This is a genomic window from Murimonas intestini (assembly GCF_024622195.1).
Taxonomy (GTDB): Bacteria; Bacillota; Clostridia; order Lachnospirales; family Lachnospiraceae; genus Murimonas; species Murimonas intestini.
Map to the genome: position 1 here is coordinate 1 of NZ_JANKBI010000002.1, position 115,343 is coordinate 115,343.

The following is a 115,343-nucleotide window of genomic DNA, read 5'->3' on the forward strand; positions in this document are numbered from 1 at the left end:
ATATCAGCGGGAGCAGGCTTCATTGTGGCCCTGACAGGGGACATCATGACAATGCCAGGCCTTCCGAAGGTACCTGCAGCTGAGAAAATCGACGTAGACGAGAATGGAAAGATTTCAGGATTGTTCTAAGACGGTCAGAGTCCCGGTAATTCAGAAGGGAACTGGAGGAGGTAGAATGATATGTTTGATGAGGAATTCCAGGCGGTATGTAGTGCGGGTAAGGGTAAAGTAAATCTTTTGAAGACAAATCCGGGCGGATATTTTGTATCCTCCATGGTAGCGGGGATGTTCATATCTTTTGGTTCATTTGTAACCTTCGTTATGGGCACTCCTCTGAAAATGGCAAATGACCCTATGACAAAGGCGGTAATGGCATTCTGTTTTACAGCGGCCCTAAGCCTTGTCATTGCGGCAGGCGCCGAGCTTTTTACAGGAAATAACTTCGTGATGACCTCGGCGGTCCTGGGTAAAACCGCCTCATGGTCAGATACGATAAAGCTCTGGGTCGTCTGTTATATAGGGAATTTTGTGGGCTCATGGATATTGGTCGGCATATTCCAGCTGACGGGCATACCGTCAGGGGATGTGGCAGCGCACTTTGCGTCAGCTGCGGAAACGAAAATGTCACTGACCCCTATGGAGATGCTTACAAGAGGAATACTGTGCAATATCCTGGTCTGCCTGGCTGTGTGGTGCAGCTTCAAACTGAAGAATGAGGCAGCAAAACTTATAATGGTATTTTGGTGTATTTTTGTATTCATGATCTGCAGCTGTGAGCACAGCGTTGCAAATATGAGTATTATGGGCGTGGGATTACTTAATCCGGGAACAACATCCGTGAGCGTTGGAGGTTATTTCCTGAATCTGCTGATTGTTACAATAGGCAATTTAATAGGCGGAGCCGTGTTCGTGGCAGTGCCGTATTTTCTGATTGCCAAAAAGAAATCAAAATAAGTTTATAGGGCGTAAACTTTTTATGGTTATCTGTTGATTCTCCGGCCTGCGCAGTGAGCGGGGCCGGAGAGATAAATCTTTTTTAACATTGGGTGAATGATAAAAGAATGCCGCCGTACCGGAGAGGAGAGACCGGGACGGCGGCGTTTTTGACGTTTGAATACATGTCTTAATACGTGATGCAAAAAGCATCATCAGATCTTCATATACTGTGCCACATCGATCACGAATACAGTGGCGCCTCCTATTTCCACGTTCATAGGGACAGAAGCATAGCTGATAGGCTGCACCCCGCCTGATACGTATGGCGCATTGACTGTGATCTGGCGGCGGTTGGAACATTCTTCCTTGATGATATTGATGACATTGTCCACCTTGTCGTCATCAGTGCCTACGAGCAGCGTTGTACTGCCGCGCTTCAGGAAACCGCCTGAACTGGACAATTTTGTCACCATGAATTCATGCTTTGTCAGGTTGTCTATTACAAAACCACTGTCTTCATCATGTACAATTGCGAATATCATTTTCATATAAAGCCCTCCTTTTACGCATCCAAATGTATGGAGTAATAGTTTATCGTTGCTTATATTGGATATTTTATATTCTTTTTTGAAAAAAGTAAATATATATTTAGGTTTTTTCAGAAAATCAGGGGGCATTTGACCTACGGGAGCAAGTTTTCCAGCTATGCTGCTGGAATGAACTGTGATATAATAAAACAAGAAAATTATTTTGGAATCAAAGACCCCGCGGCATTCGCCAAATGCACATGCAAGCATGTTCACTTGGCTCATTGTTCGCGGGAATAAATCGAAGGCAGAAATATTCCGGGAAATCAGGTTGAATGCAGCTGAGAGCCGGGCAGTACCGGGATTGAGAAGGTGAAAAGACAGAATGAATGGGAAAATTTGTATGAATCTGGAGGATAAGGGGCTGGCGGCTGTGGGAAAGGCTTTGTCATCTAAGACGAGGCTGGAGCTTCTGAAGCTTCTGGGAAAAGAGCCACTGAGCATCAATGAGATAGCGGAGAAGATGGATATCCCTCCCTCATCTGCGGCCATGCATGTCAGGGTGCTGGAGGAGGCGGGTCTTATCAGGACAGAATTAAAGCCTGGTATCAGGGGTTCCATGAAGGTGTGCATGAAGACAGCGGACAGCCTGGAGATCGAGCTGGATGTGCCCGATGGGGAGAAGCATCAGGTTCAGATCGTGAGTATGCCCATAGGGAATTTTGTGGATTATGAGGCATGGCCTACCTGCGGCATAGTGGGCAGTGACGGGCATATTGATGAGGAGGATGAGCCGAGATGCTTTTATAATCCGAAAAGAGTGTTTGCACAGCTCATCTGGTTTGGACGGGGCTACCTGGAGTACCGTTTTCCAAATGTAGGCGTCAGGGAAGAGGAACTTAAGAAGGTGGAGCTTTCTATGGAAATATGCTCTGAGACTGCCGATTATAATATGGAATGTCCCTCGGACATAACGGTCTGGATCAATGGGGTGGACGCAGGCACCTGGGAATGCCCAAGTGATTTCGGGGGCAGGAGGGGCAAGCTGAATCCGGAGTGGTGGCCTGATAAGAATACACAGTACGGCATGCTGAAGACATGGTGTATCGCCAGGGAAGGGACAAAGCTGGATGGCAGGAAAGTAAGCGCCCTGCAGATAGAGGATTACCATCTCACGGGCGGCCCGTATATCTCTGTGCGCATAGGCATAAAAGAGGATGCAGGCCATGTGGGCGGAGTCAATCTGTTCGGTGAGGGATTCGGTGACCATCCCCAGAATATTCTTCTTAAGTTTTTTTATTAAACTTTCTTAAACCAGTGGACAAATCTATATTTTGTAGTATAATGCAATTGAAACAGAAATATTGTTTTTAAACAATAACGCTAAAATGATCGGACAAACGAGGAACAGAAAAAAATAAAGAAAAGGAGAAGGAAAATGAAAGCTGAGCTGATGAAGAAATTCGCAGAGTATTTTGGGGAAGGGGGAGATATCAGGGCTTATTTTGCACCTGGCAGAGTGAATCTTATAGGGGAGCACACTGACTATAACGGCGGCCATGTGTTTCCGTGCGCTCTGACCATTGGTACATATGGGATAGCAAGGAAGAGGGAGGACAGGAAGCTGCGTTTCCTTTCTTTAAATTTTGAAAAGCTGGGAATACTGGAGAGCAGTCTCGATGAACTGAAGCCGGATAAGGAAGCAGGATGGACGAATTATCCCAAGGGCGTGATGTGGGCTTTTGGACAGAAAGGGTATGAGATCCCGGCAGGAATGGACCTGATGCTTTTTGGAAATATCCCCAACGGTTCAGGGCTTTCATCTTCAGCCTCTGTGGAGGTTCTGACAGGATATATCCTCAGGGATATGTTTGGATTTGAAGTGACAAACACAGACCTGGCGCTGACAGGACAATTCTCTGAGAACCAGTTCAACGGAGTAAACTGCGGTATCATGGACCAGTTTGCTATTGCCATGGGAAAGGCAGGACATGCTATCTTTCTGGATACAAGCGATCTGTCATACCAGTATGCGCCTGTGGAATTAAAAGGCGCGAAGCTTGTGATTGCATGCAGCAATAAGAAGAGAGGGCTGGGAGATTCAAAATATAATGAGAGACGCTCAGAATGTGAGACTGCGCTGGAAGAGATACGCCGGGTGAAGGATATAAAGAGCCTGGGAGAGCTGTCAGAGGCAGAATTTGAGGAGTGCAGGGCAGCTATTAAGGATGAAGTGAGAGTCCGCAGGGCAAAACATGCAGTATACGAGAACCAGAGGACCATACGGGCTGTGGAGGCTCTCAGGAACAATGATATAGCCATGTTTGGGCAGCTCATGAATGAGTCTCATGTGTCTCTGCGTGATGATTATGAAGTGACAGGCATCGAACTGGATACTCTGGTAGAGGAAGCCTGGAAGATAGAAGGAGTGATCGGCTCCAGGATGACAGGCGCAGGCTTTGGAGGCTGCACGGTAAGCATTGTAAAGGATGAAGCCATTCCTGAATTCATGGACAAAGTCGGCAGAGCTTATAAGGAAAAGATAGGCTATGCTGCAGATTTCTATGCAGTGGAGATAGGGGACGGCCCTGTAACACTGTAAACAGGCAGTCAGGCGGAGGTTTTGCCCTCTGGTGTATAATAAGGTAAAAAACAGAAAAGGGGAACGAGTATGGTATGTGAAGATATATGCAGACTGGCGGCGTATGGGATTCAGACAGGGCTGATAACAGAGGAAGACAGGGTATACACGATCAATTCTATTCTGGAAGTAATGGGGCTGGAGGAATTTGAGGAGCCTGCTGACGCGGAAGATTATGTAAATCAGGAGATAGACCTGGAAGAGGTGTTAAATGATCTTCTGGATTTTGCCGCGATCAAAGGGATACTGCCCGACAATACAGTAGTATACCGGGATCTCTTTGATACAAAGCTGATGGGGACTCTGGTGCCAAGACCCCATGAGGTGGCGGGCAGGTTCAGGGAGCTCTACAGCAGGTCCCCGAAGGAAGCTACAGATTATTATTATAAGCTCAGCCAGGATTCAGATTATATCAGAAGATACAGGATCAAGAAGGATATGAAATGGGTGACTCCAACAAAATATGGAGATCTTGACATCACTGTCAACCTGTCGAAGCCGGAGAAGGATCCTAAAGCCATAGCTGCAGCCAAGCTGGCAAAGCAGAGCGGCTATCCCAAATGCCTGCTCTGCAGGGAGAATGAGGGATATGCAGGCAGGGTAAACCATCCTGCAAGGCAGAATCACAGGATCATACCTGTGACAATAAACGGCAGCGACTGGGGATTTCAGTACTCACCGTATGTGTATTACAATGAGCACTGTATTGTCTTCAACACAAAGCATATCCCCATGAAGATTGAGAGGGCAACCTTTGCAAAGCTTTTGGATTTTGTAAGGCAGTTTCCCCATTATTTCGTGGGATCTAATGCTGATCTTCCGATCGTGGGCGGTTCTATCCTGAGCCATGACCACTTCCAGGGAGGAAATTATGAATTTGCCATGGCTAAAGCTCCTGTTGAGAAAGAGATCACCATCGGCGGATATGAGGACGTGGAGGCTGGCATTGTAAAATGGCCAATGTCTGTCATCAGGCTCAGGAGCCGGGATACAGAGAGGCTGGTCGGCCTGGCGGACCATATACTGACAGTCTGGAGAGGTTATACGGATGAGGCTGCATTTATCTATGCAGAGACAGATGGGGAACCCCACAATACGATAACTCCTATTGCAAGAAAGAGGGGAGAATTCTTTGAGCTGGACCTTGTCCTGAGGAATAATATCACCACGGAGGAGCATCCTCTGGGCGTATACCATCCCCATGCCGAGCTTCATCATATTAAGAAGGAAAATATCGGCCTGATTGAGGTGATGGGACTGGCGGTGCTTCCGGCAAGGTTGAAGGGGGAGATGGAGCAGCTCATGGAATACCTGACTACATGCAGGGATGTGCGGGAGGTCCAGGAGCTGGAAAAGCATGCTGAATGGGTAGATGAGATCAGGAATAAATACGACAGGATCGGAGACGACAATGTAGAGAAGATCCTGCAGGATGAGATCGGCGCAGTATTTATGAAGGTGCTGGAGCACGCCGGTGTCTATAAGTGCACAGAAGAGGGACGTGAGGCATTTGAGCGTTTCCTGGCGGCATTGTAGGCCCGGTGCAGCCATATGAAGGTCAGAAGGCATATTGTCCTCTCAGGGCGCGTACAGGGCGTAGGACTGCGTTACAGGGCCATGCATCTGGCGCAGTCCCTGGGAGTGACAGGATGGGTGAGAAACGGATGGGACGGCAGAGTGGAGATGGAGCTGCAGGGCACATCAGATGAGATAGCCTTGATGCTTTCAAAGCTCCATGAGGGCATGTTCATTCAGATAGACAATGTGGAATCAGAAGAGATTCCGGCAGTGCAGGAGAGCAGCTTCCATATCAGAGGATGAATGCTCAAAAATAAAAAATCCAGGACTCAGAGATGAGGACCTGGATTTTTTATTCCTGCAGGCAGCGAGACAAGTGTGCATGCCTGCATGTGCATTTGGCGGCTGCCGCGGGGCTTTGACTAAGTTTTTGCATTAGGGCAAAAAAAGAGTGCGGAAGATGGGACTTGAACCCACACGGTATTGCTACCACAGGCACCTGAAGCCTGCGCGTCTGCCAATTCCGCCACTTCCGCACGTTTCTTTATTTTGTGAAGTTGTGTTTCGCAACTCACAGGCATTATAATACAATATATTTTTATGTTTGTCAACACAAAATTAGAAAAAAATTGAATTTTTTTTAAAGTACGTATTATTCGGTTAATTTGGGCATTAAGAAATATGACCGGACGCTTCGCGATGCACAGAAACGGCCAAAAGCGCCGTTTCGCGCCACAGCCCTCGTGATTTTCGTGCAAAATACGCACGAAAACACCTCGCGGGACGGTGACGTGTGAATAGTAACTGTAAAAGTTCCTTGTAAAACATCCGTGAAACAGATAGAATTATGGTAGATAATGTTATTGGCATGCGTATGGAAAACGCATAGGAAAGTGCTTGGTTACTATTCACACGTCTCCGTCCCGCGGAGCGTGTTACTGGTCGGAGTGAACAGTAACAGTGTTTTGGACTATTGGGGGAAGGTATCATGAAATATATGGACATTGGAGGTATTACTTTACAGCAGATCCAGATCTGCCTGAGCGTGGCAGACAACAAGAGTTTTACTAAGGCAGCGGCAGAGATGCATCTGTCTCAGCCGACGCTGAGCAAAAAGATAGCTGATCTGGAGATACAGCTGGGGATCATACTTTTTATCAGGGGGAAGAATTCAAGCGTAAAAGTAACCCCGGCAGGTAAAGAGCTTTTTAAGGAGTGGAAGAAGATGCTCTCAGGGTTTCAGGATGTGCTGTTAAAGGCGACAGAGATCCAGGCCTGCAATAATCCCAGGCTTGTTGTCACCACAACTCCTTCTGCACAGACACAGGCTTTCCTGCTTCCTGTGGTACATAAATTCCAGGAGAGGAATCCAAGCATTGATGTGAGGATAGAGAATGAAAGCATCTCGGAACAGTTAAAGGGGCTTTTGGATAATGAGATAGATGTGGTGCTTGTAAATTCCTACCGTCAGGATCTCTTTGACAGGGAGGATATCAGCTGGGAGATGGTGCTTCACTGCTGCTGGTCAGTGGGGATGCTGAAATCAAATCCTCTGGCGGGAAGAACAAATATCTGCATAGAGGATCTGCGCATGCAGGGCTTCGTTCTGCCTAATGACCGTTTTTTCGGGGAGATGGTAAACGGGCTGTGCAATGCCCATGGATTCACCCCGAGGATTTCCTATTATACAAAATATTTTTCAGGTATGTCTCTCAGTGTCAGGAAATCCAACGAGATATTTATCACTGACAGGTATATGCAGGAGTATTACAACCAGGACTGTGTTTACTATGACCTTCCCGAAACTGAGAGCGGTATCCTGATGGCAGGAAGAGCGGGGGAGACAAATGAAGTAGTACTGGAATTTAAGAGGCTGGCGCGGGAGTACTTCAAAAGGATAGATGACACCGGGCGGGGAGATTGGAAGATAGCCGGCATAGGCACAATAGGCGCCTGTTAAGCGTGCAGGGCAGCGCTCTGCCGGTATGAGGCGGGGTCCGGCCGGAGCAGGGCGGACAATTAAATAAGACTGATATTGAAAGATCCGGATTTTCCGCAGTTAAAGCGGAAGTCCGGATTTTTGTTATTCTGATTTGGAATGAGACATGCGAAAAAGATATTAGACAATAGAAAATGCAGATGATAGTATTTAGTTAAATAAATATAAACATTATTAAAAGTCAAAAAACAGCGTCACAAAAGAAAAGGGGGAATCATTTATGCCAGAAGAAGTAACTATCAGTGAACAGCAAAAGAAAGAGGATAAAAAACGTTTAAAGCTGTTAAAAGTCCTGTGGCCGGCCTCGGAGCTGGGGGGAGGCTTTAATAAAGCCTACTTTTCAACGTATGCCCCATTCCTGTATACAAATGTATATCTGCTCTCGGCTGCTTTCTCAGGCTTCCTCAGTCTTGTCCAGACGATCGTGGGGTGGATAGGAGGGCCTATATTCGGCACATTTCTGGACCGTTTCTCATTTAAGAAGGCGAAATATTATCCATTCATCATTGGAGGTACCATTGTAGTCTACAGCGCCTGGATGCTTCTGTTCGCACTGCCTGCCCTGGGAGTGTCGGGAGCCAATACGGGGATCGTGGCACTGATACTCTCAGTAGTGATTGCCATATTTGGTCCTGTATCAGCCACACCTATAGCGGCTGTATATCCGCTGCTTTCCACAAATCCTTCTGACAGACAGTTTTTTGCCATGTTCCAGAAGATCGGCCGTGACGGTGGAAAGACTGTATTCGGATATATCATCCCTCTTGTACTTGTAGCTTTTACAGCGTCAATGGGTGAGACAAATGCATATGCAGTGCTGGGCCTGATCATCGGACTGATCACCATTGCTTTCTACGTAGCCCTGGCCATCGGACTGAGAGGATCATACGTAGAACGCAATGCCATCGCCAGAAGCCGGACAGCTACAGGGGAAAAGAAAAAGAATATCCCGCTGTCTACTATGTTCAAGACAGTTTTCACTAACAAAGCTCTCCTTTCAATGTTTGCATTTATGGCAATCCACAAAGGCTACTATTTTGTATATGTGACATGCGCTACATATATTTTTACATATGTATTTGGCGATTTCAGTTATATGGCAACATTTATGGTGGTATTTAACCTGGCCGCCATCATAGGCGTAATGTTTGGACCACTGTGGAAAAAGATATTCAAAGAGACAAAGAGATGCTTTTCCATGTGTATGATCACCCATGTGGCAGTGGTGGGAATCCTGGCCCTGACCTTTAAGAACCTCACTGCATACAGCTTTATCGCTATCTTTGCTGTTTCCAGCTTTTTCATGGGCATGCTGGAGAACTATATTATGCCGATGTTTGCCGCTGCGTCTGATTACGGCGCATGGAAGACAGGCAACCGCCTGGACGGCATTACAATGTCGATCTATTCTCTGACAATAACCTCAGGCGTCCTGATCGCTACCTTTATCAGAAGCGGTGTCCTTATGGCGGTCAACCTGGATGCTGTGACAGCAGGCGGGGAAATCACATCTGCATTTGTGGGCGGGCTTGGAAACCTGTTCTCCTGGATCCCGTTTGTCATGTCGCTTTTGTCTCTTGTGTTTGTGCTTCTGTTCCCTCTCAATGATAAGAGGATCGCACAGATCAATGAAGATATTGCAGCGGGGATAACAGCGAAAGATTCTACACTGAAATTATAAAAAACATAACTGTACAGTACCTTCACAGTTATATGCAAAATCTATTTAAAACCGCCTTTGGCGATGGAATTTAAATGAGGAGGATTAATATGGCAGCAGTAAATGAAAATTCCGGCAAAAGTAATTTGATCAGCCTTCTGGCAGCTGCCGTCCTGCTGGCAGGGGCGATATTCCTGCCGGGTATGGGAAGCTTTTCTAAAGAGATGGTAAGCGCGGCCTGTCTGATCCTTTTTGCGGTGCTGCTCTGGGTCAGGCAGCCGATACCCATAGGGATATCCAGCCTGCTGGTAGTGATACTGGAACCGCTCCTGGGCCTGATGCCTTCTATGTCGGCGGCCTTTGCGGGCTATGCAAATCCTTCCCACTATTTTACGATCGCCTCCTTCGGCGTGGCGATCGCTATCAGGAAGACGAGTATATCTGCCAGGCTGCTCAAGAAGCTGCTTGAAATATGCCGGGGAAATGCAAAGAAGATCATATTTGCATTTATGCTTCTTACATATCTGATATCCATGATCATGAGCGATATCGCGGCAGTAGTTATCTTTCTGGCCTTTGCCCTCAGCCTTCTGGAAATACTCAGGGAGGAGTGGGGTGAGGAGCAGGAGAGAAGGCTTGGCAAGGTGCTTTTGCTGTCCCTGCCCCTGGCATCTGTGATAGGGGGGACGGCAACTCCTATGGGATCTACAGTAAATGTACTTGCCCTGAATCTTTTGAAGGACAATGCCGGGATACATGTGACTTTTCTGCAGTGGTGCGTGGCGGGGCTTCCCATATCCCTGGTCCTGCTGGTGGCTGCCTGGCTGATCCTGATATGGTTCTACCGTGTGGAGGCGCTTCCAGGCAAGGTGACTGAGAAGTTCATCGAGAAGATACAGAGGGAAAAGAAGAGCCATCCTGCGGAGAAGAAGATACTTGTAATAGTAGGGCTTATGATCGTGGCCTGGGTGGCAGGCACATGGGTCACTGCCTTAAATACGACTACAGTGGCGGTGATAGGGCTGGCCTGTATGGTGCTGCCCCAGGTGAATGCTTTCTCGTGGAAAGAATTCAGGGATGGAGTCCCCTGGGAGATCCCTCTGATGGGAGGAGCCACTGTATCACTGGGGACACTGGCCAAGGATACCGGGCTGGTACAATTGGCGGCGGACAGGATCACATCGGCATTTCCGGGCATGGGTGCAATGTCAATGGTGGTGATGCTGGGGCTGCTGGTAACTCTCGTACTGCTGGTGATCCCTGTGGGTCCTGCAGCTGTCTCTATGCTGATAATACCTGTCTATACAATGGCGGAGGCCCTGCATTTAAATCCTGTCATGGCAGTCATAACAGTGGGGATCTTTGCTTCAAATTCAACCATACTGCCCCTGAATGCGGTAGTACTGATGTCCTACACAAAGGGATACTGGAAGATCAAAGAGCTGGCTAAGGCAGGGATCATTATCTCTGTGCTTTGGATCATCCTGGCGGCTCTGTGGATACCGTTTGTCTCAGGAGCTATGTATTAATATGCTGTAAGAAAATAAGACATTCAAAACGAAAAGGAGGCTGTAATATGGAGGATGCAGTAAAGCTTAGAGAGGAGAGACAGCAGTTATTCTGTGATGTCTACGACAATAAGATACCAAAGAGGGTGCCGGTCAATGTAGGGCTTTCTTTAAATGTAGTGGCCGGGTACGCCGGAATATCAGGGAAGGAAGCCCTCTGGCATCCGGAGAAGCTGGAAAAGGCAGCGGATGAGCTGTGCAGCATGGTTTTCTCAGATGTATGTGTCTATTCGGGCACGATCCTGCTGCCAGCAAAATACCAGACCCTGGGAGCCAATAACATGAAGGTGAGCAATACAGGATTTATGCAGCACCCGAACCATGTGGGATTCTATCCTGAGGATTACGACGCATTTATTGAAAATCCTTATGACTGCATAATAGAGCGTGTACTGCCCAGGAATTTTAAGGAGCTGGATACACCGGGAAGGTGCATGTTCGCAGCAGCCCAGGCTATGACAGCCAGCAATGCGGTGATGGGTGAGAGCATGAAGCTGATAAGGAAGCTGAGTGAGAAATACGGCTATTACAGCGCGGAGCCGGGAACAGGAACTGGTGTATATGCACCGCTTGATATACTGACAGATACACTGCGCAGCCTGAGCGGCATGTCCCTTGATATCAGAAGGATGCCGCAGAAGGTGAAGGCGGCTGTAGAGGCAGTCTATCCGCTGAATTATAAGGTAGGCCTGCCCCAGAAGGTAACAAATTACGGTCATGCATTCTTCCCGCTGCACCTGGCTACCTTCCTCAAAGAAAAAGATTTTGCAGAGCTCTGGTGGAAGCCGTGGCTTAGGCAGGTGACAGACTATGCATCAATGGGATATCATTCTAACGGATTCTGCGAGCACAACTGGATGAGGTATCTGGACTACCTTATGGAGCTTCCGGTAGATACCCAGCTGCAGTTTGAGCAGGGAGACCCTGCAGTGATTAAAGAGAAGCTGGGAAGAAGATTCATACTGACTGGCCTTTTTCCATTAGGCATACTGCGGACCTGCACCAGGCAGGAATGTATTGACAAGACAAAGGAATTCCTGGACATCATGATGCCCCATGGAAAGTTTATTTTCGGATTCGACAAGAGCGCCCTTGTATATGACGACATCAACCTGGACAATCTGATCGCTGTATGTGAGACTGTGCGCGATTACGGAGTGTACAGCAATCCGGGAGAGAAGGCAGGCGAGGAATTCCATAAGGAAGATTACGTGCATTCTGAAGTGGGAGCTTTTGAAAGCAAATATTATAAAACATGGGAGCAGTATCTGGAAGAAAATCCGAACACACCTGAAAGTGCTAAAGATATGATAACCAGGCTGGAGGATGACATAGTTAAATTCGTATACGGACTATGCCAGTAGAGAGAAAGAAGGAGGTAGAATAGTATGCTGGATTATGAAGCGCTGAAAGAGGCAATGGGGGACCTGGAGGAAGACGTGGTTCTGGAGATCATGAATAAAGTGATGGAAGACGGAGGAGAGCAGGCGGGACAGGCCATGAAAGCCTGCCAGGAAGGAATGAATATCGTGGGGGAACGTTTTGCGACCCAGGAATATTTTGTCTCTGACCTGATTTTTTCCGGAGAGCTTATGAATGAAGCTATGGATATCATCCGCCCGGCCCTTTTGAAATCCACGGGGGAGAGCATGGGAAAGATGATCCTGTGCACTGTGGAAGGTGACCTGCATGACATAGGGAAAAATATTGTGAAGGCCATGCTGGAGGCCAGCGGCTTCAGTGTGATCGATCTGGGGATCGACGTGAAACCCTCTGACATTGTCAGAACGGCCAAAGAAGAGGGCATTACAATTATAGGGCTGAGCGGTGTGCTGACCCTGGCTATTGACGCCATGAAAGCCACTGTAGAGGCATTTAAGGATGCAGGCATGCGCCAGGATGTAAAAATCATTATAGGAGGCGCTCCGGTCAACCAGGCCGTATGTGATGTGGTGGGAGCGGATTCCTGGGCAGTCAATCCTGCCGATACGATCAAAATGTGCAGGGAATGGTCACATGCAGCATAAATAAGGGGGCGTTATTTGTGATAATCATCGGTGAAAAAATAAACGGCGCCATCCCGTCCGTCTGTGCGGCAATTGAAAGGCGGGATGAGGCATTCATCCTGGATCTGGCAGACAAACAGGCCGAAGCGGGGGCGGCTTATCTGGATATATGTTCCGGCAGGGCGCCTGAGCTGGAGAAGGAGGACATGATCTGGCTAATAGACACTGTCCAGTCCCATACTGATATGCCCCTCTGTGTGGACAGCCCCAACCCACATCTTTTAAAAGAGCTTCTGCCTATGGTCACTCAAAGAGGGATCGTGAATTCAGTCTCCGGGGAAGGGGACAAGATGGATGTACTTTTTCCCGCCATCAGTGAAAATGGCTGGGATGTGATAGCACTGACATGTGATGACAGCGGGATAGCGGCTGAGGCTGACAGGAAGGTAGAAATAGCGGTGCGTATAATTGAGAAGGCCGCCTCTTTTGGGATTGCGCCGGAGCGAATCTATATTGATCCTCTTGTATTATCGCTCTCAGCGGTGAATGATTCCGTCATAAATTTCCTGGACGCTGTGAAGGAGATAAAGAGGAGGTATCCCGGGGTAAAGATAACTTCAGGCCTCTCGAATGTTTCTTATGGGATGCCCTGCAGGAAAGCTGTGAACCAGTTTTTCCTGGCATTGGCCATGTATGCGGGAATGGATTCAGCCATTGCCGATCCAGCAAACAGGGATATCTATACTGCAGTGCTGGCTGTGGAAGCCCTCCTGGGCAGGGACAGGTTCTGCAGAAGATATAACCGTGCTTACCGGGCCGGACGAATAGGGCCTGTGAGAGAAGGACAGGAGAAGTCAAAATGACAGGAACAGTCATAATAGCCTGCAGTGTCCTTCAGGATGAGCTTGACATGGTTTTTGAGGAGCTGGGATATTCCTTTCCATGTATATGGATACCCCAGGGACTCCACAATACTCCGGAGCTTTTAAGGGAGAAGCTGCAGGAGATACTCGACAGTATCAGCCATGCCGGCAGGATCATCCTCTGCATGGGTTATTGTGGAAATGCAGTTCTGGGACTGAAAAACGGCAGCTGTGAGCTGGTGATGCCAAAGGTGGAGGATTGTATCACCCTTCTTCTGGGCAGCCAGGAAAGGCGCAGGAAAATGACTGAGGAAGAAGGGACATATTTCCTGACGAAAGGATGGATACAGGGAGGACGCACCATCTGGAATGAGTATGAACATCTGAAGATGCGCTGCGGGGCAGTCAGGGCCGTCCGGCTGCTCCGGGAAATGATGAAGAATTACAGCAGGCTGGTCATACTGGATACAGGAGCGTATAAAATATCCGAGGTGCGGGGGGAAGCTGAGAAGACGGCGGATATCCTCGCACTGAGGTGCCAGACGGCAGAAGGTACAGTAGAGTATTTAAAAGAGCTGGTCAGCGGCCCGTGGCCCGAACAGCGTTTTCTGACCGTTCCAGCGGGTATGACGGTCACGGAGGAAGCTTTGACAGACGCTCCTTGATTGATAATGCAGCTGTTATTTGATATAATGGAACCCGACAGGAGGGGTTCTTATGGATGAAAAAGTAACGGCTGTGTTTTGTGCGGTGGACGAAGGAGATACTAAAAATATCAGCCGTATCGTAAAGGAGGCGCTGGGGGCAGGTTATTCAGCTGAAGAGATCATGAACAGCGCAATGATGCCTGCTATGGAAGCTGTGGGGGAAAAGTTTCATCGAAATGAGTATTTTGTGTCTGACATGCTGCTCTCTGCTAAAACAATGAAGAAAGGGATCGCCGTCCTGAAGCCTTATTTGGGCGGGAGTGCGGATGACAGCCCCGGAAATGTGATAATCGGAACAGTTTCGGGGGATCTTCATGACATCGGCAAAGATATCGTGGCAGCCATGCTCAGAGCCAGCGGATTTAATGTGCTGGATCTGGGGGTGGATGTATCGGGGGATGAATTTGTGGAAGCAGCGGAGAAGAACAGGGATGTGGATATTGTAGCAGTATCCGCTCTGCTGACAGCCACTCTGCCTGCGATGAAGAAAATAGTGTCAGAACTAAATGCAGTGAAAGAAAGACGGAAATTCAAAATTATGGTGGGCGGTGCGCCTGTCACAGAAAAGTTTGCTGCTTCTATAAAAGCTGATGCCTATTCGGAAGATGCTCCGGAGGCTGTAAAGGCTGCCAGGCGTCTGATGCAGGAGCTTAAAGAAGAACGGAGGGCAGGCGCAGATTAAGGAAGAGGGGGAAGGTGTTTATGAAAAATTACAGGATACGCATCTGTCCTTCAAATAAGAGCATTTTAGTGCAGGAGGGAACTACGCTTCTGGAGGCCCTGCGGATGTCAGGGGAGAAGCCGGACGCTCCCTGCGGCGGGAGGGGGACCTGCGGAAAATGTCAGGTGACAGTTCTGGCGGAGGGTTTCAGGAAAGTGTGCCGCGCCTGCCAGACTGTGGTGGATCAGGATATGACAGTGGAACTGCCGGAAAAAGGAAACAGGGCGCAGATCCTGTCTGAGGGGCGCAGGCAGAAGGTGGAAGTACTGCCCGGCCTGGACTTCATGGAGGGGGAGCAACCTGAGAGCGGCAGATGGTGTCTGATGTCATTTGATATTGGCACAACTACAATTGCCGGATATCTGATGGATGGGATAACAGGCGAAGAGCTGGCACGTGACAGCTGCTTAAATTCCCAGATCCAGTTCGGCGCCGATGTTATCAGCCGTGCTGTCATGGCTGTGGAGGAAGGTACAGAACGTCTGACAGCCTCAGTCCGCAGTGATATAAACGGGCTGGCGGCTTCTCTTGCCCAAAAGGGCGGCATTTTGCCTGAGGATGTGGCTCTTGTCTCAGTGGTGGGGAATTCCTGCATGCATCATTTATTTCTGGGGATTACGCCGAAAGGGCTGCTGAAGATCCCTTATATGCCGGAAGTGACAGAAGGACTGCGGATCCCTGCGGCAGACTGCCGGATCAAGGTAAACAGCAAGGCAGAGCTTCTGATGCTTCCTAATATTGCAGGGTTTGTGGGTGCAGATACAGCTGCCTGTATGCTGTGGGCAGGCTTTGACAGGATCGGGTCTATGACACTTCTGCTGGATATTGGGACAAACGGTGAGATGGTCCTGGGAAACAAGGACCGTGCAGTCTCATGCTCTACGGCTGCGGGACCTGCTTTCGAGGGTGCCAGGATCGAGTGCGGCATGAGGGGAAAGGAAGGAGCCATCGACCATGTGTTCATGGAGGATGGACATCTGTCTTATACTGTGATAGGAGGCGGCAGGCCGGAGGGCATATGCGGTTCAGGTCTTCTGGATGCAGCGGCTTTTCTGATGAAGAGCGGATTTCTGCTGCCGTCAGGCAGGATGCAGAAAAAGGAGAAGTTAAATACACCGGAATCTGTCATATATAAGGACAGGATAAGGGAGATCGGCAAAAGGCAGGCTTTTGTACTTGCAGAAGAGGGGGAAACTGCCGATGGAAGGCCTGTATACATATCCCAGAAGGATATCAGGGAGCTTCAGCTGGGGAAAGGGGCGATTGCATCAGGTATCAGCCTGCTCTGCCGTGAGCTTGGCATTCAGGTACAGGAGATTGAGCAGGTCATGATAGCGGGGGCTTTTGGAAATTATATGGACCCGCGCAGTGCATGTGAGGTGGGGATGATCCCATCCTGTCTCCTGGATAAAATAATATCAGTGGGAAATGCGGCAGGCGAGGGCGCCAGGATCGCCGTGTTAAACAGGGAGGAATATGAGAGGAGCAAAAGGATGGCAGCCTCAGTAGAATTTCTGGAGCTGGCGTCAGATTCGCTGTTCCAGAAGATATTTATTCAGAACCTGGACTTTCCGGAGCAGGGGGGTAAAAAGAATTGTCAAAGTTTTTGAAAAAATTTAAAAAAAGTTGTTGACTTCTGGAAAAAGTAATGCTATAATTCCTTTTGTTCGCAGGGAAGAGCACTGCGGACCACAACAAAAGCGGGAGTGCTGGAATTGGCAGACAGGCTAGACTAAGGATCTAGTGTTGGCAACGACGTGTGGGTTCAAGTCCCATCTCCCGCAGTAGAGCGAGAGGCCGTATCCGAATGGATACGGCTTTTTTGTTCTATAGGAAACAAAGTTTCCTATAGAACAAAAACCTTCGGGAGGATGCACAGCTGTAGAATCCTTTTTTTGGCAAATGTGTCAGAAAAAGGCATATAGTTTTATGTTTTCGACATAGACAGAACAGTATTTTTGAGATAAAATGTAGGCAGACAGCAGTAACCGGTGATAATATCATATTTTATAATCATATATTTTATAATCATGGGGTATAAGTTGTAGTTTTGTATCTGATATGGTATAATTGACATGGTTTGAAACACGTTTCGGCGTGTCGTGTTTTAGAAATTAATTAAATTAACAGAGATACTAATATGAGGAGAATCTTAATTGAAGCTGACTGCCCCGCTGGAGTTATTTAGCGGGGGAGTTCAGCCTCTTTTGTATACACGGTATTTATTTTTTTATATCGTTGATTACCTGCTGGATATGGGAAAGCTCTTCTATTGTAAGGCCGCTGACTTCTATAAAGCTGCGGTGGTCAATTTCAAGCAGATAATCACAGCTTACCGAAAAAAAGCGGGATATCTTGATGAGCATATCAATTGACGGAAGTATATTGTTATTTTCCCAGTTAGAGACTGCCTGTTTAGTTACTCCCAGCTTTTGAGCCAGCACAACCTGGTTCATACCGTGGGATTTCCTTAGATTTTGTATAATTTCTCCAAACATTCTGATCCTCCTTATGATGAATATAGAGTAAAATAAAAAACAACCATTTACAAAATACTAAAGTAAAGCTATAATTGACTTTAGGGTGTACCGGAGATACGGATGAAGAGTTTTCCTTTCATGTGCCGGGGCATATACAGCCGGAGTAAAACGAAACAGACAATAGATAATAGTCAACGGACAATAGACACAGGATGAGGGGGAGTGCGTTATGAAACATACAAAAACAGCAGCGGCGGTATTTTTGCTTGCCGTTATGCTGTTATGCCCGTTTTTGGCAGGAATTTCAGCTGAGGCTGGGACAGTTGTGGGAAACATGCTGGAAAATCAGGCACCGGCGAATTGTCAGAAGGCGGCAATAGCTACTGTGGTGATGCTGGCTGCAGGTGTGGCAGTATATCTTGTCAGGAACAAGAATGAATAGGCGGACAGGTTCTGCCTCCAAAACATATTCTGTTTTATAGTTTGTACAGTTCATGCAGACATAGAATATATATATTATTTTATTAGAGGAAGAAAAAAATGCTGGAAAATAATAATAAAGGTTTGCTGTGGATCCATAAAGCGCTGCTGCTGGCATTTGCAGATGTATTGATTATTCTCTCTTCCTATCTGCTGGCGCTGCTTCTGCGTTTTGACTTTGTATATACAAGTATTCCGAAGATGTACATACAGGGCTATCTGGTGGCGATGCCGTATTGGGTGGTATCAAGCATGGTGGTATTTTATATATGCCGGCTGTACCACAGCATCTGGCGCCTGGCGAGTGTGTCGGAATTGAGGATGATACTGAACGCCTATGTGATATTAGCGGCCGTGTATGCGGCGGGAGCGCTGTTTATGAGGCTGAATATGCCGCTGTCGTGGTATTTTATAGGTTATGTGATCAGCTTCTGCCTGACCACAGGAGTACGCTTTTCGTACCGCCTGATACGTTTTTATTTGAACAGCCATGAGGCGCCGGTCGAGAAAAATGACAGGATCATGATCATCGGCGCAGGCTCCGCGGGACAGGTTCTCATAAAGGAACTGCGCAACAGCGATAAGATCCATACGGAAGTATGCTGTGTCATTGATGATAATCCAAATAAAAAGAAGCGGATGCTGGAGAGCATCCCAATTGTGGGAAACAGGTATGATATACCGGCTATGGTGAAAAAGTATAATATAAATCATATTATATATGCGATTCCCAGCTCTGCGCCTCAGGACCGCAGGGATATCCTGAATATCTGCAAGGATACGGGCTGCCGTCTGCAGACGGTGCCGGGAGTCTATCAGCTGGTGAACGGCGAGGTCAGCGTCAGTAAGCTGCGCAGCGTAGAGATCACCGACCTTCTGGGCCGCGCCCAGGTAAAGGTAAATAATGACGAGATCTTTGCGGCGATAGCAGGAAAGGTAGTTCTGGTCACAGGGGGCGGAGGCTCTATCGGCAGTGAACTCTGCCGTCAGATAGCCCATGCGGATCCCAAACAGCTGATCATTTTTGATATGTATGAGAACAATGCCTATGAGATCCAGCAGGAACTGATCAGATCATGTCCCCAGCTGAATCTTGTCACTTTGATTGGTTCTGTGCGAAATACATACCGGGTCAACTGGGTGATGAAGCATTATCGTCCGGATGTGGTTTTTCACGCAGCCGCGCACAAGCATGTTCCTCTGATGGAGGAGAGCCCCAATGAGGCTATCAAGAATAATGTCCTGGGAACATACAATACGGCCACGGCGGCAGCTAGGAGCGGTGTAAAGAAGTTCGTGATGATCTCCACGGATAAGGCGGTAAACCCGACAAATATCATGGGAGCATCCAAGCGTCTTGGTGAGATGGTGATACAGATGATGAACCGTCAGTACAGCTCAACAGATTTTGTGGCTGTCCGTTTCGGTAACGTTCTCGGAAACAACGGCAGTGTCATTCCGCTCTTTAAAAAGCAGATCAGCGAGGGCGGTCCTGTGACAGTTACCGACAAGAATATTATCCGCTACTTTATGACGATACCGGAGGCGGTATCTCTTGTACTTCAGGCGGCCTATTATGCAAAGGGCGGCGAGATATTTGTCCTGGATATGGGAGAGCCTGTCAGGATCGATGATATGGCCCGCAATCTGATACGTCTGTCAGGCTATACGCCGGATGTAGACATCATGGTTGAATATACAGGGCTTCGTCCCGGGGAGAAGCTTTTTGAGGAACTGCTCATGGATGAGGAAGGGCTGACAGGAACGGCAAATGAACTGATCCATATCGGCAGGCCTATTGAGATGGATGACGGATGGTTTAAGCGCAAGCTCCGCCAGCTGGATGAGGCGAGCTACCGGGAGGAGGAGCACATAAAAGCGATCGTTTCAGAGATTGTGCCTACATATCACTATGACAAGAAAGAGGAAGAGGAGCGTATCAGACAGATAGGGAATCAGGGGAGAGATTGATGGTCGATTTACATTCGCATATTCTGCCGGGATTGGATGACGGACCCGGAAGTATGGAGGAGGCAGTCTTTATGGCCCGCAGGGCCGCTGCTTCTAACGTAAGTCATATCGCGGCGACCAGCCACGGGAATTACTATCCATATGCACTGGAAGAATATCAGGAGAGGTTTACAGAGCTGGAGGAGGTTCTGCGCAGACAGAATATACCGGTGAAACTGTATCCTGGGATGGAGATCTTTGTGGATGAGAACACGGCCGGGCTTTTGGAAAAGGGCAGACTGCTGACCTTAAACGGGACAGATTATATTCTGGCAGAGTTTCCCTTTGACCAGTCTGGGGAAAATGTATGCAGGCAGCTGCGTAAGCTGCGGGACGCGGGATACAGGATCGTGGTGGCCCATCCGGAAAGATATATGTTTATACAAAAGGAGACTGAACTGGCATATTATCTGGAAAGCCAGGGATATGTGCTCCAGGTAAACCAGGGGAGCCTGGCGGGGGATTTTGGCAGGGCATGCAAAATGACGGCAGAACAGCTGCTCGTAAGCGGCATAGCCCGGGTGATAGCCACAGACGCCCATGACACCAGATACAGGTCGCATGACCTGCAGCGGCTCATGTGGTATCTGTCAGGTATGTTTACCTCCGCTGAGATACGGCTGTGGCTGTCTGAGAATCCAAGCAGGATTTTAAAAGGCAGCTCCACAATTGGTTTAAACACAGACAGAAAAGAGGAGTAAGATGAAAAAAGCTGGGATAATACTTGGCATTTTGTGCCTGGCCGCGATCATTGGAGGCTGGAAATATACAGAGTACAAGCGCAGCCAGATAGATCTGGAAGGCCCTGTCCTGACGGCGGCGGATGACAAGGTCAGAGTGCCTATTGGCGCGCCGGACAGTGAATTGATAAAGGGTGTAACAGCCTGGGATGAGAAGGACAAAGATGTGTCCGGCAGCATCGTAATAGAGAGCATCAATAAAAAGCCGGACGGAGAGAGCAATGAGTTTGAGATTACATATGCAGCATTTGATAATTCCAATAATTCAGGAAAACTGACAAGGACACTCATATACCGGGATTACCGTCAGCCGCATTTCGGCATTTCACAGCCGCTGAGATTTTCCAGGAATCAGAATTTGTCCCTGTTTGACTATATAACGGCAGATGACTGTCTGGACGGGGATATCACCCCGTTTGTTGTGATAGAGGGAGAGAAGGACATCGTCGCAGAAGCCAAAACAGGAATTTATAATTTTACCCTTCAGGTGTCGAACAGCGTGGGGGATACCTCCCAGCTGCCCATACAGGTAGAGATTTTTGAGGACAGCTATGAGGAGCAGATGTTCAGGCCGAAGATCGTACTCAGCGATTATCTGATATATATTACTAAGGGCAGGAGGTTTAGCCCGGAGGATTATCTGGACCATATTGAAGATAAGGGAACCCTGCTGATCGACCGCGGGCCCATGGTTGAGGTGGAGGAAAAAGGCGAGGTGACTCTTGTTACAGAAAAAGAGGCTAATGAGTCTCCCGGAAGCTGGGTAAATATCTCCAGGATTGATATAAGCTCTGATGTGAAAAGCAACGTGCCCGGCATTTATTCTGTGGTCTATTCTTATACATCAGAAGATACGGGGTATGACTGCAGCGCAAGGCTGATCGTAGTCGTGGAGTAGAGGAGGCAGGAATGGAACAGAATCAGAGAGACATAAGGAGAGATTATCTGGCTCAGGATTACCAGTATCTCTTCCGCTGCCTGAAGAGGAACTTGTTTGTCATAGTGGTGTGCGCGTGTATTACCCTGATCGGGGTTTATGTGGCCCTGGATTATTTCATGAAGGACAGCTATCAGGCCAGCATCCAGCTGGCAGTGGTGCCCAGGGACGCTGCGGGCAGCAAGCAGAGTGACGGCAGTGTAAATACGGCGGTAAGCAGAAGCATGAGCGTGCTTAACAGCAGCATGTTAAAGGAGCAGATCCGGAAAAACAGCGAAACAGAGGCGCTGAATGGTACCCTGAGGGCGGCCCAGGTAGGGCAGACGAACCTCATTACCATGAGCGCTACAGCCGACACTGCAGAGCATGCGTTCAGGCTTTTAAAGGCGGGGCTGGAAAATTACCCCCAGTTATCTGGTTATTTTGAGACAGGATATCTGCTGCAGAGGCTTTCGGGATTGTCTGCGGACAGTATCATCACTCTGCCTGCCAGGACGGAGTATTATGCATTTATGGCCGGAATGTTAGTGCTGGCGGTCGGAGTGGGGCTGACAGTGATGGCAGCGGTGATGACAGACAAGATACACAGTGCAGAGCAGGGAGAAAAGCTGCTGGAGACAGGTATCCTGGGAAAATTAGTCTATGTGAAAAAAGGGAAAAAGCAGAATGCCCTGCTGATCACGGATCCCAGGACAGACGCGTTTTATATAGAAGATGTGGACAAGATGGTTACAAATGTGCAGGAGAAGATGGATGCACACCACTACAAAACTTTGATGGTTACAAGTGTGCAGGAGAATGAAGGAAAGTCAACAGGGGCTGCCAATATCGCCCTGAACCTGGCCCAGCGCGGTAACCGCGTAGTGCTGGTGGACTGCGATCTGCGGAGGCCAGCGCTGAGAAAAATGTTTGAGCTGTACGTAGACAAGGGTATAGAACTGACAGGCCTGCTGGAGGGGAAAAGTGAACTTGCGGATGCTCTGCAGCCGGTCGGGCAGACAGCTAATCTGTCTGCAGTTGTACAGTTCAAAGTAGTGCCGGAGCCGGATAAACTGCTGGAGAAGCAGGAGCTTGGGGAGCTGCTGGAGCAAATAAAAGCCCAGGCGGATTATGTGATCCTGGATACTCCTCCTATGGGAATTGTAAGGGATGCGGAGGTAACGGCAAAAAGTGCAGACGCGGCAATCCTTTTTATAAAGCAGGATGAAGTAAAGGCTGCAGTAGTAAATGACCTGGTAGACCTTCTGGAAAATGCCGGTACATCCGCGATAGGCTGTGTGCTGAACATGACCAGGGGAAATCTGATCCTGGGGGGAGGCAGTTATGGTAAATATGGAAAATACGGCGGATACCGGTATGGTTATAAGGCGCAGAGATGACAGAAAGAGGTGGACAAATGCAGGCGGAACGGCAGGCAGATGTTATTTCAGAATATGAAAAAATAGATTTAGAGGCAATGCTGCAGGATTACTGGCGCTGTCTGAAGAAATACTGGCTCCAGTTTTTGCTGTTTGCCGTAATAGCGGCGATCGGTGCCGTAGGTTTTTACAATTGGAAATACATGCCGGAGTACTCTGCAAAGATAACATACGCGGTATATAAGACATCAGATACAGCCATAGACGGGGCGCTGGCAAGACGTCTCAGCCAGGCGCTGCCTGTACTTACAGGCATGAAGGATTTTAAAAACGATTTATTTCACAGGATAGAGGAAAACACAATAAATGAGAACTTCAGTTTTCAAAGTTCCTATACAGAGGGCGGGACGCTGTTTGAGGTGTCTGTGAATGCCAACAACTATCAGAATGCGAATACATTATTAAAGATATTCAAGGAAATATATCCGGAGTGGGCCTCGAAATCTGTGGGGACAGTGGAGCTGCAGATCGTTGATGAATCGGAGGCATCCGAAAGCCCGTCTGTCACGCACTCGCCGCTGCTGTCAGCTGCAAAGGGAGCGCTTGCGGGAATGTTTATATGTTTTCTGCTGGCGACCATATATGTTCTGACAATGCAGACTGTGCGCAAAGAAGGGGATATGAGGAAGGTGACCTCAAGCAATTGTATTGCACTCCTGCCAGAGGTAAAGCTGAAAAAGCGTATGTTGAGCACAAAGTCTCTGCTCCTGCTTACAAATAAGAGAGTAGACTGGGGGCTGAAGCAGTCAATACTGGCGGCCCAGTCCAGAATAGAAAACGTAATGTCTGCTGATAAGCGGCAGGTACTCATGGTCACCAGTACGCTTCCCAGAGAGGGAAAGAGCATGATATCGGTAAACCTGGCTATAGCTTTTGCGCAGAAGGGAAGAAAGGTACTGCTGTTGGATGCAGATTTCCGCAAACCCTCTGTGGAGACGGTGCTGGGGCTGGAAGAGACAGAAGGACTCTCTGATTATTTCAAAGCAGGCATTAAGCTGGAGGGTCTGATCAAGCAGCAGGACGGGATAGATATACTGCCGGGCGGTACCATAAGCGGGGCGGCATCAGGCATAATCAATGAGAAGGAAATGGAAGGCCTGATGGAAACTCTTAAGAAGGAATACGAGTACATCATCATCGATACGCCGCCGGCCTGCATGTTTACAGACGCGGCTATGATGTCGAAATATGCGGATGCAGTTGTTTATGCAGTGTGCCATGATATGGCTGCAGTCAGGCAGATACGGGAAGGGATAGCTCCGTTTATCCAGAACCAGAAGCTTATAGGATATCTGATCAACAGAAATCCGGGCGGTTTTTCTTCCTACGGAAAATATGGCAGATACGGAAGCTACAGCAGGTATGGCCATTACAGCAAGTATAAAAGATACATAGAACTGGATGAGAAAGAGATGAACACCGAGGAGACGTTATAAGAAAGGAGCACAGGAATGAAGATAAAAATAGCGGTGACAGCCGTGCTGCTGGCCCTGTTGACAGGCATATCCCTGATAACCCTGCGCTCTTTCGAGGGGCTGAACCTAAAGCTTCAGATGGGGGAGCCAAGCCAGGTAACAATGGAGATGCTGCCGGAGACAGAGCCGGTTAAACCAAAGGCTGCGGAGAAAGTCCCGGATAAAGAGGAGGAGACGGAGCAAAAGCCCCCGTCAAACCCGAATGCACCTGTGCTCAAGCTTTCCACCGGCCAGGTAGTGCTGAAGGTGGGAGATTCCTTTACACTTACAGATAAGATACTGCTGGTAGAGGATATCCAGGATGATAAGGATGACAGAGATACTCTATACAGGAATATCAGCATCAAGGGCGAATATGACCTGAATACACCAGGCGAATATGCCCTGACTTACACGGTCACGGACATAGACGGAAACCAGTCAGATCCTGAAGTACTGAAACTTATTGTCAAAGAATGAAATGGGGAGCAGCGTGAGAGTATTAACTGAAATCATAGGCGGCATTATAAGTGCCTCACGGGAACTGGAGACAGTCCCGCTTATCATATACCTGGCGGCCGCAGTGCTGGCAGCTGCAGCATTGTTCCTGTACGGGGCGGTTTTGCCGGGATGCAGGATGAAAAGCGATACAAAAGACAGACTCAGGCGGTACTGCATATGTTTCATTGCAGTTATCTATGTGGGCATCGTAATGGCAGTTATCTTCCTGGGAGCACAGGCAGGAAGCGAGTATAAGGTCCAGCTGGTGCCTTTTGCCAGCCTTCGGCTCAGCGGACAGGAAGGCGCAGGACTATCCGGAGACCTGATCAGCCTGCTGGTAATGGTCCCGCTGGGAATAATAGCAGCCTGGCATGAAAAAGAGAAGAATAGCCGCGGTCTGTGGAAGGGCATCGCGGCAGCCCTGGTGCTCAGTCTGGTGATAGAATGGGCACAGCTGTTTGGCAGGTTTGGAATCTTTGATATTGACGACATCCTGTTTAACACTCTGGGAGGCTTCCTTGGAGCCGGACTCGTTATCTTGTGGAGGGAAGCATTTAAAAAACGCAGCGCAGGAAGGATCATCCTGCGGATAGTTCTGCTCCTGCCGGTCATACTCGTGCTCTGTACGGGCGGAGTATTTGGCGCTTACCATATACTGAGGGTGAGAGGTGGACAGGAACTGAGGGAAAACGCCAGCTCGGTGAGTATGGCCATGGAATCCAGAGAAAAAGACACAGCGCGGATCAGTGAGCCGGGGATGGTCTGGCACAATGGAAAGGCGTACAGGTATAATGAGGATATCATTACAATACTCTGTATGGGAGTCGATCAGAGCGGCGAAGTACTGGGATCAGAGACAGGATTTTCCGGTCAGAGCGGCCAGGCAGACACGATCTTCATGGCAGTCCTCAATGAGGCTGACAATCAGCTCACGATCATTGCTGTTTCCAGAGACACTATGACGGAGATTCCCGTGTTCGATGCCAAGGGCAGCTATATCGGAGAGAACATAAACCACCTGGGATTGGCCTATGCCTTTGGGGATGGGAGAGAGACAAGCTGCCAGTACATGGTTGATGCAGTGTCAAAGCTCTTCTACGGAATCCCCATCAACGGCTATGCGGCGGTCAATATGTCGGCTATCGCGGTTCTAAATGATGCAGTAGGCGGTGTAACGGTGACTGTGCCCGAGGACTTTGAGGATGCCGGCCCGGAATACAAAAAAGGGGAAACCCTTCATCTGGACGGCAGCCAGGCAGAGAGCTTCGTAAGATGGAGAAACTCGGAAGAAGACGGCAGCAATAACCAGCGAATCTCCAGGCAGAAGCAGTATCTGACTGAATTCATAAAAACAGCCTCAAAGGCTGTGCAGGAGGATTACACCCTTCCGGTAGAACTCTACCAGGGGCTCTCAGCCCAGATGGTGACAGACCTGAATCTGGACAAAGCAGTGTACCTGGCCACAGAGGCTCTGGATATGGAGTTCAAAGAAGAAAACCTGATCACACTCCAGGGCAAGGCGGCAAAGGGCAATGTGTACGATGAATTCTATGCAGATGATGATGCTTTATATGAGCTGATATTGGATACGTTTTATGTGGAAGTACAGAAATAAAGAAATATAAAGAAGGTCAGAGATGAAAAAAGCAGTTCCCATAATAGCAGGAGCGCTGGTAATTGTGGCTGCATCCGCAGCCATTGGGGGATATCAATTATACCTTAAGGAAGCGCAGGAGCAGGCCCTCCGGGAAGAGGAAGAAAAATACGCATACGAGAGACAGAATCCGGAGGAGATCATACCAGGAGAAATACCAGTAAAATTTGAGATCCTTCAGGAAGAGAATCCTGACATATATGCCTGGATCACTATACCGGGCACTCTCATCGATGAACCTCTTCTGCAGAGGGAGGATGACAATGGTTATTATGCATCCCATGACAGATACGGGAAAGAGAGCAGCAGCGGGGCTCTCTATACAGAAAATTACAACGGCAGAGATTTTACAGATCCCCTGACCGTAGTCTACGGCCCCAATTGTGAAGACGAGACACTCTTTGGCAGCCTGTACCATTATTCTGACAACCTGTTCATGGAGGAGCATCCAAATATATATATCTATACGCCGGAAAAAATACAAAAGTACAGGATATTCGCAGCCTACCGCGGTGACAACAGGCACCTGATGCACCGCTACAAAATGGGAGAGAAGGAGAGCAGCCGCAGGGCGCTCTTAAACGACATCTTTGACAGCAGGGACATGGGATCAAGAATAGACAGAAGTGCTCCCGTAGATGAGACAGATCAGATCCTTACACTATCTACCCATGTATCTACCCATGACAGTTCAGGTGAGGAGTATCGGTATCTGGTTCAGGCATATTTAGAGGAGGTGACCGAATAGGGGGCAAAGAACCTTGAAGTATTCGGCAAATGTACATGCGGACTGCGGGCATGTTCACTTGACTCATTGCTTGCAGAAATAAATTAAAATTATTACTCCCAAAGGGAAGATAAGAGAAAAAGAAGCAACAAGAAAAAAGTAAGAAGAAAAGAGAGTAACAAGAAAAAGTACTAAGAAAAGAGATCAACAAGAAAAGAAAGTAACAAGAAAAGGAGGAATGATACGAGATGAAAAAAATGAGAAAAGCGGCGGCAGGTATTGCAGCGGCAGCAGTAGTTATGAGTATGTCAATGAATACATTGGCAGCAGGCAGCATCGTGGGTTCAATCGATATGACAAAAGTGGAATCAGACAAGGGTAAGGTGGAGTTAAAGGCCATCGAGCCGGAAATGTTTGAAGAAGAGCTTCAGGAGATCATAGAGGGACTGAACAAGGCGCCGGCAGAGGCGACACTGAAAGAAGCTTTTGAGCTGGTACTCAAGGAGGGCGAAGAGCTTCCTAAAATAGAACTGTTCAGCGTAGAGGGTCTGGAAAAAGAAGATATCGATCTGGACGAACTGAAATTCCTGTCCCCTGTCATGAACCTGGAGATCACAGAGGCAGAGCCTACGGAAGAAGATCCGGTCAAGGTAACCTTTGTGGCAAATAATGTTACAGACGATATAGAAGTCTATGTACTGCACTACTGCATAGGCCATAAATTCCCGGAACACATCGTGGATGGAAAGGTCTATAAGGAGCACATTGCGGAAGAGGGAATCTGGGAACTCCTGGAGACAGAGCTGGAGAGCGAGAATGAAGTGTCGGCTTACTTCCATTCGGCAGGCGGTCCTGTGGCACTTGTTTATATGGAGAAGACGGAGGAAGAGGAAGGCGAGACGGATACTACGGAGGTGGCACCGTAAACTGGTGTAGGTGGTAATGTGGATTCGGCCAGGGATAGTGGTGTGAAACCAGTTTCCCTGGGGCTTCCTTAAAACTTTTAATTTTACATAGGTTTCACTGGCTTAGTCGAATTTATGAGATAAAGGCTTCTTACATGCCTGTTTTGAACTACATCACAAGCAGAAAATCATCATATGAAGTTTGACTTAGCCTGCAGATGCTCTCACAAGAACATTCACAGGCTATTTGACATTTTAGAGTATAAGTGCATTTGGCTTTATATATAAGGAGTGAAAGAGAAAATATATGAATAACAAAACATTCGAGATGTTTTCAGAAAGAGTCTGGCTTAGTACACCAACCATGCATGGCGAAGAATGGAAGTATATGGAGGAAGCCTACAAGACAAACTGGATGTCCACAGTTGGAGAAAACCTTAATGAAGTGGAACGGATCACAGCAGAAAAGATAGGCTGTAAATACGCTGTGGCTCTGTCCGCTGGAACAGCGGCACTTCATTTGTGTATGAAGCTGGCTGGCGTCAGACCTGGAGACAGAGTGTTTTGTTCAGACATGACCTTCAGTGCAACGGTAAACCCGGTTGTTTATGAGGGGGGTGTTCCAGTTTTTATTGATACAGAGTATGATACTTGGAATATGGATCCGGCAGCTTTAGAAAAAGCATTTGAACTTTATCCGGATGTAAAGGTTGTTGTCATTGCTCATCTTTATGGTACGCCGGGAAAGATTGATGAGATTCGTGCGGTTTGTGACAAGTATGGAGCAAAGATTGTGGAGGATGCTGCAGAATCATTTGGTGCAGCTTATAAAGGAAAGCAGACAGGAACTTTTGGAGATTTTTCTGTAATTTCGTTTAACGGAAATAAAATCATTACTGGTTCCTCGGGAGGTATGTTCCTCACTGACAGTTTGGAAGATGCAGATAAGGTAAGAAAATGGAGTACACAGAGCCGCGAGAACGCGCCCTGGTATCACCATGAGGAAATCGGCTACAACTACCGGATGAGCAATCTGATTGCCGGAGTGGTGAGGGGACAGCTTCCGTACTTGGAAGAACACATTGCACAGAAGAAAATGATTTACGAGAGATATAAGGAGGGCTTCAAGGGATTGCCCGTATCTATGAACCCGATTGATTTTGAAAAGTCTACTCCGAATTACTGGCTGTCCAGCATGATTATTGATCCGGAGGCTATGTGCAGACAGGTCCGTGGAGAACAGGAAGCTTTGTATATTCCTGAGTATGGGAAGAGCTGCCCCACAGAGATTCTTGAAATTCTGGCGAAATATAATGCAGAGGGCAGGCCAATCTGGAAACCGATGCATATGCAGCCAATGTATCGGATGAATGCATTTGTGACTCGTGAAGGGGACGGAAGGGCTAAGACGAATGCCTATATTTTCGGTGGATCAGTTGGAACTGATGGAAAGCCGTTAGATGTGGGGATGGATATTTTTCATAGAGGATTGTGCCTGCCAAGTGACAACAAGATGCCTGCAGAAGTGCAGGATAAAGTGATTGAGATGATTAGAAGCTGCTTTGAATAGATGATGGATAAGTAGAATGAAAAAAATGGGAAAAGAAAGTTTTTATGCTAAATACATTAAAAGGCTGATTGATATAGTCTGCTCCGGGGTGTTTTTATTGGTTTTCTGGTGGCTGTATCTGATTATAGCATTCCTTGTCAGAGTTAAACTGGGAAGCCCGGTTCTGTTTAAACAGCTCAGGCCGGGACTGAATGAAGAAACTTTTAATATGGTAAAGTTTCGTACAATGACCGATGAGCGGGATGCTGATGGAAACTTACTTCCGGATGAGGTTCGGCTGACACGTTTTGGTAAATGGCTGAGATCCACCAGTCTGGATGAACTGCCGGAAATAGCCTTGATATTATGCGGTGACTTGACTCTAATAGGTCCCAGGCCGCTGCTTACAGAATACCTCCCGCTTTATAACGAATTTCAGCACAGAAGGCACGAAGTAAAACCAGGATTAACAGGATATGCACAAGCATATGGACGTAATTCACTTACTTGGGAGGAAAAATTTGAAAAGGATGTTTACTATGTAGATCATGTTTCTTTCTGGCTTGATTTAAAGATTCTGATTAAGACAGTTAGGGTTGTGTTAAAGCGAGAAGGAATCAGTTCGGAAACTTCAGCTACGATGGAAGTATTTAACGGAACAAAGGAAGAAGGAGAAGCACATGAGTAATCGATTAGTCATCATAGGCGCTGGAGGGCATGGTAAGGTTATTGCTGATATTGCCTTAAAAAATGAATATACAGAAATTTGTTTTATTGATGATAATGCAAAAGGTTCATGCCTTGGGTTTCCGATTGTTGGTACATCCTCTGATCTATCCGGATTGAATGACGGTAGGACAGACTTTGTGATTGCAGTTGGTGCTAATATGGTTCGGAAAAGAATAGCAGAAATGTATGACCTTAATTGGGTATCACTAATTCATCCATCAGCACAGATTGCAACTGATGTTCAAATAGGTATTGGTACGGTGGTAATGGCTGGTTCTGTAATCAATCCGTGTACGATCATAGGAAAACATTGTATCATCAATTCTGGTGCTGTGATTGAGCATGACAATGTACTAGAAGATTATGTACATATTTCTCCAAAAGCAGCATTAGGTGGAACGGTACATGTTGGAAGTTGCACCCATATCGGGATTGGAGCAGGAATTAGGAACAATATTGAGATTTGTGAAAATTGTACGATAGGAGTTGGTGCGGTGGTTGTAAAGAATTTGACTGAAGAAAAGGTATATGTAGGTGTGCCTGCCAGAGGAGTTTCAGACGTTTCATGATGCAGCAGAAGAATCATTGCAAGGAGAAAGAGTATGTCGAGAGTCAGAAAAATCTTAATTATGGCAAATAATGATGTGGGGTTGTATCAGTTTCGCAGTATGCTGATTAAGACACTTCTGGAGCAGGGCAATGAAGTTTATATTTCTGACCCGGATGGAGAGTGCATACCTCTTCTGATAAAAATGGGATGTAAATTTATCAATACATCGATTGATCGTAGGGGAATTAACCCGAAAACAGATTTGAAATTATTTGTGCACTATATGAAAATTTTGAATCAGGTCAAACCAGACCAGGTTATTACATATACAATTAAGCCGAATATCTATGGCGGACTTGCCTGCAGATTAAAACGAGTTCCTTATGCAGTCAACATTACAGGCCTGGGAACAACATTCCAGAATGCAGGATTACTCAAAAAGCTGGTAATATTTCTGTATAAACTGGCTGACAGGAAAGTAAAAGTTATGTTTTTTGAGAATTCTGCTAATATGGAGATGTTTCAAGTGTTAAAAATTATTTCACCAGAGAAGTGTAAGTTATTAAGCGGAGCCGGTGTAGATTTGGATCATTTTCGTTATATGTCTTATCCGGTGGAAGAAACAACACATTTTCTTTTTATTGGCCGAGTGATGAAAGAAAAAGGAATTGATGAGTTATTTGAAGCTATGGAACGTTTAAGATCTGATGGTGAAAATTGTGTATTAGATGTATTAGGTGATTTTGAAGAACATTATGAATCCCAAATTCAGAAATACACAGAAGCAGGATGGCTAAATTATTATGGTTATCAGCAGGATATTCGTTCATATATTGAGAAGGCACATTGTTTTGTTCTTCCAAGCTGGCATGAAGGAATGGCAAATACTAATCTGGAAAATGCAGCATGTGGCAGACCGGTGATCACAAGTAATATTCCCGGCTGTAAAGAAGCAGTACTTGAGGGAAAGAGTGGATTGCTTTGTGAAAGTCAAAATACAGATAGCCTTTATGGCGTTATGAAAATATTTTTGACAATGCCTTTTAAAAATAGGTTGGCGATGGGGAGGGCAGGAAGAAAGCATATGGAGGATATGTTCGATAAGAGAAAGGTTGTTTTGGAGACAATAAAGGGATTAGAATAGTAATGAGCAAAAATTTTGTAATAAAAAATGGATATGTAGATATACCGAAAAGATTTATAAATGAGGAAATTGTATAATGAAAAAGGAGAATCCATTAATTAGTATTATAGTTCCTGTATATAACGCAGAGAAATATATACGAGAATGCTTGGTAAGTATTATTACACAGACATATAAAAATCTTGAGATTATATGTGTAAATGATAATAGTTCGGATGCATCCCAAACAATTTTAGATGAATTTAAAAAAAAAGATTCGAGGATTTGTGTTATTAAACAACAGAAACAAGGTGGTGTATCTCTTGCGAGAAACAAGGCACTTCAGATAGCGACAGGCGAATATATCATGTTTTTAGATAGTGATGACTGGATAGATAAAGAGACCTGTAAAGAGGTATTAGATATTGCATTGGCAGAAGAGATAGATGTTGTTATGTGGGGATATGTCCGTGAATTTGGAGATGTTTCAAAACCTAAGAGTTTTATACTGGAAGAAAAAAATATATATGGAGTAAAAGAATGCCAAGAAAAACTTCATCGGCGGTTTGTTGGTTTGCTGAATGAGGAACTTGCACATCCAGAACTTGCAGATGTTTTATGCCCTGTGTGGGGGAAGTTATATCGTTCAACTTTTATAAAGAATAATCATATTCAATTTGAGGATTTAAAAAAAATTGGTACATATGAAGATGGGCTGTTTAATTTATATGTTTTTCAATATATTAAAAGTGCAGTATATTTAAATAGACATTATTATCATTATCGTAAACAAAAAAGAGGGTCGATAACCTCACATTATAATCCTTGTCTGGCTCAACAATGGCAACAACTTTATAATATTATGGAAAATTATATCATAAGAGAGAAATTGGATATACAATATAGGCAGGCATTAAATAATAGGATTTCGCTTGGAATACTTGGCTTGGGGATTAATATAACTGGAAGTTCCAATACTATATGGGAGCAAATTGGAACAATAAAACATATAATAAATGAGAAGTTATACAGAGATAGTGTGAAAACACTAACGTTAAAATATTTTCCTTTTCATTGGAAAATATTTTACGGATGTGCAAAATACAATTTTTCTATAGGAATATATATACTTCTTTTATTTATAAAAAAATATATTGGAAGATAATATAAATAATATGTACTAATGTGCTTTTAGAAAAGGTGTTGATATGATAATTCATTTGTCTGTTTTTTTTATTCTTATTTTGGCAAGTTACAGAAGTAGAAGAGAAACATGTTGTAAATTACGGCAGCCGGATTATATTATGAAAAGTATGCCATGGGTTATTTTTTTTGGATACTTGGCTTTACTGGCTGGTATGCGTTCGAGTATGAATGATACATCAGTTTACGTATCGTCTTTTGAAAATCAAGCTGGTGATTATGAAAGAATTAAGGAAATTATTTCTTCAGGAGGAAAAGACATAGGATTTGATATATGCACTAATTTTTTTAAGATGTTTATTTCTTCTGACTATCATCATTGGTTTTTATTTGTCGCGACTATAGAGACTATTCTTTTAGTTGCTGTTTTAAAGAGAGAGAGTTACAGTTTTCTTATATCATGTTTCTATTTTTGGGCAAGTACATTATATTATAACTATTTTTCTATGATGAGACAGTGGTTGGCAGTTTCCATCGTATTTGCTGGAGTATTATTTCTAAAGGAGAGGAAATGGTTGACATACATTTTGACTTGTGTTTTAGCGGCACAATTTCATAATTCTGCATATTTGTGTATTCCACTTGGGTATATTATAATGGGAAAAACATGGACTATAAAACAAAAAATTTTAATCCCGATTATTTCGGCAGTATTGTTATTTTTATACCCAATGTTGGAAACATTAAGTGTAATAATGGAAGGAACCACATATGATTATGTTGTAGAAACAATGCAGACAAGCAGTGGTTCATCACCAGTTCGTATTTTGATCAGTTTTGTTCCGGTAGTTTTGTCTTATATGTACCGAGATAAAATTAATTCAGAGGATAATAAGATTGTTGCCATTTCATCTAATATGATGTTGATAAACTTTTTTCTAAATGTTATAGCTACATTTACCAGTGGTTTGTATTTTGTGCGTATGGCGACATATACAAATATATTTGGATGTATTTTTTATCCATATGTGCTTGAAAAAGCAATGGTGTCAGAAAAAAGCAGATTCTTTAAGCTGGGATTTTATGTGTTCTATTTTTTATTTTATTTTTTCCAAATGTCACATCAGGGAGCATGGGGGTATATAAGTGATATCATTGGAACATACTAAATATTTTACATGTAAAAGAAATTGAAAGGAATTATTAGGATGCGGCCGATTAGAATACTAAATTTATTTACAATTATGAATCGTGGCGGAGCAGAAACCATGGTTATGAATTATTATCGGCATATGGATCGAACTAAAGTGCAGTTTGATTTTCTTGTCCATCGTCAGGAGCAGGGAGCGTATGATGATGAAATTGATGCTTTAGGTGGACGGATTTATCGAACGATGCCGTTATACCCCTTGAATTTTTTAAAATACAAGAAATGGGTGGGAGAGTTTCTTAATGAGCATAATGAATATCAGATTGTACATTCGCATATGTCAGAATCAGGGTACTTTTTTTTTAAGGAGGCAAAAAAAAGAGGTGTTCAAGTTCTGATCTGTCATGCTCATAACGCAGCTAAAGGATGGAATATGAAAATGTTTGTGAGGACTTATTTTAAATATCAAATACGTAAATATTGTACATACATGTTTTCTTGCGGTATGGAAGCTGGAGAATGGCTGTTTGGGAAAAAAAATACAGATAAGTTGATTATACAGCATAATGCCATTTCAGCAAAAGATTATTCATATTGTCCTGAAGTACGTGAAAAAATTAGAAAAGACTTAAATTTGAAAGAAAGATTTACTATTGGACTTGTAGCACGTTTTTCTTATCAGAAAAATCATATGTTTTTATTAGATGTTTTTGAAGCTATTTTAAATGAGCATTCAGATGGAATGTTATTATTGGTTGGAAGTGGCGAATTAAAAGAGAAAATTGAGGAAGAAATTCAGAGGCGTAGTATGAGAGATGCAGTAATTATGACAGGATTACGTACAGATATACCGGATTTATTGCAGGCAATGGATGCATTTGTTATGCCTTCTCATTTTGAAGGTTTATCTGTTGCTATTGTGGAGGCACAGGCAGCAGGACTCCCATGTTTTATTTCTGATAAGGTTCCAATTGAATGTAAGCTGACAGATTTGGTACAACAGATACCACTTTCACAAGAGCCAAAAGTATGGGCAAAAGCCATTTTAGATGCTAAAGAGATTAAACGTCGTGATACATATAATGAAATTGTAGCTGCAAAGTTTGATATTAAAGAAAATGCCAAATGGATGCAGGATTTTTATATGGAAAGTATTGGAGTTTTAGTACATGATTGAAAATATGGACCCTATTTTAACAGTTTTTACGCCAGCATATAATCGTGCGCATACGCTGGGACGAACCTATGAAAGTCTAAAAAAGCAAGATTGTAAAGAGTTTGTATGGCTGATTATAGACGATGGCTCTGCAGATGATACAGCAGAGTTAGTACGTCTGTGGCAACAGGAAGAAAATGATTTTGAAATTCGTTATATATATAAAGAAAATGGTGGCATGCATACTGCACACAATATTGCTTATGAAAATATAGATACTGAATTAAATGTCTGCATTGATTCTGATGATTGCATGGCAGAGGGAGCTGTAAGAAAAATTGTTGACTTTTGGAAAGAAAATGGAAGTGAACTGTATGCTGGAATAATTGGTTTGGATGACACCTTGGATGGGGTGCTAATCGGCAAAAAGTTTCCTTCTCAAAAATCAATTACTTTAAGTGGATATTATGCAGGTGGAGGAAGTGGAGACAAAAAATTAGTTTATCGAACAAGTGTTATGAAAAAATATCCTCCATATCCAGTATTTCGAGGAGAAAAATATATTTCACTAGGATACAAGTATTTGTTGTGCGATCAGGATTACGAATTATTAGTTCTAAATGAAGTGTTATGTGATGTGGAATATCAGCTTGATGGCTCAAGTTTTAATATGTACAAACAATATGTTGATAATCCAAAAGGTTTTGCTTTTATGCGAAAAGTAGATATGCTGTACGATAAGACTTTACAGAGAAAATTTATTACCTGTGTACATTATGTCTCAAGCAGTATCTTTTCAAAAAATAAGAACTTTGTTAAGGAATCACCTCAAAAAATACTGACGATTTTAGCTATTCCCTTTGGAATTCTACTGTCGCTTCATATAAAGGTAAATACAAATAAATATATGAAAATTTCCAAAACAAAGTAGAAAGTATGTAAAAGAGGAAATGAATATGATACCCAAAAAGATTCATTACTGTTGGTTTGGAGGAAAAGAAAAGCCAAAGCTTGTAAAAAAATGTATGGAGAGTTGGAAAAAATTTTGTCCCGATTATGAGATTATTGAATGGAATGAAGCCAATTTTGATATAAATACTAATCCGTATACTAGGATGTGTTATCAGCAAAAGAAATATGCTTTTTTAACAGACTATATTCGCCTTGTAGTTATAGAGAGATACGGTGGAATATACTTTGATACGGATGTGGAATTGATAAAATCTCCTGATTTTTTGCTCAATGCGGAAGCTTACGTTGGTTTTGAAACAAAGGATTATGTGAATACAGGAATTGGATTTTCGTCTGTAGCACATGGTAAAATGGTGAAAGCTATGCTTGCAGAATATGATGAATTATTAGATGGACAGAATGGGGTAATTGGTTGTCCAAGTCTAAATACACAGGCTCTTGTAAAGTTGGGATTAGAGAAAAATGGACAACTGCAAAAGCTACCTGATGTAACAGTATATCCGATAGATTGGTTTAATCCATATGATGCTCCAACTGGTCGGCTAAATAGAACCAAGAATACTATATCAATTCACTGGTATTCAGCGAGTTGGATGAAAAAAAGGGTACAGATCCGTTTGAGGTTGTTACGACCATTTCACTTAATAAAACAATACATAAAAATAAGAAGTGTAGAAGGTAGAACGAGAGTTTGAGTGTGAAAAAGATGAAAAAAAATATATTAATAGTATCTCACACAATGGAATTAGGTGGTGTGGAACGCAGTCTCTTAGGATTACTGGGAGCAATAGATTACACGAAATATAAGGTGGATTTGTTCCTTTTTCGACAAGAAGGAGAACTTCTTTCCTTAATTCCTAAAGGAGTGAATTTACTTCCAGAGATTCCGGCATACACAGTTTTGGCTCGGTCTATGTATCAGACGTTAAGAGAGGGACATGTAATTCTTACAGCAGCCCGATTGTTAGGGAAACTGGCGGCAAATTCTTATGCTAAAAAGCATCATTACGTAAATAGTGGAGTAGCAATTGAATATAGTCATAAGTATACGAGATATTTTATGCCAGATATTCAAAAAGATATTGAATATGACTTTGCTATAAGTTTTCTTACACCACATTATTTTGTAAATGAAAAAGTAGATGCAAAACATAAGATTGCGTGGATACATACAGATTATTTAACTGTACAAGTAAATATAGATTCGGAATTAAAAATGTGGAGTGCCTATGACTATATAGCATCTATCTCAGAGAATGTGACGAAAAATTTTGTAAAAATATTTCCTTCATTAGAAAAAAAAATAATTTTAGTAGAAAATATATTACCAAAGTCTTTGGTCGAAACACAGGCAAAGGTACTTGTTCCTCAAGCATTTGAATCTAATATTCTTAATTTGTTGTCAGTAGGTAGATTTTCGACTTCTAAAAATTTTGATAGTGTTCCAGAAATCTGCAGTAGAATAATAAATAAGGGTGTAAAAGTCAAGTGGTTTTTAATCGGATATGGCGGAGACGAACCATTAATTCGTCAAAAAGTCAAAGAAAGCGGGATGCAAGAATATGTAATTATTTTAGGGAAAAAAGAGAATCCTTATCCATATATTCGTTCCTGTGACGTTTATGTACAGCCAAGCAGATATGAAGGAAAGTGTGTGGCAGTTCGTGAGGCACAGATGTTAGGGAAACCTGTTATAATTACCAATTATACTACTGCTCCTAGTCAGCTTGAAGATGGTGTAGATGGGATGATTGTGCCTATGGAAATTGAGAAGTGCGCACAAGCAATAGTAGATATATTGAAAAATGAGAACTTGTTACATGAATTAAGTGAAAACTGTAAGCAGCGAGATTATTCTAATGCGGAAGAAATTGAGAAGATATATGAAATAATGGAGGAGAGTGATATAGGTATGGTAAGAAAGAAGCGATAATGACAAAAGGGTTAGCAATATTGCTGATGGTGATATTACATCTCTTTTGCAGAAAAGGAGCTGATGTCTATGGTACACCGCTACTTTGGGTAAATAAGACTACGCCATTGATATACTATCTGGGCTTTTTTTCAGAAATATGTGTACCATTATATTCCATATGTGCAGGATATGCACAATATCTGTTGAGTGAGAGGAGATATATAGAGCGGAGAAGAAATTTACACCGTATGTGGAGATTACTTTGTAATTACTGGATTGTCTTGATTTTATTTTGTTTTCTTGGAATGCTCTTACCTTCAGATGGTTCCATGCCCGGCAGTTTAATAAAATTTTTAAAGAGTATTATGCTAATTCATAGCTATAACGGTGCATGGTGGTTTTTAAATACTTATATAATACTCATAATGATACCATACAGAGTATTATTTTGTGGTGTAGATAAAATAAATTCATATCTAGGGTTGTGTTTTTGCCTTATTTTGCAGATAATCTGTTTTTTTGCTGATAAAGTTGCAATCCCCTTTGGTACAAATATGACACAACCTATTTTAGCGTTTGTATGGAAAGAAATGGTTAACCTAATTTGGTTGTTGCCATATTTTTGGGCAGGAGCATTTTTGTGCAAAGGCAGTATCATAGACAAAACATATTTATTTTTTGAAAAGTATATAGGAAAATATACAAAATTAGTATTATGTATCATCTTTTTTTGTTTATTTGCTGGAGTTTCAGCAGTACATAAAGCGATACTTATGCCTACTGTGGCAGTGATTATGTTTTTATTGTTTAATTGTTGGAAAAAAGGAAACACTGTAGAGAAATTTTTTTGTTCTTAGGAAAACATTCTACGAATATATGGTTGACACATATGTTTTTCTATTTATGTGTGTTTCCAGGGGTGGTGCAAATAGTCAAATATCCGTTGCTGATGCTGATTTTTTTGCTCTTTTTAAGTATAGTGACTTCTGGTGTTATTTTTCGAATTCAGAATTTAGTGCATAGATTAATGAAAGGAAATCAATATGAGTGAACCAAATAGAGGTTTGCATGTGTAACGCATATGAATCGTGATGGCTTAAAATCTATGCTTATGAAATTTTTGCTACTAGTGATGAAAAACGGTTTTCTGTTCTTTATAGTAAAAAAATATTACGCCCAAATATTCCGGTTAATCAAATTGTGGGTGACCTGAATATCAAAGATTTTTAATTATTTGGATGATGAGATAGTTGGAGACCTTAGTAGTATACATTTCATATTACCAGTTTTGGTGAATAATCATTAAGCGATGAAACCTTAAGCTGTTTTCATAAAAATGCTATAATTAAGAAAAAGCTTCTATATAGATAATAAAGTTGATGCAGATATAAAGCTTTTGTGTATTCATACAGATAATGATAGACTGGGGCTTAACAGAAAGATGGATAATATGGCATATCGACTAGTCTATATGTAAATGGAGAATTATGTTAATACTCTCGAGTAGTCAGGTAACTTTTATAGTAATTTAAAGGTATGCGATATTTATGTATAACCAAGTTAATATGAAAGAAAATGTGTTACAGTTCAAGAGGAAATATATAGAAAATAGTTATTATGACGGATTAGCTAAATTTAAAAATTAACTTGAAGATGGCCTGAATGGTGCAATTATAACATTGGAAGTAAAGAATATTGTAGGGGAAATGGTTAGTATATTAAAAAAAGAAATTATTGTAAGAGTTAAGTAGAATTGTAAAAAGTGAAATTACTCCAAAGCAGAAGAAATAAAGAAGATATATAAAGTAATAAACATTAATATATGAAATTAAAAAAGAGGAGATTATGATAAGTATATTAGAAAAATAAAAAAGAAGGATTTATTATATGAAAAAAGTTTTATTTCTAATTGAAAGTTTGTCGGGTGGAGGGGCCGAGAAAGTATTAACAGACATTGTTCGGAATATAGATAAAAAGAAGTTTAATGTTACTGTAATGACTGTTGTAAAAACAGGAGTTTATGTAAATGAAGTTTCTAAACACTGTACGATGGTTTCAATGTTGCCTCCTTATGAGGAAAGTAAAAATTTATTAGAAAGAATAAAATATCACAGAATGTATAAATTTATTTATTCAGCTACATCTGAAAAAGTTTATAGGTGGTTTATTCAAGAAAAATATGATGTTGAAATTGCATTTGTTGAGGGATTTACAACCAAATTGGTTGCTGCATCATCAAATAAATATAGTAAAAAGGTAGCATGGGTTCATATTGATATGGAAAAAAATCCATATGCTGACCAGTATTTCTCATCGATAGGTGATGAGAAGGAAATATATGAGAAATTTGATAGAATTATAAGTGTTTCGAAATCGGTAAAAGATGTATTTCAAAAAAAGTTTCGTGTGAATGTTCCGAATCAAATTATATATAACCCAATTGATACAGAGAATATTATATTAAAAGCCAATGAACAAATTTTTTGTACTAAAAATAAAAAACTTCAAATAATTACTGTAGGAAGGTTGGAGTATCAAAAAGGATTTGATAGGCTTATAAATGCACTAGCAGAAATCAATGATAAAAGTATAGATTATCATCTTTGGGTTTTAGGTGAAGGAACAATGAGAAGATCGTTGGAAGAGATGATTAAAAAAGAAAAGCTAGAAAATAGAGTCTCATTACTTGGATTTCAAGAAAATCCCTATGCATGGATGAAAAACAGTGATGCCTTTTTCTGTACTTCTAGGGCAGAAGGATATAGTTTGGTGGTTGCCGAGGCGATGATATTGGGACTTCCTGTTATAAGTGTGGATTGTTCAGGACCAAATGAGTTGTTAGATTATGGAAATTACGGAATGATTATTCCTAATACAGATAATGCGATAAGCAAAACGATAAAGGATTTAATTTGCGGTAAGATAGATTTAAAATCTTTTTCTGTATTGTCATTGAAAAGAAAAACATTTTTTTCAATTAAACGTGCCATTAAAGAAATTGAAAACTTAATTGAAGAGATATAAGGGGAATAAATGAGCCAACAATATTTAATTACAGTTATTGTCCCAATTTATAATGCTGAGAAACAATTGGAAAGATGCGTTCATTCCATTATAGAGCAGTCATATTCCGAATTAGAAATTTTGTTGATTAATGATGGTTCAACAGATAATAGTTTATTAATATGTGAAAAGTTGTCAATATTAGATGATAGAATACGAATCATTAATCAAGTCAATAGCGGTGTTTCAGTAGCGCGAAATTCAGGGATGGCTGTGGCTCAGGGAATATTCTATTGTTTTGTTGATGCAGATGATTGGATAGAATGTACGTATATTGCAGATATGGTAAATGCATTACAGAATTATGATTGTGTAATTTCAGGATATACAAGACAATATAAAGAGACCTATCAAGAAAGCACACCTTCTGGTATGATAATAGATTTAGAAAATATAAACAATAATGAAGTAAGAAAATTATTTGTTGAGGGATTTATTCATCCATGCTGGAATAAATTATTTAAAGCTTCTATTATAAAAAAACATGATATAAAGTTCAGAACAGATATTCATATAAGTGAAGATTCATACTTTAAGTATAGTAGTATAATTTTAGTTATAGAGAATTCGGGCTATCACTATTGTTTATTTGGAGATGATATAAGTCTTTCTAAGAAAGTTTATCCAGATTTATTTGATATTTATGGTGAAGTATATTTGGCATTAGAGGATTTATTAAAAAGAGGAAATTGTGGACAGATATTGGCACAGAAAATTCTTGTTGGAACTATCTTTCCACAAGTGTATAGTTCTATTAAAAAAATTGTCAATAATAAGCAATGTAGTCGAGAATATAGGAAAAGAATATTAAAGGAAATAAATGAATTACCATATTGTCAATATGTGATATGTAATGCAGATCAAATAGCAGAAAATATGGTGGAAAAATTAACTATAAAATTAATAAAAAAGAGATATTATGTATTGCTGGAGGCTTTATGGAAGATGATTTGAAACAAAAGATAGCAATTGTAACACAACAAATGGCAATGGGGGGGATAGAAAGATCGCTGATACAATTATGCAAGGCTTTGCTTAAACGTAACGTACAGGTGACGTTGTATTTGGTATTACTTGGAGGAGAATTATATCAAGAATTACCTAGTGAAGTTAGAGTAATCTATATGTTTGAAGATTACAAGACAATGCCACAAATTCTTCGCTCGTCTATACGAAAGAAAGATTATAAGGCTTTCTATGCGGCACTAAAATCATGGTTTATCAATCATACAAATGGAGATCCTGTTAAAGGATGGAAATACGTGTCAGAATATATGAATATTATAGAGGACAAATTTGATTATGTTTTTGCATATGGAGCACCGATTTCTTTTTCTGTAGTTGTCACAGAACGATTTGTAAATGCAAAAAAAAAATATGTATGGATTCATAATGATCCTACACAGACATCACTAAATATACAACAATATAGTGAACTTTACAAGGGATATGACAGAATTATTTGTGTTTCAAAAAAAACGAAAGATTCCTTTATTAGATTATTGCCCGAATTTAAGGAAAAAGTAGAGGTATTTTATAACATAATTGATGCAGATAGAATTTTGAAAAAGGCAGAGGTTATTATAATAGATGAGGATAAATCTGTGATAAAAATCCTTACAGTTGGTAGGTTACATTATGAAAAAGGACAAGATATTATTCCCAATATTGTAAAACGATTGTTGAATGATAATCTACTTTTTAAATGGTATTGTGTAGGTGATGGAGTATATAAACAAAGTTTAGAAAATATAATAAAAAAAGAAAAATTAGAAAAAAACCTTATACTTTTGGGTAACCAAAATAATCCATACCCCTATTTTAAGTCGGCAGATATATACGTACAGACGTCTAGATCTGAGGCATTTGGAAATACCATTACAGAAGCAAAAATATTCAATTTGCCTATCATAACAACAAATTTTGATGGAGCTGATGAACAGATAATATCTGGAAAAACTGGTTTAATAGTTTCGTTCAATGAAGATGAACTTTATAAATCAATTAAAAAAATGATATTAGATGCTAATTATAGAAAGGAATTTCAAAGAAACTTGAATAATGATAGAAACAGGTGCATTTCTGATATAAATAAATTATTGAGTGATTGAATAGGAGATAGATAGTGGGAAAATATATTTTGTATTCACATGCAGGGAGTAAAAATCATGGTTGTGAGGCATTGTTAAGAACAAGCTGCATGGTGATAAAAGATGTGGATAAAGTGTATTCAGGTAGCGTTGAGGCAGATGAAAAATATGGGTTACAAAAAATTGTTTCAATACGTGCTGACAAAGAAGAGGGATTTGACTCTTGGGTTCATGAAATACTTTACCGTATAAAATATACAATATTAAAAGATGATAGAATTTATTTTAAAAACTTATATAGGAGGTTTATAAAAGAAATTGATCCTAATAAGATATATATTTCTATCGGTGGGGACAATTATTGTTATCATTTTAGTGGATGGTTAGAAGTTTTAAATCGGGCTATAAATAAAAGAAATGCGAAGTCAGTATTATGGGGATGTTCTATTAATGAAGATGAATTTGATGATCAAAATGTTCTTGCGGATCTTAAACAGTATACACTGATTACTGCAAGAGAATCTCTTACATATAATACTTTAAAGAAGTATCTACCAAATGGAAATGTACGATTTGTGCCGGATACTGCATTTTTGCTTCCAGTAATTAACAAGGAACTACCAAAAGGATTTATAGAAGGGAATACGGTTGGATTAAACGTTAGTCCTATAGTTCAAAATAACTGTTGTGGAGATAACAATCAATTGCTTTTATATATTGTAGAATTAGTAAATTATTTAATAAAAAAAACAAATTATCAAATTGCACTTATTCCTCATGTAGTATTTGATGGAAATGATGATCGGGAAGTCCTAAAATCCATTCAGAATCAATGCATGAATTCTGAACGAACAGTTTTGATACAAGATGATAATTGTATGGTATTGAAAGGAATTATTTCAAGATGTGAAGTATTTATCGGAGCAAGAACTCATGCAACAATTGCAGCATATTCAACATGTGTACCAACACTTGTAATGGGATATTCGGTAAAATCAAGGGGAATAGCAAAAGATTTGTTCGGTACAGAAGAAAATTATGTCATTCCAGTACAAAAATTGAATTCAAGTAGGCAATTAATAGAAGGATTTGAATGGTTAGAACAAAATAAAAAGAAAATTCGTATGTTACTCGAGAGTAAAGTAGAGGAGTATAAAAACAAAATCTTTGAGGGGGTTTCCTATTTGGAGGATATAGAATGACGGCTAACTCAAGAATTGAAAAAACACAATACAATTTTATATATAGCTTGATTAATAACATCATGGTAACAATTTTGGGATTTGTTACAAGATCTATATTTGTTAGTTCATTAGGAACAACGTATCTCGGTTTGAATGGTCTTTTCACAAATGTTTTATCATTACTATCATTGGCAGAATTAGGAATTGGTAGTGCTATTACGTTTAGTTTATATAAGCCCATAGCTGAAAATGATTCAGAAAAAATCAAATCATTAATGGGATTATATAAAAAGGCATATCAAATGATTGGATGGATCATTTTTCTTTTGGGTTGTGCAGTTATACCAGTTTTGAAATATATAGTAAAATTTGATTCTGAAATAAAAATTAATTATTACCTAATTTATTTTATGTTTTTGATTAATTCCGTTATGTCATATTGGTTTTTTGCATATCGCAGTGTAATTATATATGCTAATCAAGAAGGGTATATTACAACTAAAGTAGAAACGCTATTTAATATTTTAAGTAGTTTGCTACAATTTATAGTTATATTATTGTGGAAAAATTACTATTTATACCTGATTTTACCTATTATACTAAATGTCATAAAAAATATTATTATTTCTAAGATTGCAGGAAAAAAATATCCAATTATAAATGAAAAAGACATCTTGCCTTTGAGAAAAGAAGAACGAACAGGGATTTTTGAAAACGTATTTGCACTTTCTTTATTTAGGATTAGTGGTGTTGTATATGGGGCTACAGACAATATAATTATTTCAACCTGGATAGGAACTTCTATTGTAGGTATTGTCTCGAATTACACGATGATTATACAACTTGTAACTTCTTATGTGAGTATGTTTTTTCAATCCATGTATGCTAGTATCGGCAATTTAAACGCTTCTGAGACAAGAGAGTATAAATTTGTAGTTTTTCGGCGGCTGCAATTATTAAATTTTTGGATTTATTGTTACTGTACAATTTGCTTAGGATGTTTTCTTAATCCATGTATTAAAATATGGTTGGGTAGCCAATATTGTTTACAGAATTCTACAGTTATTTTGTTATCAATGGTATTTTTAGTCCCAGGCTTAAATAATGTGATTAATATATATAAGGATGCTTGCGGATTATTCAAAGAAGTTCAGTTTAGAGCATTGGCAACAGCTGTGCTCAATCTTTTAGTTTCAGTGGTGTTAGTTAATATAATAGGTTTAAATGGTGTGTTTCTAGGAACGATTGTTGCTTACCTTACAACGATTTATGTTGTAGATCCACGTGTTGTGTTTAAAAAAGTGTTTGCAGAAAGAGTATCATTATATTATTGGGATTTAGTAAAAAAAATGGGATTATTTATTTTAATGTTTTTTGTGTTTTTTCATTTGGTTGCACAAATAAATATTGAAAATTGGATTGAACTTTTTTTAGTATATTTTATAGTTTCAATTTTAACGAATGCAATATTATTTTTAATATATAGAAGGACAAAAGAATTTGAATATTTGATCAGTATTTTAAAAAATACTTTGCAGCGTGTCAAAAAAATATATAAAAATTAATGGTTCTATAATTTATATTTTGAAAAAGAGGAGTGCCATAAATGTTAAAGAAAAGGGTAGCTATTTTTTCACGTGCATTGTGGAAAAATGGTGCGACAAAATCATTAGTTGAATTATTAAGGCGGATCGATTTAAACAAATGTAATATAGATTTGTATGTGTTAGATTTTTCAAATAAGGCTGAGTGGGTGAAGAAAATTCCAAAAGAGATAAATATTGAAAAAGTGCCAAAGTATGGGTGGAATAAGGAAACACTATATACCATTTTCTTTCATCCAATTCATTTTATAAAATCACTTTATGCAGGTGGAAAATTGAAAAGTAATTTATCCGAAATAGAATATATGAAATATAATGCTGCTAGAATGCCTATAAATAGGAAAAAATATGATATTGCTATTTCCTATAGACATTTTGATGTAGATATATTCTATGTGAAGAATAATATGAATGCATCAAAAAAATTTTTCTGGATTCATGGAATACAAAATTTGCATCAAGCAGAAGTTTCTGAATTGAAATCGGTATATAAGTCATATGATCAGATTTTTCCAGTTTCTATCGCTGCCCAAAATAATATTATTACTTTTTTCCCAGAGCTTTTAAATAAATGTAAAGTTGCATATTGTATTGTGGATTCTGATGAAATTATTGAAAACTCGAAACACGGAAGAAAATTAGAAAAAATGCAAAATCAATTAATGTGGAATATTCTTACAATAGGAAGATTGTCAGCGGAAAAGGGGATTGATTTAGCATTACGAACTTGTAAAGAATTGAAAAAATCAGGCTATTCATTCCGTTGGTTTGTACTAGGTGAAGGAAAAGAAAGAGAAAAATTAGAATATATGATAAAACAAGAAAATTTGGAAGAATTTATATTACTCGGGTATGATGAAAATCCATACGGATATTTGGCATCTTGTGATATATATGTACAAACATCAGTTTTGGAATCTTATGGTCTTACCATAAATGAGGCTAAAATATTTCATAAACCGATTGTGTGTACAAATATTCCAGCAGCACGAGAACAGATTATTCATAAAAAAACGGGCTTATTAGTAAGGGCTGCTGAAACTGATGTGGCAGCTGCAATATCTACTTATATTGATGATAAATTATTTAGAGAAAGCGTAATCTTTAATTTGCAAAATGAAGATAATAGTCATTTTGAATCAGTAGAAATTTTTAATGAAATTATAGCTAATGAATAAATTGAGTATTCCGGGCGATTCTGAACCGTCATTCCGGAAGCATTTTTACCGTAATATACACAAAACATTCCGAACTGTTTTCTAGTGCATTCACAGCTACTGGCAATGCCAGTTTGATTAATCCCAAGGCTGGCAAGCCGAAGAATTTAGCGATATTGGGTCATAATGTGTGGAACCTCATCCCGAAACGATTGGTACAAAAGTCCGGTCTCAGTGAGAAATCACGCCCGGAATATTCACCAGACGATGTTATTAAAGGAAATACAGCTGGAATTAATAGAAGCTGGAAATCTCGTTTATGAAAAATTAGTGGACTATATCATATAGGAACAGATATGCAAGTTGCACTCATTTCTTAGGAGGTATGGAGATTTAATGATGATTTTGAATAATTGAACAGGTTATACAAAAAGTTCGCGTTGTCTGATCGTATTATGTTGATTTTTGATAATAATTGTGAGGATTTGAAAGGTTACATTTCTCGTTGCAGATTCTCTATAGGAGCCAGAACACATGCTACAATTGCAGCTTATTCAACATTCACACATCGACATTGGTTTCAGGTTATTACATCAAAGCCGGAGGAATTGCAAAGGATATTTTCGGCTCAGAAAAGAATTATGTACTTCCCGTTCAGATTGTGGTAACCAATTGTGATTTAACAAAAGGGTTTAAATGTTAAAATGGGTTTAGTATTTTAGAAAAGGTCAGTATGAATAAAAATGGATAATTGTGGAAGTTTACAGAACTCGAAATACACACTGTGATATGTTCACAGATTGCAAGCCGCTTAATCATCGCCAGGTTTAGGGTATGTAGTATATCCATCCATAATAAGCCTTTGGAGTAGCAGGTGTTTTAGCAGTTCAATATTAAGAGCATTTGTAAATTTAGGGTATGATCTCTGATTATTGCATCGGTGTGATTTTGGAAAATCGTGCGTCTATTTTTGGTAAGATACATATTTAAAATGATGCTTGTGTGAGCGCTATAGTAGTTAAAAAGCTTATATCAAATATTTTTTGCACGTGGTATTACGATTATTAATTTTATAATTAAGGCGTTGTTAATTTGTGTTTTCCTAATGTTACTTTTAGGTTTTGTGTATGAGAACGAAAAAGTTCAAATATTTTATGAGTATTATTTTGGGAAAGATGAACAAAAGGGAAAACACTATTTAAGTGTAATAAATATATTCATCCAAATAGCATTTTATATTTTGATGTTTTAAAGTATATAAGGAGATAATGGGAAAGAAGATGGAACTAAATAAAGAAATTAGCAGTATGTCAATAGAAAATATTCTGGAGGGTAATTATAAATCTACAGAAAAACGAAGAATAATAGCAGTTGTAGTACCTGTATATAACGCAGGGAAAACTTTACGAAAATGTATACAGTCTATATTGAATCAGAGTTTGACAGATTTTGTATTAATACTTGTAAATGATGGTTCTACGGATAATAGCGGCGCTATTTGTGATTATTATAAGAAAAGTGATAACAGAGTATATGTTATTCATAAAAAGAATGAAGGATCAAGTATTACTAGAAAAAAGGGTGTGCTTAGTAACGAAGCGCAGGCAGCAAAGTATATTGTCTTTTGTGATGCAGATGATATAATATCTTCTGATGCACTGGAAAAATTATATAGAACAGCTGAAACTTATAAAGCAGATATGGTTTGTGGGAAAATCCAAGGGTTGTGGTGTAACTTAAAATTACCATCTTCATATATAGCTCCATCTATGAATATTAAAACACTTAAATTATATAATCATAATGAAATAATTGAGAAATTATATATTAGTTGTTTTGGTATTACTGATTTTCCCATTAGTTTATATGCTAAAATATATAAAACAGAGCTTATAAGTGAAGCAATCAATAGAGATGCGATAGTACATTTTATGGGAGATGATTTGTTTATAACACTAAATATTCTTCCCAATGTTAAAAGATTAGTGATAATACCAGATACGATATATTACTATCGTAAAGGGGGAAATACTTCTAAAATCTTGCCAGAGGCGCTAGATGATTTTCTTAATTTATTTGAATATAAATGTAGGATTGCCAAAAAATATGTGTTTCCACAAGATTGTGAGTATTTGCTTGATGTAGAATTAATGAATATAACTTTATGGTGGCTTATATCGTGTAATGTAGGGGGATATAGTAACGAAGAGATATATACTGAAATTAAACGTTGTTTAAATATAGATGATATTAGACACGCTGCTCAAAGACTTTTAGAAAAAAATGGAGAGCAAACACATCCAGTTGCAGTTGCTATACTTAATCAGAAATATGATTATATATATAATCAGGTATTACTTGAAGCCAAAAGATGTAAATGGAGGAGACGTATAAAAAAAATATTGTTAAAAATTCAAAATGGATATTTTTATTTTACGAATATCTTTTATTTAAAATAAATAGTAGATTATCTGTACGATGTGCCAGTTATATTTTCATGTTAACACTTGAAATAAGTTGTGAAGGAGATGCTTGTATCTGTAGGTGAATTGTGAATTAACATTAGCTGGGATTCTGTTCTACGGTTACCCATAAAAAGATATGAAGATTTGGGAGGGGGGCAAGCTGATTAGATTAACACGGAAATATTCTTTTATAAAACGCATAGATATTGATATAAAGTTTTCTGTCTTTTATGGATGAGAATTGATGTCAGAAATATAATATAGGAGAAGCTATGGGAAGAAAGAAAAATTAAGGAATATGTGGATGCAGTGACAAAGAAGGAACATGCCTCCGGACAAAAAGTGTCTATTCGTGAAACTGCCGATGAGTTTGGTACTACGATTTTGAAAATCAGAAAGATATTAATCACAGCAGATGTATTTCATTCTGAGATAAGTGAGAAAGTGCGGGAACTGTTTTCTTGTGGAAAGACCATTGAGGAAATCCAGTCAGAATTAAAGTTAAGCCGTGCATCGGTGTATTCCTATCTGCCTTATGTAAAAACTATCTATAATATAAAAGAAATTAGCGCAAATGCACAGCGTCTGCAGATTTACCGAAGCCGCAGACAGGCAGTGTTTGTATTTCAAAGTGCTGTAAATGCCAATCAACTAACGGGGGAGATTATCTGGGATACTGTAACAGCTTTTGCGGGCTATCCCTTTTACACGATCAAAGGTATTAAATTCTCTTATACTGTGCATGGATTTGAAATGCAGGTTGACCGGAAAAAGAAGACTATCACGAAAGCAACAGTGCTCCTGTTTATAAATCGTGTACAGGAACTGCGCAGTGCAGGAGAAAAGATTACCGGGCCCAAAAAGGTTGGCACATTCGGCGCCAGTTATCTGTTTCCAGTGTTCGTAAGAATTGGGCTGATTGAACCAGTGGGTGGACAGCATGACACCCGCACTTAAGATGGGTAAAATAAATTACAGATAATATTTTATCTACAACTTGTAAAAAAAAACGGTATTTGGGTTAAAATATTAACTATGAATGAGTTTTCTTTTTTGAAATCTCCAGGAGATGTAAATCTGAATATAGCAGCCAGAGTGCGGGCAAGAAGAAAGGAGAAAAAATGGTCCCAGATACAGCTTGGTGAACGGGCTGATGTGAGTCTGGGTTCTGTGAAACGATTTGAACGGACAGGGGAGATATCTTTATCATCCCTGATAAAAATCGGGTTTGCACTGGGCTTCGAGGACGACTTTGACCAGTTGTTTGCAAAAAAAGGATATGCGTCTATTCAGGAGGTTATTGATGAACAATTATAAAGCGTTAAAGGTGTATCTGGGAGATAAAAAGGTGGGAACTTTGGCTTTGGCTAACAACCACCTGGTGGCTTTCGAATATGATGACGGCTGGATATCAGGTGGCTTTTCACTTAACCCCATATCACTTCCATTGGAGAAAGGGGTATTTCTGCCTAAAAAGTATGAACCTTTTGATGGGCTGTTTGGCGTGTTTTCTGATAGTTTGCCGGATGGATGGGGCAGGCTGCTGGTAGACAGGATGTTAAGAAGAGAAAAGATAGAACCAGCCAAAGTGGATGCCTTAAATCGTCTGGCGATTGTGGCATCTTCCGGAATGGGTGCATTGACCTATCGGCCGGAACATGATTTGGAGCGGGAAAACAGTGATCTTACGTTGGATCAGCTTGCGTTGGAGTGCCAGAAAATGTTCGAAACCAATCAATCAGAGAATTTGGATGCATTGTTTCAAATGGGTGGTTCTTCCGGCGGAGCCAAACCAAAGATATTTTACGAGATAGATGGAGAAGAATGGATTGTGAAATTTCCATCATCAATTGATCAAATAAATATTGGTGAGCAGGAGTATGAATATTCTTTGTGTGCAAAAAGATGTGGTATTGAAATGCCGGAAACACGGCTGCTTGATTCAGGGCTTAACACAGGATACTTTGCAGTAAAGCGTTTTGACAGAAACAATGGAAGGCGGATTCATATGGCATCGGTAAGCGCGCTGTTAGAGACATCGCATCGTATACCGAATCTGGACTATCATATATTGATGCAGCTGACGATGAAAATGACACGGGATTATGACGAGATTGAAAAATTGTATCGCCAGATGTGTTTTAATGTGTATGCGCACAATCGGGATGACCATTCCAAGAATTTTTCTTTAATCTATAGTGGGAACAGGTGGAAATTGTCGCCAGCCTATGATCTTACTTACAGCAATTCCATAGGTGGAGAACATGCGACAACTGTAGATGGAAATGGCAGAGATCCGGGTAAAAAGGAACTGCTTGCGGTTGCCGGACAGATTAAATTTGACAGGGAAAAGGCAAAAAATATTGCGGAAGAGGTGGAAGAAATTGTGAAAGCAGATCTTGGAAAATATTTGAAATAGAGTTGTAATGATTCAGCAGGTCTGTGAATGAATATTACGCTGTCAAAGCTCCTGCTTTAATTGGGTCAATATTTTAATTCTACAAAGGAGTGCAGGTGCCGGCATTGACGCCTATACTTGAAATGGGTATAATAAAAGCAGCAATATGAAGTGCAGTAAAAAAGAACCGGCAAACATAAGCAAAATGCAAGCATAAGACAAATAAGATTCTAACACGAAAAATATTAATAAGAAAACTAAGAGTAGCAAAAGATGAGCGATTTACAAAATGCAATATCAGAAATCACATATATAACTAAAAGATTTCCTAAAAAAGCCTTTGAAGTTATAACAGCCAACCCAAAGGAAGCGATTCCGTATTTAAGAAGTGCTATTGAGAAGGCGCTTGAGGAGAAAATGGATCTGGAGGATGACTATCAGATTCATTTTTATGCGCTGTTTTTACTTGGGGAATTTGAGGACAGGGAGTTTTTCCCAAAAATAATGGAGTTTATCTCACTGCCAGGTGAGGTGCTGGAATATCTGATCGGTGATGCAGTGACATCCGGGCTTAATGACGTAGTTTATCATACATATAATGGGGATTTAGAACTTTTAAAGAGCACAGTCATGAATGATGATGTTGATGAATATGTCCGGTCAGAAGTGCTGGAAACAATGGGGCAGTTATATTTGGACGGAGAACTGAAAGAGGAAGAGTGGAAAGCATTTATAAAGGAGTATGTACACAGCGGAAAAGAATATAATTATCTTTATGATAGTTTAGCTAATGTGATCTGCCGCTGTCATTTTGCAGATATGCTTCCGGAGATTCGCTTTATGGTGGATGAGGGGTTAGTGGATGAAGCGAGTATGGGTGGATATGAATCATGTGTGGATTATATGTTCACATATAGAGACTATGAGAGCCGTTTCTGCAGTCCGTCGCTGAAGGCGTCTGACAGCCTGAAGAATTGGGCGATGTTTGAACCTGATTTAGATGAGGCAGGAAATGACAGGGGCAGTATGGATTTAGAAAAGTTAACGAAAGAATTAATGAAGAAGGGCAGAGAGCAGGCTGTTTCCAGAAAGATAGGGAGAAATGATCCATGTCCCTGCGGCAGCGGAAAAAAGTATAAATACTGCTGTTTGAATAAACCAAAGGATTTAATAGATTCCATAGAAAGTGTGCAGGAGCGGAATAAATGCCTGGAGGATTATCCGGAGGTTGGCAAGGAAAAGCAGGAGGGCCGGGTATATTTAGAAGATTATTTTGACTCGGAAAGTATAGAAATTGACAAGCTGCTTTATCTGGGGCTGATGAACCGCCCTGGTTTTGTTTGGCAAAGAGACGAGAAGGCAGAGGAAAACCGCTGCAGGGAATATCTGAAGCTGGCTTATCAAAGATTTACAGATAAGGTGAAGAAAGAAGGTATTAAGACATTTGAGGAATACGATGGAAAATTCAGTATTCATTATTTTTGCGGGGAGTGGACAGGCCGACTGTTGAGCTTATTACAGAAAAACGGAGAGAGCGCTCTTTATGCAGAAGTGAAAAAATGCAGGAAAAATATGCTTTAATGCCGGTATGAGAACATGATGCGTCAGTGGCAGCGGACTCAGCGCAACCCGGCCGGAATACCAGGAAAGGCGGTACAGAAGTGGATTTATACCAGATTATGATTTCCCACAACCGGGCTTGGACGATCCGGGAAATGATTTGCTTTTCTGTAATCTTTGTGATCGCCGCATATATATCGCTTCGTCTGGTCCGTAAGCAGAAGATCGTGGTTTCACAGGCTGCTGCAGGGCTGCTCCTGCTTCTTTTTCTGGGGATTGTATTTGGGTCAACGGTATTTACAAGGGAGCCGGGGCTGCATCATAAATATGAGCTGGAGCTGTTCTGGTCATGGAAGGCTGTTTATCATGGGAACAGGGAACTGCTGACTGAAAATCTCCTGAATATGGTATTGCTTCTGCCCGCAGGGCTGCTGCTTCCTGTAATTGTGAGGCGCAGGCTGGCGTGGTGGAAGGGGCTGCTGGCAGGTATGCTGGTCTCTTTCGTGATTGAAATATGCCAGCTTGTCTTTTGCCGCGGCCTGTTTGAGTGGGACGATATAATTCACAATGGGATCGGGTGCATGATGGGATGTGTGATAAGCGGATGGCTTATGAAACGGAGATTTCATTCCGCCTGACAGCCCGCAGGATCCGCAAAATATGTCACAGGATTTTAGTTAAAAGCAATAATTTGTCAATTTGGCGAAAAAGAGGCAGATTCCTGACGGAATATGTCTCTTTTTTTTGTTGCAATCGTTGAAAACAGCGGTTATACTATATGAGTGAGAAAGTACCCTGCGGGGTTTTTTATTGAATTTACAGGACAGGTGGATATGATGAAGAAGATAGAGGATTATGTATTAAGCATTCCTGATTTTCCGGAACCGGGGATAATTTTCAGGGATATTACAAGTGTGCTGCAGGATCCTGACGGACTGCATCTTGCTATTGATTCTATGCAGCAGCTTATAGGGGAGACAGAATTTGATGTTGTGGTTGGGACAGAATCAAGAGGATTCATGTTCGGTATGCCTCTTGCATATAACCTGCATAAAAGCTTTGTTCCTGTCAGGAAAAAAGGGAAGCTGCCCAGGGAGACTGTCTCCATGAGCTATGACCTGGAATACGGCAGTGCAGAGATCGAGATGCACAGTGATTCCATCCGGCCGGGACAGAGGGTAGTGCTCGTAGATGACCTGATCGCCACAGGCGGTACAGTGGAAGCCAGCATCAAGCTGGTGGAAGAGATGGGCGGACAGGTTGTTAAAGTGTTATTTTTGATGGAACTGGCAGGCCTGAATGGCAGAGAGAAGCTAAAGGGCTATGATGTGGCTTCCGTTATCTGCTATGAAGGCAAATAATAGATAGAAGATGGTGATGTGTAATGGCGATGGATGAAAAGACTAAGAAAGATAAGCTGGAAGAGATAAAGAAGGCAGATGCCAGTATAAAAAGCATGGAAGACTTCACCAGCCCTGAATTATTGTATCAGGAGCTGATAGCCAGTGTGAAGAGGTATCATCCTTCCACGGATATTTCTATGATTGAAAAGGCATACAAGATCGCGTCAGATGCCCATCAGGGGCAGTGCCGCAAATCAGGGGAGCCTTATATTATCCATCCGCTGTGTGTCGGAATCATCCTGGCGGATCTGGAGCTTGACAAGGAAACGATCGTGGCCGGACTCCTTCATGATGTGGTGGAGGATACTGTCATGACCGCGGAGGAGATCAGGCAGGAATTCAGCGATGAGGTTGAACTTCTTGTAGACGGTGTCACAAAGCTGGGCCAGCTGTCCTACTCTGCCGATAAGGTAGAGGTCCAGGCAGAAAATCTGAGGAAGATGTTTCTGGCCATGGCAAAGGATATCAGGGTCATCCTTATAAAGCTTGCAGACCGCCTGCACAATATGCGGACGCTGAAATACATGAGGCCTGAGAAACAGCGTGAGAAGGCAAGGGAGACCATGGACATCTATGCCCCTATTGCACAGAGGCTTGGTATCTCCAAGATCAAGGTAGAGCTGGATGACCTTTCCCTGAAATATCTGGAGCCGGAGGTCTATTATGACCTGGTGGAGAAGATAGCGCTCAGGAAAAAGGACAGGGAAGATTTTGTACAGAATATAGTGGAAGAAGTCAGTTTCCACATAGAGGCGGCCGGGATCAAGGCTGAGGTGGACGGGCGCGTTAAGCATTTCTTCAGCATCTACAAGAAGATGGTCAACCAGGAGAAGACACTGGATCAGATATATGATCTCTTTGCAGTCAGGATCATCGTGGATACTGTCAAGGACTGCTATGCCGCCCTCGGTGTCATCCATGAGATGTATAAGCCTATCCCGGGACGTTTTAAAGACTATATCGCCATGCCAAAGCCGAATATGTACCAGTCCCTTCACACTACACTGATCGGCCCCACAGGGCAGCCCTTTGAGATACAGATACGTACTTTTGAGATGCACAGGACAGCGGAATATGGTATTGCCGCTCACTGGAAATATAAAGAGGCATCTGACGGAAAGAAGAACGGCAGCAGCCAGGAGGAAGAGAAGCTAAGCTGGCTCAGGCAGATCCTGGAATGGCAGAGGGACATGTCTGACAATAAGGAATTCATGAGCCTCTTAAAGAGCGATCTGGATCTCTTTGCCGAGAATGTCTACTGCTTTACTCCTGCAGGTGATGTAAAGAACCTGCCCAATGGTTCCACACCTATTGATTTTGCGTACAGCATCCACAGCGCCGTGGGCAATAAGATGGTGGGGGCCAGGGTGAACGGCAAGCTGGTGAACATCGACTATGTGATCCAGAACGGGGACAGGATCGAGATCATCACGTCCCAGAATTCAAAAGGCCCGAGCCGTGACTGGCTGAAGATCGTCAAGAGCACCCAGGCCAAGAATAAGATCAACCAGTGGTTTAAGAATGAACTGAAAGAGGATAATATAGTAAAGGGCAAGGATATGCTCATGCAGTACTGCAAGATGAAATCCATTGTCCTGAGCGATCTGACAAAGCCGCCCTATATGGAGAGCATCATGCGCAAATACGGGTTCCGCGACTGGGAATCTGTGCTGGCAGCTATTGGCCACGGCGGGCTGAAGGAAGGCCAGGTGGTCAACCGCCTGCTGGAAGAGCGGGAGAAGCAGCATAAGAAGGAACTGACAGATGAAAATATCATTGAGGCGGCTGAATCCCGGGAAAAAGTCAAGATAGCCAAGACAAAAGGCGGCATTGTGGTTAAGGGCATCCATGACGTAGCGGTGCGTTTTTCCAAGTGCTGCAGCCCTGTGCCAGGTGATGAGATCGTGGGATTTGTCACGCGGGGGCGCGGTGTATCGATACACAGGACTGACTGCGTGAATGTCATAAACCTGACAGAGGAAGACAGGGTCAGACTGATCGATGCTGAATGGCAGCAGCCTGAGAAGGGCGGCCGTGAGCTTTATATGGCAGAGATCAAGGTCTATGCAAATAACAGGACAGGGCTTCTGGTGGATATATCCAAGATCCTCACAGAGCGCAAGATTGATGTGTCAAGTATGAATTCCAGGACCAGCAAACAGGGAACGGCAACAATAGCGCTTTCCTTTGATGTGCCAAGCAAGGAAGAACTGAACCGTCTGATCGAGAAGATCAGACAGGTGGAGAGCGTGCTCGATATAGAGAGGACGACTGGCTGATAGGAGATAGATATGGGAAAACTTCACGTAGAACGTTTGATACTGGGAGATATGCGGACGAACTGCTATCTGGCAGTGAATGAAGAGACAAAGGAAGCGCTGATCATAGATCCGGCTGACAATGCGGAGGGGATAACGTTAAAGCTGAAAAGCCTGCAGGCTGTGCCTGTGGCTGTCCTTCTCACCCATGGCCATTTTGACCATATAGGTGCGGCGGAGGAATTAAGAAAAAGCTTCGGGATACCTGTAGCAGCCATGGAGGCTGAGGAAGAGGTCCTGACAGACGCGTCCAAGAACCTGACGGGATATTTCGGGACACCATATGGGATAAAGGCTGACAGGTATATCAGGGATAAGGAGCAGCTGTCATACGCCGGTTTCAGCATCCGGGCACTGCATACGCCGGGGCATACATCAGGCGGGGCCTGCTACTACATTCCTGAGGAGAAAGTACTTTTTTCAGGCGACACACTTTTCTGTGAGAGCATCGGAAGGACTGATTTCCCCACGGGAAGCGCAGCTGTACTGAGACAGTCCGTGAGAGGGCTTCTGGAAGAACTGCCTGAGGATGTGGCTGTATATCCGGGACATGAGATGCCCACTGACATTGGCCATGAAAAGCAGTATAATCCTTTTGCATGACATGGGAGAAAAGATGATAGAAGTACATCAGAATAAAAATGATTTTGAATATGATATCCACTCTCTGGTGAGGGCTTTTTATCCGGGGGTGGATGTAACTGTCTCCTGCCCGGAAGAGAATGCAGGCCAAAAGGCTGCCGGAGAAGAGGATCAGGAGGAATGCATCCTCAGGATAATGATAACTTATGGGGATAATGAAATCTCCATATACCTGGAAGAACCTTACGGAGATCATCAGGAAAGCTCCGGTAAAGATGCGGCCCGGAAGGGAAACATTGCACTGGGGCAGGACTTTGACAGGGCGGAGACAAAAAATGCGCTCAAGCAGCTCCTGTATGACCTGCTGAGCGCATATACAGGGCAGAAGCTGCCATGGGGGAACCTGACAGGCATAAGGCCTACGAAAATTCCTATGGGACTGCTGGAGAAGGGCTGGAAGAACACTGAGATTGCCGCATATATGAGGGATAAGTACCGCTGCAGCAGTGAAAAGGCAGCTCTTGGCATTATGATCGCCAACAGGGAGAGGCATCTTTTGAAGGAATTTGACTATGCCAGGGGCTACAGCCTCTATGTGGGGATCCCTTTCTGCCCAAGCATCTGCCTTTACTGTTCCTTTAGCTCCAGTCCGATTTCTGTCTGGAAGGACAGGGTGGATGAATATCTGGATGCCCTGGAGAAGGAGATCGTCTATGGCGGAGGGGCATACAGGGATAAGATACTGGATACAGTTTATATAGGGGGCGGGACGCCCACTACCCTAGAGCCTTACCAGATGGACAGGCTTCTGACGCTTCTGGAGCAGAATTTTGATTACAGCCATGTAAAGGAATTTACAGTAGAGGCGGGAAGGCCTGACAGCATTACGAAAGAAAAGCTGGAGGTGCTTAAGGAACACGGTATTTCGAGGATTTCCATCAATCCCCAGACTATGAACCAGAAGACGCTGGATCTGATAGGCAGGAAGCACACCGTCCGGGAGACGGCTGATGCATTCCGTCTTGCCAGGGAACTGGGCTTTGATAATATAAATATGGACCTGATCGTAGGGCTTCCCGGCGAGGAGAAGCCGGAGGTGGAGCATACCATGCAGGAAGTTATGGCCATGGGGCCTGACAGCATCACTGTCCATTCGCTGGCGGTTAAGAGGGCAGCCAGGCTGAGTATGTTTAAGGATGAGTATAAAGAGCTGACATTTACCAATAATTTGGAAATCATGGATATGACTTCAAGATATGCGGCCCTGGGCGGGCTGTCACCATATTACCTGTACAGGCAGAAGAATATGGCGGGAAATCTGGAGAACGTAGGCTATGCCAGGACAGGCAAGGCAGGGCTCTACAATATCCTGATGATGGAGGAAAAGCAGAGCATCCTGGCTCTGGGCGCCGGGGCCTCCACAAAGATCGTCTACCCTGACGGAAGGATAGAGCGTGTGGAAAATGTGAAGGATATTAAAAACTATGTGGAACGCATTGATGAAATGATAGACAGAAAGAGGAGCAGGCTATGAAGCAGTACCGTATCATACAATTTGATATGGCAAAGGAACTGGCCCATGGGATGTGCGTCAGCAATCTGGCATATCTGACAGGCAGGGAGCTGGGCATGGATGAGGACGACTGCTATCAGCTTGCCATGGCGGGCATGGTGCACGACGTGGGGAAGCTGGAGCTGGAAAAGTACATCTATGGAAGAGGGGAGGATACCCTGACCATAGAGGAAATGAAATACGTAAGGTCCCATTCAGGGCTCAGCTATGCCATCCTTAATGAGCAGGGAGGTTATTCCCAGTTCGTCCTGGACAGCGTCCTCTATCATCATGAGAATTACGACGGGACAGGATACCCTTCCAATCTGGTGGGGGAGGATATCCCGCTGGGCGCCAGGATCATCAGGGTGTGCGACGTGTTCGCTGCACTCATCTCTGACAGGCCGTACAGAAAGTCATTTGATATGGATACAGCAGTAGAGCTGATGATCGAAGAAGTAAAAAATTTTGATATGAAAATATTTTTGGCATTTATGCGGCTCCTCCACGAGGATGGGATAGAGGAGACGGCGGACGCCAAGGTCTATGAAGAAATATTCGGTATAACAGCAGAGGAGGAGAAAGAATGAGTCTGAAAAAAAAGCCGGTCACCGGCATGAAGGATATTACACCGAGGGAGATGGAGATCAGGGATTATGTGATACGCCTGATCAAGGACACATACAGTACTTTTGGTTTCCAGTCAATTGAGACTCCGTGTGTGGAGCACATAGAAAATCTGTCCAGCAAGCAGGGCGGGGAAAATGAGAAGCTGATTTTTAAAATCCTGAAGAGAGGCGAGAAGCTGAAGCTGGAGGGTGCATCAGGAGAACAGGATCTTGTAGACGGAGGGCTCCGCTATGACCTGACAGTCCCCCTTTCCAGATATTATTCTAATAATGCAAATGATTTGCCGTCCCCATTCAAAGCGCTTCAGATGGGGAATGTGTGGAGGGCCGACAGGCCTCAGAGAGGGCGCTACCGCCAGTTTATGCAGTGTGACATAGATATTCTGGGCGAGCCTTCCATCCTGGCGGAGATAGAGCTGATCCTGGCTACTTCCACACTTGTGGGAAAGCTGGATTTTGAGAATTTTACCATCCGCATCAATGACAGGAAAATCTTAAAAGCCATGGCAGCTTACAGCGGGTTTGCCCCGGAGAGCTACGACCTTGTCTTTATCATCCTGGATAAGATGGACAAGATCGGCATTGACGGTGTGGCAGAGGAACTTGTAAAGGAAGGCTTCCCCCAGGAAAATGTAGATAAGTATCTGGGGCTCTTTAAGGAGATCACAAATGACCTGAATGGCGTGCGTTTCCTGAAGGAGAAGCTCTCAGGGGTTCTGGAGGAGGAATGTGCATCCGGGCTGGAGACGATCATTTCCAGTGTGGAGGCAGTTAAGACAGCCAATTTCCAGATAGTGTTTGACCCCACACTTGTGCGCGGCATGTCTTATTACACAGGGCCTATATTTGAGATAAGCATCGACGGGTTTGCCGGCAGCGTGGGCGGCGGCGGACGCTATGATGAGATGATAGGCAAATTCACAGGGCAGCAGACATGTGCCTGCGGCTTTTCTATAGGCTTTGAGCGGATCGTTATGCTTCTGCTTGAAAAAGATTACCAGATACCAAAGACAGGCGGAAAGAAGGCATTTCTCATAGAGAAGGGGATGCCTGCTGACAAGCTGCTGGAGGTGTTCCAAAAAGCGGCGGAGGAGAGAGCACTGGGCAGCACAGTGAACGTGGCAGTGATGAAGAAAAATAAAAAGTTCCAGAAGGATCAGCTGACAGCAGAAGGCTATGAGGAGATCCGGGAATTCTTTAAATGAACAGGAAAAGAGGAGAAAAGTAAAATGGCAGAGTCAATGAAGGGACTGAAGCGGTCCCACAGATGTACAGAAGTGACAAGGGAAGATATAGGTTCTGAAGTCACCCTGATGGGGTGGGTACAGAAAAGAAGGAATTTAGGAAGCCTTATTTTTGTGGACCTGCGTGACCGCTCAGGCCTGATGCAGATCGTATTTGATGAGAATGATATCGGGACAGAGGGCTTTGAAAAAGCCGGAAAGCTGAGAAGTGAATTTGTGATCGCGGTGACTGGACGTGTAGAGAAGCGTTCAGGCGCTGTAAATGAGAATCTGAAGACGGGTGAGATGGAGATAAGGGCATTGGGGCTGCGCATCCTGTCTGAATCTGAGACACCTCCGTTCCCCATCGAGGAGGGCATCCAGACAAAGGATGAGCTCCGCCTGAAATACCGTTATCTGGACCTGCGCCGTCCGAACCTGCAGAGGAATCTTATGCTGCGCAGCAAGGTGGCGACAGCTGTACGTAAATTCCTGGACGGGGAAGGATTTCTGGAGATCGAGACGCCTATGCTGATCAAGAGCACTCCTGAAGGCGCCAGGGACTATCTGGTGCCCAGCCGTGTTCATCCGGGCAGCTTCTACGCCCTGCCTCAGTCCCCGCAGCTCTTCAAGCAGCTGCTGATGTGTTCCGGGTATGACCGCTACTTCCAGCTGGCAAAATGCTTCAGGGATGAGGATCTGCGCGCCGACAGGCAGCCTGAATTCACCCAGATCGATATGGAGCTTTCTTTTGTGGATATAGATGACGTTATCGATGTAAATGAAAGGCTTCTTGCACATATCTTTAAAGAAGCCATCGGAGTGGACGTGCCGCTCCCGATCCCCAGGATGACATGGCTGGAGGCCATGGACAGATACGGCTCAGACAAGCCTGACACGCGTTTTGGCATGGAGCTTAAGGATGTGTCACATGTAGTGGAAAACTGCGGATTTGGCGTATTCACGGGAGCGCTTAAGGGCGGCGGCAGTGTCCGGGGTATCAATGCAAAGGGCCAGGGCAGCATGCCAAGGAAAAAAATAGACAGCCTTGTGGAATTTGCAAAAGGCTACGGTGCAAAAGGACTGGCATATATGGCGATCAATGAGGACGGTTCCTGCAAATCCTCTTTTGCCAAGTTCATGACAGAGGAAGAACTGAAAGCTCTGACAGCTGCCATGGAAGGGGAGCCGGGCGACCTGCTTCTCTTTGCAGCTGACAAGAATAAAGTAGTATGGGATGTGCTGGGCAGCCTTCGTCTGGAGATCGCTAAGAACCTGGGGCTTCTTCACAAGAACGAATATAAATTCCTATGGGTCACAGAATTCCCTCTGCTGGAGTGGTCAGAGGACCAGAACCGCTTTGTGGCAATGCACCATCCGTTTACAATGCCCATGGAAGAGGACCTGGACAAGATCGACACTGACCCGGGCGCAGTCAGGGCTAAGGCGTATGACATCGTCCTGAATGGTACAGAGATAGGCGGAGGAAGCGTCAGGATATTCCAGAATGATGTTCAGGCTAAGATGTTTGAAGTGCTGGGCTTCACAAAAGAACAGGCCGAGGACCGCTTCGGATTTCTGCTGAATGCTTTCAAGTACGGAGTTCCGCCCCACGCAGGACTGGCCTATGGCCTGGACCGCCTTATCATGCTGATGGCAGAAGAAGACAGCATCAGAGAGGTGATCGCATTCCCGAAGGTAAAGGATGCTTCCTGCCTTATGACAGAAGCTCCGGGACTGGTGGATCAGGATCAGCTGGATGAGCTGGGGCTTCAGATCAAGGCGGAAGAGGAAGCTTAGAGAAAAAATTAAAAGCCTTAATCAGGGAAGGCTTTTAAAGAGATCGAAATAATAAAAGAGGAGCGAGTAATCGCTCCTCTTTGGTAAACATTATTTCTAGAAATATAATGAGGAGGGGAAGGATGGAGTTAAAAAGTATTCGTCATAAGAGGGCACTACATGCAGCAGAAAATAAAATTGAATGTTCTAAATTGGCTAATTATGTTAAAGAGCTTTACTTGTATGGCAGTGTTGTAAAAAACCAGGAAAACTGGGACAGTGATATTGATCTGCTTTTAGTGCTGGACCCATCTCAAAAAGGCAATCGTGAGATTCAGAGAGAGATCATATGGTTAAAAGGGACTATTACGGAAGATGAAATAGATGCGCCGGAGATTGATTTAAAGGTGGTATTTGGAAATGGGTGGAAGAACAGCAGTCAGACCTATTATAGAAACATCTTGAAGGAGGGGGAGGAGATTTGGAAAAAGATTTAAGGACATACTATGATTTTGCAGATAACACATATCATTTTCTTATAAATGCTTACGAACAAGATTTTGTGGCCAATGCTATGGGGGCAATGGCGCAGGAAGTATGTGAAAAGTATTTGAAGCATCTGATTGAAGAGTATATTGTTCCGAAGGATTTACAAGAAAACAGTCAAAAGACAGAAATACTAAGAACGCATAATCTAAGTAAATTATCAAAGTACATTAATAATTACTTGCCGGAAGTAAAATTAAACAGGCAGGCCTTAAATTTGGTAAACGGACTATATTTTACTACAAGATATCCAGGGGATGAAAGTATAGTTGTCGAAAAAGAAGACCTTAAAGAGTATATAGAAGTCGTAAAGGAATGTAAAAGAACGATAGACGAGTTTATAGAAAAGCAAAAGAAATAAGAGAATGTAAGTGTCATAAAAGATAAGGATAAATGAGATAGAGAAATAGTTAAAGAAGAAATTGACTATATTATAGGTGATTTCATAAAATCAGCAAAGTTGAGTATGTGAGATAAAGCATACGGATTGCGTTGACGGGCTTATACTTAAAGCCGCCAACGCCACTATCTGTCAGTCAGTGTACATCAACTATTGAAAGCGCCATGTGTGGAACGGTACGCACGGCGCTGTGAGAGGAGGGGAGTTAATCGCTCTCCTCTATTCGATTGTATTCTTCTGAAACGTCTCAGTAGCAATACTGAAATTTCCCAGCAGTGAACTGATTAATTCATCTGTTATCTGTACCTCCCAGGAGGTGCCATTATTGGACATGGGGATGGTCACGGAAGTACAGACAGTTGCCTTATTGTTTTTGAGGGCCTCAAGCAGAAAGGAGGCGTTCTTGTTAGCTATCTCGGCGTCGCTGGCACGCACTGATTCAGTGGTGGATGCATAATCCATGAGCTTTCCTGCGTAATCATTCATTACGCTGTTGCCATCCATGCTGGTTATGGAGGCCGTTATCCTGGCGCTGTCACCTTCTGTTGCAGAGCTGTCTATCTGGTAATTAAAACAGCTGTGTATCTGTTCTGCAAAAGCAAGGTCTATTTCATGATAATTTTCTACCCCTGTGGTAAAAATGTCGTCCATTCCAAGGTAGACCAGCCATTCTTCGGCGTTCATTCCTTTAAAATAATCACAGGTGATTGAAAATACTTCTTCGGGGGTAAGCAGATACGGATCATTTACAGCCTTAATAAAGCCGCCGACAAGTTCATCTTCTAATTCGTCAGACGTCTGTATTTCCCAGACATCCTCTTCTTTGACAAGATCAAAAGAGACGGGCCATGTGACGAGCTCATATTCATTTTCTTTTAATGTATCTCCAAGCAGCTGGAAATAATCGTTGAGGCTGATTGGTGTATCGGAAGTGATGTTAGAAGCGAGGGAGTTTGCAATGATTTTTTTACATACGTCTTTCGCTACTGCTTTTGTATCAAGATTTGTGATCTCAGTGTTTACTGTGGCTGTCTTCTGGGTAGCTGTGGTACTGGTGATCTCATAGCGGAAATTTTTAAAAAACAGTTTGACGGCTTCCGCTGTTTCAGCTCCCACGTCAGTTGTGGAAGTCGGGCTCTGCATCATATCCTTATATGAGACAAAAGCTTTGATCGTATCCTCATCCAGCTCCTGTATCAGATCCAGCTCTGCCTTCACTGCTCTTTCAGGAGAGTTTTTGCGGCAGCCGGCCGCACAAACAGCGCTGAAGACAATCAGAAAAAACAGCAGAAATCTTTTGATAAAGGTAGTACTCTTCATCTTTTCTCCTTCTCCAATTAAACATTTTATGTAACCTGAATATGGCCATCCAGATACCGGCAGCTATGACGCGATGCAGCGCCAGATCATGCAGGCAGCTGCGGTCTGAGCCAGTATGATCAGTGGTATGCCGATGACGAACGACATGTGCTTTGTCTTGTGCCGGACAAGATACATTCCGGCCAGTACACCGGCGCTGCCGCCGAATATGGCTACAAGGAACAAGGTCTTTTCCGGTATGCGCCAGGCATGCCTGATTGCTCTTCTCTTATCCGACCACATACACAGCAGGCCCATCAGGTTTAGAACAGAGAAGTACAGGATCAGTAAATCTGTCATAAGAGCTCCTTTCAGGTTAACATTCGCAGCAACTGTCACGCGAGATGTTTTCGTGTGTATTTTACACAAAAATCCCGGGTTCAGGTGTTGTGTGGCAAATAATACCAGTGCTATTTTATACGATATGGATTACTTTGTCAATTCGCCTTGCGAAGCAGTTGCATTTATGCTATATTTATCTGGCAGTTTGGCATATTTTGTGAGATGAGAGGTAAGATCAATGAAATGGAATAAATTTACGCTGAAAACAGTCACAGGCGCTGAGGATATTATTATTGCCACCCTGGCTGAGCTGGGGGTAGAGGGAGTTGAGATAGAAGATAAGGTACCGCTGACAGAGGATGACAAGAAGCAGATGTTTGTGGACATCCTTCCGGAGGGGCCGGCAGATGACGGGATCGCTTACTTAAGCTTTTATCTGGAGCCGGATGCTGACAATGAGCAGATGCTTGCAGATATAAGGGAAGAATTAAAGGACCTCTCTTCATTTATGGATGTGGGAGAGTGTACCATCACAGAATCCCAGACAGAGGATAAGGACTGGATCAATAACTGGAAACAGTATTTCCACCAGTTCTATGTAGATGATATACTGATCATCCCCTCCTGGGAAGAGGTCAGGCCCGAGGATGCAGATAAAATGATCATCCATATTGATCCGGGTACGGCATTCGGCACCGGGATGCATGAGACTACGCAGCTCTGCATGCGCCAGCTGATGAAATATGTGGATGAGAACACTGAGCTTCTGGATGTGGGAACAGGGAGCGGCATCCTCTCCATAGTGGCCCTTAAGCTGGGGGCAAAGCATGCCGTGGGGACAGATCTGGATCCATGTGCCATCAATGCAACGAGAGAGAATATGGAGGCCAACGGCATACCGGCAGGCCAGATGGATGTAATGATAGGAAATATTATAGATGATAAGGCAGTGCAGGATGCTGTGGGATATGAGAAATACGATATTGTGGCGGCAAATATCCTGGCAGAGGTGCTTGTGCCCCTGACTCCTGTGATCGTGGATCAGATGAAAAAGGGAGCTCTCTATATCACCTCAGGGATCATTGACGATAAAGAAGAGACAGTGGTAAATGCCGTGAAGGCGGCGGGCCTTACTGTCCTGGAAGTAACGCACCAGGGAGAGTGGGTATCTGTAACGGCTCAGAAGAATTAATGTTACTTGAACAGATACAACGAATTAATATTGGAGAATGCCATGTATCATTTTTTTGCTGCCCCGGAACAGGTCGGGGAAAATGAAATAAGGATAGTCGGAACAGATGTAAATCATATAAAGAATGTGCTGCGTATGAGGCCGGGTGAACAGATCTGCGTGAGCAGCAGCCGGGATGGACTGGAATACCGCTGTGAGATCAGAGAGATAAGCAGCGAAGAGGTCACGGCAGACATCATGTGGGCAGAGGACGGGGCAGCTGAGCTTTCCTCACAGATATATCTGTTCCAGGGGCTTCCCAAAGGGGACAAGATGGAGCTTATCATCCAGAAGGCCGTGGAGCTTGGGGTGCATGAGATCATACCTGTGGCTTCCAGGCGGTGTGTAGTAAAACTGGATGCGAAAAAGGAAGCTGCTAAGCTGAAGAGGTGGTCGGCTATTTCAGAGAGCGCCGCAAAGCAGAGCAAAAGGCTTCTGATCCCCCGCATCAGGGAGGTCATGAGCTTTAAGGAAGCAGTCGCCTGTGCAGAAGACATGGACATCAGGCTGTTTCCCTATGAACTGGCAAAGGGGATGGAGCACACCAGGGAGCTGATCGCAAGTATCGGGCCTGGAAAGAAGATAGCTGTGTTCATAGGCCCCGAAGGCGGGTTTGCCGGGGAAGAGGCAGAGTATGCCAGGGAGCATGGGCTGGAGCCCATAACCCTGGGAAAGAGGATCCTCCGGACAGAGACAGCAGGGCTTGCAGTCCTGTCTGTTTTGATGTACCAGCTGGAAGAGTAGAAAGGAAAGATGCGTTTAATGGAAGCATATTTAGATAATTCGGCCACCACCAGATGCACAGAAGCGGTGCGGGACATTGTGGTCAGGACCATGATGGAAGATTACGGAAATCCGTCGTCAAAGCATAATAAAGGCGTGGAGGCCGAGAGGTATCTGAAGGAGTCCAGGGAGATCATAGCCCGCACCTTGAAAGTGCAGGAGAAAGAGATCTATTTCACCTCAGGAGGGACTGAGTCAAACAACTGGGCGCTGATAGGAGCCGCCATGGCAAACAAAAGGGCAGGCATGCATATCATTACAACAGCAGTTGAACATGCGGCAGTCCTGGAACCCATGCAGTATCTGGAGGAGCAGGGCTTCAGGGTGACATATTTAAAGACAGACAGGAAGGGGCATATCAGTCTGGAAGAGCTCTCAGACGCCATAACAGATGAAACCATACTTGTATCTGTCATGTATGTGAATAATGAGATTGGGGTTTTGGAGCCTATAGAGGAGATAGGGAAGCTGATCAGGCAGAAGAAGCCGGATATCATCTTCCACGCAGATGCCATACAGGCCTATGGAAAATACAGGATATATCCCAAGAGGTCAGGGATAGACATGCTGTCTGTGAGCGCCCACAAGATACATGGGCCAAAAGGCGCGGGCTTTCTCTATGTGGACAGTAAGGTGAAGATAAAACCTCTGATACTGGGCGGGGGACAGCAGAAGGGCATGCGTTCAGGCACTGACAATGTGCCAGGCATTGCAGGCTTAGGAGCTGCCGCCAGGGAGATATACACTGATTTTGACAAAAAGATGGCCCATCTCTATGAACTGAAGAAATACTTTACAGATGAGCTGAAAAAGATGCCGGAGGCATCACTGAACAGTGAGGAAGGAGAAGCGGGAGCCCCCCATATCGTAAATGCCAGTTTTCCGGGAGTGCGCAGTGAGGTTCTGCTTCACGCTCTGGAAGAAAGAGGGATTTATGTGTCGGCCGGGTCAGCATGCTCATCCAACAAGAAGCTGCCCGTCAGTACAGTGCTCAGGGAAATAGGCCTGTCTTCTGAGATGGCAGAGTCAGCTGTAAGGTTCAGCTTTTCTGTACACACCACAGAGGAGGAGCTGTCCTACTGCCTGGAGCAATTAAGAGAAATCGTGCCAATGCTGAAAAGGTATGCACGCCACTAGAGGAGATACGATATGTTTAAAGCTTTTTTGATAAAATACGGGGAAATAGGCATCAAGGGAAAGAACCGCTACCTGTTTGAAGATGCTCTTGTAAAACAGATACGCCATGCACTCAAAAGGATAGACGGGGAATTTGCCGTCCATAAGGAGCAGGGCCGCATATTTGTAGACTGTCTGGGGATCTATGACTTTGAGGAGACTGTGGATGCGCTTACAAAGGTATTCGGCATCGTTGGCATCTGTCCTGTGGTTCAGATTGAGGACGGCGGGTTTGATGCTCTGGCTGAGACTGTCATTGACTATATGGCGCAGGTATATCCTGACTGCAGGCAGACATTTAAGGTGAATGCCAGAAGATCCAGGAAAAATTACCCCATGAACTCTATGGAGATCAACTGTGCGCTTGGGGAGAGGCTGCTGGAAGCCTTTCCGGAGATGAAGGTGGATGTCCATAAGCCGGATATCCTTCTGAATGTGGAGATAAGAGAGAAGATATATATTTATTCCAGGATCATCCCGGGACCGGGAGGGATGCCTGTGGGAACTAACGGCAAGGCCATGCTTCTGCTTTCAGGCGGGATAGACAGCCCTGTGGCTGGTTATATGATAGCAAAGCGGGGGGTGAAGATAGACGCCGTATATTTCCATGCACCGCCCTACACAAGCGAGAGGGCCAGGCAGAAGGTCATCGACCTGGCAAAGATCGTAGCCAGATATTCAGGGCCCATCAATCTTCATATTGTGAATTTTACGGATATCCAGCTGTATATCTATGATAAATGCCCCCATGAAGAGCTTACGATCATCATGCGCCGCTATATGATGAAGATAGCCCAGAGGATCGGATCAGAGACAGGCTGTCTCGGACTGATCACGGGTGAGAGCATCGGCCAGGTGGCAAGCCAGACGATCCAGAGCCTGGCAGCGACAAATGAAGTCTGCACTATGCCTGTCTTTCGGCCTGTCATTGCTTTTGACAAGCAGGATATCGTGGATATTGCACAAAAGATCGATACTTATGAGACATCCATACAGCCATATGAAGACTGCTGTACGATCTTTGTGGCAAAGCATCCTGTCACAAAGCCAAATATCAATATTATAAAACGTTCAGAGAAGAACCTGGAAGAGAAGATCGAAGAAATGATAGAGACAGCTGTGAGCACGGCTGAAGCTGTCTGGGTGGAGGCATAGGAGTATAAGTTTTGACCCTCGCGGCAGCCGCCAAATGTACATGCAGGCATGTTCATCTGGCTCGCTGCCCGCGGGAATAAAAGAAAGCTTACAGGCCCGGCAAGCCGGACGCTGTAAGCTTCTGAATTCTCTGATATAGATTCCTGATGCCTGGCGGCATCACTGACAGAATTAAACGATGTATGGAGCGAGAGTCTCTAATACTTCATCAGCACCCTCGTTTGCATGGATATTTAAGTCGATCGGCTTAGATAAATCCAGGCTGAAAATGCCCATAATAGATTTTGCGTCAATAACGTATCTGCCTGATACAAGGTCGAAATCATAATCAAATTTTGTGATTTCGTTTACAAATGATTTTACTTTATCAATGGAATTTAAAGAAATCCTTACTGTTTTCATTGGAAAAACCTCCCTTTATTTTTGTTAGTATCATCTTACATTTTGAGGCTGAAAAAGTCAAGGGATAAACATACAAACTTATAAAGTGTTATTCGTCAAATGTCATAAAAATGCCGAATTGTTTAATAAACATACTTAATATGAGAGGAAAAATAAATGAAAAAGAAAGCCGCCCTTCACAATCTGGGCTGTAAAGTGAATGCATATGAAACAGAAGCCATGCAGCAGCTGCTGGAGGAAAATGGATATGAGATCGTACCGTTTGCACCTGGAGCGGATGTATATGTGATCAATACATGTACAGTGACGAACATTGCTGACCGCAAGTCCAGGCAGATGCTGCATAAGGCGAAAAAAATGAACCCCGGTGCAGTCGTGGTGGCTGCGGGCTGCTACGTACAGGCAGCAAAGGAAGAGATCGAAAAGGACGAGGCGATAGATATTGTTATCGGAAACAACAGAAAGAAGGACCTTGTCAGGATTCTGGAAGAGCACTGGGAGAAAGGAAAACAGGAAGAAGAGTCTGTCATAGACGTGAACCACACGGCAGAATATGAGGAATTGTCCATCACCAGGACGGCAGAGCATACCAGGGCCTATATCAAAGTACAGGACGGATGCAACCAGTTCTGCAGCTACTGTATCATTCCGTATGCCAGGGGAAGGGTCAGGAGCAGGCAGCTCTCCGATGTGGTGAGTGAAGTGAGAGGGCTTGCCGCCAGCGGCTATCAGGAGGTAGTGCTCACGGGGATCCATCTGAGCTCTTATGGCATAGACCATGGAACCAGCCTGCTGGAATTAATCTGTGCCGTAAATGAAATAGAAGGCATTAGGCGTATCAGGCTGGGATCGCTGGAGCCTCGGATCATCACAGAGGAATTTGTCTCAGTCATCTCCGGTATGGAGAAGATCTGCCCACATTTCCACCTCTCACTCCAGAGCGGGTGTGACGCTACCCTGAAAAGGATGAACAGGCGGTACAGCACGGAGGAATATTATGAGAAATGCCAGCTTCTCAGGAAGTACTTTGAGAATCCGGCGCTCACCACTGATGTGATCGTGGGATTCCCGGGGGAGACGGAAGAAGAATTCGGGGAGACAAAAAAGTTTCTGGAGAAGATCATGTTTTATGAGACGCATATCTTTAAGTATTCCAGAAGAAAAGGAACGAAGGCGGCTGTCATGGAGAACCAGGTCCCTGATGAGATCAAGAGCAGGAGAAGCGCACAGCTGATAGAACTGGGAAATAAAAACCAGAGGGCATATGAGGAGGCTTATATAGGGAAAGAGGCCGAGGTGCTCTTCGAAGAGAGATTTATTAAGGATGGGGAGGAATATTTTTCCGGACATACGAAAGAATATATCAGAGTGGCAGTCAGGAGCAAAGAGGACCTCACAAACAAGATCAGACGGATAATTTTGACAGAAAGTGATTTCTTTGCAAAAATTGATTGAATTTTGGCAACATTTATATTAGAATAGATATAAAGTTTAGTTAAGGGCGTGAGAAAATGGCAAAAATAAGTAATACTCAATATTTTAAGGTTAGTTCTGATACAGAGCTTCAGGTGAAAGAAATTCTGGATACGGTTTATAATGCTATGAGAGAAAAAGGTTATAATCCTGTGAACCAGATTGTCGGATATATTATGTCCGGAGATCCGACTTACATTACCAGCCACAATAATGCGAGAAGCCTCATAATGAAGGTTGAGCGTGACGAGCTGGTGGAAGAGCTGCTGAAGGAATATATCAGGAATAAGGCGTGGCAGTAGGCGAAACTATGAGAATAATGGGATTAGACTACGGTTCAAAGACAGTAGGTGTCGCTGTAAGCGATGCCTTGCATCTGACCGCGCAGGGAATAGAAATAATAAGAAGAACGTCTGAAAATAAGCTTCGCCAGACTCTGGCGCGTATTGAAGTTTTGATTGAAGAATATGAAGTAGGGACCATTGTCCTTGGGTTCCCGAAAAATATGAATAATACTATCGGAGACAGGGCTGAGAAGTCTCTGGCATTCAAAGAAATGTTAGAGAGACGGACAGGCCTGCCTGTTATTATGTGGGATGAACGGCTGACGACTGTGGAGGCGAACAGGACTCTTATAGAGGGGAATGTGCGCCGTGAAAACCGTAAAGAATATGTGGACATGCTTGCTGCTGTCTATATTCTGCAGGGTTATTTAGATTGCGAGGATATGAAAAATCATGGAAAAGATTAAATTCGATTTTGCAGACACACAGGAAACTGCAGAATTTTTTGTGTTGGAAGAAACCCGTATTAACGGGATTAATTATATTCTGGTAACTGATTCAGAGGAAGACGATGCAGAAGCACTGATTTTAAAAGATTTATCAGCAGACGGCGATGCAGAAGCTCTGTTTGAGATCGTGGATGACGATGATGAGCTGGAAGCCGTATCCAGGATATTTTCTGAGATGCTGGAGGATGTGGATATCACGCTGTAGGAAAAACCTGCCGCGTTTGATGTTAAATAAATAATAAAATATAGTTATTCACAAAATTTCAAGGGTATCATTGCGTCCGGACGGATTATATCCTTAAAATCACGGGGAATACTATAAGTACAAATGATCAAGGACGGATAATAAAAGAAAATGGAGGTATATTTTTTTGAAAAACATTAATAACTCAAAATTGAAAATCATTCCTTTAGGTGGACTGGAACAGATAGGAATGAACATTACTGCCTTTGAATTCGAAGACAGTATAATTGTTGTGGACTGCGGTCTGGCTTTCCCGGAGGACGACATGCTGGGGATCGATCTGGTGATTCCGGATATCACATATCTGAAGGATAATATCAGCAAAGTGAAGGGGTTCGTGATAACCCACGGCCATGAGGACCATATCGGCGCCCTTCCCTACGTGCTTAAGGAAATAAATATCCCGGTATATGCCACGAAGCTGACTGTGGGACTGATAGACAATAAATTAAAAGAGCATGGCCTTTTAAAGAAAGTAAAGAGAAAAGTAGTGAAACACGGACAGTCCATAAATCTGGGCGCATTCCGCGTTGAATTTATTAAGACAAACCACAGTATCCAGGACGCATCCGCACTGGCTATCTATTCACCGGCAGGGACGATTGTCCATACAGGTGACTTCAAGGTAGATTATACGCCTGTGTTTGGTGACGCCATCGACCTGCAGCGTTTTGGCGAGATAGGGAAAAAAGGCGTTCTTGCCCTCATGTGCGACTCTACAAATGCGGAGCGCAAGGGCTTTACAATGTCGGAGCGCACAGTTGGAAGAACGTTTGATAATATATTTGCTGAGCATAAAAATACAAGGATCATCATCGCTACATTTGCTTCTAATGTAGACAGGGTGCAGCAGATCATCAATTCAGCTTATAAGTTCGGCAGGAAGGTAGTGGTGGAAGGCCGGAGCATGGTCAATGTCATCGGAACTGCCTCAGAGCTGGGTTATCTGAATATTCCGGACAATACACTGATAGAGATCGAACAGATGAAGAACTATCCGGATGAACAGATGGTGCTTATCACAACAGGCAGCCAGGGTGAGTCCATGGCAGCGCTGTCACGTATGGCTGCAGATGTTCACAAGAAGGTTACGATAAAGCCGGGCGATACAGTGATCTTCAGTTCCAACCCGATTCCCGGAAATGAGAAGGCTGTTTCAAAGGTTATCAATGAGCTGTCCATGAAGGGCGCTGATGTCATCTTCCAGGATGCCCATGTATCAGGACATGCCTGCCAGGAAGAGATCAAGCTTATCTATTCACTGGTGAGACCTAAATATGCGATCCCTGTCCATGGAGAATACCGCCATCTGAAGGCACAGGCAGAGATAGCGAAGAATCTCGGGATAGAGAAGGAGAATATCTTCATCCTGTCCTCAGGGGACGTGCTTGAGCTGGATGACAGCCAGGCTAAGGTAGTGAACCATGTACAGACAGGCGCTATTTTTGTAGACGGACTGGGTGTGGGTGATGTGGGGAATATCGTTCTGCGTGACCGCCAGCACCTGGCAGAGGACGGCATACTGATCGTTGTGCTCACACTGGAAAAGCACAGCAATATGGTAATGGCAGGGCCTGATATCGTCTCCAGAGGATTTGTGTATGTGAGAGAATCAGAGAGCCTGATGGAAGAAGCCAGGCATGTGGTTGAGAATTCTCTTGACTACTGCATGGATAAGAAAATAACAGACTGGGGCAAGATCAAAAATAATGTAAAGGAATCCCTGGGGGATTTCCTTTGGAAGAAAACAAAACGCAATCCAATGATCCTGCCTATCATAATGGAAGTATAAGGAAGATGCAGATGGATAAAGTTGAAGGCTGCACCAGGGCTTTGATGGAGGCAGTGACCTCCAGTGAAGCATATGCCAGATATATAAGTGTGAAAGAGGAGCTTTCAGGACAGCCGGAACTCAAAAAACAGATCAATGATTTCAGGCGGCGCAATTACCTCATCCAGAACCAGCCTGACAGCGAGAAGCTGCTTTTAGAGATGGCTGATCTGGAGAGGGAGTATGAGGACTTCCGCAAGAATCCGCTTGTCCATGAATATCTGGAAGCAGAACTCAGGGTCTGCCGTATGATGCAGAAGATCAGCCAGGCGCTGGTCAGTGTTATAGACCTGGAGCTGGATGATATAGCGGATGCTATTATACTGTAAGGATGGATTATGTACGACAGAGGGGAGAAGGCATGAAGACGAAGAATACTGCATCAGCAATACTGTTTACAATACTGAAAATCGTGATTCTGGTCCTGATCGTCTTAGCGCTCATAGCCATAGGAAAAAAGGCATATGACTTCGGATATAAGGTATTTGCCCAGGAGACTGTGTCAGATCCGCCGGGAAAGGATGTGGTGGTGACCATACCAGACGGAATGGATGCAGGGGATGTGGGGAAGCTGCTGGAAGAAAAGCGGCTGATACTGGATGCTGATGTCTTCCGTGTCCAGGAGCTTCTCTCAAAATATCACAACAAGATAAAACCAGGGACATACACATTGAATAATTCCTGGTCTGCCGATATGATGCTTGAGGTGATCTCGGGCACGGACGAAACAGAGTCAGAATCGGAAACATAAAGAACAGAGGCTGGAAACAGATGATAGTAGATGAAAGGATGGTTGCCTACATCAATTCCCTTGATGCAGGCAACACACCATTTTTGAATAAGATAGAGCAGCAGGCACGAAGAGACTTCGTGCCTGTAATTCGAAGGGAAACACAGAGCTTCTTAAAAGTCCTGCTGGCTGTAAAACGCCCCATGAAGATTCTGGAGGTGGGGACAGCAGTGGGATTTTCTACGCTCCTGATAAGTGAATACGCCCCTGCGGGCTGCCATATCACCACAATTGAGAAGTATGAGAAGAGGATACCTGTGGCCAGGACGAATTTCCGGGAAGCAGGCAGGGAGGATATGATCACGCTCCTTGAGGGGGACGCCATGGAGATCCTTGCAGGGCTGCAGGGGAGTTATGATTTCATATTTATGGATGCGGCGAAGGGGCAGTATATCCATTTCTTTCCTGAGGTGATGAGGCTTTTGGAGCCGGGCGGAGTCCTTGTATCTGACAATGTGCTGCAGGACGGTGATATTATTGAGTCACATTTTGCAGTGGAGAGAAGGAACAGGACGATTTACAAAAGAATGAGGGATTACCTCTATGAGCTGAAACATAATGACAGTCTGACGACCAGCATTGTTCCCCTGGGGGACGGTGTGGCAGTCAGTATCAAGACAGAAGGATGATGATATATGAGAACACCTGAATTACTGATACCGGCCAGCAGCCTGGAAGTGTTAAAGATTGCCGTGATATATGGCGCGGATGCAGTGTACATCGGCGGAGAGGCATTTGGGCTGAGAGCAAAGGCTAAAAACTTTTCCATGGAGGACATGAGGGAGGGCATTGCATTTGCCCATGAGCATGGGGTAAAGGTCTATGTGACAGCAAATATCCTGGCTCATGATGACGATCTGGCAGGCATAGAAGAATACTTCGAGGAGTTAAAGGAGATAGGACCAGACGCCCTGATCATTGCAGACCCGGGTGTCTTTAACATTGCAAAGAGAGTCTGCCCGCAGATAGAGCGCCACATAAGCACACAGGCCAACAATACAAATTATGAGACATATCTGTTCTGGCATGAGCTGGGAGCAAAGAGGGTAGTCTCGGCAAGGGAGCTGTCCCTGGCAGAGATAAAGGAGATACGTGCCCATATCCCGGATGAGATGGAAATTGAGACATTTATACATGGGGCAATGTGCATATCATACTCCGGACGCTGCCTTCTGAGCAATTATTTTACAGGAAGAGATGCCAACAGAGGAGCCTGCACCCATCCCTGCCGCTGGAAATATTCGGTGGTGGAGGAAACGAGGCCGGGAGAGTATATGCCCGTCTATGAAAATGAGCGGGGGACTTATATCTTTAATTCAAAGGACCTGTGTATGATAGAGCATATCCCGGAATTGATCGAAGCAGGGATAGACAGTTTTAAAATAGAAGGGCGGATGAAGACAGCCCTGTATGTGGCTACTGTGGCCAGGACATACAGGAAGGCCATCGATGACTGTCTGAAGGACAGAGGGCTCTATGAGGAGAATCTGCCGTGGTACAGGGAGCAGATATCCAACTGTACCTACCGCCAGTTTACAACAGGCTTTTTCTATGGCAGGCCTGACAGCGAAGCGCAGATATATGACAGCAATACTTATGTAAAGGAATACACTTATCTGGGCATAATAGGTGAAGAGAACGGTGAGGGCTGCTACAGGATAGAGCAGAGAAATAAATTCTGTACAGGCGAGATGATCGAGGTAATGAAGCCTGACGGCCGGAATATCCGGGCAGAGGTGAAACGTATCATAAATGAAGACGGAGAAGAGCAGGAATCAGCTCCTCATCCCAAGCAGGTGCTGTATGTGGACCTGGGCATGAAGCTCTCGCAGTATGACATCCTGAGACGTCAGGAAATGGAAACAGAGAAAGAAGGAAACTGATGATCGCAATATTACTGGCTCCGGTCTATCTGCTTGTCAGCTATTACGTGCTTAGATGGACATTAAAGTGGATGGGTGCATGTCACCGGTTTTTTAAAGGAAAATATTTCCGCCGGATCTTCATAGGTTTATATGTTTTCGGTTCTACAGCCGTGCTCACGTCATTTCTGATCAAGCAGCCTTACTGGCTGCACAGGGTGCTGAAGCAGGTCAGCAATTTCTGGATGGGTGTATTTCTGTACGCAGTTCTGGCCATTGCCGCGGCAGATCTTGTCAGGCTGATCCTGCGTCACACAAAGGTCTTAAAGGATAATGTGGTAAAGTCAAAGGCCATGTTTATCACAACTGGCACTGTGGCTGCAGCGGCAGTCATAGCTCTCAGTGTCTGGGGACTTCTGCATGCAAGGCATATCACCACGTCATCATATGAGGTGGAGGTGGCCAAGGAGTTTGAGGATAAGACAATGACCGTGGTCCTGGCGGCTGATATGCATCTGGGTTACAGCATAGGCGAGTGGCATATGAGGCAGATGGTGGACAGGATCAATGAGATGGATGCTGATGTCGTCTGTTTTGCAGGGGATATATTTGACAATGAATTTGACTCGGTCAAAAATCCTGACAAGGTAGAAGAGATCCTGAGAGGGATCAAAAGTAAATATGGAGTATATGCTTGTTATGGAAACCATGACCTGGATGAACCCATACTGGCGGGATTTACCTTTGGCAGAGGGGACAGAGAAAATGATGATACAAGGATGGAAGAATTTTTAAAGGGCGCGGGCATCACGCTTCTCAATGATGAAGCCGTATGCGTGGATGATAAGTTCTATCTTGCCGGAAGGCGGGATTTCTCCAGGGCGCGGAAGGTGGAGGGAGGAAGAAAATCTCCTGAGGAACTGCTGGAAGGCCTGGATAAATCAAAACCTGTCTTTGTCATAGACCATCAGCCGAAGGAACTGGATAAACTGGCTGCGGCAGGGGCTGATATGGATCTGTCAGGACATACACATGACGGGCAGCTGTTTCCTGGGAATCTTCTGATAGGCCTTATGTGGAAGAATCCCTGCGGACATATAATAGTGGACGGGATGGACTCTGTGGTGACATCGGGAGTAGGCGTCTGGGGACCTAATATGCGCGTGGGGACAGACAGCGAGGTAGTGAAGATCACAGTTAATTTTCAACAGGCGCAAAAATAATTTTTGGGAAAGGCACTAACTGGGGCATTTAGACATAAACTGTATTAAATCCGCCAAGAGGTGCTTTTTTTGAAGACATTTCCAAAGCCGCTTACAGCCGACGAAGAAAAATACTACCTTCAAAAATATCAAGAGGGCGATATGGAAGCGCGGAGGATTCTCATAGAGCGCAATCTGAGGCTGGTAGCGCATGTAGCCAGAAAATATCAAAGCCCGGATGAGGATGTAGAGGACCTGATCTCTACAGGAATCATCGGGCTTATTAAAGCGGTGTCGACCTTTGACCACAGCAAGACCAACAGGCTGGCGGCATATGCGGCCAGATGCATTGAGAATGAACTGCTGATGCTGTTCCGCGTCCGCAGGAAGATGGCCAAGGAGGTCTCCCTGTATGAGCCCATAGGAACAGACAAGGAAGGTAATGAGATAAATCTGCTGGATATCATAGAGAGCACGAATGAAGATGTTGTGGACAATATGGAGCTGCAGCAGAACACTAAGAAGCTGTACGGCCTGCTGAATATAGCTCTGAACCAGAGGGAACAGGAGGTTTTAAAGCTCCGCTACGGCCTCTGCGGGGAGGAAGAGACGACCCAGAGGGAGATAGCCGACAGGTTGGGGATCTCGCGTTCATATGTATCCAGGATTGAAAAAAATGCACTGAAAAAGCTCAGAGAGTGCTTTACAGAATAAAGAGGAGTGGGAAGATGCAAAGGATAAAGGCATATCTGCTTAAATCTGAAGAATGGCTGCAGGAGCCATATATTGATAAAATAATGGAACTGCTGCCCCGGGAGCGGTATGAAAAGGCCAGGAACCTTAAAAATCCAAAAGCCAGGGCTCAGAGCGTGCTGGCGTATGCTTTGCTGGCGATGAAGCTGCAGGAGGACTGGGGGACGGGATTTATGCCGGATATACTGAGCGGCAGCAGAGGAAAGCCTTATCTTGAAGATTATCCGGATATTTTTTTTAATTACAGCCATTGCAGCAGGGGGATCCTGTGCGCTGTATCTGCCTGTGAGACAGGGGCTGATATAGAGACTGTAAAGCCCTATAAAGAAAAGCTGGCAGGAAGAGTATGCCATCCAAAGGAGCTTGAAATGCTGGAGCAGATTGCTGACCCGGACGGGCGGGCAGTTTTTTTTACGAGAATCTGGACTGCGAAGGAGAGCTATCTAAAATATCTGGGCTGCGGTATAGACAGGGAGATGCGCACTATCGACATGTCAGGATGCAGAAACAGGAGTTTTGACGTATACGGTGCCGGATTTGCAATGCTGGAGGGCGAAGGGTTCATGGCTTCAGTCTGCCGGAGTGAGCTCACGGTCCGGGAGGATGGGCAGGGCCTGCAGAAGGGCAGCACGGATAGCAGGATATCTGTACAGGAAGTATCAGGCAGGGAAATCTTAAGCTTCTGCGGCTTGTCTTTTTGAAGTTTTGTGATATAATCATATTATAATATTTTTTTTGCTTACACGGCGGGGCATCAGCCCCGGCTGTTCTTTTTTGGCAGTTCTGCCATTATTTCCATTTTATAAATGAATCGATAACCAGTCTAATTGAATTTTACCGGAAGGAGGTATGTTTTTTTGTTTTGCAGTATTTTATCAGCAGCTCTTTTGGGAGTGGACAGCAGGCTTGTGGAGGTGGAGGCTGATGTCAGTGAGGGGCTTCCCATGTTTTCCATGGTGGGATATCTGTCATCCCAGGTGAGGGAGGCGCAGGACAGGGTCCGCACAGCCATAAAAAACAGCGGGATCCGCCTGCAGCCAAAGAGGATCACCCTGAACATGTCACCGGCAGATTTAAGGAAGGAGGGAACCTCCTTTGATCTGCCCATAGCAATAGGGATTCTTGGTGCATATGGCCATTTAAGACCATCCTCCGTGGAAAATATCATGGCGGCGGGAGAATTAAGCTTAAACGGGGAAATACGGCCTGTCAGAGGGGTACTCCCCATGGCGCTCATGGCAAAGGAGTCAGGCTGCCGGCTCTTCCTGGTGCCGAGAGAGAACTTAAAGGAGGCACAGGCCGCCGGAGGCATTGCCGCATACGGAGCCGGGAACCTGAATGAGGCCATAGATATTATAGAAGGGCGCAGTATTTTGGAAAAGGCGCAGGATGAGGAAAGGTATCGGGAAGGAGGAGGGGAAGGGCAGAAAAATGATACAGAGCCGCTCAGGCATGAGAGAGAGGATTTTTCTGACATACTGGGACAGGAGGCGGGAAAGAGGGCCGCTCAGATAGCCATGGCCGGGCTGCACAATATATTATTCATAGGGCCTCCCGGGGCTGGCAAATCGCTGATCGCCAAAAGACTCCCCACTATCCTGCCGCCCATGTCGGAGGAGGAGCAGCTGGAGGTGTCAAAGATATACAGTATTGCCGGAATGCTGCCCAAGGGAGAGCCTCTCCTGAAAACAAGGCCCTTCAGGGCGCCCCATCACACGGTGACTGCCCAGGCCCTGGCCGGGGGAGGACGGTATCCCAGACCAGGGGAGGTGAGCCTTGCGCACAGAGGAGTGCTGTTTCTGGATGAACTGGCGGAATTTTCATCATCCACACTGGAAATACTCCGGCAGCCCCTGGAGGAGCACAGCATATGGATAGCCAGGATGGGAGGGAGCTGTATGTTCCCGGCCAGATTTGTGCTGGCCGCAGCCATGAATCCGTGTAAATGCGGGTATTTTCCTGATTTGGAGAGGTGTATCTGCACACCCGGACAGGTCCAGAGATATTTAGGCAGGATCAGCCAGCCGCTGCTGGAGAGGTTCGATATGTGTGTGGAGATCCCAAAGGCGGGATATGATGACATGCTGTCTGCGCCCCCGGGGGAGGACTCAGCCGGGATGCGCGCAAAGGTATGCGCGTCCATGGAGATTCAGGAGGAGCGCTACAGGGGGAGTGCGTACAGGTACAATTCAGATTTGGACGGAGAAGGCATATCCAGATACTGTGCTATGGACAGGGAGGCAGAGGAGATTATGAAAAGTGCATTTTACAGGCTGGACTTAAGCGTCCGCTCTTATCACCACGTTATCCGGACAGCCAGGACTATAGCGGACCTGGAGGGAAGCAGCATCATCAGGGGAGGACATGCGGCGGAGGCTGTATGCTACCGCTCTGCTGACAGGAAATACTGGAACAGGGGAGGGATATACTGATGGTGTCAGACGGAAAAGAGGAAGCATGGCTGTGGCTCTGTTCACAGCAGGGCCTTTATTATGGAGGGATCCAGAAAATAATCAGCAGATTTGGCGATGCGCAGGCGGCCTACAGCGCCGGGGATGAAGCGATCAGGGAGTGTCCGGGGCTGAGCCTGAAAATAAAAAATGAACTTGCAGGAAGGCGCAGGGGAAAGGCTTTCCTGAGAGAATATCATAAATGGAAGAAAGAGGGAATACATTTTATCAGCGCCGCACATGAGAAGTTTCCTGAGAGGCTTCGGAATATTCCTGAGAGCCCCTTCGGGCTTTTCGTAAAAGGAGAACTGCCCTGTCCCTTCAGGCCTGCCGTGGCTGTTGTGGGGGGAAGAAAATGTACGTCCTATGGAAAAAATATATCACAGGATCTGGGCAGAAAGCTGGCGGAGCATGGGGTGGAGGTCATCAGCGGCATGGCCTACGGCATAGACGGGTTTGCACAGCAGGCGGCCCTTGATGCGGGAGGGGCCTCCTTTGCAGTGCTGGGCAGCGGGGTGGATATCTGCTATCCCATATCTCACAGAGGCCTCTATGGGGCGCTGGCGGACAGGGGCGGCCTGATCTCGGAGTTTCCGCCGGGAAGCCCTCCTGCGGCATACCATTTTCCCATGAGAAACAGGATCATCAGCGGGCTGGCTGATGTGGTGGTGGTGATAGAGGCCAGGATGAAGAGCGGCTCACTTATTACGGCAGATTTTGCCCTGGAACAGGGGCGGGATGTCTATGCCCTTCCCGGCAGGTCGGGGGATGAATTGAGCGCCGGGAGCAATCGTCTGATAGCCCAGGGAGCAGGCGTTCTGCTGTCTGTACCCGCGTTTTTGGAGGAGCTGGGGTATGGCAGTGCAGATGCCCCCAAAATAAAAAAATGTAATATTGGACTTGAAACGAACGAAATTTTGGTGTATAGTTGTGTGGATTTACAACCCAAAAGCCTTCAGGAACTGGTAACAGAGACAAAGGCTTCTGCGGCAGCTGTGGCAGAGGCTCTTATAAGGCTGGAATTAAAAGGTTTGATCAAAGAAGTCTGGAAAAATTATTACATCCTGAGAGATGAATGATAAATGCCGAACATGGGGGTATTAGTGAATGGCGAAATATTTAGTGATCGTGGAGTCACCGACAAAAGTCAAAACAATTAAAAAATTCCTTGGCGCGAATTATGAGGTGACAGCATCCAACGGCCATGTAAGAGACCTTCCCAAAAGCCAGTTGGGAATTGATGTGGAACACGGCTATGAGCCGAAGTATATTACTATCAGAGGGAAGGGGGACATCCTTGCCGCACTCCGCAAGGAGGCAAAAAAAGCCGATAAAGTCTATCTGGCAACTGACCCTGACCGTGAAGGGGAAGCCATCTCCTGGCACCTTTCAAAAGCGCTGAAGCTGGATGACAGCAAAATGTACCGTATCACTTTTAATGAGATCACAAAGACAGCGGTAAAAGAGTCACTTAAGCATGCCAGAGAGATCGACATGGATCTGGTAGATGCCCAGCAGGCCAGAAGGATGCTGGACCGTATGGTGGGATATATGATCAGCCCGCTTCTGTGGGCAAAGGTAAAGAGAGGCTTAAGCGCCGGGCGTGTACAGTCAGTGGCGCTTAGGATCATCGGAGACAGGGAAGAGGAGATAAACGCTTTTATTCCGGAGGAATACTGGACCCTGGATGCCGATTTTACAGTACCGGGAGAAAAAAAGCCGCTTAAGGCCAAGTTTTACGGGACAGAAAAAGAAAAGATCCAGATCCGCTCAAAAGAAGAGCTGGACAAGATATTAAAGGGCCTGGAGGGTGTGAGCTATCAGGTGGCGGACGTCAAGAAAGGTGAGAGGACTAAAAAAGCCCCCCTTCCTTTTACCACCAGTACACTGCAGCAGGAAGCGTCAAAAGTCCTGAACTTTTCCACACAGAAGACTATGCGTGTGGCACAGCAGCTCTATGAAGGTATTGATATCAAGGGAAACGGGACAGTCGGTCTCATAACTTATCTGCGTACTGATTCAACCAGGATATCTGAAGAGGCTGATAAAGCAGCGAGAGAATACATTGACAAGACATATGGAAAAGAATATGTCTCAGGGACAGTCCAGGAAAAGAAGAGCGGCAAAAAGATCCAGGATGCCCACGAGGCTATCCGTCCCAGTGATATAGAGAGGACTCCCATATCACTGAAGGATTCTCTTTCCAGGGACCAGTACCGTCTCTATCAGCTTATCTGGAAGCGTTTTACAGCCAGCAGAATGGAAAATGCCAGATATGAGACAACTTCTGTCAAGATAGGCGCAGGTGAATACCGTTTTACAGTTGCAGCGTCAAAGCTGGCTTTTGACGGATTTATGGCTGTCTATGTGCAGGAGAGCGATGAACCTGAAAGCGGAAATGTGATGATGAAGGGACTGGATAAGTCCACACAGCTGGCGCTGAAGGAATTTGACAGCAAACAGCATTTCACACAGCCGCCTGCACATTACACAGAAGCAGCCCTGGTGAAGACTCTGGAGGAGCTGGGCATCGGACGCCCAAGCACATATGCGCCCACTATTACAACGATCATCAACAGGCGTTATGTGGCGAAGGAAAATAAGAACCTCTATATGACAGAGCTGGGTGAAGTAGTCAACAACATGATGAAACAGGCTTTCCCAAGTATAGTTGACGTGAACTTCACAGCTAATGTGGAATCTCTCCTGGATAAGGTGGAAGAGGGGGTTGTCACATGGAAGACTGTTATCAGCAATTTCTACCCTGATCTGGAGGAAGCGGTGAATATCGCCCAGGAAGAGCTGGAGAAGGTAAAGATAGAGGATGAGGTGACGGATGTCATCTGTGAAGAATGCGGAAGGAACATGGTCATCAAATACGGGCCCCACGGTCGTTTCCTGGCATGTCCCGGGTTTCCTGACTGCCGCAATACAAAGCCTTACCTGGAAAAAATCGGAGTCGCCTGCCCCAAATGCGGAAAAGATGTGGTGATTCGCAAGACAAAGAAGGGAAGACGCTATTATGGCTGTGAGGATAATCCGGAATGCGATTTCATGTCATGGCAGAAGCCTTCCAAAGAAAAATGTCCCGACTGCGGTGGCATTATGCTGGAAAAAGGAAATAAGCTTGTCTGTGCGGATGAGCACTGCGGACACGTAGAATCTAAAAAGTAACTGTGACATACATCTTGCGGAAAGCATTTTCAAAACACGCTCTTGAGGCCGGATTAGGAACAGTTACGAAAATAAAAGAAAGTGTATTTAATTTTCGCATTTTTTATTGAAATTCAAATAATTGTATGCTAAGATGTCTACATGATGACGTAGTGTCGCATTGGGCATAGCCAATCCGGGGTGATTGACAGAACAGGAGGAATAATGAGCGTACAGTTATTGGATAAGACCAGAAAAATCAATAAACTCTTGCATAACAATAATTCAAGCAAAGTTGTGTTTAACGATATTTGCGCTGTGCTGACAGAGATATTGAGTTCAAATATTCTGGTCATCAGTAGAAAAGGCAAAGTTCTGGGAGTAGGATTGAGTGAGGGCGTGGAAGAAATCAATGAATTAATTGTGGACAAGGTAGGCGGATATATTGATCCGATGCTGAATGAGAGGCTTCTTGGCGTCCTGTCCACAAAAGAGAATGTGAACCTGGAGACACTGGGCTTTGTGGGAGACAGTGTAAAGAAATACCAGGCGATCATCAACCCGATCGATATCGCGGGAGAGAGACTGGGCACTGTATTTATGTATAAGAGCAGCAGCCAGTATGAGATAGACGATATCATCCTGAGTGAATACGGGACCACTGTTGTGGGACTTGAAATGATGCGTTCCGTACACGAGGAAAATGCAGAAGAAAACAGAAAAGTTCAGATTGTGAAATCAGCGATCAGCACGCTGTCATTTTCAGAGCTGGAGGCGATCATCCATATCTTTGATGAGCTGGATGGCACTGAAGGCATACTGGTGGCAAGCAAGATCGCGGACAGAGTCGGAATCACCCGTTCAGTTATCGTAAATGCCCTGCGAAAATTTGAAAGTGCCGGCGTCATCGAATCACGTTCATCAGGAATGAAGGGAACATACATCAAAGTCATCAATGATGTAGTTTTTGATGAGCTTGAGAATATCAAAAAAGAAAAGATGAAATAAGCTTATACGGCGCGTTATACAGCCCGGGAACACTGTTGTTCCCGGGCTGTGTTTTGAGTATAAATAATTAAGAATCTAAAAAAAATATAAAAAGGACAAAAATGAGAAAAACAGAGAAAAATTAAGAATACATGAGGTAATTTGTGAATATAATTAAAATGAGCGACATAACTGCAGTTGCACATTTAACTCAATTTAACTAATATAAGAGCATCGGTTAGCACTCGATAAAAGTGAGTGCTAATAATTAAAAAAGTAAAAACAGATCTTAACAAATAAGGAGGAGATTTTTTATGAAGTTAGTACCATTAGGTGACAGGGTTGTATTAAAACAGTTTGAAGCAGAGGAGACAACAAAATCAGGCATCATCCTTGCAAGCAAATCCCAGGAGAAGCCGCAGGAAGCAGAAGTAGTTGCAGTAGGACCTGGCGGAATGGTTGACGGCAAGGAAGTTACAATGCAGGTAAAAGCAGGCGACAAAGTTATTTATTCCAAATATGCAGGAAATGAAGTTAAGTTAGATGACGAAGAATACATTATCGTAAAACAGAGTGATATTCTTGCAATTGTAGAATAAGCCTGATTATTTAACAGGTTTGTTTATAAATGTTCAGGCAGGCCGGACAGATCAGCGGTAAATGCGGATCGCGGCTGAAATAATTGATATAATATAGAAATAATATAGATCAGAAAACTAGGAGGAATCAGAAATGGCAAAGGATATTAAATTCGGCGCAGACGCAAGAGCAGCACTGGAAGCAGGCGTTAACAAATTAGCAAATACAGTAAGGGTGACACTTGGACCGAAAGGAAGGAATGTTGTCCTTGACAAGCAGTACGGAACACCGCTCATCACAAATGACGGCGTGACAATCGCAAAAGAGATCGAGCTGGAAGACGCTTTCGAGAATATGGGAGCACAGCTTGTAAAGGAAGTTGCTACTAAGACAAATGACGTGGCAGGTGATGGAACTACAACAGCTACAGTTCTGGCACAGTCCATGATCCACGAAGGAATGAAGAACCTGGCAGCAGGCGCTAATCCTATCGTTCTGCGCAAGGGTATGAGAAAAGCTACAGATACAGCAGTAGAAGCTATCGCAGCCATGAGCAGCAAGGTAACAGGAAAAGAGCAGATGGCAAGAGTTGCAGCTATCTCAGCAGGTGAGGACGAAGTTGGAAACATGGTGGCAGATGCTATGGAAAAGGTTTCTAATGACGGTGTCATCACAATTGAAGAGTCTAAGACAATGAAGACTGAGCTGGACCTGGTAGAAGGTATGCAGTTTGACAGAGGATACATCTCAGCATACATGGCTACAGATATGGAAAAAATGGAAGCAGTCCTGGATGATCCGTACATCCTGATCACAGATAAGAAGATTTCCAATATTCAGGAGATCCTTCCGGTTTTAGAGCAGATCGTACAGGGAGGCAAGAAGCTTCTCATCATCGCTGAGGATGTTGAGGGTGAAGCTCTTACAACACTGATCGTAAATAAATTAAGAGGAACATTCCAGGTAGTGGCAGTGAAGGCTCCGGGATATGGTGACAGAAGGAAAGAAATGCTTCAGGATATCGCTATTCTGACAGGCGGCCAGGTTATCTCTGAAGAACTTGGTCTGGAATTAAAGGATGCCACAATGGAACAGCTGGGACGCGCAAAATCTGTAAAAGTACAGAAAGAGAATACAGTTATTGTTGACGGCTGCGGAGATAAGGCAGAGATCCAGAACAGGATCGGCCAGATCAGAGCTGCAATTGAAGAGACAACATCTGACTTTGACAGAGAAAAACTTCAGGAAAGACTTGCTAAGCTGGCAGGCGGTGTTGCAGTTATCCGCGTAGGCGCTGCTACTGAGACAGAGATGAAGGAAGCTAAGCTCCGCATGGAGGATGCTTTAAATGCAACAAGAGCAGCAGTGGAAGAAGGTATCGTATCAGGCGGCGGTTCAGCATATATCCATGCATCCAAAGAGGTTGAAAAGCTTATTGAAACTCTTGAAGGTGATGAGAAGACAGGCGCTAAGGTCATCTTAAAGGCACTGGAATCTCCTCTGTACCATATCGCAGCAAATGCTGGACTTGAAGGATCTGTTATCATCAACAAGGTAAAAGAATCTGCAGACGGCATCGGTTTTGATGCTTACAAAGAAGAATATGTGAACATGGTGGAAGCAGGTATCCTGGATCCGGCCAAGGTTACAAGAAGCGCACTTCAGAATGCAACAAGTGTAGCAAGCACATTCCTTACAACAGAGTCATGCGTGGCTAATATCAAAGAAGAGGCTCCGGCAGCTCCTGCACCGGGCGGAATGGGAATGATGTAATCTGTTCATCAGTTCTTAAGATTTTTATAAAAAATTCATAATAATGGAAGGGTGGACGCATGGACGTCCACCCTTCTTTGTGTTAAACTAAGAATTGACCCAAAAAGGGAGGATGGCCTTAAGGGGGCCGGCAGTAAAAACAGACGATAGGAGAAAGCGCAGATGAGCAACACAGATGATTTGAGCTTAAAAGGGAGATTTCATGAAGAGATAAGAAAGCTGAAGGTATTGAAGGGAAAAGCAAGACTGCAGTACATCTGGGACTATTATAAGCCTCTGATGGCAATTATCCTGGGCATAGTCCTGGTGATCACAATTATTGCGCAGATGGTGCACAATTCCAAAATCGATACGGTTCTCAGCGTAGCAATATTAAATGGTGCGGGCTTTGATGAGGAATCACAGGAGCCTCTGATCAATGGATTTGCAGAATATGCAGGCATCACACTGGATGAGTGGACAGAAGTCTCAATCGATTCCAGCATGACAATGGACCCGGGACAGATGGACACATATACGATGAGCAGCATGACAAAGATCATGGCCATGTCAGGTTCAGGAAGCCTGGATGTAATGCTTATGCCGGAGAGTGTATTTGAATATTATGCAAAGCGGGGAATGTTTGAGAATCTCGAGGATGTTCTGCCGGCTGATCTGATGGAACAGAATAAGGATGGGCTGAGGATGGAAGCACAGTATACAGAAGAAGAACAGTCTGAGAATATGAATGAGATGCGTGACGGCCTTGAGTCAGAAAAGGAACCGGCCGGCGAGAAGCTGCCATACGGTGTGGAGGTTGAAAGAAGCGGTGCACTGGTGGACCTCTGTCCGTATGAACCTGTGATAGCGGCAGTGTCAGTCAGCGCGGCAAATAGAGAAAATGCAGTAAAATTTGTGCAGTATTTACTTCACTAATGAGAAATTTTCAGGTATAATAAGAAATAAAATGTATAAAGAAACAGCAGGAGGAAAAAAATGAGCGATTTATACACAGAATTGCTGGTACAGAGAAAAACACCGGCAAGCGCGAAAATTTTAAAGGTTCTGATGATTGTGGCTACGGTATTTGCCGGGCTTCTGGGATTCACATTCATGCCTCTGGCCCTCGTGGTCTTTGTGGGAATGATCATCCTGTGCTATTTTAAGCTTTCCAGCTTTGATCTGGAGTTTGAATATCTCTATGTGAACGGCGAGCTGGATGTGGACAAGATCATGTCAAAGACAAAAAGAAAAAGAGTTGCAAGTATTGAGATGGAAAAGGTAGAGCTGGTGGCCCCTTTAAAATCCCACGAGCTGGACTATTACAGGAATAACAAGGGAATTAAGATCGTGGATTATTCATCAGGCGAGGAAGACCATGATATCTATGCCATTATCCTGAACGGGGAGAAGGGCATGCAGATGATCTACTTTGAGCCGAATAATATTATTTTAAATGATATGAGGCGTATCGCCCCGAGAAAGGTTAAAACAATGTAAAATTTTAGTTGCTGTTCACAGGGTGAACTGTAACCAGGAATAAATTTTTGTCGGAATTTCAGGTTGACAGCAGATTTTTTATCTGATAGACTAGAGAAACTAAATTAAAATAGTATAGAAGAGAGGAAGAAAAATCATGGGTAGTATTATTGGTGAAGGAATTACTTTTGATGACGTGCTGTTAGTTCCGGCATATTCTGAAGTCATTCCCAATCAGGTGGATCTGACAACACATCTGACCAAGAAGATTAAACTGAACATTCCGATGATGAGTGCCGGGATGGATACTGTAACGGAGCATCGCATGGCGATCGCGATGGCGAGACAGGGCGGTATCGGTATCATCCACAAAAATATGTCAATCGAGGCGCAGGCAGACGAAGTAGATAAAGTTAAGCGTTCAGAAAACGGTGTTATTACAGACCCATTTTATTTATCCCCGGAACATACTCTGGCAGATGCCAATGACCTGATGGCGAAGTTCCGCATCTCAGGCGTACCGATCACAGAGAATGGAAAGCTTGTAGGAATCATCACAAACCGTGATCTCAAGTTTGAAGAAGATTTTTCTAAAAAGATCAAGGAATCTATGACTTCAGAAGGCCTGATCACTGCTAAAGTGGGAATCACCCTGGAAGAGGCCAAAAAGATTCTGGCTAAGGCGAGAAAAGAAAAACTGCCTATCGTGGATGAGGACTTTAATTTGAAGGGACTTATCACCATTAAGGATATCGAGAAGCAGATCAAGTATCCTCTCTCTGCAAAGGACGAGCAGGGACGTCTTCTCTGCGGAGCAGCAGTAGGGATCACTGCAAACGTTCTGAACCGCGTATCAGCGCTTGTGGAGGCACATGTGGATGTGGTAGTGCTTGACAGCGCTCACGGCCATTCCAAGAATGTCATCAATTGTGTGAAGATGATCAAAGAAAAATATCCTGAGCTTCAGGTTGTTGCAGGAAATATAGCTACAGGCGAGGCAGCCAGAGATCTTATTGAAGCTGGTGTGGACGCCATCAAAGTAGGTATCGGACCAGGCTCTATCTGTACCACTCGTGTCGTGGCTGGTATCGGTGTTCCTCAGATAACAGCAGTCATGAGCTGCTATGAGGTGGCAAAGGAATATGGCATCCCTGTTATTGCAGATGGAGGCATCAAGTATTCAGGTGATATGACTAAAGCCATCGCAGCAGGAGCTAATGTATGTATGATGGGAAGCATCTTCGCAGGCTGTGATGAGAGCCCGGGAACATTTGAACTCTATCAGGGAAGAAAATATAAGGTCTACCGCGGAATGGGATCTATTGCAGCTATGGAGAACGGCAGTAAAGACCGTTATTTCCAGGCAGATGCCAAGAAGCTTGTACCTGAAGGCGTGGAAGGTCGTGTTGCATACAAAGGCAGCGTAGAAGACACTGTATTCCAGCTCATGGGCGGTTTAAGGGCAGGAATGGGCTACTGCGGGACATCTACAGTGGAGGCGCTGAAGGAAAACGGAAGATTTGTAAAAATCACTGCTGCTTCCTTAAAAGAGTCGCATCCTCATGATATTCATATTACAAAAGAAGCACCAAACTACAGTGTAGACGAATAAAGAAGACACTTAATGCCCCGGCAGGGAGCTTTCAGCGTATGGACGGTGGAAGCCCTGCAGGGGTGTTTTTCTACAGATCCCGATAGATGGATTACGGGGAGAGAGGTTCTGATAAGTATGGAAAACCAGGAAAAAAAGGAAAACAGCAGCAGTGTGCGGCAGAGTGAGAGAGAGCAGAGCAGGAGAGCTGAAATGTCCAGAAGGAGGCGCAAGAGGCAGCTGATGCGCAGAGTCACATTTGTTGTCTCAGGAATTCTGTTTGTGGCAGCGGTAGGGTCTATTATCTGGAATGTGGCAGTAAAAAAAGATACTCCGGCTTTTGTGAACCAGGGTGAGGAGAATATAACTGTTCCCAGGCCCGATATCGATGTTCAGCTGCTCACTGTAAATCCCAATTCCAGGCCTGGTATAGCTACAGACAGGATCAGGGGCATCGTAGTGCACTATACGGCTAATCCCGGCAGTACAGCGCAGCAGAACAGGGATTATTTTGAAAGCCTGAAGGATTCTCAGGAGACCTCTGTGAGCAGTAATTTTGTGATCGGCCTGGAGGGGGAAATCATACAGTGTGTACCCACAGCAGAGATGGCGTATGCGTCCAACAACAGGAACAGCGACACAGTTTCTATTGAATGCTGCCATCCGGATGAATCAGGCAAATTCACTGATGCTACATATAAATCGTTAGTCCAGCTGGTGGCCTGGCTCAGCCAGAAATTCGGCCTGGATACAGATGACATCATCAGGCATTATGATGTGACAGGCAAAGACTGCCCGAAATACTTTGTTGAAAATGTGGAAGCCTGGGAACAATTTAAAAAGGATGTTGCAGATTACATAGCAAAATACGACTAACTTATTATAACATAGACGGCATAAAGGAGTATATGTATGAGAGAGGAACTGGAAAACATAAGTAAAGGCTTCGAGGTGAGAAAAAATCTGATAGCGCTGCGCTCGGAGATAAAAGATCCGGCACAGAAGAGGGCTCTGGCGTATAAGCTGGGGGGAGACTTCGGAGTATTTACAAGGCTTCTGGAGGATGCTGATCCCAAGGCCAGAAAGAATGCGGCGCTTATTCTTGGGGAGATGGAGTGCGATGACCTCCTTCCGCTTCTGTATAAAGCATATGAGAGTGAGACTCAGCTCTTTGTCAGGGCGGAATATCTGAAGGCCATGGCACACTGTGACTATACCGGTTATGTGTCAAGGCTTAAGGGATGCCTCAAAAGGAATCAGGAAACCCGGTGGGAGGAAAGTGATATTAAGCATGTCAGGGAAGAAAATGCAGTGCTCAGGAGCATGATCCTTTCCGTTGAAAAGCCTGAGAAACACAGGTTTACAGGGTATGATAACCATTTTGACGTGATCCTTATGACGAACAGGAATTTTGGGGCTTTGACTCTGGCTCAGGCAGAAGAGGATGAGAGCTGCGGCAAGTCGGGCGTACATGGCGGGACTGTGCGCCTGGAGACAGATAATATCCGGAAACTGTTTAATATCAGGACATATACAGAGATGCTTTTTCCAATAAAAGGCGCATCCAGAATAATGGAGAAGGAGCCTGAGGCGGCAGCCAGGATCCTGGCCAGGTCAGGCCTGCTGTCATTTCTGGAGGAGAACCACAAAGGGGACGGGCCTTTTTATTTCCGTGTGGAACTAAAGGGGAAAATGCCTCTGGAGAAGAAAGGGAATTTTATACGCAAATTTGCTGCGGCTCTGGAGAATTACACAGATGGCAGCCTCTGCAATTATGCGTCTGACTATGAGATAGAGATCCGGCTTGTGGAGAAGCAGGCGGGAGGCTTTATTCCGCTTCTGAAGCTCTATACATATCAGGACAGAAGGTTCGAATACCGTCAGAACGCTCTGGCAGCCTCTATATCGCCTGTAAATGCAGCTGTCATGATGCAGCTGGCCAAACCTTACATGAAGGAAGATGCGCAGGTTCTGGACCCGTTCTGCGGTGTCGGGACAATGCTCATTGAGAGGAATATTGTTAAAAAGGCGAATCCTCTCTACGGGGTGGACATTTATCCTGAGGCGGTGGATAAGGGCAGGGAGAATGCCGGGAGGGCGGAGACTGTCATTAACTTCATAAACAGGGATATTCTGAGCTTTAAGCACGAATATTTATTTGATGAGATTGTTTCTGACCTGCCGGCTGTTACAAGGACAAAGGACAAAGGGCAGATCCTGGAGCTGTACAGTGCATTTCTGGACAAGGCAAAAGAACTTTTAAAGGAAGGCGCATACCTCTTTCTGTACACACCGGAATCAGATGTGCTGGAGCGTTGCCTGAAGGAAAGAAGAGAATATGAAATCCAGGAGTCATGGATATTTAATGAGAGAGAAGGCAGTATCTTCTATATAATAAGATACCATGAGGAGTAAGAAATGATAGGTACAATAGTAAATACGGGCGCCATCCTGGCGGGAAGCGCCATAGGCAGCGCAGTCAGGAAAGGGATCAATGAAAAATACCAGGGGGTGCTCTTTAATGCTATGGGACTTGCAGCCACAGCGCTGGGGATCAACACGCTGGTGGGAAATATGCCGGACAGTAAATATCCTGTTCTGTTTATCATCAGCCTTGCAGTTGGAAGCCTCCTGGGAACATGGCTGGATCTGGACGGCAGGTTCAACAGCTTTACCGGCAGGTTTTCCAGGACAAACCTGGGACAGGGACTGTCTACAGGAATCATGCTGTTCTGCTTCGGCACGCTGTCAATACTTGGCCCCATTGAGAGCAGCCTTCACGGGGACAATACCTTCCTGTTTACGAATGCCACGCTGGATTTTGTCACATCCATGACTCTGGCAAGTGCGTATGGGATAGGTATAGCCCTGTCAGGTGCAGTCCTGTTTTGCTGGCAGGGAGCCATCTTTCTGGGGGCAGGTTTCCTGTCAGGCTTTTTGACACCGGAACTCATGACTGAGATCTCCATTATAGGAGGTATATTGATTGCCAGCTCCGGGCTGTCCATACTGAAAATTAAGGACTGCAAAACTGTAAATATGCTGCCCTCCCTGTTGGTGCCTATAGTGTGGTTCCTTTTTTTATAATGTTTCCATCTTCGAGAATGAGAAGGATCCGCCTATTGCGAGAAGTACTGTTATGATGATCATGTATACAAGTATTCCGCAGAAGGCCAGTTCGTAACTCTCAGTGAGAGCCCATATGATGACAGCAATGATAATAGCCAGGGATATGACGATCATCTGTCCGAACATACGGAGAAATGATTTGCCTGTAGCTCCCAGCACATCACCAAGGAGAGCCTCGCTCAACACATTGAAATACAGCTTGTTGCCCAGCAGGCAGACGTACAGCAGCAGGTTCAGCAGGATGAGTACAGGCGACATCTTCACAGCAATGGCAAATGGCAGGATAAGCGCCAGCCCGTCTATGACAGCGCGTATGTGCTCCATCAGGGTGGCGTACCAAAGCTTTCTGAATGGAGTGTCCGGTATCAGGTAGGTGTACGGGTTTTCCAGCTCTTTTGCCCATTTTGTCTTATAGGCAGAAAACAGAAAGGCTATATAGGCTGCAGCTCCCGGAAGCAGAAAATACTGTGCAGTCATATCCAGTCCCTCTTTTTTGCCTGTCACCACAGCATAGATCAAAAAGCCGCTGACAGCCAGATTTACAAGAGTCATCCAGCTGAATATAAATGTCCTGTTTTTCTTATATTCCAGAAGCTGGCGGTAGAAGATGGCTTTGGCGCCTCCGCCCTTATACTCTACACTTGCCTGTTTGAAGGACTGCTTTTTGCCCAGGCGGCCTGATTCTCCCTGCATCTTTTTGTTGAGAAGCTCCTGATAATCATCAGCAAACTTCATAGCATCCTCATAATAGGCTCCTGTACATTTCATTCTTTTAGCCAGGACGAAAAGCAGGCAGGCGCTCACAAGATACAGGATGGTGCAGATGACATTGACAGTAGTCGGACCCAGGATGAGCAGCCTGATAAAAGCTATGTTCCATCCTATGATGGGGATGCACTGTACAAAGGGGTGGTCCAGGAAAAGTCCCAGTACGGCGAAGGACGGCTCCACAAAAAAGAACAGATATGCTGCAAAAAGGAGGAGGGCCGCAATCAGAAGATAAAGGCCTCTGGCCACCCATTTCATGGTATTATCTGAAAACCGTTCGTTTCCATATAATAAAACGACAAGGCTGCTCTCCAGAATGTTTTGAACGACAAATGCAAGTACGAAGTAAAGAGCCATTTTCCACGGGGCGATCTCAAAAAATACAATTCCGATTATTGCAAGTGCACTGTTCAGCACGAACCCCATCAGGTACTGCTTAAGCTGTGTATAGACAAGCACAGTCTTGGGATTTACTGGTGAGCTGAATACAAAGTGTACATCACTGGGCCGAAACAGCATGCCCTTGCGCTTTGCATAGGAGGCAAGCCCGGCCGGTGTGAAAAAACAGCATACAAAGGACAGTATGAAGACAAGTCCCTTTGGGGTATCCATACCCCACTGTGTGAGCATGGGACCCAGCGCGGACGCCAGAAATCCAATATAGAAAATCCCGATAAGGAGATACACATAGGTGACTGGCTTATGGAGGGCCCTTTTGATCCTGTTTTTCATAGAAGTCAGGTATAAATAACGTAGTCCGCCCATTTAATCGCCCTCTCTTTCTGTGATGCCGAAGAAGAGTTCTTCTATATCCCTGTCGGCAGCTTCCTCCTTTGTAAGAGAGGCTATGATCTTTCCCTTATCCATTACAAACATGACGTCCCACAAATCTTTAACCATTTCCAGCATGTGGGTGCTGACAAGTACTGTTGTACCGGAATCGCGCAGTTCCAGTATTGTTTCCTTCAGTTCTTTGATAGCTTTGGGATCCAGTCCAACCATAGGCTCATCAAAAAGAATGACCTTTGGCTTGATGGCAAGGGCACAGCAGATACTCACCTTCTGCATCATTCCTTTAGAAAGCTCATTTCCCAGCTTATCCAGTTTATCGTCAAGCTCATAGCGTTCAAACAGGGCGGCTACCTCTTCATCTGTGATGGAGGCAGAATATGCCCTTCTTATATATTCAACATGTTCTCTGACTGTGAGTGCATCGAACATAGCTGGAATCTCAGGAACATAGCCAAAGATCTTCTTGGCCTCAAGGCTTTTAGCCTGCATTCCCTGGATTCCTATTCCGCCTTCATAGCGCAGCAGCCCAGCGATACTTTTGATGATGGTGGATTTGCCGGCGCCATTGGGACCAAGCAGTATTCCCACCTGTCCGTCAGGAACCACAAAGCTCACCTGGTCAACAGCCAGGGTTTTCTTATAACGTTTTGTCAGATTCTGTATTTCAAGCATATGCTTCTCCTATATCTTGCTGTTGTAGGCATCCTTTAATTTCAGCTTTTTACCGTAGTGGAGTACGGAGGCTGAGTAAATACGGATCGACACAGCAGTGATTACTATAATGAAAACGATCATGAGTCCAATTGATATTGCCAGATCCGAGGCCGGTATATCACCATTGAGCAGCTTGAAGGGCACTGCAAATGGAGAAGAGAACGGCAGGTAAATGGCAAGCTTCTGAAGCATGGAACTGCTTCCGCTGGCTGTTATGGAAGTCATGTAGCCCAGGTAAAAAGAAGCCAGGGAGATCAGGACTACAGGCATCATAGCAGAGTTAATGTCTTCTATCTTGCTGACAGTAGCGCCGCAGACAGAGTTCATGACAGCATAGAGGATATATCCTAATATGAAGTAAAGCAGGATCAGCACAGCTGTCGCAGGTGTGAACGCTGAAAATGAGAGCGGCATGCCCATGATCGTAAAATCACCGGGTACAAGAGTTATATAAGATACTGCACTGACAGCGATCAGGCCGCCGAACTGCAGAAGCCCTAAAAGTCCCATGCCCAGACATTTACCGATGAGGATGCTGGATGGTTTGGCTGATACGATCAATGTCTCCATAACTCTGGATGTCTTTTCTGTAGCAATTGACATGGCAACACCGTAGCCATAGTAGTAAACTGCAAAGAAAATCAGCATGGTGAGCAGTACGCCGATGGCGAAGCCGCTCAGGTTCATATCTCCCATAGTTTCCACAGAATAGGGAAGCTCCTCCTGGATCAGCCCGATAGTAGCAGCATCCATTCCCGCATCGGAGAGGATATCTGAAACATATGATTTAGTAAGTACGTCAGCAGCATCAGATGTGCTGATCCCTGACATAAAGTCTTTAGTAATGATCTGAATGAACGGTTTTCCATCCTGTTCGATGATGTGTATAATGGAAATATTGCCGTCATTTGCCACAGATTCTTTATAGCCGTCCGCTTCCTGGGCTGTGGCGGCAATAAATTCTGTAGTTGGGAATGCACTCTGCAGAGCCGCTGTACTGTCAGCAAATTTTCCTGTATCATCTGCAAAATAACATTTGGAACTATATTCTGAGGCTGACGGCTGGGAGGCAGTATCCTCCTGTGCGGTTTCATCAGAGCCGCTGCCCGAGCCTATAAGGGCTGTCACGCCGCAGAAGCCTACAACAAGGATCAGCATGACTGCTGTTGTTATAATGAAAGCCTTTTTGCGCAGTCCGTCAAGAAATGTAAATTTACATATTGTCATTATCTGTTTCATTGTTCTGCACCTACCTTTTCAATAAAGATTTCCTGAAGGGACGGTTCTTTTATTTCGAATTTGACCGGATAGATCCCTGAATCGAGCAGATCTTTTAAAAATCCGTTTGCCATCTCATCGCCTGTGATCTTGTATTCAGTCTCATTGGCGCGCTGTTCGTGGAGCTTCAGATCATGCCTGGCCGCAATCTGGCTGATGTCCTGGGGACATCCAACGACGAGGTTCGTGTGGCCGTAGCCGGCCTTGATCCTGCTCAAATTGCCGCTTAGGACTGTCTTGCCCCTTGTGAGGATGATCAGGTCCTTGCAGTATTCTTCAACTACAGCCATCTGGTGGCTGGACATTACGATATATTTGCCAAGATTCTTAAGTTCCACAAGAAGGTCACGGAGGACTTCTGCATTCAGCGGATCCAGGCCGCTGAACGGCTCATCCAGAAAGATGAGATCCGGCTCATGGATCAGTGTGGAGATCAGCTGGACCTTCTGCTGGTTTCCTTTTGAAAGCTTCTCAGCAGGAGAATCTTTATATTCAAGGATCTGCAGCTTTTCGAGATATTTCAGTGCATTCTGCTTGGCGGAATGCTTGCTCATGCCCCGGAGCATCCCAAAATAGATCAGCTGTTCAAGTACCTTAGTTTTCATATAGATACCCCGCTCTTCAGGCATATAGCCAAAGCTTAAGCTGTCGCGGGTGATGCGGCTGCCGTTCCAGGAAGCAGTCCCGCTGTCCGGCGTCATAATTCCGAGGATACAGCGTATTGTGGTGGTCTTTCCGGCTCCGTTTGTGCCGATGAGACCAAAGATGCCCGGCTCATCCATAGCAAAAGACAAGTCATTTACGGCCGTCTTTGTGCCGAAAGTTTTGACAATGTGTTCAACTCTTAAACTCATTTTTCTCCTCCATGAATTTTACTCTAAATTTAAATGCTTTGATATGATATAGTGGGTGGCTTTAAATAAGACTGCACCCAGAATAACCTGTGTAATAAGGCTTGGTATAAATGTGGCATTGAGCCCTGCAAATGTGTAATAATTTCCTACCATGGCCGCATCAGTCAATACTTTAAAATAATCCTTCCAGAAAATGGTTGTTATTATCATATTCACAGTGGACGAACCGGCAAGGATCGCCATGTATGAACCGAATGCGGCAAGTACCTTGTGCTTTGCCATAAGGCTTCCCAGAGTTATGGAAAAATACATCATAAGTATCTGGACTGCTGTGGAAAGCGGTATGAGAAGCGACAGATAAGCAATACACTTCACACTGGACCCGTCAAATTCAGATACCATGGCTGCGGAAATTTCTGAAAAGTAATTTTGGAAGATGACAGCAGAGTGGGGAGTCAGCAGGAATAGAGCAAGACATCCGATCAGTACTGCAACATCTATAAAGCACCATATATAAAATATTATAAATTTTGTCCAGATCAGCTGGCCCGGGTTCACGGGCAGGGTATGCATCAGGTAACCCTCGTCAGTGAAGAGATTCTTGTAAAACCTCATCAGCAGATAGATGGTGGTTGATATGGAGACTGATACGATCCCCAAAACATAAATGAATACATATGCCCCTCCTGCAAACAGGCTGAACGGGACTTCAGCAGATACAAACATGGTGAATATAAACCTGCCCAAAAGGGCAAGGAAAATCATGGCGCCATGGATCATAAGCAGCAGCCTGTATGTGGCGGCCCATTCATATTTTAGCAGTTTTCCTAACATTTAAATACCTCCCTGAATAAGGTATCTACAGATTTACCCTGATTAAACCGGATATCGTCCACGGAAGAGAACATCCGGAGCTGGCCGTATTCCAGAAAAATGACTTCATCCAGAATATTCTCGATATCTGATATCAGATGTGTTGATATCAGGATCGTGGCATTCTCATCGTAGTTATTTATAATAGTAGAAAGTATGAAATCCCTGGCGGCAGGGTCCACACCTGCAATTGGCTCATCCAGGCAGTACAGCCTGGCTCTGCGGCTCATTACCAGTACCAGATGTACCTTTTCGCGTGTGCCCTTTGACATGGTGCTCAGCTTTTCATTTCTTTCAATGTGGAGCCTTGCCAGCATATCATAGGCCCGTCCCCTGTCAAAATCCTCATAAAAGTCTGAAAACAGCTCTACAGCCTGCGCCACCCGTATGTGTCTGTTTAAATAGGAACGTTCAGGCAGATAGGAGACGATTTTTTTAGTATCCACTCCGGGCTTTATGCCGTCGATCAGAACCTCGCCCTCAGTGGGGCTGATCAGGCCGTTTATCATCTTGATGAGTGTAGTCTTCCCGCTTCCGTTAGGTCCTAACAGACCGATAATGCGTCCGCTTTCCAAAGAAAGGTTCAGTCCGTAGAGGGCTGTCTTGGGGCCGAAGACCTTTGTAAGGTTTTTGCATTCCAGTATTACGCTCACGTATCTTCCTCCTTCGCCAGAATCTCCATCAATTTAAGTGTATCTTCTTTATTTAAGCCCAGGCGTGACATTTTCTCTAAAAAATCACGTATTTGGGATTCAGCGATTTCTTTTTTCATATCCTGAATCAAATCCACGTCTTCTGTAATGTAGCGCCCGCTGGTCCGCTGTGCATATACAAGGCCCGTGCGCTCCAGTTCAGATAAGGCCTTCTGCATTGTGTTGGGATTGACAGCAGCTTCAGCCGCAAGATCCCGGACGGAGGGCAGTTTTTCACCTGGTTTGTAGGTGCCTGATATAATGTCTATTTGGATACGTTCCAGAATCTGTGTATAGATAGGCCTTTCGGAATCCAGTGCCCATGCCATTCCTTCACCTCCGGTTCTTTAGAATAAATGTATCATTGTATTATTAACTTAATACAATGATATACATATTTTACAAATTTGTCAACTAACATTTGAAAAAAATAGAAAAGCACTTTGGCATGTTAACGTTGCAAAATTAATTATGTCGTTATATAATATAAAATGGAAATTAAGTTAGAGCAAACAGGAGGAAAAGACATGTCATATGTAGATGAGGTAATTGAGCGGGTAATCCAGAAGAATCCTGCAGAACCGGAATTCCATCAGGCAGTAAAAGAAGTTCTGGAGTCACTGCGGGTCGTAGTGGAAGCAAACGAAGAGAAGTACCGTAAAGAAGCAGTCCTTGAAAGACTTGTTGAGCCGGAGAGACAGATTAAGTTCCGCGTTCCGTGGGTAGATGACAAAGGACAGGTTCAGGTTAATACAGGATACCGTGTACAGTTCAATAGTGCTATCGGACCTTACAAGGGAGGCCTTCGCCTTCATCCGTCCGTAAACCTGGGGATCATTAAATTCCTGGGATTTGAGCAGATATTCAAAAACTCTCTGACAGGTCTTCCAATCGGCGGAGGAAAAGGTGGTTCTGACTTTGATCCCAAGGGTAAATCAGACAGGGAGGTTATGGCATTCTGCCAGAGCTTCATGACAGAGCTGTGTAAATATATTGGAGCTGATACAGACGTGCCGGCAGGTGATATCGGAACAGGAGCCAGAGAGATAGGTTACATGTTCGGCCAGTATAAGAGAATCCGTGGTGTCTATGAAGGCGTACTTACAGGAAAAGGATTAACATACGGCGGATCCCTGGCAAGGACTCAGGCAACAGGGTATGGTTTATTATATCTCACAAAAGAACTGCTTAAGATAAACGGAAAAGATATCAAGGGTATGACTGCAGCAGTTTCAGGTTCAGGAAACGTAGCTATCTACGCTATTGAAAAAGCACATCAGATGGGCGCTAAGGTAGTTACCTGCAGCGATTCTACAGGCTGGGTATATGATCCGGAAGGAATCGACCTGGATGCATTAAAGGAAATCAAAGAAGTTAAACGCGCAAGGCTGACAGAATACAAGAATTACAGGCCAAATTCAGAGTATCATGAGGGACGCGGAGTTTGGAGCATCAAGACAGACCTGGCTCTTCCATGTGCCACACAGAATGAGCTGCTTATCGAGGATGCCAGGGCTCTGGTTGAAAATGGCTGTATAGCTGTATGCGAAGGAGCTAATATGCCTACTACTCTGGAAGCTACGGAATATCTTCAGGCTAACGGCGTTATCTTTGCTCCAGGAAAAGCAGCAAATGCAGGCGGAGTTGCCACATCTGCTCTTGAGATGTCCCAGAACAGCGAGCGTCTGAGCTGGTCATTTGAAGAAGTAGATGAGAAGCTCCAGGGAATCATGGTAAATATCTGCCATAACATGGATGCGGCAGCTAAGAAATATGGTTTTGAAGGAAACTATGTAGTAGGAGCTAACATAGCAGGATTTGAGAAGGTCGTGGACGCTATGATTGCTCAGGGTGTTGTTTAGAAGTAAATGACTAAATAAGAGGCTGGTTAAAATAGCCGTTGAATGAGTTGTTGCCCCAGGCAGGAAAAGAAATGATAAAACCTGCCTGGGGTGTTTTTATTTTGAAATCAAAGCGTGTACATTTCATTAAACGCGAAAAAGGAGGTTACGATATCATGTGTGAAGTAGCTGAAAAAATTTATGAACAAGGGATAGAGCAGGGATTAGAACAGGGAGAGGAACAAAGTAAAAGAGAAGTGGCACGGAATCTTCATGCTATGGGGATGAAAGATATTGATATAGCACGGGCAGTGAATGTGAGCCTCAATAAGGTTCATGAGTGGTTGGAGTTTGTTTAACGATGACAGTAACAGAGTGAAGACAGGAGAGACAATGGACAGCAGACAAGTAAAGAAAAAATTGTACGAGTTAGGGGCTGATTTATGTGGAATTGCAAATATCAAGGTTTGAAAGTGCCCCAGAGGGATACAATCCATTAGATGTTATGCCTTCCTGCAGGTCTGTGATTTCATTTGCGTGCGGGTTCCCGGCAGGTACACTTGTATGTAAATCACCAGTACCATATACACGTGTCCGGAATTCGCTGACATCAAAATTAGACGCTATGGCCCTTGATTTATGTATATATATGGAAGAGGAAGGTTTTTTATCAGTACCGATACCCGCAAATGAAGAAGAATTTGATGAAAACACCGGGCGGTACAGATGCATTATTTCACAAAAACATGCAGCAGAGGCGGCGGGGCTGGGAACTATCGGAAGGCATTCCCTTCTTATTACACCTGAATTTGGAAGTATGGTATGGTTGGGTGCTGTTTTGACAGAGCTTGAACTTGAACCTGACAAAATGAAAGAAAGAATTTGTAATGACTGTAATTTATGTGTTGAAGCATGTCCTGTCAATGCGTTGGAAGACTGCGAAGTAAAGCAGATGGACTGTTGGAATTATGCATTTGGTGAGGAAAAGAGTAATTGGAGGATTAAGTGCCATAAATCCAGGGATATCTGCCCATATAATTTAGGATACCAGGCAGGAATATGAAGGCTCCTTTTCAGCAAAATTTTGATATTTCAATTTTTTGCTAAAGGGGGCCTTTTTCAGAGGAAGTTTCCATTTTTACGCAACGTCTCTTTTGATTTGAAGGGAGGATTTAGGAAGGACCAGGGGTTGCTGTTCACACGTCACCATCCCGCGAGGTGTTTTCGTGCGTATTTGCACGAAAATCCCGAGGTTTGCAGCGCGAAACGGCGGTTTTTGCCGTTTCTGTGCATCGCGGAGCGTGTTACTGGTCACGGAGTGAACAGTAACGACCAGGGTGAGGTTTTACACAAATAAAGGCGTCTTCCTTGCAAAAACCAGGCTGTTAGTATAAAATGCTTTTATATAGCGTTTTATGAAAGGAAGGTAATGAATCAGCTGTGAGTGGAGAAGAAAGCAGGAAGCCAAATAAAGTCAGGATAGCAAAATGTATCCTGGCCCATGGAGAAATATCAAAAGCTGAGATAGCTGCAAGGCTGGATCTGAGTATGCCTACTGTATTTAAAAATGTAAAAGAACTTATGCAGCTTGGTATTATAACAGATGGGAATGAATATCAGTCCACAGGCGGGAGGAAGGCAAAAGGCCTGTCGATCGCGGATCATATTCTGTATTCAGGGGGGATTGATATCACCCGGAATCATATCAGCTACGTATTTATTGATTTAAAAGGCAATTTGCTGTGCCGGAAAAGGATACGTATGCCCTATGAAAATTCGTTTGAATATTATGAAAGACTGCACGAAGGCTTTGCCTCTTTTCTGAAAGAGAGCGGGATAAAGAGCAGTAAAATTCTTGGGGTGGGTATTTCAGTTCCGGGAATCATAGATTCTCAGAATCAGCTGATCATTACTTCACATGTTCTTAAGGTGAGTAATGTGAGCCTGAAAAATCTAAGCCAGCTGTTCGAATATGACGTGTATTATGAAAATGATGCGAACAGCGCCGCAATCGCGGAATTTGCAGACAGCGGCAGGGATGCCGTCTATGTCTCGCTCAGTGACACTGTGGGCGGCTGCATCTATATTAATCAGAGGATATATATGGGAGAGCACTACAGGAGCGCTGAATTCGGACATATGAATCTTGTAAGAAACGGCGCTAAATGTTATTGCGGGAAAAAGGGCTGCGCAGATGTATATTGCTCTGCCAGAGTACTGTCCGGATATGCAGACGGGAGCCTTGATAAATTTTTTGAACTGCTGCAGGCCAGGGAGGAGGGCGCAGGGAAAATCTGGGAGAAGTACCTTGAGGATCTGGCTGTGCTTGTAACAAACCTGCGCATGGTGTTTGACTGCGATATTATTTTAGGCGGCTATGTGGGCGGGTATCTGAAAAAGTATATCAGAGAACTTAATAAGAAAGCAGTGAAATATGATCCTTTTGATAATGATACTACTTATCTGCGCACCTGCCGGTATGAGAGGGAAGCTTCAGCCGTGGGGATAGCCATGCGGTTTAATGAGAGGTATTTTGATACGCTGGCATAAATAATAGTGGTGTGCGGACAAAAGCTTCCGGGCTGTATTATTCAACGGATATAAGCGGAAGATAAATCACCGCACAAAATCCTCCGTGTGTACTGTGCATAAGGTCCAGGCTCCCACCGTGAACTTCCGCGATCTGGCGCACGATCATGAGGCCGAGGCCATGCCTCTGGTCTGATGTGCTGTTTCCGCACATCATATAATGAGGTGTTTTGACCAGACGTTCTAACTGTTCATCAGAGATTCCTTCTCCATCATCCTCCACGCTGACGGAACAACTGTCCTTCAGAAGATTTATGCAGATAAAGATACGGCATCCTTTCGGGTTGTGGACCTGGGCATTGATGATCAGATTTGATACCGCTCTCTTAAGCAGAGATTTATCGCCTGTGACCATGCAGACGGAAATGGAGTCATCTGTGAGCAATTCAATAGGATATTTTCCGTCCAGGTCCATGTTCAGAAAATCAACTATAGTTTGCCGTATGAGCCCTGTCAAATTAATAGGGATAAGATTTAGAGGCTGCATGTTATATTCCAGCTTAGATGCGAGATTGAGGTCATTGATCAGATTTTTCATCCGCATGCTCTGCTGGCGTATGACGGCAGCCTTTTTCTGGTCTTCCGGGGAAAGGAAAGGACTGGTCTCCAGCTGGCCTGCGTACCCCATTACCATAGACAGAGGGGTTCGGATATCATGGGAAACTCCTGATATCCAGTTTGCTCTTGCCTGTTCCTGCTTCTTTAATTCATATTCCTGATGCTTCAGTTTCTCGGCAGTCTTGTTGATGGCCTGTGCGATGCCGGAGAACAGCCCCTTTTCCTTAACATAAACCTCCTCATCACCTGGCAGTCTCTCGACCCCATCCACTATGGGACGGACAGAGCGCAGCAGCCGGAAGGTAACGGTCAGATAAATAATAAGGAGGAGCAGCAGATTTAAAAACAAAAATATAAGAATCGTCTGCGGCATGTGGGCGATCATCTGATAATCGAATGTATTCCACATGAGTTTCCAGTAGCTTTTTTTAGGAAATCCCAGGACTATAAGCCCATCGGTGTGTTCGCTGGTGGCAGTGGGGTAATCATTCAGATACCCTCTTGTCAGCAGGGAGATCCAGCCCAGATCGTATTGCAGCGGGATATCTGAAGGGAGATTCTCGCTGTGCCAGACTACCTTCATATCCTGGTTATCTATCAGGATCGCCCAGGCGTTTTTCTGCCTGAGTGCATCCATTCCGTCTTGTGAGAGGATATACTGATGGTCACTGCCGGCAGTGAGTGAGAAAGAGACAGTATCGGCACAAGTCCAGGCGCTGCCATTTCCTATCTGTTTGTATGAAAAAATGATAAGAAGGGCCAGGTTCAGAAATACCATGAGAAAAAGAGAAAACATCAGTACGCCGAAAAAACGCCGTATGAGTTTTGGAATACTTTTCATCGGGGAACCTCCTTAGTAATGAGCCTGTACCCCAGGCCTTTTACAGTGACAAGAGAAACAGGCCTGGATGGGTTGGCTTCTATCTTTTCGCGTATCCTTCTGATATGGGCCATCAGAGAATTCTCGTATCCGAAGGGATTATCTCCCCAGAGTGCCTCACAGAGCATATCTATAGTAACTATTCGCCCGGCATTCCTGGACAGCACACTTAGAAGCTCATGCTCTTTAGCTGTGAGTGCGATGATATCCTGGCCTTTTATTATTTCGGCCCGGGTGAAATCTATGCTGCACGCGTCCAAAGTGACGTAAGCGGCCTCATTTTTGTAGCATCTGCGTAAAATAGCACTGATGCGGAGCGTCAGTTCCAGTGGAAGGAAGGGCTTGACCATATAGTCGTCAGCCCCCAGCCCAAGGCCTTTGAACTTATCGTCATCTTCACCTCGGGCGGTAAGAAATAAAACAGGAAGATCTGAAAACTCGCGTATCCTTCCAAATAAAGAAAATCCATCTTCATCCGGAAGCATCACATCCAGGACGGCAATCTGCGGCTGATGGCTGCGGCAGAGGCGGAAGGCTTCTGCCGCAGTGGCGGCCGTCTCTATTTTAGAGTAACCGTCCTCTTTTAATATGGATATTAACATTTCTAATATGTCAGGTTCATCATCAACAAGAAGAATCTTCTTTTCCTTAATATAATCAAAAGACATTTTATGGCCTCCTATGACTGAATATGGTACAGGCGTACAGAAAATCCATTCCTTCGCTAAAGGATGGGTGTATATTCTCGTCAGGCTTGAAAGGACCTCGGCGGTGTTTACATTATATCATTTCATAAAATAAATTAATTGAGCCGAATCGTAAGGTAAATGTAAGGTGACGGGAAGGATACTGTAAGGTTGGGAATTTATAATAAAGTAAAACCACGGAGGTATTAGTATGAATGTAATAGAGACATATAATCTGACCAAAAGATACAAAGATTTTACAGCAGTGTCGAATTTGAGCCTCAGTATTCCAAAAGGAACTGTATACGGCTTTCTGGGGCCGAATGGGGCAGGTAAATCTACCACAATGAAGATGCTTCTGGGGCTGACAAGGCAGACAGAGGGAGAATTTATGGTGGATGGAAAGACTTACCCCAAAGAACGTATGCAAATATTAAAAGAGATAGGTTCGTTCATCGAGGCGCCTGCATTTTACGGGAATCTGAGCGGAGAGGAGAATTTGGATATCATCCGCAGAATCCTGGGGCTTCCCAGATCAAGCGTAGATGATGCATTTGAGCTGGCAGGACTGACACAGCATAAGAAAAGGCTGGCCAGAAAGTATTCTCTGGGGATGAAACAGAGATTGGGGCTGGCCGGGGCATTGATCGGCAGGCCGCCTATACTGATACTGGATGAGCCGACTAACGGCCTGGACCCTGTGGGGATACATGAGATCCGGACATTGATCCGTTCCCTGCCGGAAAAATACAACTGTACCGTGCTGGTATCCTCACATCTGCTGTCGGAGGTGGAGCTGATGGCAGATGAGGTGGGAATATTAAATCATGGAAGGCTCCTGTTTGAAGGGCCGTTGGAAGAGTTACGGCGTGATGCTGCCTCCAGGGGATATACCTCAGATAATCTGGAAGAAACTTTTCTGAGGATGATAGAGGAGGATAACGAGAGGAGTGAAGGAAAAATATGAGCATAGCAATGGAATGCAGAAAACTGAAGAGGACAGGGTTTCTGCCTGCTGTTCTGGGAGTTGGGCTGCTCTCAGCAATGATACCTGTGGTAAATATGGCCGTGAGGACAGAGCTGTATGTTGGCAGGCAGGAACCGCCTTTGCAGATCCTTATGGAAGCAAACTGGCAGATGATGGCCATGCTGAACATATTTTTGATCATTCTGGCAGCCTGCGTCTTGTATCATACAGAATTCGCCGATAATGCAGTTCAGAAGATGGATACACTGCCGCTGAATCCCGGAAGCATTTTTATAAGTAAGGCCATCATCCTGGCAGCCGCAGCTGCCATTTTAACTGTTTTGGAGTCAGCAGGTTTTGCAGCCTGTATTTTCAAATGGTTTGGCCTGCCGGAAGGCTGCTGGCTGGAGCTGGCAAAAAATATGGGGTATTCATTGGCTTTTACCCTGCCTGCAGTCATCCTGATGCTGGCCATAGGATCTGCCTGCAGGAACATGTGGATATCCCTGGGAATCGGGGTTGCCGGTTTATTTGTGGTAATAATTATTCCTCCTGATATGCTTGCTAAATCAGGTCTTTACATGTTTCCTTTTGCACTGCCGTTCCAGCTGATTTGGGATGCTGATGGGCCGGGTGCTCTTAATCTGTTATATGCTGCCGGAGCAGAGGTACTGATATTTGTGGGGGCGGAAGCACTCTATCTGAAGGTCAGGAGGTATTTTGTATGAGCTTTTTTTCACTTGTCGGCATGGAATTTAAGAAAATACGCCGTTCTAAAATAATCTGGGTTTTACTGCTCCCTGTTATACTGCTGTGGATTCCCCCTGTGTTGAATGCTGATATAAATTTTACTATGCAGACGGAGGGTATATCCCCGGAAAATAATTTTTTTATACAGAGTTTTATGGGGTTCTCATGGTTCATGTTTCCGGCGGGTATGGTCATCTGTACAGTCATGCTGAACCAGACAGAGCGCAGCAACAAAGGAATCCTGAAGATGCTTGCGCTGCCTGTGAGTCCGGCAAAACTGGCGCTTGCAAAGTTTTTCGTACTGCTGGCACTGGCAGCTGTACAGATGGCCTTCATGGCCGCGCTGTATTTCCCCAGTGCAGCGGCAGCTTCCAGCCTTCAGGACTATGATTTTATGTTGAGCCCTCTGGAGATAATTAGGGAGACAGTCGTGATATATCTGGCATCAATACCTATGGCCTCCGTATTCTGGCTGCTGGCTGTCTGCATTGAGACTCCTGTATTCTCTGTTGGAATAGGGCTGGCATCCATTGTGCCCTCGGTGCTTATGCTGAATACGAAAGCCTGGTTTTTATATCCTATGACGTATCCGTTTTTTCTGGTCACATCTAAAATGCATGAACTGGCCTCAAACATGGGGGAATTTACGGTAGATATTGTACCCTGGGTCTGGGCGGCAGCCATAATTACGATCCTGTGTCTGGCAGGAGCCTGTTTCCGTTTCGGACAGGCAGAAAGGAGATAAATATTATGAAAGAAAAAATTATCACAGCAGTCAGTTCAGTCCTCATCTTTATTCCATGGACGATCCTGATCCTCAGAACAAATAAGTGGGCGCTGGAGAGTCCGGCAGCAGAAATACTGATCTTTTCCTACGCAGGATTTATGATAGCCAGTGCTGCCTTTGTTATCTGGGGATATATAAAAGAAAAAGTACAGAACACACTGATGAAAGGCTGCCTTGTTATTAATTGCCTTTATGGGGTGGGAGGAGCGGCAGCTATTATCATGATGCTGGTCCAGAAGCTGGTATAAATGCGCATTGTGTTTCCGGCGTCCCCGGGACACGGGCTATCAGCAGCCGGCCGTAAGAAAATTATATTGCCATCCGCCGCACTTATCGTGTAGAATAGAAATCGATATAAGGAGGCGGCAATGATAAAGAATGGATTTGAAACAGCAGAGAGTGAAAGCAGGACACCGGACGGGAACGGATGTCATGCCGAGTATCAGGATGGATATGAAATATTAGTGGTTGAGGATGACGCTGACATCAACCAGCTTTTGTGTAAAATATTAAAAAAGGCAGGCTATGCAGCCACGCAGGCTTTTTCTGGTACAGAGGCCAGGCTGCTTCTGGGGATATCTGTTCCGGATATGCTTATACTGGATCTTATGCTTCCGGGTCTGACAGGAGAGAAATTGATAGAGCTGATACGGGGAGAAATGGGGCTGGACATACCTATTCTCGTGCTTTCAGCCAAGGCAGGACTGGAAAGCAGGGTAGAGGCATTAAAAAGCGGGGCTGATGATTATCTTTTAAAGCCGTTTGAGCCGGAAGAACTGCTGGCACGTGTATATGCGGTTCTCAGGCGCTGCCGGGGACAGCACGGCTCTGATACGGAGATACAGCCGGAAGGGCAGGGGGCCGGAAAGAAGGGCTTAAAGGAATTGTCTTATAAAAAGCTAAGTCTTTTTCCTGAGGCAAGGCGTGCTGTTATAGGTGAGAGAGAACTGCCGCTGACGGCCCATGAGTTCGATATCCTGGAATTGCTCATCTCACAGCCGGAGAAGGTATATTCCAGGGAAAATCTCTATGAGCAGGTCTGGAAAGGCGGCTATTATGGTGAAGATAATACTGTTAATATGCATGTGAGTAATCTGAGGAAAAAGCTCTTGGCAGCGGATCCGGGGGAAGAGTATATAAGGACCGTGTGGGGGATAGGATTTAAAATGGCATAGACTGTATTTGCCGGGGCAGGAGCTGGCCGGATATCTTTATGATTTCTTTAAACTTTCTTGAGTACTTATTTAGATGGGAATGGCTATAATGAATCTGTCATTGAGAGATGACATGATGTTGGGGCAAAAGGTCTTTTAATCCTGGCATCATGTCATTTAATATAAGGAGGAAAAAGGGCGGCCGTTTTCTGAGGCTGCAGAAAAGGAAATGAAAGAATATGTAATTGAAGCCAGGGACTTAAAAAAGTCATATGGGGATGTATGTGCTCTTCAGGGGATAGACATAACCGTTGGACGGGGTGAGATCTATGGTCTCATAGGGGACAATGGGGCAGGCAAGACGACATTTTTGAAACTGCTGACAGGGCAGGTATGGCCGGACGGCGGAGAGTTGAGGATGTTTGGAGCATTTCAGCCAAAAGATCTGGAAAGACAGAGAAAACGCACAGGGGCAATCGTCGAAGCTGCGGGCTTCTATCCAAGGCTTACAGTGGAACAGAATCTGGAGTATTACAGGATCCAGCGGGGAATACCCGGGAAGGGGCGGATGAAGGAGGCTCTTAAAACAGTGGGACTATTGGATCAGAAAAGATCCAGAGGAGGGAATCTGTCCATGGGAATGAAGCAGCGTCTCGGACTTGCAATAGCACTGCTGGGAGAGCCGGAGCTTCTTATACTGGACGAACCTATCAATGGACTTGATCCCAGCGGTATTATCGAAATGAGGAATCTGCTGCTGAAGCTCTCCAGAGAGAAGAATATAACCATTATCCTTTCCAGCCATATCTTATCCGAGTTGGAGCAGACGGCAAATGTATTCGGCTTTCTAAGCAGAGGGTATCTGCTTGAACAGGTCTCAGCCAGTGAACTAAAGGAGAGGTGTTCGGCCTATATCAGCATCGCTGTGTCCGAGCCTGGGAAATATACAGCATTTCTTGAGAAGGAACTGAAAGAGACAGGATACCAGGTGATGCCTGATGGAGCTGTCCGTATCTGCTGTCCGACATGGGATATTCAGGAATACAGTGCGCTGGCCAGCCGTCATGGGATAGACGTGTACGGCCTGGAAAAGAAGCAGGAGGCTTTAGAGGATTATTATATGAATCTGAAGAACAGGGGGAAACTGGCATGCTGAATTATATTAAAAGTGAATTATACAGGATAGCTCATGGCAGAGAAATCTATCTGGTAACGGCTGCTCTGGCCGGACTGACGCTGCTGATGAATCTGGTATTGTTTATTTTTGACAGAGCTACTCCGGATTTTCCGTATGCTACAGTCCAGTTTTCAATGAATACACTTATAAGCAGCCTTCCCGCCATGTTTCTTGTCTCACTTGTAATGGTAAATTTTTTATTCGGGGAGGAATACAGGAACGGGACGCTGAAAAACCTTGTATCCTTTGGAATACCAAGGATAGTGTTTTTTGTTGGAAAATGTACAGTGTGCCTGATCTGCCTGGCAGCCTGTCTGGCCGTTGTTCTGCCTGTCTATATAGGAAGCGCTTACCTGCTGCTGCATGAACCTGGTTTTCTTTCTGTATCAGTGATGCTTAGAGGAGTTGCCGCTAATATTCCGGCCTCCGCTGCTTCAGCCGTCCTGGCGGTGACATTGCTCTGTCTTCTAAAGAAGGAGATAAATGTGGTCATCTGGTGGATGGCGATCATGTGGGGGATTCCCACAGCCAGTTTTTTTATTGGTCTGAAAGTTGATATAGTGGAAAAGATATCAGAGTGGATGCCCTGGAATTATCTGCAGTATGAGGTGGCGGCAAATATGAGCGGGGTATACAAATGTCTCTGGGAGACACCTTCAGGCCTGGCTAAATGTATCATTGCGGGTCTGGCGGGAATTATTATATTTACAGCTGCGGGAATTGCAGGTTTTAGAAAAAAAGAGATTCAGTGAGAATGAGCCGGGGAGGGGAGCAGAAGATGCTTTATGGGATACTGGCAGCAGTAAGTCTGGCAGCTCTGTGGATAAGTGTCCGCTATATTGGGCTGAGAAAGGCGATCCGTAATTCAGACAGGGAGCTTCAGGAGATAACAGAAGACCTGGAGCAGAACAGGATAGTTAAGATGTCAGTGCCCTGCCGGGAACTGGAGGGCCTGCTTATTACTGTGAATGAAGCCCTGGAAGGCATCCGCAGGCAGAAAGTGGCCTATGAGGACAGGGAGGCAAAGCTTCAGAGGCAGATAGAGAACATCAGCCATGATCTGCGCACTCCTCTTACAGCAATTATAGGATATCTGGATCTGATAAATACAGAAACACTTGGTGAAGATGATGCGCAGTCGTTTGAGACAGTAAGAAAAAGAGCAGGAATGCTTCAGCGCCTTGTATCCCAGTTCTATGATCTGGCAAGACTGGAAGCAGGTGATTACAACTTAGACATGCAGGAGGCAGATATAGGCAAGATGCTTCGCGAGGAGCTGCTGGACAGTTTTGGTGATATGGAGCAGAAAGGTATCCAGGTGGAGGTAGAGATACCTGAGAGACCTGTCATGATATGCTGCGATCAGGATGCCATGGGGAGGATCTTTCTGAATCTGATCCAGAATGCCGGCAGATATGCTGCCAGCACTTTGAAGGTAGCTGTGGATGTCCATGATAAAATAACAATGATCTCGTTTGAAAATGATGTAAAGGAAATGAAACATGAGGAAGCAAACAGGCTTTTTGACAGATTCTATACTGCTGACCCGGCGAGGGGACAGGGAGGAACAGGACTTGGGCTTACCATTTCCAGGCATCTGACAGAGTCTATGGGAGGAATCATGGATGCAAAGCTTACAGAAGAAGACGGAAGAGAGTGGCTTAAGATCGTAAGTTGTTACTGTTCACTCCGTGACCAGTAACCGTAAGTTCTTTCAAATCTATTTGACAGGAGAGCTCTTTTGTGATATATTCTTAACAAGCAATTGAAAGGGAGTAGCTGAACATCCAGAGATGGATGGGTTTGAAATCGTCAACCGATGCCGTATGGCATCCGTATCAAATGAGATAGCAAGACTTTTATTGTGGCAGATGTCATAATAATGGTCTTTTTTTGTATACTAAATTAACCCTGTGATATCTGTCATACACTTGCTGAAGAAAGAGAGGATATCATGAGTAAAGGGTTAGAAAGAAAAGAAATTATGGAGGCCATATGGGCCGGAGAAGCAGCGCTGATCAGTCTGACAGAGGCCGGGGAAAGGCTGGGAAGTGCCAGAAACTGGGGTATATTTGATATGCTGGGAGGTGGCTTCATCACGGATTTTGTAAAGCATTCCAGAATGAATGATGCTGCCAGATGCATGGAAGAAGCCAGGAGGAATCTGAGGATTTTCCAGCGGGAATTGAAGGATATACAGGTTCCGATGGAATTTAGTATAGAAGTGAACGGTTTCCTTTCATTTGCTGATTTCTTTTTTGATGGCCTGGTGGCTGATTATCTGGTGCAGACAAAGATCAATGAGGCCCGAGAACAGGTGGAGGATGCTAAAATGCATGTCAGCCGCCTTTTAGAAAAACTGAAAACCATACATGAATAAAAGAGGCGTTTGCAGAAGAGGCAGGCGTTTCGGTGAACTGATGAAAGGAGAGTAACTATGGGTTGTCTTGGAAATTTATTGTGGTTTATTTTTGGAGGAGCATTGAGCGGACTGAGCTGGTGCCTTGCTGGATGTCTCTGGTGTATAACAATCGTTGGTATCCCTGTGGGGGTACAGTGTTTTAAGCTGGCAGGTTTGAGTTTTTTCCCATTTGGCAAGGAAGTGCGTTACGGCGGAGGCGCCGGATCATTTTTGCTCAATATTGTCTGGCTGCTGTTATCAGGTCTTGTCCTGGCAGTAGAACACGCCATTTTTGGCATTGTACTCTGTGTGACTGTAGTCGGAATACCTTTTGGGCTGCAGCAGTTCAAGCTTGCTAAGCTTGCTCTGATGCCATTTGGGGCTGAGGTGTATTAAATTCAAGCCATGGAGCGGGATGCAGTACTGGATAGCAT

The 115,343-nt window shown here is 44.3% G+C and carries 111 protein-coding genes, 2 tRNA genes and 3 pseudogenes; 101 read left to right on the top strand and 15 right to left on the bottom strand.

Annotated elements, in window-relative coordinates:
• Together NSB28_RS03985 and NSB28_RS03990 are read left to right on the top strand one after the other, a co-directional pair.
• A partial coding sequence (locus NSB28_RS03985) for a formate--tetrahydrofolate ligase (RefSeq protein WP_257517587.1) occupies positions 1 to 129 on the top strand: 129 nt, incomplete at its 5' end.
• A 51-nt stretch (positions 130 to 180) separates the two neighbouring features.
• Positions 181 to 954: a formate/nitrite transporter family protein gene (locus tag NSB28_RS03990; protein ID WP_109625286.1), complete on the top strand. Its 774-nt coding sequence runs from the start codon at positions 181 to 183 to the stop codon at positions 952 to 954.
• Between the two features lie 194 nt (positions 955 to 1,148).
• On the opposite strand, the gene NSB28_RS03995 is transcribed toward NSB28_RS03990, so the two are convergent.
• Positions 1,149 to 1,484 carry a cyclic-di-AMP receptor gene (locus NSB28_RS03995; protein WP_109625678.1) on the bottom strand — a complete coding sequence of 112 codons (336 nt, stop codon included), beginning with the start codon at positions 1,482 to 1,484 and terminating at the stop codon, positions 1,149 to 1,151.
• A 364-nt stretch (positions 1,485 to 1,848) separates the two neighbouring features.
• Between NSB28_RS03995 and NSB28_RS04000 the strand changes: the two genes are divergently transcribed.
• The 4 genes from NSB28_RS04000 (at position 1,849) to NSB28_RS04015 (ending at position 5,925) form a co-directional block, all read left to right on the top strand.
• Positions 1,849 to 2,766 (top strand): ArsR/SmtB family transcription factor, encoded by a 918-nt coding sequence (locus tag NSB28_RS04000; protein WP_109625287.1) that lies wholly within the window; start codon positions 1,849 to 1,851, stop codon positions 2,764 to 2,766.
• Between the two features lie 135 nt (positions 2,767 to 2,901).
• Positions 2,902 to 4,065, top strand: a complete 1,164-nt coding sequence (locus tag NSB28_RS04005; protein ID WP_109625288.1) for a galactokinase — start codon at positions 2,902 to 2,904, stop codon at positions 4,063 to 4,065.
• A 69-nt stretch (positions 4,066 to 4,134) separates the two neighbouring features.
• Positions 4,135 to 5,640 carry a UDP-glucose--hexose-1-phosphate uridylyltransferase gene (gene galT / locus NSB28_RS04010; RefSeq protein WP_109625289.1) on the top strand — a complete coding sequence of 502 codons (1,506 nt, stop codon included), beginning with the start codon at positions 4,135 to 4,137 and terminating at the stop codon, positions 5,638 to 5,640.
• Positions 5,641 to 5,655: 15 nt separating this feature from the next.
• A complete protein-coding gene (locus tag NSB28_RS04015; protein ID WP_109625290.1) occupies positions 5,656 to 5,925 on the top strand; it encodes an acylphosphatase in 270 nt (89 codons plus the stop codon).
• 149 nt (positions 5,926 to 6,074) lie between these two features.
• On the opposite strand, the gene NSB28_RS04020 is transcribed toward NSB28_RS04015, so the two are convergent.
• Positions 6,075 to 6,158: transfer RNA gene (locus tag NSB28_RS04020), tRNA-Leu, on the bottom strand.
• A gap of 452 nt (positions 6,159 to 6,610) precedes the next feature.
• Between NSB28_RS04020 and NSB28_RS04025 the strand changes: the two genes are divergently transcribed.
• The 10 genes from NSB28_RS04025 (at position 6,611) to NSB28_RS04070 (ending at position 16,930) form a co-directional block, all read left to right on the top strand.
• Complete coding sequence (locus tag NSB28_RS04025) at positions 6,611 to 7,582, top strand: LysR family transcriptional regulator (RefSeq protein WP_109625291.1); 972 nt, start codon at positions 6,611 to 6,613, stop codon at positions 7,580 to 7,582.
• A 259-nt stretch (positions 7,583 to 7,841) separates the two neighbouring features.
• Positions 7,842 to 9,302, top strand: coding sequence for an MFS transporter (locus NSB28_RS04030; RefSeq protein ID WP_109625292.1), 1,461 nt, complete (start codon positions 7,842 to 7,844; stop codon positions 9,300 to 9,302).
• A gap of 89 nt (positions 9,303 to 9,391) precedes the next feature.
• Positions 9,392 to 10,810, top strand: coding sequence for an SLC13 family permease (locus NSB28_RS04035; RefSeq protein WP_257497463.1), 1,419 nt, complete (start codon positions 9,392 to 9,394; stop codon positions 10,808 to 10,810).
• A 47-nt stretch (positions 10,811 to 10,857) separates the two neighbouring features.
• Positions 10,858 to 12,213, top strand: a complete 1,356-nt coding sequence (locus NSB28_RS04040; RefSeq protein WP_109625294.1) for a uroporphyrinogen decarboxylase/cobalamine-independent methonine synthase family protein — start codon at positions 10,858 to 10,860, stop codon at positions 12,211 to 12,213.
• 24 nt (positions 12,214 to 12,237) lie between these two features.
• Positions 12,238 to 12,876, top strand: coding sequence for a cobalamin B12-binding domain-containing protein (locus tag NSB28_RS04045; RefSeq protein WP_109625295.1), 639 nt, complete (start codon positions 12,238 to 12,240; stop codon positions 12,874 to 12,876).
• Between the two features lie 17 nt (positions 12,877 to 12,893).
• Positions 12,894 to 13,718 (top strand): methyltetrahydrofolate cobalamin methyltransferase, encoded by an 825-nt coding sequence (locus NSB28_RS04050; protein WP_109625296.1) that lies wholly within the window; start codon positions 12,894 to 12,896, stop codon positions 13,716 to 13,718.
• On the top strand, positions 13,715 to 14,383 hold the full coding sequence (locus tag NSB28_RS04055) for a DUF1638 domain-containing protein (RefSeq protein ID WP_109625297.1): 669 nt from the start codon (positions 13,715 to 13,717) through the stop codon (positions 14,381 to 14,383). The genes NSB28_RS04050 and NSB28_RS04055 overlap by 4 nt, the downstream gene beginning before the upstream one ends.
• A gap of 52 nt (positions 14,384 to 14,435) precedes the next feature.
• Positions 14,436 to 15,107 (top strand): cobalamin B12-binding domain-containing protein, encoded by a 672-nt coding sequence (locus NSB28_RS04060; protein ID WP_109625298.1) that lies wholly within the window; start codon positions 14,436 to 14,438, stop codon positions 15,105 to 15,107.
• 20 nt (positions 15,108 to 15,127) lie between these two features.
• Entirely contained in the window at positions 15,128 to 16,756 is a 1,629-nt protein-coding gene (locus NSB28_RS04065; RefSeq protein WP_109625299.1) for an ASKHA domain-containing protein, read from the top strand.
• Positions 16,757 to 16,846: 90 nt separating this feature from the next.
• Positions 16,847 to 16,930: transfer RNA gene (locus NSB28_RS04070), tRNA-Leu, on the top strand.
• Positions 16,931 to 17,368: 438 nt separating this feature from the next.
• On the opposite strand, the gene NSB28_RS04075 is transcribed toward NSB28_RS04070, so the two are convergent.
• Positions 17,369 to 17,644, bottom strand: coding sequence for a helix-turn-helix domain-containing protein (locus NSB28_RS04075; protein WP_109625300.1), 276 nt, complete (start codon positions 17,642 to 17,644; stop codon positions 17,369 to 17,371).
• 211 nt (positions 17,645 to 17,855) lie between these two features.
• Between NSB28_RS04075 and NSB28_RS04080 the strand changes: the two genes are divergently transcribed.
• From NSB28_RS04080 to NSB28_RS04285, 43 genes and pseudogenes are all read left to right on the top strand, one after another.
• On the top strand, positions 17,856 to 18,068 hold the full coding sequence (locus tag NSB28_RS04080; RefSeq protein ID WP_109625301.1) for a hypothetical protein: 213 nt from the start codon (positions 17,856 to 17,858) through the stop codon (positions 18,066 to 18,068).
• A 98-nt stretch (positions 18,069 to 18,166) separates the two neighbouring features.
• Positions 18,167 to 20,077 carry a polysaccharide biosynthesis protein gene (locus NSB28_RS04085; RefSeq protein ID WP_109625302.1) on the top strand — a complete coding sequence of 637 codons (1,911 nt, stop codon included), beginning with the start codon at positions 18,167 to 18,169 and terminating at the stop codon, positions 20,075 to 20,077.
• Positions 20,077 to 20,817 carry a tyrosine-protein phosphatase gene (locus NSB28_RS04090; protein WP_109625303.1) on the top strand — a complete coding sequence of 247 codons (741 nt, stop codon included), beginning with the start codon at positions 20,077 to 20,079 and terminating at the stop codon, positions 20,815 to 20,817. The genes NSB28_RS04085 and NSB28_RS04090 overlap by 1 nt, the downstream gene beginning before the upstream one ends.
• A 1-nt stretch (position 20,818) precedes the next feature.
• A complete protein-coding gene (locus NSB28_RS04095) occupies positions 20,819 to 21,754 on the top strand; it encodes a hypothetical protein (protein WP_109625304.1) in 936 nt (311 codons plus the stop codon).
• An 11-nt stretch (positions 21,755 to 21,765) separates the two neighbouring features.
• A complete protein-coding gene (locus NSB28_RS04100; protein ID WP_109625305.1) occupies positions 21,766 to 23,172 on the top strand; it encodes a tyrosine-protein kinase domain-containing protein in 1,407 nt (468 codons plus the stop codon).
• Positions 23,169 to 24,647 carry a CpsD/CapB family tyrosine-protein kinase gene (locus tag NSB28_RS04105; RefSeq protein ID WP_109625306.1) on the top strand — a complete coding sequence of 493 codons (1,479 nt, stop codon included), beginning with the start codon at positions 23,169 to 23,171 and terminating at the stop codon, positions 24,645 to 24,647. Before NSB28_RS04100 ends, NSB28_RS04105 begins: the two co-directional genes overlap by 4 nt.
• Positions 24,648 to 24,662: 15 nt before the next feature.
• Entirely contained in the window at positions 24,663 to 25,145 is a 483-nt protein-coding gene (locus NSB28_RS04110) for an immunoglobulin-like domain-containing protein (RefSeq protein WP_109625307.1), read from the top strand.
• Between the two features lie 13 nt (positions 25,146 to 25,158).
• The gene (locus NSB28_RS04115) at positions 25,159 to 26,781 is read left to right on the top strand and encodes an LCP family glycopolymer transferase (RefSeq protein WP_257497462.1); all 1,623 of its coding nucleotides are present in this window, start codon (positions 25,159 to 25,161) and stop codon (positions 26,779 to 26,781) included.
• 22 nt (positions 26,782 to 26,803) lie between these two features.
• Positions 26,804 to 27,568, top strand: coding sequence for a class B sortase (locus tag NSB28_RS04120; RefSeq protein ID WP_109625309.1), 765 nt, complete (start codon positions 26,804 to 26,806; stop codon positions 27,566 to 27,568).
• A gap of 227 nt (positions 27,569 to 27,795) precedes the next feature.
• Entirely contained in the window at positions 27,796 to 28,473 is a 678-nt protein-coding gene (locus NSB28_RS04125) for a hypothetical protein (RefSeq protein WP_109625310.1), read from the top strand.
• A 286-nt stretch (positions 28,474 to 28,759) separates the two neighbouring features.
• Positions 28,760 to 30,022: a DegT/DnrJ/EryC1/StrS family aminotransferase gene (locus NSB28_RS04130; protein ID WP_109625311.1), complete on the top strand. Its 1,263-nt coding sequence runs from the start codon at positions 28,760 to 28,762 to the stop codon at positions 30,020 to 30,022.
• A 16-nt stretch (positions 30,023 to 30,038) separates the two neighbouring features.
• Positions 30,039 to 30,689, top strand: a complete 651-nt coding sequence (locus NSB28_RS04135; RefSeq protein ID WP_276538648.1) for a sugar transferase — start codon at positions 30,039 to 30,041, stop codon at positions 30,687 to 30,689.
• Positions 30,682 to 31,299, top strand: a complete 618-nt coding sequence (locus tag NSB28_RS04140; protein WP_109625312.1) for an acetyltransferase — start codon at positions 30,682 to 30,684, stop codon at positions 31,297 to 31,299. Before NSB28_RS04135 ends, NSB28_RS04140 begins: the two co-directional genes overlap by 8 nt.
• A gap of 33 nt (positions 31,300 to 31,332) precedes the next feature.
• Positions 31,333 to 32,424 (top strand): glycosyltransferase family 4 protein, encoded by a 1,092-nt coding sequence (locus tag NSB28_RS04145; RefSeq protein ID WP_109625313.1) that lies wholly within the window; start codon positions 31,333 to 31,335, stop codon positions 32,422 to 32,424.
• Positions 32,425 to 32,500: 76 nt separating this feature from the next.
• Positions 32,501 to 33,568: a glycosyltransferase family 2 protein gene (locus tag NSB28_RS04150; protein WP_109625314.1), complete on the top strand. Its 1,068-nt coding sequence runs from the start codon at positions 32,501 to 32,503 to the stop codon at positions 33,566 to 33,568.
• A gap of 139 nt (positions 33,569 to 33,707) precedes the next feature.
• The gene (locus tag NSB28_RS04155; RefSeq protein WP_257497461.1) at positions 33,708 to 34,715 is read left to right on the top strand and encodes an EpsG family protein; all 1,008 of its coding nucleotides are present in this window, start codon (positions 33,708 to 33,710) and stop codon (positions 34,713 to 34,715) included.
• Between the two features lie 39 nt (positions 34,716 to 34,754).
• Positions 34,755 to 35,873 (top strand): glycosyltransferase family 1 protein, encoded by a 1,119-nt coding sequence (locus NSB28_RS04160; RefSeq protein WP_257497460.1) that lies wholly within the window; start codon positions 34,755 to 34,757, stop codon positions 35,871 to 35,873.
• Positions 35,866 to 36,783 carry a glycosyltransferase family 2 protein gene (locus NSB28_RS04165; protein ID WP_257497459.1) on the top strand — a complete coding sequence of 306 codons (918 nt, stop codon included), beginning with the start codon at positions 35,866 to 35,868 and terminating at the stop codon, positions 36,781 to 36,783. The genes NSB28_RS04160 and NSB28_RS04165 overlap by 8 nt, the downstream gene beginning before the upstream one ends.
• Positions 36,784 to 36,796: 13 nt before the next feature.
• Positions 36,797 to 37,519 (top strand): annotated as a pseudogene (locus NSB28_RS04170) (glycosyltransferase family 32 protein); the annotation flags it as partial.
• An 11-nt stretch (positions 37,520 to 37,530) separates the two neighbouring features.
• Complete coding sequence (locus NSB28_RS04175) at positions 37,531 to 38,757, top strand: glycosyltransferase (protein ID WP_109625682.1); 1,227 nt, start codon at positions 37,531 to 37,533, stop codon at positions 38,755 to 38,757.
• Complete coding sequence (locus NSB28_RS04180; RefSeq protein WP_109625317.1) at positions 38,757 to 39,596, top strand: acyltransferase family protein; 840 nt, start codon at positions 38,757 to 38,759, stop codon at positions 39,594 to 39,596. The genes NSB28_RS04175 and NSB28_RS04180 overlap by 1 nt, the downstream gene beginning before the upstream one ends.
• Before the next feature lie 1,030 nt (positions 39,597 to 40,626).
• On the top strand, positions 40,627 to 41,763 hold the full coding sequence (locus tag NSB28_RS04185; protein ID WP_109625318.1) for a glycosyltransferase: 1,137 nt from the start codon (positions 40,627 to 40,629) through the stop codon (positions 41,761 to 41,763).
• A gap of 9 nt (positions 41,764 to 41,772) precedes the next feature.
• A complete protein-coding gene (locus NSB28_RS04190) occupies positions 41,773 to 42,756 on the top strand; it encodes a glycosyltransferase family 2 protein (RefSeq protein WP_257517586.1) in 984 nt (327 codons plus the stop codon).
• The gene (locus NSB28_RS04195) at positions 42,741 to 43,913 is read left to right on the top strand and encodes a glycosyltransferase (RefSeq protein ID WP_109625320.1); all 1,173 of its coding nucleotides are present in this window, start codon (positions 42,741 to 42,743) and stop codon (positions 43,911 to 43,913) included. Before NSB28_RS04190 ends, NSB28_RS04195 begins: the two co-directional genes overlap by 16 nt.
• 14 nt (positions 43,914 to 43,927) lie before the next feature.
• Positions 43,928 to 45,094 carry a polysaccharide pyruvyl transferase family protein gene (locus NSB28_RS04200; RefSeq protein ID WP_109625321.1) on the top strand — a complete coding sequence of 389 codons (1,167 nt, stop codon included), beginning with the start codon at positions 43,928 to 43,930 and terminating at the stop codon, positions 45,092 to 45,094.
• Complete coding sequence (locus NSB28_RS04205; RefSeq protein ID WP_109625322.1) at positions 45,091 to 46,641, top strand: lipopolysaccharide biosynthesis protein; 1,551 nt, start codon at positions 45,091 to 45,093, stop codon at positions 46,639 to 46,641. Before NSB28_RS04200 ends, NSB28_RS04205 begins: the two co-directional genes overlap by 4 nt.
• Positions 46,642 to 46,682: 41 nt before the next feature.
• Entirely contained in the window at positions 46,683 to 47,858 is a 1,176-nt protein-coding gene (locus NSB28_RS04210) for a glycosyltransferase (RefSeq protein WP_109625323.1), read from the top strand.
• Between the two features lie 1,247 nt (positions 47,859 to 49,105).
• Positions 49,106 to 50,296: a glycosyltransferase family 2 protein gene (locus NSB28_RS04215; RefSeq protein WP_109625324.1), complete on the top strand. Its 1,191-nt coding sequence runs from the start codon at positions 49,106 to 49,108 to the stop codon at positions 50,294 to 50,296.
• 315 nt (positions 50,297 to 50,611) lie between these two features.
• The gene (locus tag NSB28_RS04220; RefSeq protein WP_257497458.1) at positions 50,612 to 51,259 is read left to right on the top strand and encodes a hypothetical protein; all 648 of its coding nucleotides are present in this window, start codon (positions 50,612 to 50,614) and stop codon (positions 51,257 to 51,259) included.
• Between the two features lie 96 nt (positions 51,260 to 51,355).
• Positions 51,356 to 51,619: a helix-turn-helix domain-containing protein gene (locus NSB28_RS04225; RefSeq protein ID WP_257497457.1), complete on the top strand. Its 264-nt coding sequence runs from the start codon at positions 51,356 to 51,358 to the stop codon at positions 51,617 to 51,619.
• Entirely contained in the window at positions 51,606 to 52,721 is a 1,116-nt protein-coding gene (locus NSB28_RS04230; protein WP_109625327.1) for a type II toxin-antitoxin system HipA family toxin, read from the top strand. Before NSB28_RS04225 ends, NSB28_RS04230 begins: the two co-directional genes overlap by 14 nt.
• A 252-nt stretch (positions 52,722 to 52,973) precedes the next feature.
• A pseudogene (locus NSB28_RS25065) lies at positions 52,974 to 53,558 on the top strand (DUF1186 domain-containing protein); the annotation flags it as partial.
• Positions 53,559 to 53,780: 222 nt separating this feature from the next.
• Positions 53,781 to 53,858, top strand: a pseudogene (locus NSB28_RS25070) (SEC-C metal-binding domain-containing protein); the annotation flags it as partial.
• Between the two features lie 503 nt (positions 53,859 to 54,361).
• Positions 54,362 to 54,898: a VanZ family protein gene (locus NSB28_RS04240; RefSeq protein WP_109625683.1), complete on the top strand. Its 537-nt coding sequence runs from the start codon at positions 54,362 to 54,364 to the stop codon at positions 54,896 to 54,898.
• Positions 54,899 to 55,096: 198 nt separating this feature from the next.
• Positions 55,097 to 55,621 carry an adenine phosphoribosyltransferase gene (locus tag NSB28_RS04245; RefSeq protein ID WP_109625329.1) on the top strand — a complete coding sequence of 175 codons (525 nt, stop codon included), beginning with the start codon at positions 55,097 to 55,099 and terminating at the stop codon, positions 55,619 to 55,621.
• 23 nt (positions 55,622 to 55,644) lie between these two features.
• Positions 55,645 to 57,942, top strand: a complete 2,298-nt coding sequence (locus NSB28_RS04250; RefSeq protein ID WP_330665342.1) for a RelA/SpoT family protein — start codon at positions 55,645 to 55,647, stop codon at positions 57,940 to 57,942.
• A gap of 12 nt (positions 57,943 to 57,954) precedes the next feature.
• On the top strand, positions 57,955 to 58,584 hold the full coding sequence (locus tag NSB28_RS04255) for an MBL fold metallo-hydrolase (RefSeq protein WP_109625330.1): 630 nt from the start codon (positions 57,955 to 57,957) through the stop codon (positions 58,582 to 58,584).
• Between the two features lie 13 nt (positions 58,585 to 58,597).
• Complete coding sequence (hemZ, locus tag NSB28_RS04260) at positions 58,598 to 60,097, top strand: coproporphyrinogen dehydrogenase HemZ (RefSeq protein ID WP_109625685.1); 1,500 nt, start codon at positions 58,598 to 58,600, stop codon at positions 60,095 to 60,097.
• Positions 60,094 to 60,705, top strand: coding sequence for an HD-GYP domain-containing protein (locus NSB28_RS04265; RefSeq protein ID WP_243134927.1), 612 nt, complete (start codon positions 60,094 to 60,096; stop codon positions 60,703 to 60,705). The genes hemZ and NSB28_RS04265 overlap by 4 nt, the downstream gene beginning before the upstream one ends.
• Positions 60,702 to 61,949 (top strand): histidine--tRNA ligase, encoded by a 1,248-nt coding sequence (gene hisS, locus NSB28_RS04270; RefSeq protein WP_109625331.1) that lies wholly within the window; start codon positions 60,702 to 60,704, stop codon positions 61,947 to 61,949. The genes NSB28_RS04265 and hisS overlap by 4 nt, the downstream gene beginning before the upstream one ends.
• A gap of 24 nt (positions 61,950 to 61,973) precedes the next feature.
• Positions 61,974 to 63,767 (top strand): aspartate--tRNA ligase, encoded by a 1,794-nt coding sequence (gene aspS, locus NSB28_RS04275; protein ID WP_109625332.1) that lies wholly within the window; start codon positions 61,974 to 61,976, stop codon positions 63,765 to 63,767.
• Between the two features lie 122 nt (positions 63,768 to 63,889).
• Positions 63,890 to 64,243, top strand: a complete 354-nt coding sequence (locus NSB28_RS04280; RefSeq protein WP_187374353.1) for a nucleotidyltransferase family protein — start codon at positions 63,890 to 63,892, stop codon at positions 64,241 to 64,243.
• Positions 64,228 to 64,653, top strand: coding sequence for a HEPN domain-containing protein (locus NSB28_RS04285; RefSeq protein ID WP_109625334.1), 426 nt, complete (start codon positions 64,228 to 64,230; stop codon positions 64,651 to 64,653). The genes NSB28_RS04280 and NSB28_RS04285 overlap by 16 nt, the downstream gene beginning before the upstream one ends.
• Positions 64,654 to 64,911: 258 nt before the next feature.
• Here the strand turns inward: NSB28_RS04285 and NSB28_RS04290 are convergent, their stop codons facing one another.
• Both NSB28_RS04290 and NSB28_RS04295 read right to left on the bottom strand, forming a co-directional pair.
• Positions 64,912 to 66,012 (bottom strand): hypothetical protein, encoded by a 1,101-nt coding sequence (locus tag NSB28_RS04290; RefSeq protein WP_109625335.1) that lies wholly within the window; start codon positions 66,010 to 66,012, stop codon positions 64,912 to 64,914.
• A 63-nt stretch (positions 66,013 to 66,075) separates the two neighbouring features.
• Positions 66,076 to 66,351: a DUF1294 domain-containing protein gene (locus NSB28_RS04295; RefSeq protein WP_109625336.1), complete on the bottom strand. Its 276-nt coding sequence runs from the start codon at positions 66,349 to 66,351 to the stop codon at positions 66,076 to 66,078.
• A gap of 220 nt (positions 66,352 to 66,571) precedes the next feature.
• On the opposite strand from NSB28_RS04295, the gene prmA reads away from it, so the two are divergent.
• From prmA to thiI, 4 genes are read left to right on the top strand one after another with little or no spacing between them, the layout of a single operon-like run.
• Positions 66,572 to 67,525 carry a 50S ribosomal protein L11 methyltransferase gene (prmA, locus tag NSB28_RS04300; protein WP_109625337.1) on the top strand — a complete coding sequence of 318 codons (954 nt, stop codon included), beginning with the start codon at positions 66,572 to 66,574 and terminating at the stop codon, positions 67,523 to 67,525.
• A gap of 42 nt (positions 67,526 to 67,567) precedes the next feature.
• Positions 67,568 to 68,308 (top strand): 16S rRNA (uracil(1498)-N(3))-methyltransferase, encoded by a 741-nt coding sequence (locus NSB28_RS04305; RefSeq protein WP_109625338.1) that lies wholly within the window; start codon positions 67,568 to 67,570, stop codon positions 68,306 to 68,308.
• Positions 68,309 to 68,326: 18 nt separating this feature from the next.
• Complete coding sequence (locus NSB28_RS04310; RefSeq protein WP_109625339.1) at positions 68,327 to 69,484, top strand: cysteine desulfurase family protein; 1,158 nt, start codon at positions 68,327 to 68,329, stop codon at positions 69,482 to 69,484.
• Positions 69,485 to 69,496: 12 nt separating this feature from the next.
• Positions 69,497 to 70,678 (top strand): tRNA uracil 4-sulfurtransferase ThiI, encoded by a 1,182-nt coding sequence (thiI, locus tag NSB28_RS04315; protein WP_109625340.1) that lies wholly within the window; start codon positions 69,497 to 69,499, stop codon positions 70,676 to 70,678.
• A gap of 171 nt (positions 70,679 to 70,849) precedes the next feature.
• On the opposite strand, the gene NSB28_RS04320 is transcribed toward thiI, so the two are convergent.
• The gene (locus NSB28_RS04320) at positions 70,850 to 71,080 is read right to left on the bottom strand and encodes an HPr family phosphocarrier protein (RefSeq protein WP_109625341.1); all 231 of its coding nucleotides are present in this window, start codon (positions 71,078 to 71,080) and stop codon (positions 70,850 to 70,852) included.
• A gap of 156 nt (positions 71,081 to 71,236) precedes the next feature.
• Between NSB28_RS04320 and mtaB the strand changes: the two genes are divergently transcribed.
• From mtaB to NSB28_RS04440, 24 genes are all read left to right on the top strand, one after another.
• Positions 71,237 to 72,535, top strand: coding sequence for a tRNA (N(6)-L-threonylcarbamoyladenosine(37)-C(2))-methylthiotransferase MtaB (gene mtaB / locus NSB28_RS04325; protein WP_109625342.1), 1,299 nt, complete (start codon positions 71,237 to 71,239; stop codon positions 72,533 to 72,535).
• A 56-nt stretch (positions 72,536 to 72,591) separates the two neighbouring features.
• The gene (locus NSB28_RS04330) at positions 72,592 to 72,855 is read left to right on the top strand and encodes an IreB family regulatory phosphoprotein (RefSeq protein ID WP_109625343.1); all 264 of its coding nucleotides are present in this window, start codon (positions 72,592 to 72,594) and stop codon (positions 72,853 to 72,855) included.
• An 8-nt stretch (positions 72,856 to 72,863) separates the two neighbouring features.
• Entirely contained in the window at positions 72,864 to 73,304 is a 441-nt protein-coding gene (gene ruvX / locus NSB28_RS04335) for a Holliday junction resolvase RuvX (RefSeq protein ID WP_109625344.1), read from the top strand.
• The gene (locus NSB28_RS04340; RefSeq protein ID WP_109625345.1) at positions 73,291 to 73,551 is read left to right on the top strand and encodes a DUF1292 domain-containing protein; all 261 of its coding nucleotides are present in this window, start codon (positions 73,291 to 73,293) and stop codon (positions 73,549 to 73,551) included. Before ruvX ends, NSB28_RS04340 begins: the two co-directional genes overlap by 14 nt.
• A gap of 166 nt (positions 73,552 to 73,717) precedes the next feature.
• Positions 73,718 to 75,382 (top strand): ribonuclease J, encoded by a 1,665-nt coding sequence (locus tag NSB28_RS04345; RefSeq protein ID WP_109625346.1) that lies wholly within the window; start codon positions 73,718 to 73,720, stop codon positions 75,380 to 75,382.
• 11 nt (positions 75,383 to 75,393) lie between these two features.
• The gene (locus NSB28_RS04350) at positions 75,394 to 75,750 is read left to right on the top strand and encodes a YlbF/YmcA family competence regulator (RefSeq protein ID WP_257497456.1); all 357 of its coding nucleotides are present in this window, start codon (positions 75,394 to 75,396) and stop codon (positions 75,748 to 75,750) included.
• Between the two features lie 32 nt (positions 75,751 to 75,782).
• Positions 75,783 to 76,172, top strand: a complete 390-nt coding sequence (locus tag NSB28_RS04355; protein WP_257497455.1) for an endolytic transglycosylase MltG — start codon at positions 75,783 to 75,785, stop codon at positions 76,170 to 76,172.
• A 20-nt stretch (positions 76,173 to 76,192) separates the two neighbouring features.
• Positions 76,193 to 76,840: an O-methyltransferase gene (locus NSB28_RS04360; protein ID WP_109625349.1), complete on the top strand. Its 648-nt coding sequence runs from the start codon at positions 76,193 to 76,195 to the stop codon at positions 76,838 to 76,840.
• Positions 76,841 to 76,846: 6 nt separating this feature from the next.
• Complete coding sequence (locus NSB28_RS04365; protein WP_109625350.1) at positions 76,847 to 78,094, top strand: peptidase U32 family protein; 1,248 nt, start codon at positions 76,847 to 76,849, stop codon at positions 78,092 to 78,094.
• Positions 78,094 to 79,296, top strand: a complete 1,203-nt coding sequence (locus NSB28_RS04370; RefSeq protein ID WP_109625351.1) for a metallophosphoesterase — start codon at positions 78,094 to 78,096, stop codon at positions 79,294 to 79,296. The genes NSB28_RS04365 and NSB28_RS04370 overlap by 1 nt, the downstream gene beginning before the upstream one ends.
• Positions 79,297 to 79,365: 69 nt before the next feature.
• Entirely contained in the window at positions 79,366 to 79,989 is a 624-nt protein-coding gene (sigK, locus tag NSB28_RS04375) for an RNA polymerase sporulation sigma factor SigK (protein ID WP_109625352.1), read from the top strand.
• Positions 79,990 to 80,003: 14 nt separating this feature from the next.
• Entirely contained in the window at positions 80,004 to 80,729 is a 726-nt protein-coding gene (locus NSB28_RS04380) for a 4'-phosphopantetheinyl transferase family protein (RefSeq protein ID WP_109625353.1), read from the top strand.
• 156 nt (positions 80,730 to 80,885) lie between these two features.
• Complete coding sequence (locus tag NSB28_RS04385; protein ID WP_109625354.1) at positions 80,886 to 82,460, top strand: YifB family Mg chelatase-like AAA ATPase; 1,575 nt, start codon at positions 80,886 to 80,888, stop codon at positions 82,458 to 82,460.
• Positions 82,460 to 83,557, top strand: coding sequence for a DNA-processing protein DprA (dprA, locus tag NSB28_RS04390; RefSeq protein ID WP_109625355.1), 1,098 nt, complete (start codon positions 82,460 to 82,462; stop codon positions 83,555 to 83,557). The genes NSB28_RS04385 and dprA overlap by 1 nt, the downstream gene beginning before the upstream one ends.
• 28 nt (positions 83,558 to 83,585) lie before the next feature.
• A complete protein-coding gene (gene topA, locus NSB28_RS04395) occupies positions 83,586 to 85,652 on the top strand; it encodes a type I DNA topoisomerase (protein ID WP_109625356.1) in 2,067 nt (688 codons plus the stop codon).
• 204 nt (positions 85,653 to 85,856) lie between these two features.
• Positions 85,857 to 86,639 (top strand): GTP-sensing pleiotropic transcriptional regulator CodY, encoded by a 783-nt coding sequence (codY, locus tag NSB28_RS04400; protein WP_109625357.1) that lies wholly within the window; start codon positions 85,857 to 85,859, stop codon positions 86,637 to 86,639.
• A gap of 293 nt (positions 86,640 to 86,932) precedes the next feature.
• A complete protein-coding gene (gene groES / locus NSB28_RS04405; RefSeq protein WP_109625358.1) occupies positions 86,933 to 87,217 on the top strand; it encodes a co-chaperone GroES in 285 nt (94 codons plus the stop codon).
• 133 nt (positions 87,218 to 87,350) lie between these two features.
• Positions 87,351 to 88,970 carry a chaperonin GroEL gene (gene groL, locus NSB28_RS04410; protein ID WP_109625359.1) on the top strand — a complete coding sequence of 540 codons (1,620 nt, stop codon included), beginning with the start codon at positions 87,351 to 87,353 and terminating at the stop codon, positions 88,968 to 88,970.
• Between the two features lie 162 nt (positions 88,971 to 89,132).
• Positions 89,133 to 89,885, top strand: a complete 753-nt coding sequence (locus NSB28_RS04415; RefSeq protein WP_109625360.1) for a type 2 periplasmic-binding domain-containing protein — start codon at positions 89,133 to 89,135, stop codon at positions 89,883 to 89,885.
• 60 nt (positions 89,886 to 89,945) lie between these two features.
• Complete coding sequence (locus NSB28_RS04420; protein WP_109625361.1) at positions 89,946 to 90,449, top strand: DUF6106 family protein; 504 nt, start codon at positions 89,946 to 89,948, stop codon at positions 90,447 to 90,449.
• Between the two features lie 136 nt (positions 90,450 to 90,585).
• The gene (gene guaB / locus NSB28_RS04425; protein WP_109625362.1) at positions 90,586 to 92,040 is read left to right on the top strand and encodes an IMP dehydrogenase; all 1,455 of its coding nucleotides are present in this window, start codon (positions 90,586 to 90,588) and stop codon (positions 92,038 to 92,040) included.
• 117 nt (positions 92,041 to 92,157) lie between these two features.
• Positions 92,158 to 92,895, top strand: a complete 738-nt coding sequence (locus NSB28_RS04430; RefSeq protein WP_109625687.1) for a peptidoglycan recognition protein family protein — start codon at positions 92,158 to 92,160, stop codon at positions 92,893 to 92,895.
• Between the two features lie 36 nt (positions 92,896 to 92,931).
• On the top strand, positions 92,932 to 94,434 hold the full coding sequence (locus NSB28_RS04435) for a methyltransferase domain-containing protein (protein ID WP_109625363.1): 1,503 nt from the start codon (positions 92,932 to 92,934) through the stop codon (positions 94,432 to 94,434).
• A gap of 3 nt (positions 94,435 to 94,437) precedes the next feature.
• Entirely contained in the window at positions 94,438 to 95,106 is a 669-nt protein-coding gene (locus NSB28_RS04440; RefSeq protein ID WP_109625364.1) for a DUF554 domain-containing protein, read from the top strand.
• Here the strand turns inward: NSB28_RS04440 and NSB28_RS04445 are convergent.
• The 7 genes from NSB28_RS04445 to NSB28_RS04475 are packed head-to-tail and all read right to left on the bottom strand — an operon-like array spanning position 95,101 to position 101,448.
• A complete protein-coding gene (locus NSB28_RS04445; RefSeq protein ID WP_109625365.1) occupies positions 95,101 to 96,681 on the bottom strand; it encodes a putative ABC exporter domain-containing protein in 1,581 nt (526 codons plus the stop codon). The two genes, NSB28_RS04440 and NSB28_RS04445, sit on opposite strands and share 6 nt — an antisense overlap.
• On the bottom strand, positions 96,682 to 97,380 hold the full coding sequence (locus tag NSB28_RS04450) for an ABC transporter ATP-binding protein (protein WP_109625366.1): 699 nt from the start codon (positions 97,378 to 97,380) through the stop codon (positions 96,682 to 96,684).
• A gap of 9 nt (positions 97,381 to 97,389) precedes the next feature.
• Positions 97,390 to 98,661 (bottom strand): ABC transporter permease, encoded by a 1,272-nt coding sequence (locus tag NSB28_RS04455; protein ID WP_109625367.1) that lies wholly within the window; start codon positions 98,659 to 98,661, stop codon positions 97,390 to 97,392.
• Complete coding sequence (locus NSB28_RS04460) at positions 98,658 to 99,554, bottom strand: ABC transporter ATP-binding protein (RefSeq protein ID WP_109625368.1); 897 nt, start codon at positions 99,552 to 99,554, stop codon at positions 98,658 to 98,660. The genes NSB28_RS04455 and NSB28_RS04460 overlap by 4 nt, the downstream gene beginning before the upstream one ends.
• 18 nt (positions 99,555 to 99,572) lie before the next feature.
• Positions 99,573 to 100,388, bottom strand: coding sequence for a hypothetical protein (locus tag NSB28_RS04465; protein ID WP_109625369.1), 816 nt, complete (start codon positions 100,386 to 100,388; stop codon positions 99,573 to 99,575).
• Positions 100,382 to 101,080 (bottom strand): ABC transporter ATP-binding protein, encoded by a 699-nt coding sequence (locus tag NSB28_RS04470; protein WP_109625370.1) that lies wholly within the window; start codon positions 101,078 to 101,080, stop codon positions 100,382 to 100,384. The genes NSB28_RS04465 and NSB28_RS04470 overlap by 7 nt, the downstream gene beginning before the upstream one ends.
• Positions 101,077 to 101,448, bottom strand: coding sequence for a GntR family transcriptional regulator (locus NSB28_RS04475; protein WP_109625371.1), 372 nt, complete (start codon positions 101,446 to 101,448; stop codon positions 101,077 to 101,079). Before NSB28_RS04475 ends, NSB28_RS04470 begins: the two co-directional genes overlap by 4 nt.
• Before the next feature lie 198 nt (positions 101,449 to 101,646).
• Here NSB28_RS04475 and gdhA point away from each other — a divergent pair, with 198 nt between their 5' ends.
• From gdhA to NSB28_RS04495, 4 genes are all read left to right on the top strand, one after another.
• Positions 101,647 to 102,981 carry an NADP-specific glutamate dehydrogenase gene (gene gdhA / locus NSB28_RS04480; protein ID WP_109625372.1) on the top strand — a complete coding sequence of 445 codons (1,335 nt, stop codon included), beginning with the start codon at positions 101,647 to 101,649 and terminating at the stop codon, positions 102,979 to 102,981.
• Between the two features lie 71 nt (positions 102,982 to 103,052).
• The gene (locus NSB28_RS04485; RefSeq protein ID WP_109625373.1) at positions 103,053 to 103,319 is read left to right on the top strand and encodes a hypothetical protein; all 267 of its coding nucleotides are present in this window, start codon (positions 103,053 to 103,055) and stop codon (positions 103,317 to 103,319) included.
• 86 nt (positions 103,320 to 103,405) lie between these two features.
• Positions 103,406 to 104,023: a 4Fe-4S binding protein gene (locus NSB28_RS04490; protein WP_257497454.1), complete on the top strand. Its 618-nt coding sequence runs from the start codon at positions 103,406 to 103,408 to the stop codon at positions 104,021 to 104,023.
• 377 nt (positions 104,024 to 104,400) lie between these two features.
• Entirely contained in the window at positions 104,401 to 105,510 is a 1,110-nt protein-coding gene (locus NSB28_RS04495) for an ROK family transcriptional regulator (protein ID WP_109625374.1), read from the top strand.
• Between the two features lie 37 nt (positions 105,511 to 105,547).
• Here the strand turns inward: NSB28_RS04495 and NSB28_RS04500 are convergent, their stop codons facing one another.
• Together NSB28_RS04500 and NSB28_RS04505 are read right to left on the bottom strand one after the other, a co-directional pair.
• Complete coding sequence (locus NSB28_RS04500) at positions 105,548 to 106,948, bottom strand: sensor histidine kinase (protein ID WP_109625375.1); 1,401 nt, start codon at positions 106,946 to 106,948, stop codon at positions 105,548 to 105,550.
• A complete protein-coding gene (locus NSB28_RS04505) occupies positions 106,945 to 107,655 on the bottom strand; it encodes a response regulator transcription factor (RefSeq protein ID WP_109625376.1) in 711 nt (236 codons plus the stop codon). Before NSB28_RS04505 ends, NSB28_RS04500 begins: the two co-directional genes overlap by 4 nt.
• Before the next feature lie 229 nt (positions 107,656 to 107,884).
• On the opposite strand from NSB28_RS04505, the gene NSB28_RS04510 reads away from it, so the two are divergent.
• The 10 genes from NSB28_RS04510 (at position 107,885) to NSB28_RS04555 (ending at position 115,305) form a co-directional block, all read left to right on the top strand.
• Positions 107,885 to 108,640 carry an ABC transporter ATP-binding protein gene (locus NSB28_RS04510; protein WP_109625377.1) on the top strand — a complete coding sequence of 252 codons (756 nt, stop codon included), beginning with the start codon at positions 107,885 to 107,887 and terminating at the stop codon, positions 108,638 to 108,640.
• Complete coding sequence (locus NSB28_RS04515) at positions 108,637 to 109,368, top strand: ABC transporter permease (protein WP_109625378.1); 732 nt, start codon at positions 108,637 to 108,639, stop codon at positions 109,366 to 109,368. The genes NSB28_RS04510 and NSB28_RS04515 overlap by 4 nt, the downstream gene beginning before the upstream one ends.
• Positions 109,365 to 110,135 carry an ABC transporter permease gene (locus NSB28_RS04520; protein WP_109625379.1) on the top strand — a complete coding sequence of 257 codons (771 nt, stop codon included), beginning with the start codon at positions 109,365 to 109,367 and terminating at the stop codon, positions 110,133 to 110,135. The genes NSB28_RS04515 and NSB28_RS04520 overlap by 4 nt, the downstream gene beginning before the upstream one ends.
• Before the next feature lie 5 nt (positions 110,136 to 110,140).
• Positions 110,141 to 110,425 (top strand): hypothetical protein, encoded by a 285-nt coding sequence (locus NSB28_RS04525; RefSeq protein WP_109625380.1) that lies wholly within the window; start codon positions 110,141 to 110,143, stop codon positions 110,423 to 110,425.
• A 120-nt stretch (positions 110,426 to 110,545) separates the two neighbouring features.
• Positions 110,546 to 111,352, top strand: a complete 807-nt coding sequence (locus tag NSB28_RS04530; RefSeq protein ID WP_109625381.1) for a response regulator transcription factor — start codon at positions 110,546 to 110,548, stop codon at positions 111,350 to 111,352.
• A gap of 208 nt (positions 111,353 to 111,560) precedes the next feature.
• On the top strand, positions 111,561 to 112,487 hold the full coding sequence (locus tag NSB28_RS04535; protein WP_109625382.1) for an ABC transporter ATP-binding protein: 927 nt from the start codon (positions 111,561 to 111,563) through the stop codon (positions 112,485 to 112,487).
• A complete protein-coding gene (locus NSB28_RS04540) occupies positions 112,481 to 113,260 on the top strand; it encodes an ABC transporter permease (protein ID WP_109625383.1) in 780 nt (259 codons plus the stop codon). The genes NSB28_RS04535 and NSB28_RS04540 overlap by 7 nt, the downstream gene beginning before the upstream one ends.
• 2 nt (positions 113,261 to 113,262) lie before the next feature.
• Complete coding sequence (locus NSB28_RS04545) at positions 113,263 to 114,210, top strand: sensor histidine kinase (protein ID WP_109625384.1); 948 nt, start codon at positions 113,263 to 113,265, stop codon at positions 114,208 to 114,210.
• Between the two features lie 252 nt (positions 114,211 to 114,462).
• Complete coding sequence (locus NSB28_RS04550) at positions 114,463 to 114,888, top strand: hypothetical protein (RefSeq protein ID WP_109625385.1); 426 nt, start codon at positions 114,463 to 114,465, stop codon at positions 114,886 to 114,888.
• Between the two features lie 57 nt (positions 114,889 to 114,945).
• Positions 114,946 to 115,305, top strand: coding sequence for a YccF domain-containing protein (locus tag NSB28_RS04555; RefSeq protein WP_109625386.1), 360 nt, complete (start codon positions 114,946 to 114,948; stop codon positions 115,303 to 115,305).
• The last annotated feature ends 38 nt before the right edge of the window (positions 115,306 to 115,343 follow it).

Coding starts and splice junctions, on each gene's coding strand:
- NSB28_RS04035 (WP_257497463.1), top strand. CDS start 9,392: ATGGCAGCAGTAAATGAAAATTCCGGCAAAAGTAATTTGATCAGCCTT.
- NSB28_RS04195 (WP_109625320.1), top strand. CDS start 42,741: ATGGAAGATGATTTGAAACAAAAGATAGCAATTGTAACACAACAAATG.
- NSB28_RS03990 (WP_109625286.1), top strand. CDS start 181: ATGTTTGATGAGGAATTCCAGGCGGTATGTAGTGCGGGTAAGGGTAAA.
- NSB28_RS04065 (WP_109625299.1), top strand. CDS start 15,128: ATGAAAAATTACAGGATACGCATCTGTCCTTCAAATAAGAGCATTTTA.
- ruvX (WP_109625344.1), top strand. CDS start 72,864: ATGAGAATAATGGGATTAGACTACGGTTCAAAGACAGTAGGTGTCGCT.
- NSB28_RS04320 (WP_109625341.1), bottom strand. CDS start 71,080: ATGAAAACAGTAAGGATTTCTTTAAATTCCATTGATAAAGTAAAATCA.
- NSB28_RS04460 (WP_109625368.1), bottom strand. CDS start 99,554: ATGAGTTTAAGAGTTGAACACATTGTCAAAACTTTCGGCACAAAGACG.
- NSB28_RS04030 (WP_109625292.1), top strand. CDS start 7,842: ATGCCAGAAGAAGTAACTATCAGTGAACAGCAAAAGAAAGAGGATAAA.
- NSB28_RS04090 (WP_109625303.1), top strand. CDS start 20,077: ATGGTCGATTTACATTCGCATATTCTGCCGGGATTGGATGACGGACCC.
- NSB28_RS04520 (WP_109625379.1), top strand. CDS start 109,365: ATGAGCTTTTTTTCACTTGTCGGCATGGAATTTAAGAAAATACGCCGT.
- NSB28_RS04305 (WP_109625338.1), top strand. CDS start 67,568: ATGTATCATTTTTTTGCTGCCCCGGAACAGGTCGGGGAAAATGAAATA.
- NSB28_RS04145 (WP_109625313.1), top strand. CDS start 31,333: ATGTCGAGAGTCAGAAAAATCTTAATTATGGCAAATAATGATGTGGGG.
- NSB28_RS04430 (WP_109625687.1), top strand. CDS start 92,158: ATGGAAAACCAGGAAAAAAAGGAAAACAGCAGCAGTGTGCGGCAGAGT.
- NSB28_RS04230 (WP_109625327.1), top strand. CDS start 51,606: ATGAACAATTATAAAGCGTTAAAGGTGTATCTGGGAGATAAAAAGGTG.
- NSB28_RS04455 (WP_109625367.1), bottom strand. CDS start 98,661: ATGAAACAGATAATGACAATATGTAAATTTACATTTCTTGACGGACTG.
- NSB28_RS04540 (WP_109625383.1), top strand. CDS start 112,481: ATGCTGAATTATATTAAAAGTGAATTATACAGGATAGCTCATGGCAGA.
- NSB28_RS04515 (WP_109625378.1), top strand. CDS start 108,637: ATGAGCATAGCAATGGAATGCAGAAAACTGAAGAGGACAGGGTTTCTG.
- NSB28_RS04245 (WP_109625329.1), top strand. CDS start 55,097: ATGAAGAAGATAGAGGATTATGTATTAAGCATTCCTGATTTTCCGGAA.
- NSB28_RS04255 (WP_109625330.1), top strand. CDS start 57,955: ATGGGAAAACTTCACGTAGAACGTTTGATACTGGGAGATATGCGGACG.
- NSB28_RS04525 (WP_109625380.1), top strand. CDS start 110,141: ATGAAAGAAAAAATTATCACAGCAGTCAGTTCAGTCCTCATCTTTATT.
- mtaB (WP_109625342.1), top strand. CDS start 71,237: ATGAAAAAGAAAGCCGCCCTTCACAATCTGGGCTGTAAAGTGAATGCA.
- NSB28_RS04350 (WP_257497456.1), top strand. CDS start 75,394: ATGGATAAAGTTGAAGGCTGCACCAGGGCTTTGATGGAGGCAGTGACC.
- NSB28_RS04060 (WP_109625298.1), top strand. CDS start 14,436: ATGGATGAAAAAGTAACGGCTGTGTTTTGTGCGGTGGACGAAGGAGAT.
- NSB28_RS04160 (WP_257497460.1), top strand. CDS start 34,755: ATGCGGCCGATTAGAATACTAAATTTATTTACAATTATGAATCGTGGC.
- NSB28_RS04140 (WP_109625312.1), top strand. CDS start 30,682: ATGAGTAATCGATTAGTCATCATAGGCGCTGGAGGGCATGGTAAGGTT.
- NSB28_RS04555 (WP_109625386.1), top strand. CDS start 114,946: ATGGGTTGTCTTGGAAATTTATTGTGGTTTATTTTTGGAGGAGCATTG.
- NSB28_RS04420 (WP_109625361.1), top strand. CDS start 89,946: ATGAGCGATTTATACACAGAATTGCTGGTACAGAGAAAAACACCGGCA.
- NSB28_RS04295 (WP_109625336.1), bottom strand. CDS start 66,351: ATGACAGATTTACTGATCCTGTACTTCTCTGTTCTAAACCTGATGGGC.
- NSB28_RS04505 (WP_109625376.1), bottom strand. CDS start 107,655: ATGTCTTTTGATTATATTAAGGAAAAGAAGATTCTTCTTGTTGATGAT.
- NSB28_RS04340 (WP_109625345.1), top strand. CDS start 73,291: ATGGAAAAGATTAAATTCGATTTTGCAGACACACAGGAAACTGCAGAA.
- NSB28_RS04445 (WP_109625365.1), bottom strand. CDS start 96,681: ATGGGCGGACTACGTTATTTATACCTGACTTCTATGAAAAACAGGATC.
- NSB28_RS04095 (WP_109625304.1), top strand. CDS start 20,819: ATGAAAAAAGCTGGGATAATACTTGGCATTTTGTGCCTGGCCGCGATC.
- NSB28_RS04075 (WP_109625300.1), bottom strand. CDS start 17,644: ATGTTTGGAGAAATTATACAAAATCTAAGGAAATCCCACGGTATGAAC.
- NSB28_RS04055 (WP_109625297.1), top strand. CDS start 13,715: ATGACAGGAACAGTCATAATAGCCTGCAGTGTCCTTCAGGATGAGCTT.
- NSB28_RS04500 (WP_109625375.1), bottom strand. CDS start 106,948: ATGAAAAGTATTCCAAAACTCATACGGCGTTTTTTCGGCGTACTGATG.
- NSB28_RS04475 (WP_109625371.1), bottom strand. CDS start 101,448: ATGGCATGGGCACTGGATTCCGAAAGGCCTATCTATACACAGATTCTG.
- NSB28_RS04130 (WP_109625311.1), top strand. CDS start 28,760: ATGAATAACAAAACATTCGAGATGTTTTCAGAAAGAGTCTGGCTTAGT.
- NSB28_RS04355 (WP_257497455.1), top strand. CDS start 75,783: ATGAAGACGAAGAATACTGCATCAGCAATACTGTTTACAATACTGAAA.
- NSB28_RS04550 (WP_109625385.1), top strand. CDS start 114,463: ATGAGTAAAGGGTTAGAAAGAAAAGAAATTATGGAGGCCATATGGGCC.
- guaB (WP_109625362.1), top strand. CDS start 90,586: ATGGGTAGTATTATTGGTGAAGGAATTACTTTTGATGACGTGCTGTTA.
- NSB28_RS04545 (WP_109625384.1), top strand. CDS start 113,263: ATGAGCCGGGGAGGGGAGCAGAAGATGCTTTATGGGATACTGGCAGCA.
- NSB28_RS04025 (WP_109625291.1), top strand. CDS start 6,611: ATGAAATATATGGACATTGGAGGTATTACTTTACAGCAGATCCAGATC.
- NSB28_RS04310 (WP_109625339.1), top strand. CDS start 68,327: ATGGAAGCATATTTAGATAATTCGGCCACCACCAGATGCACAGAAGCG.
- NSB28_RS04215 (WP_109625324.1), top strand. CDS start 49,106: ATGGGAAAGAAGATGGAACTAAATAAAGAAATTAGCAGTATGTCAATA.
- NSB28_RS04330 (WP_109625343.1), top strand. CDS start 72,592: ATGGCAAAAATAAGTAATACTCAATATTTTAAGGTTAGTTCTGATACA.
- dprA (WP_109625355.1), top strand. CDS start 82,460: ATGGTGTCAGACGGAAAAGAGGAAGCATGGCTGTGGCTCTGTTCACAG.
- galT (WP_109625289.1), top strand. CDS start 4,135: ATGGTATGTGAAGATATATGCAGACTGGCGGCGTATGGGATTCAGACA.
- NSB28_RS04205 (WP_109625322.1), top strand. CDS start 45,091: ATGACGGCTAACTCAAGAATTGAAAAAACACAATACAATTTTATATAT.
- gdhA (WP_109625372.1), top strand. CDS start 101,647: ATGTCATATGTAGATGAGGTAATTGAGCGGGTAATCCAGAAGAATCCT.
- NSB28_RS04265 (WP_243134927.1), top strand. CDS start 60,094: ATGAAGCAGTACCGTATCATACAATTTGATATGGCAAAGGAACTGGCC.
- NSB28_RS04045 (WP_109625295.1), top strand. CDS start 12,238: ATGCTGGATTATGAAGCGCTGAAAGAGGCAATGGGGGACCTGGAGGAA.
- NSB28_RS04120 (WP_109625309.1), top strand. CDS start 26,804: ATGAAAAAAGCAGTTCCCATAATAGCAGGAGCGCTGGTAATTGTGGCT.
- NSB28_RS04485 (WP_109625373.1), top strand. CDS start 103,053: ATGATAAAACCTGCCTGGGGTGTTTTTATTTTGAAATCAAAGCGTGTA.
- NSB28_RS04250 (WP_330665342.1), top strand. CDS start 55,645: ATGGCGATGGATGAAAAGACTAAGAAAGATAAGCTGGAAGAGATAAAG.
- groL (WP_109625359.1), top strand. CDS start 87,351: ATGGCAAAGGATATTAAATTCGGCGCAGACGCAAGAGCAGCACTGGAA.
- NSB28_RS04175 (WP_109625682.1), top strand. CDS start 37,531: ATGAAAAAAAATATATTAATAGTATCTCACACAATGGAATTAGGTGGT.
- NSB28_RS04510 (WP_109625377.1), top strand. CDS start 107,885: ATGAATGTAATAGAGACATATAATCTGACCAAAAGATACAAAGATTTT.
- hemZ (WP_109625685.1), top strand. CDS start 58,598: ATGATAGAAGTACATCAGAATAAAAATGATTTTGAATATGATATCCAC.
- NSB28_RS04005 (WP_109625288.1), top strand. CDS start 2,902: ATGAAAGCTGAGCTGATGAAGAAATTCGCAGAGTATTTTGGGGAAGGG.
- NSB28_RS04040 (WP_109625294.1), top strand. CDS start 10,858: ATGGAGGATGCAGTAAAGCTTAGAGAGGAGAGACAGCAGTTATTCTGT.
- NSB28_RS04180 (WP_109625317.1), top strand. CDS start 38,757: ATGACAAAAGGGTTAGCAATATTGCTGATGGTGATATTACATCTCTTT.
- NSB28_RS04100 (WP_109625305.1), top strand. CDS start 21,766: ATGGAACAGAATCAGAGAGACATAAGGAGAGATTATCTGGCTCAGGAT.
- NSB28_RS04000 (WP_109625287.1), top strand. CDS start 1,849: ATGAATGGGAAAATTTGTATGAATCTGGAGGATAAGGGGCTGGCGGCT.
- NSB28_RS04190 (WP_257517586.1), top strand. CDS start 41,773: ATGAGCCAACAATATTTAATTACAGTTATTGTCCCAATTTATAATGCT.
- NSB28_RS04530 (WP_109625381.1), top strand. CDS start 110,546: ATGATAAAGAATGGATTTGAAACAGCAGAGAGTGAAAGCAGGACACCG.
- NSB28_RS04370 (WP_109625351.1), top strand. CDS start 78,094: ATGATCGCAATATTACTGGCTCCGGTCTATCTGCTTGTCAGCTATTAC.
- NSB28_RS04105 (WP_109625306.1), top strand. CDS start 23,169: ATGACAGAAAGAGGTGGACAAATGCAGGCGGAACGGCAGGCAGATGTT.
- aspS (WP_109625332.1), top strand. CDS start 61,974: ATGGCAGAGTCAATGAAGGGACTGAAGCGGTCCCACAGATGTACAGAA.
- NSB28_RS04440 (WP_109625364.1), top strand. CDS start 94,438: ATGATAGGTACAATAGTAAATACGGGCGCCATCCTGGCGGGAAGCGCC.
- hisS (WP_109625331.1), top strand. CDS start 60,702: ATGAGTCTGAAAAAAAAGCCGGTCACCGGCATGAAGGATATTACACCG.
- NSB28_RS04210 (WP_109625323.1), top strand. CDS start 46,683: ATGTTAAAGAAAAGGGTAGCTATTTTTTCACGTGCATTGTGGAAAAAT.
- NSB28_RS04165 (WP_257497459.1), top strand. CDS start 35,866: ATGATTGAAAATATGGACCCTATTTTAACAGTTTTTACGCCAGCATAT.
- NSB28_RS04380 (WP_109625353.1), top strand. CDS start 80,004: ATGCAAAGGATAAAGGCATATCTGCTTAAATCTGAAGAATGGCTGCAG.
- thiI (WP_109625340.1), top strand. CDS start 69,497: ATGTTTAAAGCTTTTTTGATAAAATACGGGGAAATAGGCATCAAGGGA.
- NSB28_RS04185 (WP_109625318.1), top strand. CDS start 40,627: ATGAAAAAAGTTTTATTTCTAATTGAAAGTTTGTCGGGTGGAGGGGCC.
- NSB28_RS04450 (WP_109625366.1), bottom strand. CDS start 97,380: ATGCTTGAAATACAGAATCTGACAAAACGTTATAAGAAAACCCTGGCT.
- NSB28_RS04465 (WP_109625369.1), bottom strand. CDS start 100,388: ATGTTAGGAAAACTGCTAAAATATGAATGGGCCGCCACATACAGGCTG.
- NSB28_RS04360 (WP_109625349.1), top strand. CDS start 76,193: ATGATAGTAGATGAAAGGATGGTTGCCTACATCAATTCCCTTGATGCA.
- NSB28_RS03995 (WP_109625678.1), bottom strand. CDS start 1,484: ATGAAAATGATATTCGCAATTGTACATGATGAAGACAGTGGTTTTGTA.
- NSB28_RS04365 (WP_109625350.1), top strand. CDS start 76,847: ATGAGAACACCTGAATTACTGATACCGGCCAGCAGCCTGGAAGTGTTA.
- NSB28_RS04150 (WP_109625314.1), top strand. CDS start 32,501: ATGAAAAAGGAGAATCCATTAATTAGTATTATAGTTCCTGTATATAAC.
- NSB28_RS04535 (WP_109625382.1), top strand. CDS start 111,561: ATGAAAGAATATGTAATTGAAGCCAGGGACTTAAAAAAGTCATATGGG.
- NSB28_RS04085 (WP_109625302.1), top strand. CDS start 18,167: ATGCTGGAAAATAATAATAAAGGTTTGCTGTGGATCCATAAAGCGCTG.
- NSB28_RS04155 (WP_257497461.1), top strand. CDS start 33,708: ATGAAAAGTATGCCATGGGTTATTTTTTTTGGATACTTGGCTTTACTG.
- NSB28_RS04280 (WP_187374353.1), top strand. CDS start 63,890: ATGGAGTTAAAAAGTATTCGTCATAAGAGGGCACTACATGCAGCAGAA.
- NSB28_RS04415 (WP_109625360.1), top strand. CDS start 89,133: ATGAGCAACACAGATGATTTGAGCTTAAAAGGGAGATTTCATGAAGAG.
- NSB28_RS04110 (WP_109625307.1), top strand. CDS start 24,663: ATGAAGATAAAAATAGCGGTGACAGCCGTGCTGCTGGCCCTGTTGACA.
- prmA (WP_109625337.1), top strand. CDS start 66,572: ATGAAATGGAATAAATTTACGCTGAAAACAGTCACAGGCGCTGAGGAT.
- topA (WP_109625356.1), top strand. CDS start 83,586: ATGGCGAAATATTTAGTGATCGTGGAGTCACCGACAAAAGTCAAAACA.
- NSB28_RS04080 (WP_109625301.1), top strand. CDS start 17,856: ATGAAACATACAAAAACAGCAGCGGCGGTATTTTTGCTTGCCGTTATG.
- NSB28_RS04015 (WP_109625290.1), top strand. CDS start 5,656: ATGAAGGTCAGAAGGCATATTGTCCTCTCAGGGCGCGTACAGGGCGTA.
- NSB28_RS04135 (WP_276538648.1), top strand. CDS start 30,039: ATGAAAAAAATGGGAAAAGAAAGTTTTTATGCTAAATACATTAAAAGG.
- groES (WP_109625358.1), top strand. CDS start 86,933: ATGAAGTTAGTACCATTAGGTGACAGGGTTGTATTAAAACAGTTTGAA.
- NSB28_RS04125 (WP_109625310.1), top strand. CDS start 27,796: ATGAAAAAAATGAGAAAAGCGGCGGCAGGTATTGCAGCGGCAGCAGTA.
- NSB28_RS04290 (WP_109625335.1), bottom strand. CDS start 66,012: ATGAAGAGTACTACCTTTATCAAAAGATTTCTGCTGTTTTTTCTGATT.
- NSB28_RS04435 (WP_109625363.1), top strand. CDS start 92,932: ATGAGAGAGGAACTGGAAAACATAAGTAAAGGCTTCGAGGTGAGAAAA.
- codY (WP_109625357.1), top strand. CDS start 85,857: ATGAGCGTACAGTTATTGGATAAGACCAGAAAAATCAATAAACTCTTG.